Consider the following 115,343-nt stretch of genomic DNA (forward strand, 5'->3'; position numbering starts at 1 on the left):
TCAGGTGGGCGCCCGCCGTCTCGGCGATGCCGAGCATCCGGCCGTCGACGTGCGCCGGGACGCCGGAGAGCATGTGCGCGGGCGGCTCGCCGAGACGTTCCGGCCACATGGCCCGCACGAGGTCGTGGTTGCCCCCGATGCCGCCGGAGGCGACGATGACGACCGGCGCGCGCAGCTCGAAGTCGCCGGTCACATCCCGATTGCTCGGCGCGCCGCGCTCGGCGGTGTCCGGCGCGAGGACCGCCCCGCGCACGCCGACCACGCGGCCGTCCTCCACGATCAGCTCGTCGACGCGGTGCCGGTTCCGGATGGCCGCGCGGCCCTGCGCGGCGGCCGCCTGGACGCGCCGCGCGAACGGCTCCACGACGCCCGGGCCGGTGCCCCAGGTGATGTGGAAGCGCGGCACCGAGTTGCCGTGGCCGCCCGCGCGACCGTCGCCGCGCTCCGCCCATCCGACGACGGGGAAGAACGACACGCCCTTCTCGCGCAGCCAGGCGCGTTTCTCACCCGCGGCGAACTGGAGGTACGCCTCGGCCCAGCGCTTCGGCCAGTGGTCCTCGACGCGGTCGAACCCGGCCGTTCCGAACCAGTCGTCGCGGGCGAGTGCGAGGGAGTCGTGCACCCCCATCCGGCGCTGCTCCGGCGAGTCGATGAGGAAGATGCCGCCGAACGACCACCACGCCTGGCCGCCGAAGGAGGCGGACGGCTCCTGCTCGACGATCGTGACGTGCCGTCCCGCATCCAGCAGCTCGGAGGCGGCGACGAGGCCCGAGAGCCCGGCGCCGACGACGATCGCGTCGGGTTCGTGTGTCATCCGTGTCTCCTTCGGCACCGGGATGGCGGGGAGTGCTACTCCTCGAATGTGTTGACCATAGCGAACGCGGCCCGCTCCAGGTAGCTCCACAGGGTCTCCTCGTGGAGCGGCGAGAGCCCGAGCTCGTCGACCGCGACCCGCATGTGCGCGAGCCAGCGGTCGCGGGCGTCCGGGTTGACCTTGAACGGGTTGTGCCGCATCCGGAGCCGGGGGTGACCGCGCTGCTGGCTGTAGGTGGTGGGTCCGCCCCAGTACTGCTCCAGGAACATCACGAGACGCTCCTTGGCCGGGCCCAGGTCCTGCTCCGGGTACATGGGACGCAGCACCGGGTCGTCGGCGACTCCGCGGTAGAAGGCGTCGACCAGCTTCACGAAGGTCTCGTGGCCGCCGACCTCGTCGAAGAACGCGGGCTGCGGGCCGGTGGGGATGATCGGGATGCTCACGGCTTGTCTCCCTCGGGCTTGGGGGTGCGCGGCTTCGGCGTCTCCGCCTTGGGGTTGGCCGCCTTGGGGCTGGCCGCCTTCGGCGCCGGCGGGTCGACCGGCACGATCTGCACGGCGCCCGGATCGGGCGCCTGCCGCTTCGCGGCCGCGCGGGCCTTCCGTCCCTTCAGCGGCGGCTCGGGAGTCACCACCGTGCTCGGCCGCGTCTTCGGCGGCTTCGCGCCCGAGACGCTCGCGGCGCTGTCGAAGCCGCTGAGCACGACCGCGGACAGCGACGGCAGCTTCACCTGCATCTCGTCGAGCGCCTGCTTGAGGCGTGCGCGCAGCTCGCGCGACACGTCGTCCTTCGCCGTCGTGCGCGTCTTCAGCACGATCCGGATGATGACCGCATCGGCGGAGATCGACTCGATGCCCCACAGCTCGGGCTTCTCGAGGATGCGCGAGCGCCATTTGGTGCTCGTGGCGAGCGCCGTGGCCGTCTCCATCATCTTGGCCTCGACCGCCTCGACATCCGTGTCGTACGGGACGGCCAGGTCGATGATGACCCGCGCCCAGCCCATCGACATGTTGCCGACGCGGAGGATCTCGCCGTTGCGGACGAACCACAGCGTGCCGTTCACATCGCGCACCAAAGTCACGCGGATGCCGACCGCCTCGACGACGCCGGTCGCCGGTCCGAGGTCGACGATGTCGCCGACGCCCAGCTGGTCCTCCATGACCATGAACAGCCCGTTGAGCACGTCCTTGACGATGTTCTGCGCACCGAAACCAAGACCGGCGCCGAGCGCGGCGGTGAGCAGGGCGAACGATCCGAGCACGTCGGGCACGAACACGTTCAGGATGAGGATGATCGCGATGATCCCGATGGTGACGTGCACGATATTGGTCAGGACCGAGCCGAGCGTCCGCGTGCGCTGCACGAGACGGACGGCGGCGAGAGGCGAGTTCACCAGTGCCTGCGTGTCGCTGACGTTCTGGCCCTTCTTCACGCCCGAGACGATCCGCCCGACGACCTTGCGGATGACGACCCGCAGGATCCAGGCGAGCAGGAACGCCCCGGCGATGATGCAGGCGGCGGTGACGATCTTCCATCCGGCGGCGACGGCCCACGAGCCGATCTCTTCCCAGAAGGTTGCTTTGAGGATTCCCATACCCGTTCGAGCCTACCGAGCGCGGCCTTGGTGCTCGCTGGACCGCGCCGTCGCGCCCACGCTCACCGCTCGACGAGCCCGTGCTCGTAGGCGAAGATCACGGCGTGGACGCGGTCGCGCAGCTGCAGCTTCGCCAATACACGGCCGACATGGGTCTTCACCGTCGACTCGGTCAGGTAGAACTTGGCGCCGATCTCGCCGTTGCTCAGGCCCTCGCCGATGGCGACCAGGATCTCGCGCTCGCGCGGGGTGAGGGCGGCGGCGGGATCGGTCCCGGCGGGGTGGCGCCGGCTCCCGTCGGCAGGCGGTCGGCGAACAGCTCCAGCATCGCTCGTGTCACCCGGCCGGACACGGCCGCGTCTCCGGCGGCGACCGCGCGCACGGCGGCGGTGAGCTCCTCGGGCCGCGCATCCTTGAGCAGGAACCCGCTCGCGCCGGCGCGTAGGCCGCCGAACGCGTACTCGTCGAGGTCGAACGTGGTCAGCACGATCACGCGGGCCTGCGGGTCCGCCTCGACGATCCGCCGGGTGGCCTCGATGCCGTCGAGGATGGGCATCCGCACGTCCATCAGCACCACATCCGGTCGCAGCGCGGCGGCCAGCCGCACGCCCTCGGCGCCGTCGGCCGCCTCACCCACCACGGTGAGATCGGACTCGGCCTCGAGCACCATGCGGAAACCGAGTCGGACCAGCTGCTGGTCGTCGACGAGCAGGATGCGGAGGGGGGAGTCGGTCACGGGACTTCTTTCTGCGCGGGGACGGTGGAGTGGTGTGAGCCTGCACGGCGGGGGAGCGCACCGCGTCGAACACCGCGCGCACGCGCCAGCCGCCGCCGGACCGCGGGCCGGCCTCCAGGGTGCCGCCGTACAGCGACACCCGCTCCCGCAGTCCGATCAGCCCGCGGCCGGAGCCCTGGTCGGGAGCGCCGTGCACGGTCGCGTCGTCGTCCACCGTGATGATCACGCGGTCCGCACCGAAGACGAGGACCAGGCGGACGGCCGTGGAGCTGGACGCGTAGCGCAGCACGTTCGTCAGGCCCTCCTGCACGACCCGGAAGATCGTCAGCTGCTGCCCGGCGTCGTCCGGCGCGTCGCCCGACACGGTGATCCGGACGGGCAAGCCGGCCGCGCGGAAGGTCTCGACGAGCGCGCCCAGGTCGGCCACGCCGGGCTGCGGCTCGCGCGCAGCCTCCCCGTCGCCCTCGCTCAGCACGCCGAGCAGCCGGCGCATGTCCGCCAGCGCCCCGCGTCCGGTCTCGGCGACGAGCCGCATGGTCTCTGCAGAGCGCTCCGCATCGGTCGGCGCCTGCCGGGCGGAGCCGTCGGCGAGCGTGATCATCACCGTCAGGCTGTGCGAGACGATGTCGTGCAGCTCGCCCGCGATCCGGCTCCGCTCGGCCGCGGCCGCGATCACGGCCTGCTGGTCGCGCTCGCGGGCGAGCTGGCGCGCCCGGTCGATGAGCGCATCCAGATACCGGCGCCGGTTGCCCGCGTTGCTGCCGACCAGCACCGCGACCGCCGAGAACGACAGCACCAGGATGCCGGACGGCAGCGCGGCGGTCTCGAGCGGGGTGAAGACGGCGGCCTGGGCCAGCAGCACCTGTGCCGTCAAGGCGGCGACGGTGACGAACGCGGTGACGCCGAACGCGATCCACGCCGAGCGGATGGAGCGGTACACCGCCAGCGCGTAGAGCGCGAAGAGGGTGGGCAGCACATCCACGTCCCGACCGAGGAACACGCTCGCGCCGAGCACCACCGTGGCGGTGGCGAAGACCAGGCCTGGCCGGTAGCGTCGCGCTAACAGCGCGAGCCCGGCCACCACCGAGAGCGCCAGGTGGGCGATCTCCCGCGGGCTGGGCTCGGTCGCCGACACGATGATCGCGCCGATGACCGACGGCAGCAGGTAGATCACCGCGAGGGCGACATCCACTGCGAACGGATGCGCCAGCATGAAACGCCGGAGCACCCCGGGCGGTCTCGGCAGTCCGAGTCCGCCCGGGGCGTCCGGCGGTGTCGCTTCGGTGGTCACGTGACGGGTCAGGCGTCCCTGCGCTGCAGGAGCAGGGCTCCGATGACGAAGGAGACGGCGGCCCAGACGAGCACCGTGACCACGTTCGCCCACGGCTCCAGGCTGTGGTTCGCGAGGCCGGCCATGCCGGAGCCCGCCGCGCTGAGCAGGTATGCGGACGCGTCGGCGATCCAGGTCTGCTTCGGCAGCAGGCTGGTCAGCAGCGCCGCGACGATCGGCAGCACGAAGAGGACGCCGAGGGCGGTGGAGATGCCGCCCGCCGTGGACTTCACGATCGCCCCGATGCCGAGGGCGAAGATCGACACGAGCCCGAGGTAGGCCGCCGCGCCGACGATGTTCCACAGGGTGTTCGACGAGAACAGGTCTCCCGCGTAGCCCTTGGCGGTCAGCAGCGGCACGGCGATCGACCAGGAGGCCGCGAAGCTGACGAGGCCGATGACGAACGACGTCAGGAACAGCACGATCGCCTTCGCCGCGAACACCGGGAAGCGCCGCGGGACGGCCGCGAACGACGAGCGGATCATCCCGGTCGAGAACTCCCCGCTGATCACGAGGACGCCGAGCACCGCGACGACGAGCTGCGCGAAGGTCAGACCGGCGGTCGCCGTGTTGGTGGTGAACGCCGTGAGCTGGCTGGCGGGCGCCCGTGACTCGATCACCGACAGGCTGGGGACCACGGCCGAGATCAGCGCCGGCAGCCCGATGATCAGCACCACGACCCCGACGAGCGTCCAGAAGGTCGAGCGCAGGGTGCGGAGCTTGATCCACTCCGAGCGGACGACCCGGTCGAAGCGCAGGCGGCCGAGGGGCGTGTGCGGGTGCGCGGCGCCCGGCTGGATGGATGCGGTGGCGGTGCTCATCGGCTGACCTCCGTGCGGTATTCGACGTCGTCCTGGGTGAGTTCGAGGTAGGCCTCCTCGAGGGAAGCGCTGATCGGCGTCAGCTCGTGCAGCACGATGCCGTCTCGCGCGGCCGCCTCGCCGATCTGCGCGGTGCTGAGGCCGGTGACCTCCAGCAGCTGCGCCTCCACGCCGGTGACCGCCACGTCGGCGCCGGCGACGGCCCGCGCGAGCTGCTCTGGCTGCGGGGTGCGCACGCGGACGGCGTGGCGGGTGGCGCCGGCGAGGATGCGGTCGACCGGTGCGTCGGCGAGCACGCGGCCGCGGCCCAGCACGACGATGTGGTCCGCGGTGACGGCCATCTCGCTCATCAGGTGCGACGAGAGGAACACCGTGCGGCCCTGGCTCGCCAGGTGCTTCGCGAACTGCCGCACCCAGAGCACGCCCTCGGGGTCGAGACCGTTGACCGGCTCGTCGAGGATGAGCGTCGCCGGGTCGCCGAGCATGGCGGCGGCGATACCGAGGCGCTGCCCCATCCCGAGAGAGAACCCGCCGACGCGCTTGCTCGCGACCGACTCGAGGCCGGTCATGCCGATGACCTCGTGCACGCGGGCCTTCGGGATGCCGTGCGTCGCAGCGAGGGCGAGCAGGTGGTTGTACGCGCTACGGCCGGTGTGGATGGCCTTCGCGTCGAGCAGCGCTCCCACCTCGGTGAGCGGGGAGCGGAACTGGGCGTAGCGCTTGCCGTTGATGAGCGCGGTGCCCGAGGTCGGCCGGTCGAGGCCCATGATCATCCGCATGGTCGTGGACTTCCCCGCGCCGTTCGGGCCGAGGAAGCCGGTGACCTTGCCCGGCTGGATGGTCACGGAGATGTCGTCGACGGCGGTCTTCGCGCCGAAGCGTTTGGTGAGGTGATCGAGCTGGATCATGCCTTCGAGACTAGGGGCGCGCCGCGCCCGGCGGCATCCTCCCGCGGTACCACGAAGGGGCCCCGCCGCAGCGGAGCCCCTTCGCGGATGGATCGGCCGGCTGATCAGCCCTGGGCGTCGCGCTTCTGCGCTGCGAGGGCGCGCTCGACGCCCGCCAGGTTCTCGACCACCATGCGGCGCAGCGCCGCGGGCTCGGCGTTCGCGTCGAGCCACGCGCGGGTCGCGTCCCGCAGCTCCTCGTTCGCGAGCGGGGCCGGGTACATGCCCTCGACCAGGTACTCGGCGATCTTGTAGGTGCGGGAGGTCCAGACGCCCTGCAGCGCCGCGAAGTACGGCTCGACGAAGTTCGCCAGCACGGACTTGTCCTTTGCGCGCTGGAACCCGATGCCGGTGTAGCGGACGATCGTGTTCGGCAGGCTGTCCGAGCCGAACACCGAGTCCCACGCCGCCTGCTTGCCCTCGAGCGTCGGGATGCTCGCGCGGGCCTGCGCGGCGAACTGGCCGCCGTTCGCCGTGTTGTCGGCGGCGAGCGCCGCGTCGATCTCGTCGTTGCCGGCCGCGCCGCCCGCGACGAGCGCGATGAGCAGCTCCCACGAGAGGTCGGTGTCGACCGTCAGGCCGTCGAGCGTGATCGAGCCGTCGCGGAGGCCCGCGATAGTGCTGAGCTGCTCGTCGGTGGAGGCGAGGGCCGCGAAGAACTTGACGAACTGGAACTGCGCGTCGCTGCCCGCCTCGGCGCCCTTCGCCAGCTCCCAGAGCGCGTCGGCCGCACCCTGCGCGGTCTCCTTCTGGCGCTCGGGGACGACGTACGCGTTCGCCGCAAGCACCAGCTGGTTGAGCGTGGTGCGGAGGGTGGTCGACTCGGTCTCGGAGGCGATGTTGCCGAGCACCAGGCGCACGTAGTCGCTCGCGCTGGACTCGGCGTCGCGCGTCGCATCCCACACAGCGCCCCACACCAGGGAGCGGGCGAGCGGGCTCTCGATGTCGGAGAGGTGCTCGATCGCGACCTTCAGCGACGCGTCGTCGAGGCGGATCTTCGCGTAGGCGAGGTCGTCGTCGTTGATCAGGATGAGGTCGGGGCGCGTGCCGCCGACGAGCTCGGCGACCTCGGTGCGCTCGCCGTCCACATCCAGTTCGAGGCGCTCCTCGCGCACGAGCTTGCCGTCGCGGAGGTTGTAGAGGCCGATCGCGAGGCGGTGCGGGCGGATGGTGGGGTAGTCGGCGGCGGCGGTCTGCAGCACGGCGAACGAGGTGATGACGCCGTCCGCATCCACTTCGAGCTCGGGACGCAGGGTGTTGACTCCGGCGGTCTCCAGCCACTTCTTCGACCAGTCGGTCAGGTCGCGGCCGCTGGTGGCCTCGAGCTCGACCAGGAGGTCCTTCAGCTCGGTGTTGCCGTGCGCGTGCTTCTTGAAGTACTGCGCGACGCCGGCGAGGAAGTCGTCCTGGCCGACCCAGGCCACGAGCTGCTTGAGCACAGAGGCGCCCTTGGCGTAGGTGATGCCGTCGAAGTTGACCTGCACGTCCTCCAGGTCGTTGATCGTGGCGACGATCGGGTGCGTCGACGGCAGCTGGTCCTGGCGGTACGCCCAGCTCTTCTCCATCGCGGCGAAGGTCGTCCACGCCTCGGTCCACTCGGTGGCCTCGGCGGTGGCGAGGGTGGAGGCGTACTCGGCGAACGACTCGTTCAGCCAGAGGTCGTTCCACCACTTCATCGTCACCAGGTCGCCGAACCACATGTGGGCGAGCTCGTGCAGGATCGTGACGACGCGACGCTCCTTGATCGCGTCGGTCACCTTGGAGCGGAACACGTAGGTCTCGGTGAAGGTCACCGCGCCCGCGTTCTCCATCGCGCCGGCGTTGAACTCGGGCACGAACAGCTGGTCGTACTTCTCGAACGGGTACGCGTAGTCGAACCGCTCCTCGTAGAAGGCGAAGCCCTCGCGCGTCTTGTCGAAGATGTAGTCGGCGTCGAGGAATTCGGCGAGGCTCTTGCGGGCGTAGACGCCGAGCGGGATGGTGCGGCCGTCGCGGCTGGTCAGCTCGCTGTGCACCGACTCATACGGGCCGGCGATGAGGGCCGTGATGTAGGAGGAGATGACCGGGGTCGGCGCGAACGACCAGGTCTTCTTTCCCTCGCCCGCGTCCGTCGGCTCGGGGTGGGGGAGTTGCTGACGACCGCCCAGTGCTCCGGAGCGGTGATCGTGAAGGTGAACTGCGCCTTGAGGTCGGGCTGCTCGAACACCGCGAACATGCGCCGTGAGTCCGGCACCTCGAACTGGCTGTAGAGGTACACCTCGCCGTCGACCGGGTCGACGAAGCGGTGGAGGCCCTCACCGGTGTTGGTGTAGATCGCGTCGGCGTCGACGGTCAGCTCGTTCTCGTCCTTCAGCCCGTCGAGCTGGATGCGGACGCCGTCGCTCACCTGTGCCGGGTCGAGCTCGACGCCGTTGAGCACGACGGAGTGCACCGTGCGCGTGATCGCGTCGATGAACGTCGAGGCGCCCTCCTTCGCCGAGAACCGCACGGTCGTGGTGCTCCGGAAGGTCTGCGGTCCGGTCGTGAGGTCGAGCGTGACGTCGTACGAGTGGGTGCGGACGAGGGACGCGCGCTCCTGCGCTTCGATGCGGGTGAGGTTCTCTCCGGGCAACGCTTGCTCCTTCAGCGGTGAGGGCTTCTGTGACGGCGTGGATCGTGTCCACCCGCTCCACCTTAGCCACCGGGACCGGCGGCGTCGGCGGTCGTCTCTAAACTGTGGATATGCGCATCCACATCGCCACCGACCACGCCGGGCTCGAGTTCAGTGAAGACCTGCAGGAGCACCTGCGCGCGGCCGGCCACGAGGTGATCGACCACGGGCCGAAGGACTACGACCCGATCGACGACTACCCGGCGTTCTGCATCAACGCGGCGGCCGCGGTCGTGCGCGACCAGCAGGCCGGCGTCGAGGCGCTCGGGATCGTCTTCGGCGGCTCCGGCAACGGCGAGCAGATCGCGGCCAACAAGGTGAAGGGCGTGCGCGCGGCGCTCGTCTGGAACGAGTCCACCGCGCAGCTCGCCCGGCAGCACAACGACGCCAACGTCATCGCCATCGGCGCGCGCCAGCACACCGTCGACGAGGCCAAGAGCTTCATCGACACCTTCATCGCCGAGCCGTTCTCGTTCGAGGAGCGCCATGTGCGGCGCATCGTCCAGCTCGCGGAGTACGAGGCCACCGGCGACATCGCGGGCAAGAACGTGGACCACTGATGCCAGAGGGTCACTCCGTCCACCGCATCGCCCGCCAGTTCGCCGTCAACTTCGTCGGCCACCGCGTCGCCGTGTCGTCGCCGCAGGGCCGTTTCGCCGCGGATGCGACCCGCATCGACGGGCACGTGATGACCGACGCCAAGGCGGTCGGCAAGCAGATGTTCCTGGAGTTCGACAACGAGCTGTGGCTGCGCGTCCACCTCGGCCTCTACGGCGCCTGGGACTTCGCGGGCGACATCAGCATCGACCCGACCATCGCCAGCGCGAACGGCCGCATGGGGCAGACCAACCAGCGCGGCACCGACCTCGACCCGATCCTCGACTCTGCCGGCGAGAACTCCCTCCACTCGATCGGTGCGCCGCGGCGGACCCGGCTGCGCATGGCCGAGTCCGAGAAGGTCGAGGCCGAGATCACGTCGTTCCCGCCCGAGCCGATCGGGCAGGTGCGTGTGCGGCTGCTGACGGACACCGCGGTCGCCGACCTGCGCGGGCCCACGGCGTGCGAGGTGCTCGACCCGGCGCAGGTGGATGCGGTGATCGCGAAGCTGGGTCCCGATCCCCAGGTCGACGACGGGCCGGAGGCCGAGGAGCGCTTCGTCTCGATCGTGAAGCGCAAGCCGACCTCGATCGCCCTGCTGCTCATGGACCAGAGCGTCGTCAGCGGCGTCGGCAACGTGTATCGCGCCGAGCTGTTGTTCCGCGCCCGGCAGAATCCGCACACCCCCGGCAAGAAGGTGCCGGAGGACACGGTTCGCGCGCTCTGGCGCGACTGGGTGCACCTGCTCCGCATCGGCGTCGAGACCGGCCAGATGATGACGATGGACGACCTCGACGGAGACTCGTACCGCAAGGCGATGGCGAACCGCGACGACCGCCACTGGGTCTACAAGCGCGAGGGGCTGCCGTGCCGGGTCTGCGGCACCAACATCGTGATGGAGGAACTGGGCGGCCGCAAGCTGTACTGGTGCCCGGTGGACCAGGCCTAGGAGGCATCGTGCGGCAGAATCCGAGCTTCACGCTCACCGACCCGGCCGAGCTCAAGCGGCTCGTACGCGAGAACCCGTGGGCGACGTTCGTGAGCGCCACCTCGAACGGGCTGGTCGCCTCCCACTATCCGGTGATCCTCGACGAGACCCGCGACGAGCTGACGCTGCTGAGCCACGTCGGCCGCCCGGACGAGCAGTTGCACGAGCTCGGGCAGCACGAGCTCCTCGTCATCGTGCAAGGTCCGCACGGCTACATCTCGTCCGGCTGGTACGACGAGAAGCCCGCCGTGCCGACCTGGAACTTCATCGCTGCCCACTTCTCCGGGGTACCCGAGCTGCTGAGCGACGAGGAGAACCTCGACGTGCTCGCCCGACTGGTCGACCACTTCGAGGACGAGCTGCCGTCGCCCCGTCGGATGCGCGGGACGCTCGACGACGCCGCGTACGCCGAGCGGATCGTGTCCGGCACGGTCGGACTGCGCCTGACGCCGACGCGCGTCGTCGCCAAGCAGAAGATGAGCCAGAACCGGCCCGACCACATCGTCGACGCGATCATGACCGAGCTCGACGGCGACGGCCCCTACGCCAGCGCCGGTCTGCTGCGCGAGATGCGGCTCGTGCACGACCGCCGCCGCGCCGCGCGATGACGCTGGTCCTGGCCGGCGCGCGGCTGCCGGGGCGCGACGGGCTGGTGGATGTGGTGCTCGACGGGACGCGGATCGCTGCCCTCGAGCCTGCCGGAACCGCGCAGGGCGACCGCATCCCGCTCGACGGCCGGTGGGTCGTACCCGGATTGTGGGATCAGCACGTGCATTTCACGCAGTGGGCGCAGACCGCCCGTCGCCTCGACGTGTCCCAGGCCGCGTCGGCAGCCGAAGCCGCCGCGCTCGTGCGCGAGCGGGCGTCCGCCGACCCGGGCGACGACGTCCTCGTCGGCTTCGGCTTCCACGACGCGCTGTGGTCGGACCTCCCGACCCGCGAACTGCTGGATGCGGCCGCGGGCGACCGCCCGGTCGTCCTCATCGCGGGCGACCTCCACTGCTCCTGGCTGAACGCGGCCGCCGCTCGCCGTTTCGCGCCGGAGTCGACGGATGCGGTGCTGCGGGAGGACGCCAGCTTCGCGGTCACCAGCTTGCTCACCACGGCCGACGATGCGACGCTCGACCGCTGGGCCGCGGATGCCGCGCGGGCCGCCGCGACGCGCGGCGTGGTCGGCATCGTCGACCTCGAGTACGGCTGGAATCTCGACGTGTGGTCGCGCCGCATGTCCGCAGGCGCGCGAGACCTGAGGGTCGACTTCGGCATCTACCGTGATGACCTCGAGCGCGCTATCGGGCTCGGGCTCACCTCCGGCGCGGTGGTCGAGGGCACCTCCGAGCTGCTCCGGGTGGGCCCGTTGAAGGTGATCTCCGACGGGTCGCTCAACACGCGCACCGCTCTGTGCTCGCACGCGTACCCGGGCGGCGGTCACGGCGTCGCCAATCTGACCGAGCGGGAGCTGCTGGATACGCTGCACCTCGCCCACGCCAACGGCCTGACCGCCGCGGTGCACGCCATCGGCGACGAGGCGAACCGCCGGGCGCTCGACGCCTTCGAGGCCGTCGGCGCGGTTGGGCGCATCGAGCACGCCCAGCTGATCGACGCGTCCGACATCCCGCGCTTCGCCCGTCTCGGCGTGACCGCGAGCGTGCAGCCGGAGCACGCGATGGACGACCGGGATGTGGCCGAGAGCCTGTGGTCGGGGCGTACCGACCGCGCGTTCCCGCTCGCCGAGCTGCACGCCGCGGGCGCGCGGCTCGCCTTCGGCTCGGACGCTCCCGTCGCCCCGCTCGACCCGTGGGCGGCGATCGCGTCGGCCGTCGGCCGCACCCGCGACGGGCGCGAGCCGTGGCATCCAGAGCAGGCGGTGTCCGCGGAGATCGCGCTGGGCGCATCCACCCGCTCCACCGTCGCGCCCGGGCAGCCGGCCGACCTCGCCGTGCTCGACCGCGACCCCCTCGCCGCGTCGCCCGACGACCTCCGCACCATGCCCGTCGCCGCGACCCTGCTCGCGGGCCGCTTCACGTACGACACCCTGCGCTGACCCTCGGCGACCCGCCCGGCGCCGCCGCCTCCTCCTCGGGCGATTCGTGCCGAATCGTCGCCATTCGTCACGAATAGCGCTCATTCGTGATGAATCACGGCCAGCTGCACCGCGCGCGATACGCCGCGACGATCACCGCCCGCGCTGCAGCATCCGGTCGACGCCGGGGGTGGTCGCGATCGCGGTGTTCCGCAGCGACTCGGTGTACGCGTCTAGGTAGCCGTAGCGTGTCAGGTGCTCCGCGTACTTCTCCTCGAACACCGCCGCGCTGGTGATGTGCGACCAGGCGCTGGAGTACGGGTCGTCGTTCCACGGCGAGTGCAGCACCGGCGCGTGGCCGGTCACCGGCAGCAGGTCGGCCGTGGTGTCCCCGTCCACGCTGATCACCGTCGCCCCGAAACCCGGTGACCGCGGGTCACGCCGCGTGATGCGCCCGAACCGCGCCTCCCCGTCCGCCTCCGCCTCGCCCGCGTACGTGTGCTGCACGCCGAGCGCCCCGGCGTTCGGGATGCGGTCCTCGATCCCCGCCGACCCCAGCATCACGAACGCGTAGACGCCGAGGTCGCGCGCGTCGGCGAGGGCGTCGGCGCTGGTGGTCGTCCCGTACGAGTGGGCCACCACGTTGAGCGCGCGCGGCGGGTCCTCGTGCCGCACCGCGTTGACGCCCCGGAGGTCGGCCGTCAGCAGTGGCGCGCCGCGCGACGCGTAGTCGCCGAGTGCCGCATCCACTCCGGGCGGGGGAGTGACGTACCCGATCCACGACACCACCGCCCGCCGGGTCGGCGCGCCGACCGTGCCCTGTTCGTCGTAGAGGTTCTGCGCGGACTGCGTCCACAGCTGCATGTCGTCCGTGTACGTCCCCATGCCCGGCACGGCGAACGTGATGTCGGACGCCGTGTCCAGGTCCCCGAGCGCGACCGCGGCGAGCGGCGGCCGGTCGAGGCTCAGCGCGATGAGGTGCCGCGCCGGCGTGCGCTTGCCGCCGACGGTCTTCTGGATGGCCGTGAGCGACCCGAGCACCCTCGTCGCCGTGGCGTCGTCCGGGTGCCGTTCGAGGTCCCGCTTCTCGGACGCGATCGCCTGCTTCAGCGCGCGCCGGTTCGCCTTCTCCCGGTCCCTGTAGTCGACGCCGTCGAGGTTGCCGACCACCTCGGGCAGCGTCTCGATCGCGTCGGCGCGGGTGTCCGCATCCAGGTCGTCCCACTCGGCGTGCACGGCGTCGGGGTCGGTGTTGGCCAGCTGGACGACCAGCTCGGGATGGTCGGCGAGGTACGCCTCCTGCTGCTCGTCGTTCATCGCCTTGAGCACGTCGAAGGTCGTGATCGGCGCAGCCCCGGCGGCGGGCGCGACCAGCAGCCCGACCACCGCGACGGCGCCGAGCGCGACCGCGACGATCACCCGGCGGCGCATGGCCGGAGCCTAACGCCGCGGCCGAGACGCTGTCCACGGGACACCGCCCGCCCGGGTGCGTCGGCTGCGGATGACACACGACGAAGGGCCGCCCGCACTGCGGACGGCCCTCCCGACGAACGGCGTTACTCGCTGATGTGCGCGAACAGGAACCAGCGGTCCTTGTCGAGCCCGCGGGCGATCTCGATCGCGACGTCCTGGCTGGTCGCGTCGAGCTCGGCGAGCTCGCGCACGGCGGTGTTCACAGCGGCGAGCGCGGCGTCGAGCTGGGCGATGACCTCGGCGATCGTCTCGTTCGAGGGGCGGAAGCCGGCGGTCAGCTCGCCCGTAGTGGTCTTCGCGGCGACCGTGCCGAGCCGCGCATCCACCGGGAGGCCGAGGGCGACGATGCGCTCGGCGGCCAGGTCGGCCCACTCCTGCGCGTGGTCGACGATGGTGTCGAGGAGCTCGTGCACGCCGATGAAGTTGGCGCCCCGCACGTGCCAGTGCGCTTGCTTGCCGTTCACGACGATGGCCGTGAGGTCGACCACGACCGGGCTGAGGAACTGCGCGACCCCGGCCGCGACGTCCGGGTTGGAGACACTGGGGATTGCGGCGATGTCGGTCATGAGTGCGTCCTTTCTTCCACCTGCCCCAACGCTAGCGACGGCCCCGCATTCCGACAACGAAGCGAAGGCTCCGCTAAGTAGGGTCGGGTTAACCCCCGGACCGATCGGGAGGGTCCCGGGATGGGGTGAGCAGCACCCATCCGGCCAGGCTGAGGTCATGTCCACCGAACCCGTCGCCACTTCTGCCACGCTGGATGCCGTGACCGCATCCGGCCCCGCTCCCGCCCCCGCGTCGGCGCGCCCATCGGCGCCCGCCCGCTACGGCTCGCTCTGGCGGGGCGTGCCGCGTGAGCTCGGCTTCCTGCTGCTCACCATGCCGATCGCCGTCATCGGGCTGACCGTGCTGCTCACCCTGTTCTGGACGGGCGTCGGCACCATCGTCATCTACGTCGGCTTCTTCATCGTGGTCGCCGCGTTCTACACTGCCCGCGGCTTCGGCGTCGTGGAGCTGACGCGCCTGGACTGGGCGGGCCGGCCCTCCATCCCGCGGCCGGTGTGGGAGAAGCCCGGGACGCCGCGGACCTTCTGGCGCGCCATCTTCGGCCCCTTCGCCAACGGCCACTATTGGCTCTACCTGCTGCACGGAGTGATCATCAACCCGGTGGTCAGCATCGTGTCGTGGTCGCTCACGATCACGTGGGCGTCGATCGCTCTGGGCGGTCTGACGGGGTGGATCTGGCTGCCGTTCATCCCGCAGGGGAATCGCGACTTCTACCTGTCGCGGACCATCGTGGATGCGGTCTTCGGCACGCATTCGACCTTCGACCCGAACACGGGCGACCGGATCCTGTATGTGATCGCGGGCGTGCTCTTCGCCGTGACGCTCCCGTTCGTCACGCGGGGGCTGACCCTGGCGCACCACGGGATCGCGCGCGGCCTGCTCGGGCGGTGGCCGTCGGAGGCGCTGCAGGCCGAGGTCGCCGACCTCTCCGCCTCGCGCGGCGCGGCCGTCGCCGCCGAGGACCAGGCGCTGCGCCGCCTGGAGCGCGACCTGCACGACGGTCCGCAGCAGCGGCTGATCCGCCTGCAGATGGACATCGCCGCCGCCGAGCGCAAGCTCGCGGACGACCCGGACGCCGCCGCAACACTGCTCGCCGAGGCCCGGCAGCAGGCCGGCGACACTTTGGAGGAGCTGCGGGCCCTGTCGCGCGGCTTCGCCCCGCCCATCCTCCAGGACCGCGGGTTGGTCGCCGCCGCCGAGTCGCTCGCCGCGCGCAGCCCCATCCCGATCACCGTGGAGTCGACGCTGGAGCCCGGCGAGCGGTTCAGCCCGGAGCTGGAGCGCAACGCCTACTACGTGCTAGCCGAGTTGGCGGCCAACCTCGCGAAGCACTCGGAGGCGTCGGCCGCGCGGATGTTCATCGACAAGACGACGGACACATCGGGCGCGGCCTGGCTGAACGTCTGGCTGACCGACAACGGCCGCGGGGGAGCGTCGCTCGTGACCAGCCACGGCCTGAGCGGTCTGCAGGAGCGCGTGCGCGGCCTCCGCGGCGAGCTCATCCTCGAGAGCCCCGCCGGTGGCCCCACCCGCATCGGCGCGCGCATCCCGCTGGCCTGAGCCGCCTCTGGTTGACGCAACACGCCGTCCGGCCGCCCGCCGCGACGGCGTGTTGCGTCACCTCCATGCCCTCTAGGCTGGGAGCGTGCCGAGTGAAGACCGACCGCTGCGCGTCGTCGTGGCGGATGACTCCGTCCTGTTGCGCGAGGGGCTCATCCGGCTGTTCGACGAGGCCGGGTTCGACACGGTAGGCGCGTTCGGGGATGCGGACACGCTGCTCGAGGCGCTGCCCGACCTGATGCCCGACGTCGTCGTGCTCGACGTGCGGATGCCGCCCACCTTCCGCGACGAGGGCGTGCGGGCCGCGCTGCGCATCCGGCGCGAGCATCCCGACATCGCCGTGCTGCTGCTCTCGCAGTACGTCGAGGGCACCTACGCCCAGGAGCTGCTGGCCGGCGGCGACGGCGGCACCGGATACCTGCTGAAGGACCGCATCGCCTCCCTCGACGAGCTTCAGGATGCGGTCACCCGCGTCGCCGCCGGCGGGACCGTGCTCGACCCGCAGGTCGTCCGCGAGCTGCTGACCCGCCGCACCGACCCGCTCGCCACGCTGACGCCGCGCGAGCGGGAGGTGCTGGAGCTGATGGCCGAGGGCCGCACCAACGCCGCCATCGCCGCCCGCATGGTCGTCGGCGTCGGCGCGGTCGAGAAGAACGTCACCTCCATCTTCCAGAAGCTCGGCCTGGAGGACTCCGGCGACGACCACCGCCGAGTGCTTGCCGTGCTCGCCTTCCTGCAGCGCTGAGTGTTGGATGGCTGCATGGCTGGTTTCGACGACATCACCAAGAAGGCGCAGGAATTCCTGAATGATCCGAAGGTCAAGGACGCCCTGAGCTCCGAGCAGGCCGAGGACATCAGCGACAAGCTGCTGGACGGCGTGGCGGGGGCTGCGAAGAAGGTCACCGGCGGCAAGTACGACGACAAGATCGAGGGCGCCCGCGACCAGGCCGACAAGCACGTCGGCAACGAGTAGCGACTATCGGCTGGGGTTGACGGGCCGAAGCGACGCGATGGCCCGCCGGTAGATCGAGTACCCCCACAGCATCGCCAGCACCACCGCGACGACGGCGATGACGACGCCGACGATGATGGCGATGGCGGGCGCAGCGCCGAGCGCCGCCGTCGCGCTGCCCACCAGCAGCCCGATCACGATCGACTCCACGACCGCGATCAGCATCATCGAACTCCCGAGAACCGGTGTCGCGCCCCGCGCGCCGAAGAAGTGGTACGTCATCCGAATGCCCTCTTCGTCGTCGTTCGCCGACGCGTACAGGTAACGGCCGAGCCCCGGATCCAGGTCCAGATACGCCGCCCGCAGCCGGTTCATCGCGACGACGTACATCATGTCCTCGTCGGACGTGTTGAACACCCGCACCATCGTGATCAGCCCCAGCAGCGCGAGCACCAGCAGCACTCCGAGCGCCGCCAGCCCGAACCACCCCCGGAACCCGCTCGCCTGCCCGATGAACCCGAGGGTCACGAGGCCGGCCGAGACGAGGGTGAGGAAGATCGCGATCCGGGTCAGCACCTCGCTCTGCGTGGTGCTGCGGGACGCGAGCAGGCTCCAGTGCTCGGTCGCCAGCAGCTGGGCGCGGAGGCTGCGCTGCGCCGGTGTGAGGCCGTCGTCCGACGGTGGAGTGGCCGTCATGCGGCCATTGTGCTCGCCCACCGCTCGCTCGCACCAGCGAGCGCCGCCGTTTGTAACGAGTGCGCCTGCGCGAACAGCGGCGAATGTTACAAACCGCGGCGCTCACGATCGCAAGACCGCCAGAAGGACCGAATCGGAGGGGATGACGGGAATCGAACCCGCGTAATCAGTTTGGAAGACTGAGGCTCTACCATTGAGCTACATCCCCGGGGCCGCACCGGCGGCGCCATGGCCACCTTCTGCGCGGTGGCCGGAGACCATCGTAGTACACGCGCCGCGGCCGAGCGTGCAGTAGACTCGGGGACGGTCTTTCGCACCGCTTCAAGCCGGGGCGTAGCTCAGCTTGGCTAGAGCGCCCGCTTTGGGAGCGGGAGGTCGCAGGTTCGAATCCTGTCGCCCCGACGAGGACCTCGTTCCTTGCGAGAAGACCATCGTTCGAACATTCAGGAGAACCCAGACATCGTGAAGACCACGGTCGAGAAGCTCAGCCCCACGCGCACCAAGCTCGTCATCTCGGTGACGCCGGAGGAGCTGCAGCCGTCCATCAAGCACGCCTACGAGCACATCGCGGAGCAGGTGAGCATCCCCGGTTTCCGCAAGGGCAAGGTGCCGCCGCCCATCATCGACCAGCGGGTCGGCAAGGCCGCCGTCCTGGAGCACGCGGTCAACGAGGGTCTGGACGGGTTCTACCGCCAGGCCATCGAGGAGAACGACGTGCGCCCGCTCGGCCGTCCGGAGGCGGACATCACCGAGTGGCCGAACGAGAAGGACTTCTCGGGCGACCTGCTCCTCACCATCGAGGTCGACACACGCCCCGAGGTGACCATCCCGTCCTTCGACGACATTACGATCACGGTCGACGCGGCCGAGGTCGGCGTCGACGACGTCGAGGAGGAGCTGGACCGCCTCCGCAGCCGCTTCGGCACCCTCGTGACCGTGGACCGCCCGGCCAAGACCGGCGACTTCGCGCAGATCGACCTGACCGCCGAGATCGGCGGCGAGGAGGTCGACACCGCCGCCAACATCTCGTACGAGATCGGTTCCGGCGAGCTGATCGACGGCATCGACGAGGCGCTCGACACCCTCACCGCCGGCGAGACCACCACCTTCGAGGCACCGCTCATGGGCGGCGACCACGAGGGCGAGAACGCTCAGATCACCGTCACGCTGAACGCCGTCAAGGAGCGCGAGCTCCCGGAGGCCGACGACGACTTCGCGCAGATCGCCAGCGAGTTCGACACCATTGGCGAGCTGCGCCAGAGCCTGCGCGCCCAGGTCGAGCGCGCCAAGGTCTTCGGCCAGGGCACCGCCGCGCGCGACCAGCTGGTCGACACGCTGCTCGAGCTGGTCGAGATCCCGGTTCCGGAGCAGCTGGTCGAGGACGAGGTCCACCGCCACCTGGAGCAGGAGAACCGCCTCGAGGACGACGTGCACCGCGCCGAGGTCAAGGAGTCCAGCGAGAAGACGTTCAAGACGCAGATCCTCCTCGACGAGGTCGCGCAGAACGAGGACATCAAGGTCAGCCAGGACGAGCTCACCCAGTACCTCGTGCAGGGCGCCGCCCAGTACGGCATGGACCCGAACGAGTTCGTGAAGATCCTCAGCGAGAACGGCCAGATCCCGTCGATGGTCGGCGAGGTCGCCCGCAACAAGGCGCTCGCGATCATCCTCGGCAAGGTGAAGGTCGTCGACTCGAACGGCAAGCCCGTCGACCTGGCCGAGTTCACGGCGATCGCCGACGCGGACGCGGACGCGGACGACACCGCCGACGAGGCCGCCGACAGCAGCGAAGCTGCTGAGGCCCCCGCCGAGCCCGCCGCCGACGAGGCCCCCGCCGCCGAGGAGAAGCCCAAGAAGCGCTCCACCAAGAAGAAGGCCGACGACAAGTAAGCCGTCCCCCTCTGGTTGACACGACACGCCGTCTCGTACTGTTACGAGGCGGCGTGTCGCGTCAGGTAGAGGTGCCGCCCCGGACGAAGGAGCACGGATGAGCGACGACTGGCGGCAGCGGGTGGATGCGGTGTGGGCGTCCGCCGACGACACGAACGAGGACGCGACCCTCGCATCCATCGACGCCCTCGTCGCGGAGCGCGAGCCCAACGATCCTGAGGCGCTGTTCGAGGCCGCGAGCGCCCGCGACTTCGCCGGCCGCGAGACCGACGCCGAGCCGTTCTACCGCGCCGCCCTCGCGCACGGACTGGCGGAGCCCTACCGCGGCCAGGCGATCGTCCAGCTCGCCAGCACCCTCCGCAACCTCGACCGGCCGGCCGAGGCGCTGAGCCTGCTGCGGGACTTCCTCGCCGCCGAGCCCGAGCATCCCCTCGCGGACGCCGCCCGCGCGTTCGCCGCCCTGGCCCTCTTCGACGACGGGATGCGCGCCGACGCGCTCCGCGAAGCACTGGGCGCCCTCGCCCCGCACCTGCCGCAGTACGCCCGTGCCGTCACCGCCTACGCGGCCGCCCTCGACGACGACTGACCCGCCCTTCTCTGCCCACGGCGAACAGCGCCGAAATGCGCCCGGCGCTCCGATAGATTCGATGCCAAGCGACAAAGGAAATGGAGCGAACATGGCCGACATGGGTATCCAGCCCAGTGTTTTCGACAGACTGCTGAAGGACCGCATCATCTGGCTCGGCTCCGAGGTCCGGGACGAGAACGCGAACGAGATCGCCGCGAAGCTGCTGCTCCTGGCCGCGGAGGACCCGAAGCGGGACATCTACCTCTACATCAACTCTCCCGGCGGCTCGATCACCGCCGGTATGGCCATCTACGACACGATGCAGTTCGTCCCGAACGACATCGTCACCGTCGGCATCGGCATGGCCGCCTCGATGGGGCAGCTGCTGCTCACCGCGGGCACCAAGGGCAAGCGCTACATCACCCCGAACGCCCGCGTGCTGCTCCACCAGCCGCACGGCGGCTTCGGCGGTACCGCGAGCGACATCCAGACGCAGGCGCAGCTCATCATCGACATGAAGAACCGCCTGGCCCAGATCACCGCGGACGCGACCGGCAAGTCGGTCGAGCAGGTGAACGCCGACGGCGACCGCGACCGCTGGTTCTCCGCGCAGGAGGCCCTCGAGTACGGCTTCGTCGACCACATCCGCGAGTCGGCTCTCGACGTCGCCGGCGGCGGCGGCACCGAGCCGGACAAGAACTGACGACGCCTGAAGGATAAGGAAAACAGTATGAACACCCCATGCTCGGCGGATCCGCCGGAGTCGGCGGTCAGGCGTTCGGCGGCATCCAGGCCCCGGGCTCCCGGTACATCCTCCCCAGCTTCGAGGAGCGCACCGCCTACGGCTACAAGCGCCAGGACCCGTACGCGAAGCTGTTCGAGGACCGCATCATCTTCCTCGGCGTGCAGGTCGACGACGCGTCGGCCGACGACATCATGGCCCAGCTCCTCGTGCTCGAGAGCCAGGACCCGGACCGCGACATCGTCATGTATATCAACTCGCCCGGTGGCTCGTTCACCGCGATGACGGCGATCTACGACACGATGCAGTACATCCGCCCGCAGATCCAGACGGTCGTGCTCGGCCAGGCCGCCTCGGCCGCCGCCGTGCTCACCGCCGCCGGCACCCCGGGCAAGCGCCTCGCGCTGCCGAACGCCCGCATCCTCATCCACCAGCCCGCCGTCGGCGAGGCCGGTCAGGGGCAGGCGTCCGACATCGAGATCCAGGCGAATGAGATCATGCGCATGCGCACCTGGCTGGAGGAGACGCTGTCGAAGCACTCCAACCGCTCGGTGGAGCAGGTCAACAAGGACATCGACCGCGACAAGATCCTCGGCGCCCAGGAGGCCCTCGAGTACGGTCTCATCGACCAGGTGCTCACCAGCCGCAAGACGCTGCCGGCGCTGGTCAAGTAGTAACCTTCGCTGCATGGCGGAACGGGGCGGTCAGTTCGATGACCGCCCCGTTCGTCGTGTCCGGGTGTACAACGACGCGCCGTGGGACCCGGAGAGCTGGCCCGCGACGATCCCGGCCGTGCGCCAGCTGCTCCGCGAGGGTCTGGACCTGCCATCCGGCGTGACGATGCTCGTCGGCGAGAACGGGGCAGGCAAGTCGACCATCGTCGAGGCGGTCGCCTCGGCGTACGGTCTGCCGCCGGAGGGCGGGAGCAACCAGGGCAGGCACGTCACCCGGCCCAGCGAGTCCCCGCTCGGCGAGTGGCTCTATGTCGAGCGCGCGCCGTGGGCGGCGAAGTGGGGCTTCTTCCTGCGCGCCGAGACCATGCACGGCTACTACAGCTACGCCGAGACGGTCGCCGCGCCCTCCGACCCCCGGCTCCACGAGATGAGCCACGGCGAGTCGTTCAACACCCTGCTGGCGAACAAGCTCAACCATCCTCAGTTCGTCGCGGGTCTCGTCTGCCTCGACGAGCCGGAGGCGGCGCTGTCGTTCCAGTCCACGCTCACCTGGCTGGCGAACCTGAACGTCATGGCCGAGCGCGGCACGCAGGTGCTCTGCGCGACCCACTCGCCGATCCTCGCGGCTCTGCCCGGCGCACACATCCTCGAGCTCGGCGAGTGGGGCATCCGCGAGTCGTCGTGGGAGGACCTCGAGATCGTCGCCCAGTGGCGGTCCTTCCTGGATGCTCCGGAGCGCTACTTCCGCCATCTGCTGTGAGCAGAACCGCCGCGTGAAGCAAAACGGCCGACATGCGCGCCAATGTCGGTATCACGGGTTAGGCTCGACGGAAGAACGACCCGAAGAAGGAGGGGAGAGGGATGGCACGCATCGGGGAAAGCGCCGATCTGCTCAAGTGTTCCTTCTGTGGCAAGAGCCAGAAGCAGGTTCAGCAGCTCATCGCCGGTCCTGGCGTGTACATCTGCGACGAGTGCGTCGAGCTCTGCAACGAGATCATCGAAGAGCGTCTCGCCGAAGCGGGTGAGGAGACGTCGAGCGAGTTCGACCTCCCCAAGCCCAAGGAGATCTTCGGGTTCCTGGAGGAGTACGTCATCGGGCAGGAGCAGGCCAAGCGCTCGCTCGCCGTCGCGGTGTACAACCACTACAAGCGCGTCCGCGCCAAGCAGACCATCACGTCGGCCGACTCGATCGACGACGTCGAGATCGCGAAGTCGAACATCCTGCTGATCGGCCCGACCGGCTGCGGCAAGACCTACCTCGCCCAGACGCTGGCCCGGCGCCTCAACGTGCCGTTCGCCGTCGCCGACGCCACCGCGCTGACCGAGGCCGGCTACGTCGGCGAAGACGTCGAGAACATCCTCCTGAAGCTCATCCAGGCCGCCGACTACGACGTCAAGCGGGCCGAGACGGGCATCATCTACATCGACGAGGTCGACAAGATCGCCCGTAAGGCCGAGAACCCGTCGATCACCCGCGATGTCTCGGGTGAGGGCGTGCAGCAGGCGCTGCTCAAGATCCTCGAGGGCACGGTCGCCTCGGTCCCGCCGCAGGGCGGCCGGAAGCACCCGCACCAGGAGTTCATCCAGATCGACACGACGAACGTGCTGTTCATCGTGGCCGGCGCCTTCGCCGGGCTGGAGGAGATCATCTCGTCCCGCGCGGGCAAGAAGGGCATCGGCTTCGGCGCCCCTCTGCACTCGAAGGGCGACGACATCAACCTCTTCAGCGAGGTGCTGCCGGAAGACCTCCACAAGTTCGGTCTCATCCCCGAGTTCATCGGCCGTCTCCCGGTCGTCACCACGGTCACGCCGCTCGATCAGGACGCGCTCATGCAGATCCTGACGGAGCCGAAGAACGCCCTGGTACGGCAGTACCAGCGCATGTTCGAGCTCGACGGCGTGCAGCTGGAGTTCGACCACGCGGCTCTGGAGGCGATCGCCGACCTGGCGGTACTGCGCAAGACCGGTGCCCGCGGCCTCCGCGCGATCATGGAGGAGGTGCTCGGCCCGATCATGTTCGAGGTGCCGTCCAGCTCCGAAGTGGCGCGCGTGGTCGTGACGAAGGAGGCGGTGCTCGAGAACGCGGCGCCGACTATCGTCCCGCACCGTCCGCGGCGCGAGGAGAAGTCGGCGTAATCGCCGGCCGGGGCGTGATCAGCAGCTCCGGCGCCCGCGTCACCATCAGCCAGGCCGGCAGGATGGCGAGGCACAGGATCGGCAGGATGATCAGGTTCTGCGTCACCGCGACGCCCACGAAGATCGCAACCCAGCCGTCCCGTGCGGCGGCGACGGTCATACCGAGCACTCCGGCTGCCACGGCGACCTGAAGCGGTACCGCGGGGACGAGCGCGTTCGCGAGCACACCCACTGCCGCCCCGATAAAGACCGACGGGAAGATGCGGCCGCCGCGGAAGAGCGCGCTGGCCGAGACGAGCAGCGCGGCGAGCTTGATCAGCACGATCGCCGCCACCTGCCATGTGCTGTAATCGGCGCGGTTCGTCACCAGTTCGTTCATCTGGCTGAGCCCCTTGAACATGGTGACAGGGCCACCCAGCGCCCCGAGGACCCCGAGAACGACACCGCCGGCGATCGTGATGAGCAGCGGATGCCGCAGGCTGTGAAAGAGCCGGTGCAGCAGCGGGAACAGGACGACCGCGACCAGTCCGACGGCCGTTGCGACCGCCGCGATGATCAGGGCGGAGAGCACATCCCACCCGGTGATGGCCGTGTACGCGGGCATCGGGATCGCGAACGAGGGATGCGCCAGCAGCGTCATCGTGATCGAGCCGGCGGCTGCAGCCACCAGTGGCAGGAAGAGCTTGTCCCACAGCGAGCCGCCGCCCTTCACCGCGGCGAGGATCCCGGTGAAGATGAGTGCTGCCGCCACCGGCGTCCCGAAGAGGGCTCCGATCGTGCCCGAGATGGACATCATCATCACCATGCGGGCGGGCACTGCCTTGAAGGCCCGCGAGCACAGAGTGACGAGCAGGGTGGCGTTGATGAGGATGATGGGGTTCTCGGGCCCCAGGCTCACACCGCCCGCCAGGCCGAGGATCGCCGCTAGTGCCAGCGACGGCACGACGAGCACGGGCATGGGCGGCGCAATCAGTTCCGTGGTCGCCGAATCCGGGCCGGCATGGCCCGGGATGAGCCAGATGGTCAGCCCGACTGCGACACCGGTCAGGGTGAGGATCAGGAAGATCCACCACCCCGAGTTCGGGTCGACGCCGAGCGCATGAGGGAGCGCGGACCAGAGCCCGTCGTGCAGGAGGTCCGCCGCCTCATCGACCAGCCATAGCGTCAGCGCCGTGAAGACGCCGATGGCGACGGACGGGATGCAGAGCAGCAGCAGCTGCCGGACGGTCGGAGTGGGAAGCTCCGCCTGCGTCGCATCGCTCGTCGTCATCCGCTGCGCTCCCTCCTGGCCGGCTGGCCACAGAGTAGAGCGCTTCTCCGAGGACCGGCTAGCCCGCGTCAGCCGTTGAGACCGCGCCGCTTCAGCAGCGGCTCGATCTCGGCGTCCCGTCCGCGGAAGTCGCGGTACGCCTCCAGCGGGTCCTTCGACCCGCCCACGCCGAGCAGCCGCTGCCGGAAGCGGTCGCCGTTCTTGCGCAGCAGCCCGCCGTTCTCGCGGAACCACTCCACGGTGTCGGCGTCGAGCACTTCGCTCCAGATGTAGGAGTAGTAGCCGGCGTCGTACCCGCCCGAGAAGGTGTGCGCGAAGTAGGTGCTCGCGTAGCGCGGCGGCACGGCGGGGTTGTCCAGACCGACGGCGGCCAGCGCCTCGGCCTCGAACGCGGCCACGTCGGTCACGGTGTCGTCGGGGGTGATCCGGTGCCACGCCTGGTCGAGCAGAGCGGCGGCGAGGTACTCGCTGGTGGCGAATCCCTCGTTGAAGCCCTCGGCGGCGTGCAGCCGGTCGACGAGCTCCTGCGGCATACGCTCACCGGTGAGGTGGTGCACGGCGTAGTTCTCGAGCACTTCCGGCCACAGCATCCACATCTCGTTGACCTGGCTGGGGAACTCGACGAAGTCCCGGAACACGTTGGTGCCGGCGAACTTGGGATAGGTCACCCGCGCGAACAGGCCGTGCAGCGCGTGCCCGAACTCGTGGAAGAGCGTGTTGGTCTCGTCGTACGTCAGCAGCGTCGGCTCGCCCGCGGCGGGCTTCGGGACGTTGAGGTTGTTGACGACGACCGTGGGGGTGTCGAGCAGCTCCGACTGGGAGATGAGGGGATTCATCCACGCGCCGCCGCGCTTGGAGTCGCGGGTGTAGAGGTCGAGGATGTAGAGCCCCAGACCCGAGCCGTCCTCGTTCCGCACCTCGAAGACGCGCGCTTCGGGGTGGTAGGCGACGAGGTCGGGACGCTCCTCGAACGTGATGCCGTAGAGCCGGTTGGCCGCGTAGAAGACGCCGTCGTGCAGCACCCGCTCCGCCTCGAAGTACGGGCGCATCGCGGCGAAGTCCACGTCGAACTTCTCGGCGCGGACCTTCCCCGTCAGGTGAGCCCAGTCCCACGCCTCGACAGTCTGACCGTCGGGAAGCTGCCGCTGCAGGTCGGCCTGCTCGGCACGGGCGTTTTGGGCCGCCGGGGGAGCGAGGCGCCCGAGCATGTCGGCGACGGCCTCCGGTGTGCGGGCGGTCTCGTCGGCGGTGACGTACGCGGCGTGCGTGTCGAAGCCGAGCAGGCGGGCGCGTTCGGCGCGCAGTCGCGTGATCTCGAGCACGAGGTCGCGTGTGTCGTGGTCGCCGCCGCGGGTGCCGCGCGAGCGGGAGGCCGTCATGATCCGCTCGCGGGACTCGCGCCGGGTGAGGTCGGCGAGCCACGGGTGGCCGGTCGGCAGCACGAGGGTGACGACGAACTTGCCGTCGAGGCCGCGCTCGGCGGCGGCCTGCGCGGCGGCGGACAGCTCGCCCTCGCCGAGGCCGTCCAGCTCCTCGGCGGTGTCGAACACCACGGCGAGCTCGTTGGTGTCGGCGAGCAGGTTCTTCTCGAACCGCGTCGTCAGAGTGGAGAGCCGCTGGTTGTACTCGCGCAGCGCATCTTTGCCCGTGTCGTCGAGGCCGGCGCCGGCCAGGGTGAACTCGGTGTAGTACCGCTCGACCAGGTACCGCGACTCGGCGTCGAGGCCGAGTTCGTCGAGGCGGCCGTGCAGGTCGGCGAGGCGCGCGTACAGCGCGGGGTTCAGCCGGATGGCGTCGCTGTGCGCGGCCAGCCGCGGCGCGATCTCCTCTTCCAGCTCGTTGGTGAAGTCGGTGCTGTCGGACGAGCTCTTGTTGAAGAAGACCTCCGCGACGCGCTGCAGCGTCTGTCCGCTGCGCTCCAGCGGCAGCAGGGTGTTCTCGAACGTCGGCGCCTCGCCGTCGTCCACGATGGCCGCGACCTCGGACAGCTGCTCCTCCATCCCCAGCTCGAACGCAGGCCGGTAATGCTCGTCGCGGATCTCGGCGAAGGGCGGGAGGCCGTAGGGGAGCGTGCTGGGAGAGAGGAAGGGATTCGCGGCGTCGGTCATGGGTCCAGCCTAGACACCCTGAGCGAGGGGTCGCAAAGGATTCATTGCAAACGAATCAATGCAAAGAAGCAGTTGCAAAGAAGTCTTTGCATCGCTACTCTGTGGGTATGACAGACGAGCAGAAGCCGGCACCGATCGGCGCCGCGGGCGGCAAGTTCCCCCACGAGGACGCCCTGGGCATGGCCGCGCTGCGGGCCCTTGCGCATCCGCTGCGCGTCGAGATCATGAACGAGCTCTCCGACTTCGGTCCGGCCACCGCCTCCATGCTCGCCGAGCGACTGGGGGAGTCCAGCGGGGCGACCAGCTACCACCTGCGCCAACTGGCCAAGCACGACATCATCGTCGAAGACACCGAGCGCGGCTCCGGTCGCGAACGGTGGTGGCGGATGGCGCCCGGCGGTGTGACCATCGGATCGCCCGAGACCCTCGACACCCCGGCCGGCCGCGAGGCCAACGAGCTCATCTCCCTCGGCTGGCAGCAGAACAACGAGCGCCGGCTCTCCACCTTCCTCCGCCGCGGGCTCGACACCTTCGGCTTCGAGTGGATGGAGTCGAGCACCCTGTCCACGTCGCACCTCGAGGTGACGCGCGAGCAGCTGGCCGAGCTCGGCCGCGAGTACTACGAGCTGCAGACGCGGCTGAAGGCGAAGTGGAAGGCCGAGGCGGCGGACGCCGAGGCCGCGGGCGTGGAGCTGGGGGAGCGCAAGCGCGCGCAGGTCCAGTTCAACGCGTTCCCGCTGGTGGAGCAGGAGGACCGCTGATGTCCGCCGCCGCTCCGGTCGTCGTGAACGCCCCGCTGGGCCGCGGGTTCGCGCGTCTGTGGACGTCTGCGATCGCGAGCAACCTCGCCGACGGCATCGGCCGCACCGCCGTCCGCTGATCGCGACGACACTCACGCGCGACCCCGCCCTGATCGCGGGAGTCAGCGCCGTGACGTTCCTGCCCTGGCTGTTCTTCGGTATCCCCGCAGGAATGCTGCTCGACCGGGTCGACCGCCGCATCGCGATGGCCGTCGCCAACTCACTGCGCTTCGCGGTCGCGGCCGCGATGGCCGTGCTGATCACGACGGACACGCTGAATATCTGGCTCCTGTACGTGTGCGTCCTGGCCTTCGGGCTGGGGGAGACGGTCTTCGACAACGCGACCACGACCGTCGTGCCGGCACTCGTCACCCGCGACCAGCTGGACCGCGCGAACGGGCGGATGCAGTCGGCCGAGATCACCATCCAGAACTTCATCGCCACGCCGATAGCCGGGTTCCTCTTCGCGGCCGCCATCGTCCTGCCGATCTGGCTGACGGGTGCCGGTTTCCTGGTCGCCGGGATGCTCGCACTGAGCATCCCCGCCGCGGCGGCCCACGCGCATCGAGCGGGCGAGAGCGGCGTGGATGCCCCGGCCCGGCCTGCGCTCGAGGCCGTCGTCCGCTACCTCTGGGACCACCGCTTCCTCCGCCGGATGATCCTGCTCACCTCAGTCACGGCCTCGGCGCTGGCGTTCGCGCAGGGCAGCGTGGTGCTGCTCCTGCTCCAGACGTTCGACGTGCCGGCCGCGCTCATCGGCGTGGTGACGGCGGCGATCGGCGTCGGCGCGCTGGTGGGCGCGCTGCTCTCGCCGCGGTTCGTCGCCCGCTTCGGCCGCGGCCGCGTGATGTTCTGGGCGATCCTGGTCAGCGGCGTCGGCATCCTCGGCGTCGGCGTCACGTCGAACGTGGTCCTCGCGATCGCGGCCTACGCGATCGGCGCCTTCGGCGTGGCGGTGTGGAACGTCCCCTGGGGCGCCATCCGCCAGGCCATCATCCCGGGCGACATGCTGGGCCGCGCGCTCGGCATCGTCCGCACCATCGGGTGGGGGCTGACCCCCATCGCGACCGTCCTGGGCGGCTTCGTCGCCCGCATCGACCTCCGGCTGCCGTTCGTCATCGGCGGCGGGCTGGTGGTCGTCCTGACGCTCATCGCGTCCCGCCTCATCCTGTCGGCATCCGTTCAGGAGCCGGCTGCCGAACCCCTCCCGGAAGGACAACCGTCATGACCGCCGTCCTCGTCTCCACGTACCGTCCGTTCACGCACCGCCTGGCCGCTCGCGCAGGCAAAGCGCTCACCGCGTGGGCCGACCGCCCGCTCGCCCGCGCCCCGCGTGACGCGGAACGCGTCGCCCTCATCGAGCGCACGCGCGAGCACGCCGCCCGCACCCTCCCGCAGCTCCCGCGCTGACCCGTCGATGGGACGCGACACGCCGTTTCACCTGTGTGAACGCGGCGTGTTGCGTCCCATCGATGCTATTCGGTAGGCGAACAGGCGACACGCCGAAGGGGACGGGCTAGGCCTCGTCCACGTCGTAGTCGGAGGTGTCCGTCTCGACCGGCTGCGTGATCGTCGCGGAGTCCTCGGAGGGGTTGTAGCGGATCTCGGTGCCGTCGTCGAGCGAGACGACGGGCTTGCCCTCGAGCCAGGTCAGCGTCCACTTCCAGCCGGTCGTCTCGACGTCGGTCGCGACCAGCTCCTCCTCGACCGTCTGCACGGCGTAGGCGACGACCTCGGGGAGGTTCGCGGGAGGCTGCTCGCCGACGCTCCACCGCGTCCCGAGCTGCATCAGGCGCGTCCCGCCGTCGTCGGGGCGGTCGCCAGGTCGATCTCGTAGGTGACCCACTGGGTGCGGTTCGCCACCTGGTCGTAGAGCTTCTGGGCGGTGTCGTTGTCGTGGGCGGTGATCCACTGCACGACGCCGAGGCCGCGCTCCTCCGCGAGCGACCGGGCCTGCGCCAGCAGTGCGCCGCCGACGCCCTTGCCGCGCGCCTCCTCGATGACGAACAGATCGTCCACGAACAGACCGCGGTCGCCCTCCAGCGGGCGGGCGAATTCCCGCACGTGGGAGAGCCCGACGATCCGGTCGCCGTCGACGGCGACGTAGCCGCTCTCCTCGTGCTCGGGAGCGGTCAGCCACGACCAGAGGACGAGCGCCTTCTGGTCGGTCAGCTCCGTCTCGTAGAACTCGGCGTACTGGGCGTACACGTCGAGCCAGGCGAAGAAATCGCCGTCCCTGACCGGGCGAACCTCGATCGTCATGGATTCCTCCGTTCCCATTGCGCGCCCGAATGCATGCACGGCGCTCGTTCCGACAATATCGCGGTCGGGTTCAGGGGACGAGGTCGTAGGTGACCCACTTGGTCTTCTCGGCGACCTTGTCGTACAGGCGTCGCGCGGTCTCGTTGTCCTTCGCGGTGATCCACCGGACGACCGAGAGGCCCCGCTCCTTGGCGGACTCGCGCACAGCCTGCAACAGGGCCGAACCCGCCCCCGCGCCGCGCGCGTCCGGCGAGACGAAGAGGTCGTCGAGGTACAGGCCCTTGGTGCCGTCGAGGGGACGCACGAACTCGCGCACGTGCGCCAGCCCGATCGGGGCGCCCTTCTCGTCGACGGCGAAGTACGCTTCGAGCTCGTTCTCCGGGTCGGAGATCCAGCTCCAGACCAGGAGCGCCTTCTCGTCGGTGACGGGAGTCTCATAGAACTCGCCGTAGCCGACGTAGAGGTCGAGCCAGGTGAAGAACTCGTTGTCCTCGACCTTGCGAACGCTCGCTGTCATCGTTCCTCCTCGCTCGGGGCTGCGGCGAGCAGGATATCGGTCACCGTCAGCTCTTCGGCGGAGGCGAAGCGGAGGTCCGCGATCCTGCCCACCGAGCGGAGGTCGCCCGCGGCCGACTCGACGGCCGCGATCTCGGCGTCCGGGCCGGCGATGACGGCCGAGTCGACGGGGGTGCGCTGCGACGCCTTGGCGGCGGTCTTGGCGCCCCGGATGGCGGTCAGCGCACGGCCGACGATGGCGAGGACCTCGCGGTCGGCGTTCCAGTCCTGCGCGACCTCGGACGGCTCCGGCCACGCGGCGACGTGGACCGAGCCCTCCTCGGACCAGCTCCACGCCTCCTCGGCCGCGAACGGCAGCACGGGCGCGAACAGGCGGAGGAACGTCGACAGGGCGATGCGCAGGGCGACCACGGCCGAGGTCTTCTCGGCGGAGTCGTCGCCGTAGGCGCGCTCCTTCACGAGCTCGAGGTAGTCGTCGCAGAACGTCCAGAAGAACGTCTCGGCGATCTCGAGCGCCCGGGCGTGGTCGTAGCTGTCGAGCGCGGCGGTCGCGTCCGCGACCACGCCGGCCAGGTTCTGCAGCATGCTGCGGTCGAGCGGGCTGGTCACCTGGGCGAGGTCGAGCGACGCCGGGGCGTCGAAGCCGAGGATGAACTTGGCCGCGTTGAGCAGCTTGATCGCCAGGCGGCGGCCGATCTTGATCTGGGTCGGGTTCTGCGGGTCGAACGCCGCGTCCGTCCCGAGCCGGCTGGATGCCGCCCAATAGCGCACGGCATCGGAGCCGTGCTTCTCGAGGATGTCGGCGGGCGTGACGACGTTGCCCTTCGACTTCGACATCTTCTTGCGGTCGGGGTCGACGATGAAGCCGGAGAGGGCCGCGTTCGTCCAGGGCGCCACATCCGCTTCGAGCTTCGCGCGCAGGAGCGTCGAGAACAGCCAGGTGCGGATGATGTCCTGCCCCTGCGGACGGAGGTCGTAGGGGAAGACGGCGTCGAAGAGCTCCGGGTCTCGCATCCACCCGCCCGCGAGCTGCGGGGTGAGGGAGGACGTCATCCACGTGTCCATGACGTCGTGCTCGCCGACGAAGCCGCCGGCCTGGCCGCGCTGCGACTCCTCGAAGCCGGGCGCGGTGTCGGACGACGGGTCGACCGGCAGGAGGTCTTCGGTCGGCAGGATCGGCTGGTCGAACAACGGGTTGCCGACACCGTCCAGCGGGTACCAGACCGGGATGGGCACACCGAAGAAGCGCTGGCGCGAGATCAGCCAGTCGCCGGTGAGCCCGTTCACCCAGTTCTCGTAGCGCACGCGCATGAAGTCGGGGTGCCAGTCGATCTCGCGGCCCAGCTCGATGAGCCGCGCGCGCAGCTCCTCGTCGCGGGCGCCGTTCTTCACGTACCACTGGCGGGTGGACACGATCTCGAGCGGTCGGTCGCCCTTCTCGAAGAACTTCACCGGGTGCTGGATGGGCTTGGGCTCGCCGTCGAGGTCGCCCGCCTCCTTCAGCAGCTCGACGACGGTCTGCTTGGCCGAGAACACGGTCTTGCCCGCGAGCTGCGCGTAGGCCTCGCCCCCGGCCTCCGAGGTGATCGCCGCGGGCGGCTCGGGGAGGATGCGGCCGTCGAAGCCGATGATCGCGCGGTTCGGGAGGTCGAGCTCCCGCCACCAGGTCACGTCGGTGATGTCGCCGAACGTGCAGATCATGGCGATGCCCGATCCCTTGTCCGGCTGCGCGAGGTGGTGGGCCACCACGGGCACCTCGACGTCGAACAGCGGGGTGCGCACGGTGGTGCCGAACAGCGGCTGGTAACGCTCGTCGTCGGGATGCGCGACCAGCGCGACGCAGGCGGGTAGCAGCTCCGGGCGGGTCGTCTCGATGTACACCGGCCCGTTGTCGCTGTGGAAGGCGACGCGGTGGTACGCGCTCGGCTGCTCGCGATCCTCCAGCTCGGCCTGGGCGACCGCGGTACGGAACGTGATGTCCCACAGCGTCGGGGCCTGCGCCTGGTACGCCTCGCCGCGCTCGATGTTGCGCAGGAACGCCAGTTGGGAGGTGTGGATGGAGTCGCGGCCGATGGTCCGATAGGTCTGCGACCAGTCCACCGAGAGGCCGAGCGTGCGCCACAGCGCCTCGAACTGCTTCTCGTCCTCCTCGGTCAGCCGCTCGCACAGCTCGATGAAGTTGCGGCGCGAGATCGGCTTCTGGTCGGCCGCCTTCGTGCTCTTGTTGTCCCCGCCCTCGAAGGGAGGAGTGAAGTCCGGGTCGTACGGCAGCGACGGGTCGCAGCGCACGCCGTAGTAGTTCTGGACGCGGCGCTCGGTCGGCAGGCCGTTGTCGTCCCAGCCCATCGGGTAGAACACCTTCTGACCGCGCATGCGGTGGAAGCGGGCCACCACATCCGTGTGCGTGTAGCTGAAGACGTGGCCGATGTGCAGGGAACCGGAGGCCGTCGGCGGAGGCGTGTCGATGGAGTAGACCCCGTCGCGGCCGGCCGCGAGCGCGCCCTCCCGATCGAATCGGAAGGTGCCGTCGCTCTGCCAGCGGTCACCCCACTTGGCCTCGAGCCCCTCAAGGGCGGGCTTCTCGGGCACGTTCGGCGTGCTCATAGGGGTCCTCCGATTCGATATATGCGGCACCGAGTCCTCGAGGTGCCTGAGTGTGGGATCCCTACCAGCGTACCGAACGCGCCCGAACCTCGCTCAGACCTCGTCGACGTACGGCGTGCGGCGGGCGGCGAACAGGGCCGCCACCAGCGTGATGATCGACATCACGGCGAGGACGATGCCCGGGTGCCACCACGCGTTGCCGGTCGCGTGTCCGAAGATCAGCGTGAGCGCCGGGACGAACGAGGTCAGCAGCGCCGCGATGCTGTAGGCGACCGAGAGGCCGCTGTAGCGCACGTCGCTCGGGAACAGGTCCGACATCAGGCCGCCGAGCGCCGCCCACGAGAGCGTGGGCAGGATGCCGCCGATGATCATGCTCGCGACGAGGATGCCGAAGTTCGCGTACTGCAGCAGGAAGTACATCGGAAACGCCACGATCAGCGTGCCGATCGCGCCGTAGGCGACCACCTTCGCCGACCCGATCCGCGCCGCCCAGGCGCCGAACAGCGGGATGGTGACGAGCTGCAGCAGACCGCCGATCGTCGTCGCGACCAGCAGGTCCTGGTACTTGAAGCCCAGCACGGCGGTGCCGTAGTCGACCATGTAGGTGTTCATCAGCGAGTACGAGCCGATGCCGAGGATGGCCGCGCCGATGCCGATGATGAAGCCCGTCGGCGCCTTGCGGAAGACATCCACGACCGGGAACTTGTCGCGCTTGCCGCTCTCGAGCAGCTTGCGGAACACCGGGGTCTCGTCGATCGACCAGCGCAGGTAGAGCGAGACGAGCAGGAGCGGGAACGCCGTCAGGAACGGGATGCGCCATCCCCACGCCGCGATGTCGGCGGTGGAGAGCGTGAGCGTCAGCACGATGAAGACGACGGCGCTCAGGATGGAGCCGACCGGCGAGCCGAGCTGGGGGAGCGCCGCGTAGAAGCCGCGCTTCTTCGGATTCGCGTACTCAGTAGCGAGCAGGATCGAGCCGCCCCACTCGCCGCCGACCGAGAAGCCCTGGAGCAGGCGCAGCAGCACGATCGCGATCGCGCCGAACCATCCGGCCGCGGCGTAGGTCGGGAGCACGCCGACGAGGCCCGTGCTGAGGCCCATGATCAGGATGGTGATCAGCAGGGTCGGACGGCGCCCGATCCGGTCGCCGAGGTGGCCGAACACGATCGCGCCGACCGGACGGATGACGAAGCCGGCCGCGATGGCGAGGAAGCCGGCGAGCGCGCCGCCGAACGCGCCCAGCGGCGCGAAGAAGAGCGGGCCCACGAAGAACGCGGCGAAGTACGCGTACAGGTAGAAGTCGTAAGACTCGAGCGCGGTGCCGACGAACGACGCGATGGTGACGCGGCGGGCGGTGCCGGGGGTGATTCCGGGGCGATCGGTCTCGCTGCGGACGGGGGTTGCGGTGGTAGTCACGGCTGTCCTTTGAAAACGGAATAGTATTTGGACCGGGTCCAATAATGGCACGGAAGGAGAACAGCGGATGTCCGTCGCCCATTCCCCGCGTCCGTCCGGCGGCGGTCGGCCCCGCTCTTCCTCCCGCGCGATGATCGCCGAGGCGGCCGCCGAGCTGTTCCTCGAGCAGACGTACGCGGGCACTACGGTCGACGACATCGCGCGCCGCGCCGGGGTCAGCCGGGCGACCTTCTTCAACTACGTCGGCTCGAAGAGCGACCTGCTGTGGCTGGAGGTGGATGAGGCGCTCGCGGCGTTCGACGGCACCCTCGGCTCCGTCTCCACCGACCTGGCGCCCATGGATGCCGTGCTCGAGGCGATCACGCGCCTCGCCGACGCCTTCGGGCCCGGGCGCCTCCCTCTCGCCGTGACGCAGGTGGACCTGATGGGGACGGACGCCGAGCTGCAGGCGTCGGCGCTGCCGCGGTTCCTGGCGCTGGTGCGCCGGCTGCAGGCGTTCATCGCGGCGCGTGCGGGCGCGTCGGCCGACGCGCTGCTGCCGCGCGCCGCCGCGACCGCGGTCGTCGGCGCCGCGGTCTCCGCCGCGACCGCCTGGGCCCGCGCTGGCGTGCGCCGCGGCCCGCTCACCCCGCTCGTCCGCTCCGCCGTCACCCCCGTCTGCACCGGCTACGCCGCCGTCCTCTGACCGCGCGCGTCCCCCTCCCTTTCCCTCCCTCCCTCCCTCCCTCCCGAAGTGCAGGTCGTTGCGCACTTGCGCGGCGTGTCGACCGCAACAAGCTGCACTTCGCGACGGGCCCGACGCGGAGGGGCGCGGAGCGGATAAGATAGAGGGCACAGGCTGTGATCCGGGTATCGCCGGGGAGCCTTCGGAAGAACGGCGGCGCGTGAGCGGCGCCCAGTAGAACCGAACGGGACCGGCCCGTCACAGCCGAACGATGAGAGGCCCTCCCCGGCGACGGAGGCGGAGCGGGCAAGCGGGGTGGTACCGCGACGGGCGTGCGAGCGTCCGGCGTCCTCGTGCAGCACGTGAAACCTGCCAGGAGAGAGATGCCGTACCCCAAGTCCGCGCCGGACTCGAACGAGGGCGCCGAGCGCGACCAGAACACCGACGCCACGCGCGCCGATGTGACGCCCAGCCCCGTCTTCCCCGAGATCGAGACCGACATCCTGAAGTTCTGGGATGAGGACGGCACGTTCCGCGCGTCCATCGCCAACCGCGACGGCGCCGAGGAGTGGGTGTTCTACGACGGGCCGCCGTTCGCCAACGGCCTCCCGCACTACGGCCACCTGCTGACCGGCTACGCCAAGGACGTCTTCCCGCGCTTCCAGACCATGCGCGGCAAGAAGGTCGAGCGCCGCTTCGGCTGGGACACGCACGGCCTTCCCGCCGAGCTCGAGGCGGAGCGGCAGCTCGGCATCACCGACAAGAGCCAGATCGAGGAGATGGGGCTCGCCGCCTTCAACCAGGCCGCCAAGGACTCCGTCCTCCGTTACACCCGCGAGTGGCGGGAGTACGTCACCCGTCAGGCGCGCTGGGTCGACTTCGACAACGACTACAAGACGCTCGACACCGGCTACATGGAGTCGGTGATCTGGGCCTTCAAGCAGCTGCACGAGAAGGGCCTCGCCTACGAGGGCTACCGCGTGCTGCCGTACTGCTGGCGCGACCAGACGCCGCTGTCCAACCACGAGCTGCGGATGGACGACGACGTCTACAAGATGCGTCAGGACCAGACGGTCACCGTCACCTTCCCGCTGGTCGGCGAGAAGGCGGAGGTGCTCGGGCTGACCGGTGTGCGCGCCCTCGCCTGGACGACGACCCCGTGGACTCTCCCGACCAACCTCGCGCTCGCGGTCGGCCCCGAGATCGAGTACGCCGTGGTGCCCTCCGGCCCGCATGGCGCCGCGGACTCGTACGGCGACCCTGACCAGGAGGTCCTGAGCGGCCGCTACCTGATCGCGAAGAGCCTCCTCGGCAACTACGCCAAGGACCTCGGCTACGACTCCCCGGCAGACGCCCTCGCCGCGGTGACCGGCACCGTCCGCGGTTCCGAGCTCGACGGCGTCGAGTACGACCGCCTCTGGGACTTCTACGCCGACACCGAGAAGTGGGGCACGCAGAACGCGTGGCGCATCCTCGTGGACGACTACGTCACCGTCGAGGACGGCACCGGCATCGTGCACCAGGCCCCGGCCTACGGTGAGGACGACCAGCGCGTCACCGAGAAGGCCGGCATCCCGGTCATCATCTCGGTGGACGACGGCGGCCGCTTCCTGCCCGACGTTCCGGAGGTCGCGGGACTGCAGGTCTTCGACGCCAACAAGCCGCTGACCCGGATGCTGAAGGAGCAGGGCCGGCTGCTGCGCCAGGCGAGCTACGAGCACTCGTACCCGCACTGCTGGCGCTGCCGCAACCCGCTCATCTACAAGGCCGTCTCGAGCTGGTTCGTTCGCGTCACCGACTTCCGCGACCGGATGGGCGAGCTCAACCAGGAGATCACCTGGGTGCCCGAGAACGTCAAGGACGGCCAGTTCGGCAAGTGGCTGGCCGGCGCCCGCGACTGGTCGGTCTCGCGCAACCGGTACTTCGGCTCGCCGATCCCGGTGTGGAAGAGCGACGACCCGGCGTACCCGCGCGTCGACGTGTACGGCTCGTTGGAGGAGCTGGAGCGCGACTTCGGCCGCCTGCCGCTCAACGCGGCGGGGGAGCCGGACCTGCACCGTCCCTTCATCGACGAGCTGACCCGCCCGAACCCGGACGACCCGACCGGCCGCTCCACGATGCGCCGCATCCCGGACGTGCTCGACGTGTGGTTCGACTCCGGCTCGATGCCGTTCGCGCAGGTGCACTATCCGTTCGAGAACCACGACTGGTTCGACACCCACAACCCGGCCGACTTCATCGTCGAGTACATCGGGCAGACGCGCGGCTGGTTCTACCTGCTGCACACGCTCGCGACGGCGCTGTTCGACCGGCCCGCGTTCAAGAACGTGATCAGCCACGGCATCGTGCTCGGCAGCGACGGGCAGAAGATGTCGAAGTCGTTGCGCAACTACCCCGACGTCAACGAGGTCTTCGACCGCGACGGCTCCGATGCGATGCGCTGGTTCCTGATGTCGAGCCCCGTGCTGCGGGGCGGCAACCTCGTCGTCACCGAGGAGGGCATCCGCGAGGGCGTCCGCCAGGTGCTGCTGCCGCTGTGGAACACCTGGTACTTCTTCTCGCTCTACGCCAACGCGACCGGCTATGAGGCGAAGCGCTCCACCGCGTCCACCGACGTGCTCGACCGCTACCTGCTCGCCAAGACGCGCGATCTGGTGGAGGAGGTCACGGCCGACCTGGAGGGTCTGGACTCGACGCTCGCCGCCGCCAAGCTGCGCGACTTCGCCGACGTGCTCACCAACTGGTACGTGCGCCGTTCGCGCGACCGGTTCTGGGAGGGCGTGGATGAGGACGGCAACGGCACCGAGGCGTTCGACACGCTCTACACCGTGCTGGAGACGCTGACCCGCGTCGCCGCCCCGCTGCTGCCGCTCGTCACGGAGCGCATCTGGAAGGACCTCACCGGCGGCCGCTCCGTGCACCTCACGGACTGGCCGGAGGCGGGCGAGTTCCCGGCCGACGACGCCCTGGTGGATGCGATGGACCGGATCCGCGCGATCAGCTCGACAGCGCTGTCGCTGCGCAAGCAGGCGGGCCGCCGCGTGCGCCTGCCGCTCGCGTCGCTGACGGTCGTGGCGGAGAACGCGGAGGCGCTGCGTCCCTTCGAGGGCATCCTGCGCGACGAGCTCAACGTCAAGGCGGTCGAGCTGGTCGAGCTGCAGGACGATAGCGCGGCGCGCTACGGCATCACGAGCAAGCTGACCGTCAACGCCCGTGCGGCGGGTCCGCGCCTCGGCAAGCAGGTGCAGCAGGTCATCCAGGCTGCGCGCGCCGGCGACTGGTCCGAGGCGGACGGCGTCGTGACCGTGGGCGGCATCCAGCTGGCCGAGGGCGAGTACGACCTCGTGCTCGAGACCGCGGGCAGTGGCGACGACAGCTCGGCGCTCGCGCTGCTCGCGGGCGGCGGCTTCGTGCTGCTCGACACCGCGACCACGCCGGAGCTGGAGGCCGAGGGCCTGGCCCGTGACGTCATCCGCGCCGTGCAGGACACTCGCAAGGCGGCCGGGCTCGACGTGAGCGACCGCATCCGGCTGAGCTTGACGTTCGAGCACGAGGACGACGCGCGTGCGCTCGGTCTCGCCGGCGACGTCGACATCGCGGCCGAGACGCTGGCCCTGGCGGTGCAGGTGTCGGCTGCGGGAGCATCGGACGCGGACGCGGCCTTCGCGCAGGGCTTCGGCGCCGGGCAGTTCGCCAACGCCGGTGCGTTCACCGTCGGCGTGACCAAGGTGGAGGAGGCGGCGCTGTGACCGACGACGAGGACTTCCGCGACCGCGCGGATGAGGTCTACCAGGCGCTGCTCGCCCGCATCGGCGAGGGTGCGCCCGAACGGCGCCTCGACGCCACGCGCCGGGCCGTGGAACTGCTGGGCGATCCGCAGCGGGCGTACCCGATCATCCACATCACCGGCACCAACGGCAAGACGTCGACGAGCCGCATCGCGGAGAGCCTGCTGCGCGCCTACGGACTGCGCACGGGCCTGCTCACCAGCCCGCACCTCGTGCGCTTCAACGAGCGGATCGTCATCGACGGCGAGCCGATCGAGGACGAGGCGCTGGTGCGCAACTGGGACGACATCAGCCCGTATCTCGACATCGTCGACGCGGAGCTGGAGGAGCAGGGAAAGGCGCCGCTGACGTTCTTCGAAGCGCTGACCGCGCTCGCCTTCGCCGCGTTCGCGGACGCCCCGGTCGACGTCGCCGTGATCGAGGTCGGCATGGGCGGCGAGTGGGACTCGACCAACGTGGGCGACGGCCAGGTCGCGGTCTTCACGCCGATCGCGCTCGACCACACCAAGGCGCTCGGCGACACGGTCGAGGAGATCGCGCGCACCAAGTCCGGCATCATCAAGCCGTCGGCCGACGTCGTGTCGTCGTCGCAGACGCCGGAGGCGGACCGCGTGCTGCGGGAGGCTTCGGAGCTCACCGAGTCGACCTTCGCCGAGCAGCCGCGCGACTTCGACGTCGCGGCGACCCGCGTCGCCGTGGGCGGCCAGCTCGTCACTATCCGGGGCCGCGCCGCCACGTACGAGGACGTCTTCCTTCCGCTCTACGGGGACCACCAGGCACAGAACGCCGCGGTCGCTGTCGCGGCGGTCGAGACCTTCCTCGGTCGCGGCACGCAGCCGCTCAAGGCCGACCTGGTCGAGGAGGGGTTTGCAACGGCGACCTCGCCCGGACGCCTGCAGCTCATCGGGATCGAGCCGAGCATCCTCGTCGACGCCGCACACAATCCGGCAGGCGCCGAGACGCTCGCGAACGCCCTGCGCAGCTACTTCGACTTCGACGAGATCACGTTCGTCGTCGGCATCCTCGAGGACAAGGACGCACGCGGCGTCATCCGCGCACTCGCCCCGGTGGCCACCCAGTTCTTCGTGACGCAGCCCGGCTCCGACCGTGCGCGGGATGCGGAGGACTTCGGCGATCTCGTGCGCGAGGAGGTCGGCGACGAGGCGGTCATCGTCTACTCGGACGCGATCGACGCGCTCGAAGGCGCCCGCGAGTGGGCCCAGGACGGCCCGAAGCGCGCGGTCGTCGTCGCCGGCAGCATCGTGCTGGTCGGCCAGGCGATGGCGTACGCCGAGGAGCAGGAGTGGAAGCAGGCGGCGTCGTGACCGACGCGCCGGACTCGACGCCCGAGCCCGCCGCTCCGGCCGGGCGCCCCCGCCGTCAGCGCTCCCTGCGCGAGATGCTCGGCTCCATCGTGCTCGGCTTCGAGCTCCTCGTCGTCTTCCTGGGCGCCCTGGTGCTGTTCGGCCTGCAGGCGCTCCCGGCGTGGGTCGCGCTCGGCGGGGGAGCGGCGCTGATCGTCTTGATGATCATCGCGATCGGGCTCCTGCGGAACACCGTGGGCGTGGTCCTCGGATGGATCGTGCAGGTGGTCCTCGTCGCCGCCGGCCTCCTCGTCCCCGCCTTCTTCATCGTCGGCGCGATCTTCACCGCCATGTGGGCGTACTGCATGATCGCCGCCGCGCGCATCGACCGAAACAATCAGGCAGCCGCACGGGCTGCCGGAAACGGAACGGAGAACCCATGACCAGTGCCGTCGAAGAGACCCTCGTCCTCATCAAGCCGGACGGCGTCGCTCGCAGCCTGACCGGCGAGATCCTGCGCCGCATCGAGGCGAAGGGCTACTCGCTCGTCGACCTCCGGATGCTGCAGGCCGACCGCGACCTGCTCGCGCAGCACTACGCCGAGCACGAGGGCAAGCCGTTCTACGAGCCGCTGGTCGAGTTCATGGAGTCGGGCCCGATCGTGGCCATCCGCCTCGCGGGCAACCGCGTCATCGAGGGCTTCCGCTCGCTCGCGGGCGCGACCGACCCGACCACCGCCGCCCCCGGCACCATCCGCGGCGACCTGGCCCGCGACTGGGGCCTGAAGGTGCAGCAGAACCTCGTGCACGGCTCCGACTCGCCCGAGTCCGCCCAGCGCGAGCTCACCCTCTGGTTCGGCTGACCCGCAGCACGTCTCTGCGCAACCTCTGCAGGACCTCGAAAGGGAGGAGTTCCCGGCCGTCACGGCCTGGAACTCCTCCCTTTCGCCACACTCGCCGGCGTTTCGCGCCGATTGTCCTCCCTTTCCCACGCCGCGGCCCCGCGTCCGGAAGGGAGGACATTCCCTCTGACACGCCGGGTCGAGTAGTGAAACGGAGGGCATCCGGCATCAGGGAGAGGTCGAACTCCTCCGTTTTGCGCGGGGTGCGAGTGCGGATGGAGGTGGAGGGCTCGCGTGCCGGGACGCGGATCAGATGAAGGCGCGGTGGATCCAGTCGAGCTGGATCTGCGCGAGCACGGCGACGATCGCGTAGCAGACGATCGTGATGAGCGGCACCCAGCTGTACAGGGTCGCGGACACGCGGCGCGCGCGCTCCGGCAGCGGGATGTTGCCCTCCTTGAGGTTGTAGAGCGTCACCGCCCAGAACGTCGGGATGGTGACTACCCAGGTGACCATGCACCAGGGGCACAGCACGTTGAGCACCGTCAGCGACTGCGTGATCAGGAAGATGACGAGCACCAGCGCCAGCAGCACGCCGACGTTGAACGCGATCCAGTACCAGCGGGCGAACCGCGCCCGGGTCGCGAGCAGGCCTACACCTACCGCGATCGCGGCCGTCCAGCCGCCGATCCCGAGCAGCGGGTTCGGGAAGCCGAGCAGTGAGCCCTGCCACGAGTTCAGGTTCTTGGAGCAGCCGACCAGCACCGAGAAGTTGCAGGACAGCTGCGCGTTCGGGTCCTCGAGCAGGTGGAACTTGTCCACCGTGAGCATGAACGCCGCCCAGAGGCCGATGGCCCCGGCGACGATGAGGAACACGGCGAGAGCGGTCGGGCGGCGGTAGGCGGCCTCGGTGGGAAGGTCGGACACCCTCGGATTATGGCATGCCGCCTGCGTGTCGCCCTGGGAGGAGACCGCCGCGAGCGCGGCCCGTGCGATAATCGATGCAGCAGTCGTCCCGGCCCCGGCCGGGAGGAACGACAAAAGGCTTGCGGGCGCCCTGGAGCGCCCAGTGAAAGGCCGGCCGTAGAGGCCGGCGGAGAACAGTGAGAAGGAGGCCCGCCGCGCCACGAGCCCGGCGGCATCCGAACAGGATTGAGGGAGGCGCCGCACGCGCCGCCTCCCTACGGAGAGTACCCGGCGAGCGGGGAACCGCCGCCGGTCGAGGAGTGCACCAGCGATGGTGGATAACGAGAATATCGACAACACGAACGACAACGAGACGGAGACGGGAGGACGGAAGCGCAAGGGCCTCTTCGGCACGCGCCGCGTGGTGAAGAAGACCGCCCCGAGCATTTCCGAGACCGTCTCGCCGCCCGCCGCCGCGCCCGCAGTGGATGCGGTGGCCGAGCCTGCCCCCGAGCAGGCGGCTCCCGCCGCGCAGGTCGACCCGACCGCGCCCGTGACGCCCGAGCCCCCGGCGCTGCCGGAGAAGCTCGGCGACGCCGAGGTCCCGGCCGCGGCCGCCGCGCCCGGCCTCCCGCCGACCACGCTGCTCTTCCAGGCGCCGGACATCCTGCCGCTCCCGCCGCTGCCCGAGGGCGAGGAGGAGCCGGCCACCGGCGTCCGCCGCCGCTCGCGCCGCCGCGCCGGCGAATCCGGCCGCGAAGGGGCCAACGATCCGGCCAACACCGTGGTCAAGGTGCGCACCCCGCGCGAGCCGGAGCTCATCACCGAGCCCCAGAAGGTCAAGGGCTCCACGCGTCTCGAGGCGAAGAAGCAGCGCCGCCGCGACGGCCGTGACGCCGGTCGCCGCCGTCCGGTCATCACCGAGGCCGAGTTCCTCGCCCGCCGCGAGTCCGTCGACCGGCAGATGGTGGTCCGGTCGAAGGGCGGCCGCATCCAGATCGGCGTGCTGGAGGACAAGGTCCTCGTCGAGCACTACGTCGCCCGTTCTCAGGAGGCGTCGCTCATCGGCAACGTCTACCTCGGTCGCGTCCAGAACGTCCTCCCGAGCATGGAGGCCGCGTTCGTCGACATCGGCCGCGGACGCAACGCCGTGCTGTACTCGGGCGAGGTCGACTGGGATGCGGTAGAGACCGGCAACCAGCCGCGCCGCATCGAGCTGGCGCTGAAGGCCGGGGACCGCGTCCTCGTCCAGGTCACCAAGGACCCGGTCGGGCACAAGGGCGCCCGCCTCACCAGCCAGATCTCGCTGCCCGGCCGCTACCTCGTGTACGTGCCCAACGGCTCCATGAACGGCATCAGCCGCAAGCTCCCGGACACCGAGCGCGCGCGCCTCAAGAAGATCCTCAAGGAGGTGCTGCCGGAGAGCGCCGGTGTGATCGTCCGCACCGCCGCCGAGGGCGCCACCGAGGAGCAGCTCACGCTCGACGTCAACCGTCTCACCGCGCAGTGGGCCGACATCAGCCAGCGCGTCGAGACCCAGCAGGCGCCCGCGCTGCTCCACAGCGAGCCCGACCTCCTGATCAAGATCATCCGCGACGTCTTCAACGAGGACTTCCAGAAGCTGATCATCGCCGGCGACGACGCGCGCCAGACCATCGAGAACTACCTGCGTCAGGTCGCCCCCGACCTCCTCGACCGCGTGGAGGCGTACGAGGGCGAGCGCGATGCGTTCGACGAGTACCGCATCACGGAGCAGATCGAGAAGGCGCTGGAGCGCAAGGTGTGGCTGCCCTCCGGCGGTTCGCTGGTCATCGACCGCACCGAGGCGATGACGGTCGTGGACGTCAACACCGGCAAGTTCGTCGGCTCCGGCGGCAACCTCGAAGAGACCGTCACCAAGAACAACCTCGAGGCCGCGGAGGAGATCGTCCGCCAGCTGCGCCTGCGCGACATCGGCGGCATCATCGTCGTCGACTTCATCGACATGGTGCTCGAGTCGAACCGCGACCTCGTCCTCCGCCGCCTGGTGGAGTGCCTGAGCCGCGACCGGACAAAGCACCAGGTCGCCGAGGTCACCTCGCTCGGCCTCGTGCAGATGACCCGTAAGAAGCTCGGCCTCGGGCTGCTCGAGACCTTCAGCGAGGCCTGCGAGGTCTGCGCCGGCCGCGGCGTGATCGTCCACCACGACCCGGTGGTCAAGCACCGCCAGCCGCAGCAGCAGCCGTCGAACGAGCGTCGCCGCGGTCGCGGCGGCAACGGTGGCTCGGGCAACGGGAACGGCAATGGCGGAGCCGGCGCCGGTTCGAACGGCAACGGGAACGGCCACGCGGGCACGCACGAGATCACCGACGACGCGAAGAACGCGCTCGCCAAGATCGCGGCGTCGACCATCCACCACCACGAGGACGAGGCCAAGGCCGCCGAGGGCGAGCAGGTGGACGTCTCCGAGATCACGGTGGCGGAGGTGACGGTGACCGAGGTCACGGCCACCAAGAAGCGTCGCCGCAAGGGCAAGGGCGGCGCCGACCGCCAGCAGGCTCCGGAGCAGCAGGCCGCCGTGCAGGAGTCCGGCGAGGCTCCCGAGCCCCGGCAGGACGGCGCCGACGCGAACGTCCCGCTGATCGAGCTTCCCGAGCCCGCGCCCGTGCACGCCCCGCAGCGCCCGTCTCAGCACGAGACCGAGCTGCTGCTCGACTCCGTGCTCGACGCGTTGCCCGCTCCGAAGGAGCCGGGTCAGGGCCGCAGCCGCAGCCGCCGCGCCAGCACCGCGGTCATCGCCGGCGGCGAGCTCGCACCGAAGGGCGAGTAGCGCCTCAGTGGCGCCGCATGCGGTCGCGGGCCTTCACCCGCAGGCCGCTGGCGATCAGTCGCGACACGAGCTCGTGGCCGGAGACGGGATGCGCTCCCGCGGCCACGAGCTCGTCGTAGCGACGGTCGGGGACGTCGTAGTGGTCGAGGTCGAACGCCCGGGACTGGATGCCATTGGCCGCGGCGAAGGCGTGGAGCTCGTCGAGCGATGCGTCGCTGACCAGGTGCGACCACAACATGCCGTGGGCCGGCCATGCCGGGGGATCGATCAGGACCGTCATAGAATGATTGTAGGAACGGGCTCCGACGCCGGCCGGAAGGCTTCCCATCGAATTGACGATGGTCTGGGCGTCGGGTAAAGTTGACCGTTGGTGTGTGCCGGGTGCTACCCGGCCGCCAGCATGGTTTTCTGAGAGTCGTCGGTCGCAGCACGCGAACAGGCGGACTCGCCAGTGATATCCAACAAAGTAGAAGAGCAGGACCAGGTCCGCGGCTGCGCCGGGAGCTGTTCCCCGACGAAAAGGTACTGACAAGTGGTTTACGCAGTTGTGCGCGCCGGTGGCCGGCAGGAGAAGGTCGAGGTCGGCACCATCGTGACGATGGACCGCATCAAGGCCGACGAGAACGGCACGGTCCAGCTCGCGCCCGTGCTGCTGGTCGACGGTGACACGATCACCTCCGACGCCAAGTCGCTCGCGAAGGTCGTCGTGACCGCCGAGGTCCTGGGCGACCTCCGCGGCCCGAAGATCGTCATCCAGAAGTTCAAGAACAAGACCGGCTACAAGAAGCGCCAGGGCCACCGTCAGGAGCTCACGCGCGTCAAGATCACCGGCATCAAGTAGCCGACAGACCGTTCTCGAGGAGAAGAAACCATGGCACACAAAAAGGGAGCGAGCTCCACTCGCAACGGCCGCGACTCCAACGCGCAGCGCCTCGGCGTCAAGCGCTTCGGCGGCCAGACCGTCAACGCGGGTGAGATCCTCGTCCGCCAGCGCGGCACGCACTTCCACCCCGGCGTGAACGTCGGCCGTGGCGGCGACGACACGTTGTTCGCCCTCGCCGCCGGTGCGGTCGAGTTCGGCACCAAGGGCGGCCGCAAGGTCGTCAACATCGTGGAGGCCTCGGCCTGAGCCGTCGCCACCAGCACACTTCCGGATGGGCGGGCTTCGGCCCGCCCATCCGCCGTTTCACCACACATAGGAGAGCACCATGGCGACGTTCGTCGACCGCGTGACATTGCACTTGCGCGCGGGCAACGGCGGAAACGGGTGCGTCTCGGTCCGCCGCGAGAAGTTCAAGCCCCTGGCCGGCCCTGACGGCGGCAACGGCGGCAACGGCGGCGACATCGTCCTCGTGGCCGACCCCCAGGTCACCACCCTGCTCGGCTACCACCGCCACCCGCATCGCGCGAGCGAGAACGGCGGGTTCGGGATGGGCGACCACCGCAGCGGCCACACCGGCGAAGACCTCGAGCTGCCCGTCCCTGTCGGCACCGTCGTCAAGGACGAGGACGGCGTGGAGCTCGCCGACCTCACCGAGCCCGGCATGCGCTTCGTCGCAGCAGCGGGCGGCGTGGGCGGCCTCGGCAACGCCGCCCTCGCGAACCCGAAGCGCAAGGCGCCCGGCTTCGCCCTGCTCGGCACGCCCGGGTGGGAGGGCGACATCCGCCTCGAGCTCAAGACCGTCGCCGACATCGCGCTCGTCGGCTATCCGTCGGCCGGCAAGTCCAGCCTGATCGCCGCGCTCTCCGCCGCGAAGCCCAAGATCGCCGACTACCCGTTCACGACCCTCCACCCGAACCTCGGCGTGGTGCAGGCGGGCGACGTGCGCTACACCGTCGCCGACGTGCCCGGCCTCATCGAGGGTGCGAGCGAGGGTCGCGGCCTCGGCCTCGAGTTCCTGCGTCACGTCGAGCGCTGCTCGGCGCTGCTCCACGTGCTCGACTGCGCGACTCTGGAGCCCGGACGCGACCCGTTGAGCGACCTCGACGTCATCCTCGCCGAGCTCGCCGCCTATCCCGTGCCGGAGGGCCAGACGCCGCTGCTGGAGCGTCCCCAGATGATCGCCCTCAACAAGATCGACGTCCCTGACGCTCGCGAGCTCGCCGAGTTCGTGCGGCCTGAGCTGGAGCAGCGCGGCTACCGCGTGTTCGAGATCTCCACCGTCAGCCACGAGGGCCTTCGCCCGCTGTCGTTCGCGCTGGCCGAGATCGTCGAGACGGCGCGTCGGGAGCAGCTGGCCCTGGAGGAGGCGCGTCCCCGCATCGTCATGCGGCCGAAGGCGGTCGACGACTCCGGGTTCGTGGTCAAGGTCGAGGGCGGCACCGACGGCCCGGTCTACCGCATCCTGGGCGCGAAGCCCGAGCGCTGGGTCGCCCAGACCGACTTCGCGAACGACGAGGCCGTCGGCTACCTGGCCGACCGGCTCGCGAAGCTCGGGGTGGAGGACCAGCTCGTCCGCGCGGGCGCCGTCGCCGGATCGACCGTGGTCATCGGCCGGAACAACGGCGTCGTCTTCGACTGGGAGCCCACGCTCACCTCGACGGCCGAGCTCATCACCGCCCCGCGCGGCACCGACGCGCGGCTCGACACCAATGCCCGCCCAACGCGCGCACAGCGCCGCGAGGACTACTTCGACCGGATGGACGCCAAGGCCGAGGCCCGCGAAGAGCTGCTGCGCGAACGCGAGGCCGGCCTCTGGCAGGACGACAGCTACGACGAGAACGCCGTGCGCACGGCGGAGGAGGAGAGCAGCGAGGGATGACGATCGACGACCGCAGCCAGATCCCGACCGCCCGGCGCATCGTCGTCAAGGTGGGCTCGTCGTCCATCAGCGGCGAGAACGCGGGACAGATCGCGCCGCTGGTCGACGCCCTCGCGGAGGCCCACGGCCGCGGGTCCCAGGTCATCCTCGTCTCCTCCGGCGCCATCGCGACCGGCATCCCGTACCTTTCGCTGTCCGAGCGCCCCACCGACCTCGCCACGCAGCAGGCGGCGGCCGCGGTCGGCCAGAACGTCCTGATCTACCGGTACCAGGACAGCCTCGACCGCTACGACATCGTCGCCGGTCAGGTGCTCCTGACGGCCGGTGACATGGAGAACCCGACCCACCGCAGCAACGCGAAGCGTGCGATGGAACGGCTGCTCTCGCTGCGCATCCTGCCGATCGTCAACGAGAACGACACCGTTGCGACGCACGAGATCCGATTCGGCGACAACGACCGGCTGGCGGCGCTGGTCGCGCTGCTCGTCGAGGCGGACCTGCTGGTGCTGCTGTCGGATGTGGATGCGCTCTATACGAAGCCGCCGCATGAGACCGGTGCCGAGCGGATCGAGCACGTCGGGTGGGACGACGAGCTCGCCGGCGTGGAGATCGGCTCCACCGGGCTGTCCGGCGTCGGCAGCGGGGGAGCGGTGACCAAGGTGTCCGCGGCGCGGCAGGCCGCGGAGCGCGGGACGGCGGTCGTCCTGACCGCGACCTCGCTGGTCTCGCAGGCGTTGCGCGGTGAGCAGGTCGGGACCTGGTTCGCGCCCGCGCCGACCGATGGCGCGTTGTCCACAGGTTCGTCTGCGGCCGCCACCTCGGACGCCGCCGCGTCCTAGAATCGACGCATGTCCTCGATCACCAAGGCACCCGCCGCCACGCTGTCGCTGCACGAGCGGCTCGCCGCCGCCAAGACCGCGTCGCGCGCGCTGGCGGTGGCCAACACCGAGCAGAAGAACCGCGCGCTGCGGGCGATCGCCGACGGCGTGCTCGCCGCGTCCGACGAGGTGCTCGCCGCCAACGACCTCGACCTGGCGAACGGCCGCGAGAACGGCCTGTCGACCGGGCTCCTCGATCGGCTGACGCTGAGCCCGGCGCGCCTGCAGGGCCTCGCCGACGCCGTGCTCGAGGTCGTCGGCCTGACCGACCCGGTCGGGCAGGCGGTGCGCGGGAGCGCGCTGCCGAACGGCGTCAAGATCACGCAGGTCCGCGTGCCCTTCGGCGTCGTCGGCGCGATCTACGAGGCCCGGCCCAACGTGACCATCGACATCGCGGCGCTCGCGATCAAGAGCGGCAACGCGGCGGTGCTCCGCGGCGGCAGCGCCGCCATCGAGACCAACCGCGTGCTGGTGCGGGTGATCCAGGAGGCGCTGGCGTCGGCCGGCCTTCCCGCCGACGCGGTGCAGACCGTCGACGACTTCGGACGAGAGGGCGCCGCCGAGCTGATGACGGCGCGCGGATTCGTCGACGTGCTCATCCCGCGGGGGAGCGCCGATCTCATCCAGACAGTCGTCACCCAGTCCACCGTCCCGGTCATCGAGACCGGCGCCGGGGTCGTGCACGTGGTGCTCGACGAGTCGGCCCGCGAAGACTGGGCGGTCGACATCGTGCGCAACGCCAAGGTGCAGCGGCCGAGCGTGTGCAACGCGGTCGAGACGCTGCTCGTGCACCGCGCCGCCGCCGACCGGCTGCTGCCGCCGGTGCTCGGCGCGCTGCGCGAGGCCGGGGTCACCATCCACGCCGACGAGCGGGCGCTCCCGTTCGCCCCCGGCGGCGTCCCCGTCACCGACGAGGACTACGCCACCGAGCACATGAGCCTCGACATCTCGGTCAAGGTCGTCGACGACCTCGACGAGGCGATCGACCACATCCGCCGCTACTCGACGCAGCACACCGAGTCGATCGTCACGAGCGACCTCGAGAACGCAGAGCGCTTTCTCGCCGAGGTCGACTCGGCCGTGGTCATGGTCAACGCGTCGACCCGTTTCACCGACGGCGGCGAGTTCGGGTTCGGCGCCGAGGTCGGCATCTCGACCCAGAAGCTGCATGCGCGGGGGCCCATGGGGCTGCCCGAGCTCACCAGCACCAAGTGGATCGTCCGCGGGTCCGGCCAGGTCCGGGCGTAGGCGACCGCTAGACTCGTAACCGGGCCGTGAGGCCCGCAGAAAGGATCACGAACGATGTCATTCCTGACGACCGTCCTCGCCGAGGCCGAGACCCATGTCGAGCTCCCGATGCCGGCCTGGGCGTTCGGAGCCATCGCGATCGTCATCTTCATCGCCCTCGCATTCGTGATCTGGAGCTTCAAGGACGTCGCCAACCGGCACAGCCACCGGTCCGCCCCCGACGCGGCCGCGCACGCCGGCGCCCCGGGAGCCACGCACCACGGCACCGGCCACCCGACCCAGGGCCACTGAGCCGGCCCGGGCGCGGCTGACCGCGGCATGGAACTGACGCAGACGGGCCGGCCGCGGATCGGCGTGATGGGCGGCACCTTCGACCCCATCCACCACGGCCACCTCGTCGCCGCCAGCGAGGTCGCCCAGTCGTTCGACCTCGACGAGGTCATCTTCGTCCCGACCGGACAGCCCTGGCAGAAAGGTCCCGTCACCCCGGCGGAGCACCGCTACCTGATGACGGTCATCGCCACCGCGTCCAACCCCCGCTTCACCGTCAGCCGCGTCGACATCGACCGCGACGGCCCCACCTACACGATCGACACCCTGCGCGACCTCCACGAGGAGCGCCCGGACGCCGAACTGTTCTTCATCACCGGAGCCGACGCAATCGCTCAGATCCTCAGCTGGCGCGACGTGGAGGAGCTCTGGGAGCTGGCCCACTTCGTTGCTGTGAGTCGCCCGGGACACGACTTGAGTATTTCTGGATTGCCGGAGCAGGACGTAAGCTTGTTGGAAGTTCCGGCCCTGGCGATCTCCTCGACCGATTGCAGGAGCCGGGTCAGCAGGGGATTCCCGGTCTGGTACCTGGTGCCGGACGGGGTCGTTCAGTACATCTCCAAGCACCATCTGTATCGGAGCGTGGCATGACATCGTGGCCTGAACAGCCGCCGACGGGCCAGCCGCAGGCGCAGACGCGGCGACAGGCACGGGAGTTCGAGCGCTCGCGTCGCGCGGGCACGGCCGAGCCGACCCCGGCGGGCCAGATCCCCGAGATGACCACGTCCGGGCAGCGGGAGGACGAGCCGGCCGCCGAGGCGGCCGCGCCCGAGACCGCTGCGCCCGTGACGGCTGCGCCCGAGAGCGCTGATCCGGCGGCCGCGCCGGCGCAGGAGCGTCCCGCGATCCCCGCGAGCGCCTTCGCCGAGCCCGGTGTCTCGTCGCCCTCCGGCGACTCCTTCGGGCTGTTCCGCCAGGCCCCCGATCCCTCGCAGCCCGAGCCCGTGACCCAGCCGATGGCGATCCTGCAGCCCGCGAACTCCGCACCGGCGGCGCCGGCCTCCGGCGTGACGGCCCCGACGACGGCCGCGCCGTCGAACGGCGACGCGACGACTGAGCGCACCCTCACGCGGCGCGAGCTGCGCGCCATGCTGCAGGCGCAGGAGGCCAACGCGCAGGCCAACCACCCGGCGACCGTCGGCGAGCCCGTGTTCCCGGTGACCTTCACCTCCGGCCCGGAGGCCGAGGCGGCCCAGAACGCCGGGACCCCGGCACCTGCTCCTGCAGCGTCGGCGGCCCCGGCCCCGGCCGACTCCGACGCTCACTCGACCAGCGAGAAGTCCGCCTGGCCGTTCGCCCCGCTCACCCCGTCCTCGGCTCCGGGCGCCTCGCGCACCGCCGAGCCCGAGACCACGGTGACGCAGAGCACGGCGTCGCCCTTCGCCGCGTTCGGCGCGCCCGCCGCGCCCAAGGCCGAGACGCCCGCGCCCGCTCCGGCAGCATCCACCGCTCCCGCCGCGGCCGAGGCCGAGGAGGACACCGCCGCCCAAGAGCGCCGGCCGTTCACCCCGCCGACCGGTCACTGGTCGACGGCGGCCGAGCTGGATGACCAGAACCAGCCGATCACGACCCGTAACGTCACCCAGTCCACGGCGGCGACGACGACGAACGCGCTGATCCTCCCGGTCATCCCGCAGCCGGATGTCAGCTCGCCGCTCACGCAGACGGGCGAGATTCTGGTCACCGGGTCGATCGACCTTCCCCGCGGCATGGGCGCGACCGGCGCCCACCCCGACCGCATCGACTCCTCCGACATCGACCGCCTGCTCGACGGCGAGGAGAACGAGTTCAACACGTCCGAGGTGCAGCCGGTGCGCGCGTCGCGCGCCATCAGCACGCACACCTCGACCCGCGGCGTCATCGCGCCGCCCAAGAAGCGCGGCAACGCCCTGCCGGTCATCCTCATGACCGTCGCGGGCGTCCTCGCCGTCGGCGTCATCGGGCTGCTCGTCGCAGCCTACGTCCTGAAGGTGTTCTGATCATCCGCGCGTCCGCATCCATCTCCGCATCACCCACGCACCGAACGCGACCGGAGGACTCTCTGTGACCGCATCCCAGCACGCCCGGGACATCCTGCAGGTGGCAGCAGCCGCCGCCGACTCGAAGGGCGCGCAGGATCTCGTCGCCCTCGACGTGTCCGGCCCGCTGCCGCTGACCGACGCCTTCCTGCTGGCGAGCGGCCGCGTCGAGCGGAACGTGCTCGCGATCGCCTCGGAGGTCGAGGACAAGCTCAATGAGGCCGGCGTCAAGACGCTCCGCCGCGAGGGCAAGGCGGAAGGCCGCTGGGTGCTGCTCGACTTCGGCGACCTGGTCGTGCACGTCTTCCACGAGGAGGACCGCATGTACTACGCGCTCGAGCGTCTGTGGAAGGACTGCCCGGTCCTGCCGATCGAGCTGCCGGTCCACGAGACGGCCGAGTAGGCTCCCAGCCTCCTCGCGGTTTCGCCTGAGAACCCTCTCATGATCGCCCGCTTGGATGGGCGCATGAAGTGTCCCACCGACAACGCGACCCTCGTCATGAGCGAGCGCCACGGCATCGAGATCGACTACTGTCCGGAGTGCCGCGGCGTCTGGCTCGACCGCGGCGAGCTCGACAAGATCATCGACCGTGCGGGCACGCAGCCGAGCGCTCACGCCCCGCAGCCCTACGCCGAGCCGCGCTACGCCGAACCGCAGTACCGCGAACCGCAGTACCGCGATCAGTCGTACGGTCAGCGCCCCTACAAGAAGAAGCGCGAGAACTGGCTCAGCGAGCTTTTCGACTGACGCGAGCCGCTCTCAGTTTTTTCTGCCGCGTGCGATGTAGTAGGGTTGAGGAGTTGTCCCGGGAGGTCCGAAAGGCCCGAACGGAACACACTCTGGGTCTGTGGCGCAGCTGGTAGCGCACCTGCATGGCATGCAGGGGGTCAGGGGTTCGAGTCCCCTCAGATCCACCGAAACCCCCGGTCGTGAGCGGAAACGCTCCGCCGGGGGTCTTTTCGTTCCGGCTAGAGTCTCGGTATGCAGAGCCGCACCGCCACTCCCGCCGATGCCGCCGCGATCACCACGACGATCGCGCTCGCGTTCCGCGACGACCCGGTCTGGGGTCCGGCGCTCGAGGCGGCCGACGGAGGCACCGGCCACCTGGAGCCGTTCTGGCGGTTCTTCGTGGAGGGCGCCATCCCGCACGGCGCCGTCCGCCTCGCCGACGGTCCGAACGGCGAGGCGGCGACCGTCGCGATCTGGCTCCCGCCGGACGTGCCAGAGCTGACAGAGAAGCAGGAGGCCGAGGCCGACGACCTCATGCGGAGGACGCTGACGCCGGACCGCTTCGAGGCCTACCGGCGACTGTGGGAGCGCTTCGAGGAGTCGCACCCCCACAATCGGCCGCACATGTACCTGAGCCTGCTGGCGACGCATCCGGATCACCGCGGCCGGGGGATCGGCCAGGAGCTGCTGGCCGAGAGCCTGCGCGCTTTCGACGAGCACGACATCCCGGCCTACCTGGAGTCCACGAACCCCGCGAACGACCACCGCTACGAGCGAGCGGGGTTCCGCCCGCTCGGCGGGTTCCGGTCGGTGATCGACGGGGCGGCCGTCACGACCATGTGGCGTGACGTGCCGCCCGCGCCGGTCAGTCGCCCTTGACGTTGACGAGCTGGCGCAGGGTGTGCCGCACCTCGACGAGGTCCGCGGCGTCCGCCATGACCTGGTCGATCGGCTTGTAGGCCTGCGGGATCTCATCCAGGAAGGCGTCGGTGTCGCGGAACTCGATCCCGGTCATCGCCTCGCGCAGCTGCTCCACGGTGAAGCGCTTGCGCGCAGCCGACCGCGAGAACTGCCGTCCGGCGCCGTGCGGCGACGAGTGCAGCGACAACGGGTTGCCCTTCCCGGCCACGACGTAGGACGCGGTGCCCATCGACCCCGGGATGAGGCCCGGCTGTCCCGGCTGAGCCGAGATGGCCCCCTTCCGCGACACCCACACCTCCTTGCCGAAGTGGGTCTCCCGCTCGGTGAAGTTGTGGTGGCAGTTGATGCGCTCCTGCTCGACCACGGGCGTCCCGAACCACTCGGACGCCTGCCGCACCACGCGGTCCATCATCTCCTCGCGGTTGAGCAGCGCGAAGTGCTGGGCCCACCGCAACTGCGCGATGTACGCGTCGAACTCGGCGGTGCCCTCCACCAGGTAGGCGAGGTCCTTGTCCGGAAGCTCGATCCACCACCTGCGCATCAGCTCCTGCGCGACGGCGATGTGGTGGCCGGCGATCCGGTTGCCGACGCCGCGCGAGCCGGAGTGCAGGAACAACCACACCGCGTCGTCCTCGTCCAGGCTCACCTCGATGAAGTGATTGCCCGAGCCGAGCGTTCCCAGCTGGTACTCCCAGTCGCGCCGGTGCTCGGCCGGGTCGAACCCGGCCTCCTCGGCCAGACGCGCGAGCTCGGCGACGCGCGGCTCGGCGGTCGCGACGATCTTCCGGTTGCGTGCACCGGCGGACAGCGGGATGGCGCGCTCGATGTCCGTCCGCAGCACCGACAGCGGCGTGGCAGTGGCCGCCACGTAGTCGCGCGTGAACTGGGTGCGGACCGCGATCATCCCGCAGCCGATGTCGACCCCGACGGCGGCCGGCATGATGGCGCCGAGCGTCGGGATGACCGACCCGACCGTCGCACCCAGGCCCAGGTGCGCGTCCGGCATCAGGGCGAGGTGCGGGTGGATGAACGGCATCCGCGAGGTGGTGACCGCCTGAGCGCGCGTGGAGTCCTCCAGGAGGGAGGCCCAGCTCAGCAGGCGGTTCGAGATTCTTTCCATGATCCTTTCGTCTCTTCATCGGTGTGCGGCCGGGACGGCCGGACCGACGCGAGACGCGAAGGAAGGACAGCCCCGGTCCTCGAACGGCAGGGCTGCGGCAGTGGTGCTACAGACCCCGGGTGCGCTCGAGCGCGCGGAAGGCGCGCTTGGCGTGCTGCAGATAACGCAGGGGGCTCATCGCGTGTCCTTCCGTTCGGCGTTCGTCAGCGTGGGCTGCCTGCGCCCGGTGGCGCAGGATTCCCGACTGTACAGGGTCTCGGTCGCGAGGGGCAAGAAGCGGTCAGCGGAGCCGGCGCTCCTCCTCCTGCTCCAGGCGCTCCTTCTCGGCGTCCTTCGCCTCCTGCTCCTTCTGGATCTCTTCTTCGCGCGGGGTCTTGTTCGTCATGGTGCGAGCGTAGCCGCGAGGCCTCGGCGGCGGAACGGTCGGTCGGCGTTGTGTGCGCCTGGCGCCCTGCACTACCCTCCCGAAGCGGGGCGGATGACGGACATGGCGGAGAGTGGACGCGTGGCGGACCCCGTGACCTTCGCGGGCGGGGTGCTCGATGAGTACCGGCACGTCTGCGCCTTCGTGCAGGACCGTGCTGAGGCCGACGCGGCACTGGACCCGTTCGTCCGGGATGGCGTCGATCGCGGCGACCGGCTCGTGTACCTGGTCGACAGTGCCACGCCCGCCGCCCCTCTGACGCGCCTGCGACGGCTCGGCTACGACGCGCCCGCGCTCCTCGCCGACGGCCGGGCGGAGGTGCGAACGTGGGCCGAGACGTACCTGCGCACCGGGGGCTTCGACCCCGACGACATGCTCGGCCAGCTCGACGAGCTGCTGGGGTCGGCGCCCGAACCGCGCATCCGGCTGGTCGCCGACATGGGCTGGGCGGCCGGGGACCGGGACACCGGCGATGAGTTGATCGAGTTCGAGGCGCGGGCGAACTTCCTGCACGCCCGCCATCGTCATGTCGTCATCTGCGCGTACGACACCTCGCGTTTCGACGGCGCGTTCATCATCGACATCCTCCGCACGCATCCGATGGTGCTGATCGGCGGCATCCTGCAGGAGAACCCGTTCTTCGTGCCGCCGGAGGAGTTCCTGGGGGAGCGGGGCCGGCATGGACGCTGACGACCGCACCTGGATGCGGGACCTCGGCGCGCTGCTGGCCCTGCCGTCCCTCTGGGTGGATCACACTCCCGCCGAGATCGCCGACGGGCTGCTCAGCGTGCTCGTCGGGATGCTGCGGCTGGATGCGGCGTTCGCCCGCTTCGTCGGCCCGGACGCGGGGGAGACGCTGGAGGCGTGGCGTCCGTCCGGGCCCGGCGCGCGGCTGCGGCTGCTGGCGGCGATCGACGGCGATGGCGACGGCGCGGACGGGCGCGCACGCCGCCAGGGCGTGACCACGGGAGCGCTGCGCTCGCACGACGACGGCTCGGACGGCATCGCGAAGGTCGCGACGCTCGACCTGACGCTGCCGTGGGGGACGGGAGTCGTCGCGGTCTCCGCACCCCGGTCGGACTTCCCGACCGAACGCGAGACGCACCTGCTGCGGGTCGCCGTCAGTCAGGCCGCGATCGCGCTGCACACCGCACGCCGGCTGGCCCGGGAGCAGTCCGCGCGGCGGATCGCGGAGCAGGAGCTCGAACGACGCGACCGGATGCTGCGGTCGCTCATCGACGACGTGTCGCCCGTGCTGGCGGGGGTGTCGCGGCGGGTGCAGCAGGCGTCGCGCGACGCCGACCGGCCCGCGCCCGACGACGCGCTCACCCCGAGGCCGACGGCGGCCTCGCCGACCGTACCGCTCACCGCCTCCCTCACCCGGCGGGAGCTGGAGGTGCTCGGTCTGCTCGCGCAGGGCCTGTCCAACAAGGAGATGGCGGCGCTGCTCTGGCTGAGCGATCGGACCATCGAACGGCACATCACGAGCTTGTACCGCAAGATCGGCGTGGCGCGGCGGAGCGAGGCGACCGCCTACGCCCTCCGGCACGGGATCGCGTGAGCGGGGGGTCCGCCGTCACCCGAACGTGAAGCAGTAGGCCTCCGCACCGGGCGCGTCGAACCGCAGCTCCACGACGCGCTGCCGGATCGGCCCGGTCTGCCGGATCAGCTGGAACGTGTCCTGCCGGTCGAGCACACCGCGGCCGTCGGGATCCACGTCGGTCCCGTGGGCGTCGCCCGGCGGCTCGCCGTCGAGCAGCACCCGGAACGGGATGCTCGCGCCGGCCGGCGTCGGGCCCATGACGAGGTTCGCGTCCCGGGCCTGGAACGCGAATGCGACGCCGCCGCCCGCCTCGCCGAGCACGGCGGCGTGCCGCGCCTGCGTCCACAGGCCGTCGAGCGTCCAGGCGTTGAGCGGCAGCCTGCGGTCTCCGCGGTACCGCTCGGGCCGGTCGTAGCCGTCGGCCGACTCGTCCACGAAGCCGCTGCTCTGCGCATAGCCGAGGTACGTCTCCGGTGAGCGGAGGTCGCGCCAGTCCGCGGCGACCTCGAGGCCCACCGTGTCGACCATGACGAGGTCGGTGTCGAGGTCGTGCGCTCCCGCATCCATCAGCAGCCGCTGGATCATCATCTCGGTGCGGGCGTACTCGCCCTCGCCGAAGTGGTGGTACCGGAGGCGTCCGTCCGCGTCGGCGAGGTAGACGGCCGGCCAGTAGTGGTTCGCGAAGTCGCCCCACACGCCGTAGTCGTCGTCCACGGCGACCGGATACCGGACTCCGAGCGCCGCCGTCCGGTCGACCACGTTGCGACGGTCGTGCTCGAAGCCGAACTCGGGGGTGTGCACGCCGACGATCGTGAGTCCGGCGGCAGCGTACTTCTCGTGCCAGGCGCGGAGGTACGGGAGGGTGCGCAGCCAGTTGACGCAGGTGTACGTCCAGAAGTCCACGAGCACCACGCGGCCGCGCAGTCCCTCCGGGCTCAGCGGCTCGCTGTTGAGCCACCCGGTCGCCCGGGCGAACAAGGGGAGCCGGCCCTCGTCGGGCAGCACCTCCTCGTCGCCGGCGAGCCGGTGGGCGATCGACCGGAACAGCCCGCGCGAGCGGTCATCGGACACCGGACGCCTCCTCCGATCGGCGGGCGGGGATCCCGGCCATGCGGGCGGTGTCGATCACAGCGTTGGCGAACGCCTGCGGAGCCTCCTGCGCCAGGTTGTGGCCCACTCCGCCGCCGACGGTCCGGTGCTCGTACGGGCCGGTGAACCGGTCGCGGTAGGCGCCCGGATCGAGGTGGAAGGCGCCGTTCGCGTCCCCCTCCAGGGTGATGGCGGGGACGCCGACCGCGGGCCGGGCGGCGAGACGCTCCTCCACGTCGTCGAACCGCGGGTCCCCGGGCGCGAGGCCGAGCCGCCAGCGGTAGTTGTGGATGACGATGTCGACGTGGTCCGGATTGGCGAACGCCGGGCGGGTGCGCTCGAAGTCGGCCTCGGTGAACGCCCACTGCGGCGACGCGGTGCGCCAGATCAGGCGCGCGAAGTCGTCGCGGTACCGGTCGTAGCCCTCGCGTCCCCTCTCCGTGGCGAAGTAGTACTGGTACCACCACGCCAGCTCGCTCTCCGGCGGCAGGGGGTGCGCGTTCGCGGCCTGCCCGGCGACGAGGTAGCCGCTGGCGGTGACCTGCCCGAGGACGCGTTCCGGCCACAGCGCGGCGAGCACGTTGGTCGTCCGTGCGCCCCAGTCGCAGCCGCCGACGATTGCCGCGTCGATGCCGAGGGCGTCGAGCAGCGCGAGGGCGTCGGACGCGAGCGCCGCAGGCTGTCCGTTCCGCAGAGCGTCCGGGTCGCGGAAGGTCGTCGTCCCGTACCCGCGGAGGAACGGCACGACCACGCGGAACCCCGCGTCCACGAGCAGCCGCACGACGTCGTCGTAGCAGTGGATGTCGTAGGGCCAGCCGTGCAGGAGCAGCACCGGCGGCGCGTCCGCCGCTCCCGCATCCACGTAGCCGACGTCGAGCTCGCCGGCCTCGAGCTGCCGCACGGCCACCGGATCCGCGCCGGTCACCGCAGCGACCGGAACGTCGCGCGGACCTCCCGCGAGAACAGCTCCGGCTGCTCCCATGCGGCGAAGTGCCCGCCGCGGTCCAGACGGTTGAAGTGGATGAGATGCGGGTACGCCGCCGTCGCCCACGTCCGCGGGGCCGCATAGATCTCATCCGGGAAGACGCTCACGCCGGTGGGCAGCGGGACGCCCTTGGGGGCGAAGAAGGCGAGCTTGCTCTCCCAATACAGGCGCGCGGAGGAGACGGCGGTGTTCGTCAGCCAGTACAGGGTGACGTTGTCGAGCACGTCGTCGCGGCTCAGCCCCTCGGAGCCGCCCTGGAACACGCGCGCGATCAGGTCGTAGCTGCGGGCGTCGTGGTCGAGCATCCATGCGGCAAGGCCCACGGGGGAGTCGGCGAGCGCGTACAGCGTCTGCGGCTTGTTGCCCATCTCCTGCGCGTAGGCGAGACCGTGGGCGTAGAAGAACGCGAGCTGGTCCCACGCGCCCCGCTCCTCGTCGTCCAGGTCGGCGGGCGGGTCCTGGTGGGCGTCGAGGGCCGACTGGATCGCGTCGGGCACGGTCGCGGGCATGTTGGTGTGGATGCCGATGAGCCCGGGAGGTTGCAGCAGCGCCAGCTGCTCGGTGACGGCGTTGCCCCAGTCCCCGCCCTGGGCGACGTAGCGGTCGTAGCCGAGCCGCTCCATGAGCTGCGCCCAGGCCTTCGCGATCCGGATGGGGTCCCATCCGGTCGCTTCCGGTTTGCCGGAGAACCCGTGGCCGGGAAGCGACGGGATGACCAGGTGGAACGCGTCGGACGCGTCGGCGCCGTGCGCGGTCGGGTCGGTCAGCGGCCCGACGATCTTCAGCTGCTCGATGATGGATCCCGGCCAGCCGTGGGTGACGATCATCGGCAGCGCGTCCGCGTGCGGCGATCGGACGTGGATGAAGTGGATGTCGAGTCCGTCGATCTCGGTGACGAACTGGTCCAGTCCGGCGAGCCGTGCCTCCATCGCCCGCCAGTCGTAGTCGTTCGCCCAGTAGTCGGCCAGGGCGCGCATGACGTCGAGCCGGACGCCCTGCGAGGTGTCGTCCACGGTCTCGCGCTCGGGCCAGCGGGTGGCGAGGATGCGGCGCTTCAGGTCTGCGAGCTCCTCATCCGACGCGGTGTAGCGGAAGGGGCGGATGTCGGGGGCGGTGCTCCCGGCGTCCTGGCGTGGTTCGGTGACGGTCACGATGTCCTCCTCGGGTGTCGCGGCGGCCGGCGGGCCCCGCACGACGAGGGTGCCGGTCGCGGGTGCGCGGTGGCATCCGGAGGACCCCTCAACGACGTACGGATCGGTCCGGGGAATTGGGGGAAATCCCGCACGCGGGTGAGAACGGTCACATCCACGCCGCGCCCTTCGCAGCGGAGGGAAAGGCTTCGCGGCTAGGATCGCGTCAACGACCGACGACCGAGGGATGCCGATGACCGATCTGCCGCGACGCCACCAGCGCGCCCGCGGACCGGAGGCCGTGCGGCACGGCCGCCTGCCCCGGCGCCGTGGTGCGGTGGCCGCCGTCAAGCTGCTCGCCGCCGTCGTGGTCGTCGTCTTCGTGAGCGCCGGGTCGGTCGCCGCCTACGCCGTGTGGGATGTGGCGCGCTCGATCAAGACCGGCGTGCACTTACAGGCGGCGCCCGGGCAGTCCGCGATCCCGCAGGACATCCCGAACGTCTCGGCCATGGCGGGTGGCATCAACCTGCTGCTCGCCGGGACGGACAGCCGCAGCGACCTCGGCGGGATCTACAACAGCCCGGACGAGCAGGATGCGAGCAGCGGCGCCGGCAACAACGACGTCACGATGCTGCTTCACATCGCCCAGGACCACAAGAGCATGGTGGTGGTCAGCTTCCCGCGCGATCTCATGGTCGCCATCCCGGACTGCCCGGACCCGAACGGCAGCGGAACCATCGACGGCACCTCGTACGCGCAGTTCAACACGGCGCTCTCCCGCGGCGGCCTGAACTGCGTGGTGGCGACCGTGTCCAAGATGACCGGCCTCACCATCCCGTTCGCGGCGACGATCAACTTCAACGGCGTGAGCGCGATGTCGAACGCCGTCGGGGGCGTGACGGTCTGCCTGGCGAGCCCGGTGACGGACGACTACACCAACCCGCCGCTCGACCTCCCCGCGGGCGAGAACACGATCGTCGGGGATGTGGCGCTCTCGTTCCTGCGCAGCCGCCACGGCGTCGGCGACGGCAGCGACCTCGGCCGCATCTCCAACCAGCAGGTGTTCCTGTCGGCGCTCGCGCGCAAGATCGTCAGCGGCGGCGTGCTGTCGAACCCCGTGCAGCTCTACTCCCTCGCGAAGGCGGCGGTGGACAACATCACGCCGTCGGAGAGCTTGACCAATCCGACGACTCTGGTGCAGATCGCTCTCGCGCTGAAGGATACCGGGCTCGACAACATGGTGTTCGTGCAGTACCCGGCGGTCACCGATCCGGACAATCCGAACCGGGTCGTCCCCGCCGACGAGGCCGCCAGCGCGCTCGACGAGGCGCTCGTGAACGATCAGCCGGTGAAGCTCACCGGCTCGACCGGTCGCGCGGCCGAGGATCCGACCGCGACCGCGTCGCCGGCGCCGGACGCGGGCGCCGGCGGTGAGCCGTCGCCGGTGACGCCGACGACCCCTGCCGCGCCCGCCGCACCGGATACCGGGGCGACGCCGTCGCCGACCGGCACGGGCACGGTCGACCTGCCGTCGACGATCACCGGCCAGACCGCCGCGCAGCAGACCTGCACCAAAGGCAACAACTAGGGCTGAGGCGGCACGACGAGGAAGTGCCACCCGATCCACCACCAGAACAGCACGATGGTGAATCGCGCCGCACGGTCGGTCATGACGAGGTCGAGGACGGTGCTGAGCCGCGCCACCGTGCGGGGCGCGATCCGCGCCTGGACCACGAGCGCCGCCAGCAGGAGGCCGCAGACCACGAAGCCGGCGGTCGTGACATCCCTCATCGTGTCCGCCCTCTCCGAACGAGCGCGTAGCCGCCCAGCAACCAGAGCGCGACGAGGACGCCGCGCGCCGGCTGCCAGGCCAGCACCGGGTCGAGCAGGTCCGAGAGGGCGGGGAAGTCCTGCTCGCGTCCCGGGAGGTCGCGGCCCAGGAAGAAGGCGGCGATCTCCCAGAGGCATCCGGCCGCGATCACGGCCGACCACAGGATCGCGGCCCGGCGGAGCGCGTGCGTCGTGGACAGCGGCGGGGCACCCGTCGCGGCGGCACGGTCCGCCCACACCACCGGAAGAACCAGGACGCCCAACCCCACGACGATCGCCGTGTCGGTGGGCCCGTAGAGCGGTGTGACCGCGACCGTCAGCGCCGCCACCGCGATGAGCACCCCTGCCAGGATCCGCCGTGACAGGGTCTCGCGGTCCGTCCGGAGACGCAGCGGGATGCGCAGCCAGCCGACCTGGTCGAGTACCAGCACCGCGGCGCCGAGGCCGTAGATCCAGGCGTCGACCGGCGCTCCGCGCACCACGTGGAAGACGGCGGTCACGACGAGCACGGCGACCCACGCCAGGCGCGTCAGCGCGAGGACCCGGGCCGAGGGGGCCGACCTCCCGGCCGGGAGGGCGCGTTCCCGCTCAGCCATGCGCGAACTCTACGCCGCACCGGCCCGATCCGCTTGCCGCGCAGCCGTCCGGACGCGTTGAATGAGCCCATGGCCACAACGCGGATCGAACCGATGACGTCGCTCCAGTTCAGAGTGCTGATCATCGCGATCCTGTCGAGCTTCGTCGCCTTCCTCGACGGCGCCGTCATCAACGTGGCGCTCCCTGCGATCTCGAAAGAGCTGGGCGGCGGCCTCCAACTGCAGCAGTGGGTGGTGGACGCGTACCTCGTCACGCTCGGGTCGCTCATCCTGATCGCGGGGTCGCTGTCGGACGTCTTCGGGCGCAAGCGGGTGCTCTACGCCGGTCTGATCGGCTTCGGCGTCACCTCGCTGCTGTGCGCGTTCGCGCCGAGCGGCGTCTTCCTGGTTCTCGCGCGGGCGCTCCAGGGCGTGGCGGGCGCGCTCCTCGTGCCGAGCTCGCTGGCGATCATCATCTCCCGCTTCGAGGGGCCGGCGCAGGCGAAGGCCATCGGGCGGTGGACGGCGTGGACGGGCATTGCGATGATCGCCGGTCCCGTGGTCGGCGGCCTGTTCGTCGACACGCTCGGCTGGCGGTGGGTGTTCGTCATCAACGTGATCCCGATCGCCATCACCCTGCTGCTCCTGCGGACGGTGCACGTGCAGGATCACGGGATGGGCGGCCGCGTCGACGTCGCGGGCGCGATCCTCGGCTCGCTGGGTCTCGCGGGCACGGTGTTCGCCCTGATCGAGCAGGGGACGTTCGGCTGGGCGAGTCCGCGGGTCTGGATCCCGCTCGTCGTCGGCCTGCTCAGCCTGGCGGCCTTCTTCGTCGTGGAGACGCGGGTGAAGCAGCCGATGCTGCCGCTCGGGCTGTTCCGCGTCCACAACTTCTGGGTGGGCAACATCGCGACGTTCTTCGTCTACGGGGCGCTCTCGTTCGGCCCTCTGGTCGTCACGCTGTTCCTGCAGCAGGTCGCCGGCTTCTCCGCGATCGCGGCGGGCTTCGTGTTCATCCCGTCGACGCTGTGCATGCTGCTGCTCTCCGGCTTCTTCGGTGGCCTCGCCGGCCGGTACGGTCCGCGCCTCTTCATGGCGGTCGGGCCGGTCATCGCCGCCGGCGGGTTCCTGTGGCTGATGACGATGGGGACGGATGTGAACTACTGGACGACCCTGCTTCCGGCGGTGCTGCTCTTCGGCGTCGGGCTCGCCATCACCGTCGCCCCGCTCACGAGCGCGATCCTCGGGGCGATCCATCCCGAGCAGGCGGGCATCGCGTCCGCGGTGAACAACGCCGTCTCGCGCATCGCGGGCCTGCTGGCGATCGCGGCGATCGGCATGATCGTCGGCGGCACGCTCGACGAGGCGGGCCTCCACCGCGCGATGCTGGCGGGCGCCCTGCTGCTGCTCGTCGGCGGGGTGGTGTCGGCGATCGGCATCCGCAACGGCGTGCCGGCGGCCGAGAAGGTTCAGACCGTCACGGACTGACCGGCGAGCGCCAGCATCACCACGTCGACGATGGCGCAGGTCATGATGAGCTGCATCAGCAGGCGGGTGGGGCTCCGGCGCAGCAGGAGGACGACGCCGGTGATCGCCGCCGCGAGTCCGATCACGAGCCCGACGATGAGGACCGGACGCACCGGAAGGCCCGGCCCGAACGTGATCAGCAGGGTGGCGAGGGCGAGCGCCGAGAACGCCAGCAGTCCGCTCGGCCGCGCGCCGAGGCGATGGGGGAGTCCGCGGATGCCGGTGCGCGCGTCGTCCTCGAGGTCGGGCAGCACGTTGGTGACGTGCGCGGCGACGCCGAGGAGCGCGCCGGCGGCGTAGACCCACCACTGCGGCCAGGCCGGCTGTTCCTGCCCGAGCGTCGTGATGGCCGGGAGGAGGCCGAACGCGACGGCGAACGGCACCCACGAGTACGCGGTCGACTTCAGTCCGAGGTTGTACGCCCACCCGCTCGCGATGGCGACCGCGTGGACGATCAGCGTGCCGATCCCGAGGGGAGAGTGAGGAGCAGCGCGACCACCAGGGCGACGAAGGCGGCGGTGCGGACGGTCGACACGGAGACGTCTCCGCGGGCGGCGGGCTTGTCGGCGCGCTCCACGGCGCGGTCGCGGGCCGCATCCAGCCAGTCGTTGCTCCACCCGATCGACAACTGGCCGAAAAGGATGGCGAGCGCGAGCAGCACGAGCCGACCCGGCGGATAGCCGAGACCGATCCCGAGCCCGACGGCGATCACCGTCACGACGACGGTCGGCCCGGGGTGGCTGGCGAGGAGGAGGGAGAGCACCTTCTTCGCCATGATGGTCATCGTATCCCTCGACGTGTAGGGGCTGTTCCTGCGGCGCGCGGGACTCGGAGGCGCCGTCAAGGGCTGACGTCTACGATCGTGGGATGCCCTCGAACCGGTCCCGCTGGACGCTCGCCGCCGCCATCGCGGCGACGGCGATCCTCGGGCTCGCCGGGTGTTCTGGCGCCGCGTCGCCGGCGGAGGCCGGGCGCACGTCGGCCCGGCCCACGCCGTCCGCGACGCCGACGCCGACCCGCGACCCGGCCGAGGTCTGGGTGGATGTGCGCCTCGCGAACATGACGCTGCGCCAGAAGGTCGCGAGCCTGTTCATGCTCCACGCGCCGGGCACCGACCCCGCTGCGCTGCAGGCGTTCGTGGGCACGTACGGCCTCGGCGGTCTCATCTTCATGGGCGACAACATCCCGCCGACGCCCGAGGCGCTCGCGGCGCAGACCGCGGCGACGCGGGCGCCCGACCCGAGCCTGCCTCCGCTGATCGGCATCGACGAGGAGGGCGGCGACGTCATCCGGCTGCCGTGGGACGGCCAGCCGGGCGGCGAGGCTCTGCAGTCGCAGCCGCCCACCGCGACGCAGGCCGCGTTCGCCGGGCGTGCGCAGCTGTTGAAGCAGGCGGGCGTCACGGTGAACTTCGGCACGGTCGCCGACGTCACCGCGGATCCGTCGTCGTTCATCGCCGACCGCGTGCTCGGCACCGACCCGGCCTCGTCGGCCGCGCGGGTCGCCGCATCGGTGACGGGGGAGCGCGGAGCGGTGTTCAGCACGCTCAAGCACTTCCCGGGGCACGGCGAGACGGAGGCGGACTCGCACCACACCGTCCCGACCGCCCCGATCGACCTCGCCCGGTACGCCGCGCAGGACGAGCCGTCGTTCCGCGCGGGCGTCGACGCGGGGGCGGAGTTCGTCATGTTCGGGCACCTCGTCTACAGCGGGGTGGATGCGCAGCCCGCGTCGCTCTCGGCGACCTGGCACCGCCTCCTCGCCGACCGGCTCGGCTTCCACGGCGTCTCCATCACCGACGACCTCCGGATGCTGCAGGACACCGGACTGCCGCAGTATCAGGATGCGGGCGAGAACGCCGTGCAGGCGGTCGCCGCCGGCAACACGATGGTGCTGATCGTGCAGAGCCCGCAGACCGACCCGAATGCGCTGATCGACGCGGTGACGGCGGCGGTGCAGCAAGGACGCATACCGGCCGCGCAGATCGACGCGGATGCGAGGAAACTGCTCGCGCTGCGACATTCGCTCGCGCTGAAAGAGTGACGCGTCAACTTTTTTTGACTTTTTCGGAATATCCCCGGATTCGATGCGCTTGCATGTACCTGACGCGGATGGATGGGCCATTCCGCGAGCGACTTCCCTGAAGGAGACACCCGTGACCATCGAGATCCCCGGTTACAAGGCAGGCACCTGGACCATCGACCCCACCCACAGCGAGGTCGGGTTCAGCATCCGCCACCTGATGATCAGCAAGGTGAAGGGCGTGTTCGAGAACTTCGACGCCACCTTCGTCACCGCCGAGAACCCGCTCGACTCCACGGTCTCCGCCAAGGCCGACGTCGCGTCCATCAACACCAAGGACAAGAACCGCGACGCGCACCTGCGCACCGGCGACTTCTTCCTCGCCGAGGAGCACCCGACCATCGACTTCGTCTCCACCGGTGTGCGTCACGAGGGCGGCGAGTTCCTCGTCGACGGCGACCTGACCATCAAGGGCGTCACCAAGCCGGTCACCTTCGAGTTCGACTTCGGCGGCTTCGGCCAGGACCCGTACGGCAACTACAAGGCCGGCGCAACCGCGAAGACGAAGATCAACCGCGAGGACTTCGGCCTCACCTACAACGCGGCCCTCGAGACCGGCGGCATGCTGCTCGGCGACGAGGTCACGATCACCCTCGAGCTGCAGGCGGTCCTGAACCAGGCCTGACCCGCTCGGATCTTGCCCAAAAGGGAGGAGCTCCCGGCCGTCACGGCCCGGGACTCCTCCTTTTTGCGCATCCTGCTGCGTGTCACCCCGAATCTCCTCCCTTTCGCGCGTCTGGGCATGCCGGTGGGGTGAAGCGGCAGAGCCTTCTCACCCCGGATGTGGGATGTTCAGAACGGAGGATGTTCGGCTGCGAACACGGCGAGTCGCGTCGAAACGGAGGAGATTCCGGGCGCAGCGTCGCAGATGTCCTCCGTTTTGCGCATCGACGGAATGGCAACAGTAGAACGCGGTCAGTGGCCGATGAGGGGGCCGAGGACGCGGGACACGACCGACGGGCGTCGGGTGACCGACTCCTCGAGGTCGGCGGACTCCATCGCGACCAGGCCCGCGTTCGCGCCGGCGAAGCGCAGCGGCTCCGGCTCCCAGCGCGGCGAACGGTGGCCGACCCAGGGGAGTTCCGTCAGCGAGGTGCGCGCGCCGGTCAGCAGGTCGGCGAGCGTGCGCCCGGCGAGGTTCGTCGTGCTCAGGCCGTCGCCGACGTACCCGCCCGCCCACGCCTCGCGCGCGTCCGCGTCGTAGCCGACGCTCGCGTGCCAGTCGCGCGGCACGCCCAGCGGGCCGCCCCAGTGGTGCGTGATGCGCGCGCCCGCCGCATCCGGGAACAGGTCGAACAACGTGCGCACCAGGTGCTCGCGCACCCGCGGCGACCGGTCGTACGCGGGGTGGATGGCGCTCCCGAGGTGGTAGCGTGCGCCGCGGCCGCCGAACGCGAACCGGTTGTCGGCGGTCCTCTGCCCGTAGACGATGAGGTTGCGGAAGTCGGTGAACGTCTGGCCGTGCTCGATCCCGATCCGCTCCCAGGTGGCGTCGGGCAGCGGCTCGGTCGCGATCATCAGGGAGTAGAGGGGCAGGATGCGGCGCCCCACCTGAGGCAGCTGCGAGCCGTAGCCCTCGGTCGCGTTCACCACGGTGCCGGCGCGCACGAGGCGGTCGGCGCCGCCGGAGCGCGCCCGGACCGTGCCGTCGTCCCACGACAGCACCTCGGTGCCCTCGGCGATCGTCGCGTCGCGGCGCTCCACGACCCGGGCGAGGCCGCGTACGAGCTTGGCGGGATGGATGCGCGCGCAGGCGGGCGTGAACGTCGCGGCCACCGCATCCGGCGCGTTGAAGCGGCTGCGGACGGTCTCGGTGCCCCAGAGTGCGACCTCGTCGACGCCGAAGTGCTCCGACTCCTCGAACTCGCCGCGCGCGGCCTCGACCTGAGGGCGGCTGCGGGCGAAGGTCACCGTGCCCCCGCGGGCGTAGTCGATGTCGATGCCTTCCGCCTCGGCGACGCGGCCGACCTCGTCCACCGTGTCGACCATGGCGCGGCGGGTGGCGACGGCCGCGTCGAAGCCGTACCGCTTCTCCAGCTTCGACGCCGACCAGGGGAAGAGCGCCGAGCACCAGCCCCCGTTGCGGCCGGAGGCGCCGAACCCGGCGACCTCCTTCTCCAGCAGCAGGATGCGCAGGGCGGGGTCGCGCTCCTGCAGGTAGTACGCCGTCCACAGCCCGGTGAGCCCCGCGCCGACGATCGCCACATCCGCGTCCGTATCGGAGGCGAGTCCCGGCCGCGGCCGGAACCCGTCCTCCTGCTCGGCGATCGAATCGAACCAGAACCCGACCTCTCGGTAGTCCATGCGTCTCCCTCGGTAAACGAATGGTCCCAACACGCCGTGACGTTCGGGTGCGTAACGGCGTGTTGGGACCAGTGGATGCAGATCAGAGGTGGTTGGACGCCTCGGTCAGCACCGACTCCAGGATCTGGCGGATCTCGACGAACTCGTTCGGGCCGATCGTGAGCGGCGGCGCGAGCTGCACCACGGGGTCGCCGCGGTCGTCGGCGCGGCAGTACAGGCCGGCGTCGTACAGGGCCTTCGAGAGGAAGCCGCGGAGCAGGCGCTCCGACTCGTCGTCGTTGAAGGTCTCCTTGGTGTTCTTGTCCTTGACCAGCTCGATGCCGAAGAAGTAACCGGCGCCGCGCACGTCGCCGACGATCGGCAGCGCGAGCAGCTTCTCGAGCTCGGCACGGAACAGCGGGGAGTTCTCGCGGACGCGCTCGTTCAGCCCCTCCTCCTCGAAGATGTCGAGATTCTCCATTGCGACCGCGGCCGAGACCGGGTGACCGCCGAACGTGTACCCGTGGTAGAACGACGTGTTGCCGTGCTTGAAGGGCTCGTAGATGCGGTCGCTGATGATGGTCGCGCCGATGGGGGAGTAGCCGCTGGTCATCGCCTTCGCGCAGGTGATCATGTCGGGCACGTAACCGTACTCGTCGCAGGCGAACATGTGGCCGATGCGGCCGAACGCGCAGATGACCTCGTCGCTGACCATGAGCACGTCGTACTTGTCGCAGATCTCGCGGACGCGCTGGAAGTAGCCGGGAGGCGGAGGGAAGCAGCCGCCGGAGTTCTGCACCGGCTCGAGGAAGATCGCGGCGACGGTGTCCGGACCCTCGAACTGGATCATCTCCTCGATGCGGTTCGCCGCCCAGACGCCGAACGCTTCGATGTCGTCGCTCGGGGCGCCCATCTCGTCGGCGCGGTAGAAGTTCGTGTTCGGGACGCGGAACCCGCCAGGGGTCAGCGGCTCGAACATCTCCTTCATCGCCGGGATGCCGGTGATCGCGAGCGCGCCCTGCGGGGTGCCGTGATAGGCCACCGAGCGCGACAGCACCTTGTGCTTGGTCGGCTTGCCCTGCAGCTTCCAGTAGTACTTCGCCAGCTTGAACGCGGTCTCGACGGCCTCGCCGCCGCCGGTGGAGAAGAAGACGCGGTTGAGGTCGCCCGGCGCGTACGACGCGAGCCGGTCGGCCAGCCGGATGGCGTTGGGGTGGGCGTACGACCAGATCGGGAAGAACGCGAGCTCCTCCGCCTGCTTCGCAGCGGCCTCGGCGAGGCGCTTCCGGCCGTGGCCCGCATTCACCACGAACAGCCCGGAGAGGCCGTCGATGTAGCGCTTGCCGTGGTCGTCCCAGATGTGGTGGCCTTCGCCCTTGGTGATGATCGGGACGCCGTGGCCGTCCTCCATCACCGACTGGCGGGCGAAGTGCATCCACAGGTGGTCCCGGGCCTTCGCCTGCAGGTCCGCCTCATCGGGTGTGATGGGCTCGCCGAAGGTTTCTACGGTTGTCGTCATGGTTATCGCGTTCCCCAGTTGTAGAACTGTTTGTGGAGTTTGAGATAGACGAACGTCTCGGTGGAGAGGACTCCCGGAAGCGTCCGGATCTCGGAGTTGAGCATCGTGATGAGGTCGAGGTCGTTCTCGCACACCACCTCGGCGAGGATGTCGAAGGTGCCGGCGGTCAGCACCACGTAGTCCACGTCCGGCATGGCCGCGAGCTTGTCGGCGACGGCACGCGTGTCGCCCGTGCAGCGCACGCCGATCATGGCCTGCCGGTAGAAGCCGAGCTGCATCGGGTCGGTCACGGCCACGATCTGCATCACACCCGACTCGGTCAGCTTCTGCACGCGCTGACGCACCGCCGCCTCGCTGAGACCGACGGCTTTGCCGATCTCGGCGTACGACTTGCGGCCGTCGACCTGCAACTGCTCGATGATCGCCTTGGAGACGTCGTCGATGGTCGCAGCCTTCTGGCCGTTCGTTGCCCGAGGGGTACTCATGGACCGATTCTGTCAGCGGATGGGGGACCTGGCAAGCGATTCCGCACCGATCTACCGCTTTCGCTGACGAAATCAGTAGGCTGCGGGCATGAACACACCCGAACTCCGGAACTTCGTCGGCGGCCGGCACGTGGATGCGCGCGGCTCCGACGGCATCCAGCTCGTCGATCCCGCGACCGAGGAGGTCTATGGCGCGACGCCGATCTCGACGGCCGAGGACGTCGCCGAGGCCTACCGCGCGGCCGAAGCGGCCTTCGCCGTGTGGGGGGAGACGACCCCGGCCGAGCGGCAGCTCGCGCTGTTCCGCATCGCGGACGCGATGGAGGAGCGCGCGGACGAGTTCGCCGACCTGGAGTCGCAGGACACGGGCAAGCCGCGCGCCACCCTGGTGGAGGACGAGATCCTGCTGTCCGTGGACCAGATCCGCTTCTTCGCCGGCGCCGCCCGCAACCTCGAGGGCCGGTCGGCCGGCGAGTACATGAAGGACCACACGTCGTTCATCCGGCGCGAGCCGATCGGCGTGGTCGGCCAGGTCACGCCGTGGAACTACCCGCTCAACATGGCGGTGTGGAAGTTCGCCCCGGCCCTCGCCGCGGGCAACACGACGGTGCTGAAGCCGTCGGACACCACGCCGCTGTCGACGCTGCTGCTGGCGGAGGTCGCGGCCGAGTTCCTGCCGGCCGGCGTGCTGAACGTCGTGCTGGGCGACCGGACCACCGGCGCCGCCATGACCGCCGACCCGATCCCGCAGCTCATCTCGATCACGGGCTCCGTGCGGGCCGGGATGGAGGTGGCGCGCGCCGCCTCCTTCGACCTCAAGCGGGTGCACCTCGAGCTCGGCGGCAAGGCGCCGGTGATCGTGTTCGACGACGCCGACATCCAGAAGGCGGTCGAGGGGATCGTCGCGGCCGGTTACTTCAACGCCGGCCAGGACTGCACGGCGGCGACCCGCCTGCTGGTGCAGGACGGTATCCATGACGAGTTCGTCGCTGCGCTGGCCGAGTACGCGCGCGGCAACGCCCGCACCGGCGCGCCGCGCGAGGACGGCATCCTGTACGGCGCGCTCAACAACGCGAACCAGTTGGCGCAGGTGTCCGGGTTCGTCGACCGGCTGCCGGATCACGCGACCGTCGAGACCGGCGGACGCCGGCAGGGGGAGCGCGGCTACTTCTGGGAGGCGACCATCGTGTCCGGGCTGCGGCAGGACGACGAGGCGGTGCAGAACGAGATCTTCGGGCCGGTCCAGACCGTGCAGCGGTTCTCGACCGAGGCGGAGGCGCTGGCGAACGCCAACGGCGTGAAGTACGGCCTGGCGTCGAGCGTCTGGACGAAGGATCACGGCCGCGCGATGCGCTTCGCGAAGGGCCTCGACTTCGGCTGCGTGTGGATCAACACGCACATCCCGATCGTGGCCGAGATGCCGCACGGCGGGTTCAAGCACTCCGGCTACGGCAAGGATCTGTCGCAGTACGGATTCGACGACTACACCCGCATCAAGCACGTCATGTCGTACATCGGCGAATGAATCATCCTGTCCTATAGGTATTCGGTCGCCGTCTCCGCTACGCTGCCTCCACACACATCGTCGTGTGGCACAGAAGTGGAAGGCATCCGATGTCTCAAGAACCCGCGTCCGCGCACCTCGAGGACGGCGAACACCTCGCCGTCCTCGGGTACGAGGACTCCTTCAACCGGTCGATGACCCTGTGGGCGAACTTCGCCCTCGGGTTCACCTACCTGTCGCCCCTGGTGGGCGTCTACTCGCTGTTCGCGGTGGCGATGGCGACCGGCGGCCCGCCCTCGATCTGGTGGATCGTCATCGTCGGCGCCGGCCAGCTGCTGGTCTCGCTGGTGTTCGGCGAGGTCGTCTCGCAGTACCCCATCCACGGCGGCATCTACCCGTGGGCCCGGAGGCTCTGGGGCCGGCGGTACGCCTGGATGGCTGCGTGGGTCTACGTCTGGGCGATGATCGTCACGATCACGGCCGTCGCCTCCTACGGCAGCGGGTTCCTGGCGAGCCTGTTCGGGCTGGAGGCGACCAAGGAGGTCACGCTCGGGCTCACCGTGCTGCTGCTCGTGGTCGCGCTCGCGCTCAACTTCACCGGCACGAAGACCCTCGCGACCGTCGCCCGGATCGGTCTGGGCGCGGAGCTCATCGGCGTCATCGCCGTCGGCCTGTACCTGTTGATCTTCCAGCGCAAGCACCCCTTCTCGGTGTTCTTCGACTCGATGGGCGTGCAGGGCGACGGGTCGTACGTCGCCGCGTTCCTCGGCGCCGCACTCGCGGGCCTGTTCCTCTTCTACGGGTTCGAGGCGTGCGGAGATGTGGCCGAGGAGGTCGCGAATCCGGCTCGGCGCATCCCGAAGGCGATGATCATGACGATCCTCGTCGGCGGCGTCTCGGCCCTGTTCGCGTTCGGCGGCTACGTGCTCGCAGCCCCCGACCTCGAGAAGATCGTCTCGGGCAAGGATGTGGACCCGATCCCGGAGATCCTGCAGTCGGCGCTCGGCACGGTCGGGGCGAAGATCTTCCTGGTCGTCGCGGTGACCGCGTTCCTGTCGTGCGTGCTCAGCCTGCAGGCGGCGGCGAGCCGGCTGCTGTTCTCGTTCGCGCGCGACGGGATGGTGCCCGCGCACCGCTGGCTCGCGAAGGTGTCGCCGCGGACGAAGGTGCCGGTCAACGCGCTCATCGTTGCGTGCAGCATCCCCGTGATCATCAGCCTGATCGTCTACGTCGGGCCGGACGGCCTCATCACCCAGGTGACCGCGTTCGCGGTGTTGGGGATCTACGTGGCGTTCCAGTCGGTGGTGCTCGCGTCGCTGCGGCAGCGGCTCAAGGGCTGGCGTCCGGCCGGACCGTTCAGCCTGGGCGGCGCGGGGCTCGTGGTGAACATCCTGGCGCTGGCCTACGGGGTGTTCGCGATGATCCTGCTGGCGTGGCCGACGAACACGGGCAACGTGTTCAACGACTGGATCGTGCTGATCGGGCTCGGGATCGTCGCGGGTGCGGGACTCCTGTACCTCTTCATCGCGCGCCCCGACCGCAACTCGAACGCGCCCGAGGGCGACGCGATCCGCGTGGCCGAACTGCTGCGCGCCCGTCGCGCGACGCCGGCTGCGCCCGCCGCGCCTGCTCCCGACTCCACCCGGTGTGAGCCGCTGATTCGTGCCGAATGTGCGCAATGGCCGGCCCAAAACGCACATTCGGCACGAATCTTCGCGTGTCAGGAGTCGCGGCGGGGGATGCCGAGGGGGTTGCCGTCGCGGAGCTCGAGGGGGAGGACCGCTTCGGGGGCGTCCTGGTAGGCGATCGGGGTGAGCCAGCGGCGGGTCGCCGTGGCGCCGACCGACGTGTGAACGCTCGCGGTGGTCGACGGCCACGCGCCGCCGTGGTGCTGCGCCCAGCCGATCGCGACGCCGGTCGGCCAGCCGTCGAAGAGGAGGCGGCCGGCGACAGCGGTCAGTCGCTCGGCGAGCGCGGAGACGTCCTCGTCGGCTCCGCGGTGGATCGTCGCCGTGAGGGACGGCTCGAGGGTGTCGAGCATCCCGTCGAGCTCGCCGTCGTCGTAGCGGACCAGCACCGTGACCGGTCCGAAGCACTCCGCGAGGAAGACGTCCGCGTCCGCCTGGAACGCGGCGCTATCGACCACGAGCACCGTCGGGGTGGATTCGCCGTCTCCGGCCGGGCCGGTCACGACATCCGCGGCGAGCGCCGCACGGTCCGCAACGCCGCTCGCGAAGCCGTCCGCCATGGCGGGGGTGAGCTGTCTGCTCGCCGGAGCATCGGCGAGGGCGTCGCGCACGGCGTCCTCGATCCCGAGGTCGCGCGGCGCGAAGACCAGGCCCGGCTTGGTGCAGTACTGTCCGGCGTCCCGGGTGAAGGACGCGACCAGGCCGGCGCCGATCGCCCCCGCACGCTCGGCCGCGGCCGCGCGGGTGATCACGACGGGGTTGATGCTGCCGAGCTCGCCGTAGAACGGGACGGGGTCGGGACGCGAGACCGCGAGGTCGAACAGCGCCCGGCCGCCGCGGACCGACCCCGTGAAGCCGGCGGCGCGGATTCCAGGATGCTGCACCAGCTCGACGCCCGCCTCCATCCCCTCGACCAACCCGAACCACCCGTCGGGCAGTACCGCCTGCGCGAGTGCAGCGGTGCGCCGGGAGAGCTCGGGATGCCCGGGATGCGCCTTCACGACCACCGGGCATCCGGCGGCGAGCGCCGATGCCGTGTCGTTGCCGAGCACCGAGAACGCGAACGGGAAATTGGAGGCCGTGTACACGGCGACCGGCCCCAGCGGTCGGAGCATCCGGCGCAGATCCGGGCGCGGCGGCACGAGGGTCGCGTCGGGCGCCTCGACCACCGCCTCCAGGTACCCGCCTTCGCGGACGACGCCCGCGAAGAAGCGGAGCTGCGAGGCCGTCCGGGTGACCTCGCCGTCGAGCCGCGTGGTCGAGAGGTGCGTCTCCGCGTGCGCGAGGGCGACCAGCGCGTCCCGGTCGGCATTCAGCGCGTCGGCCAGCGCCTCCAGCCAGCCGGCCCGCTCCTCGCGGGTCGTCGGAGTCCGCGCCGCACGCGCCGCGGCGGCGACGGCGGCCTCCACCTCCGGCGCGCTCACGCGAACGCCGCCAGGCCGGTCAGCGCGCGGCCGAGGACGAGCGTGTGGATCTCGTCGGTGCCCTCGTAGGTGCGGACCGATTCCAGGTTGGCCATGTGCCGCATCACCGGGAAGGCGCTGGTGATGCCGTCGCCGCCGAGGATGGTGCGCGCCTCGCGGGCGATGGCCAGCGCCTCGCGCACGCTGTTCAGCTTGCCCACGCTGATCTGCGTCGGCGTGAGACGGCCGGCCTCCTTGAGGCGGCCGAGGTGCAGCCCGAGCAGCATCCCCTTCTCGTACTCGACCAGCATGTTCGCGAGCTTCTCCTGGATGAGCTGGGTCGCGCCGATCGGGCGGCCGAAGACCTCGCGGGTGGTGGCGCGCTCGATCGAGACCTCGAGGCAGTCCCGCGCGGCGCCCATGGCGCCCCAGACGATCCCGAACCGCGCCTCGTTCAGGCAGGAGAAGGGACCGGACAGCCCGCGGGCTCCCGGCAGCTGCGCATCGGCAGGGACGCGGACCTCGTCGAGGACGATGTCGCACTGGATGGACGCGCGCATGGAGAGCTTGCCGTCGATGGCCGTCGCCGTGAAGCCGCGGGTGGTCGTCGGGACGAGGAAACCGCGCACGCCATCGTCGGTGGCTGCCCAGACGACGGCGACGTCGGCTATGGCGGCCAGCCCGATCCAGCGCTTGGTCCCGCTGATCACCCAGTCGTCGCCGTCGCGCCGCGCTCGGGTGCGCATCGCGGCGGGGTCGCTGCCGCCGTCCGGCTCGGTGAGGGCGAAGCAGCCGATCCGCTCGCCGCGCGCCATCGGCGGCAGCCACTCGGACTTCTGCTCGTCGGAGCCGAACTTCGAGATCGCGCTCATCGCCAGCGACCCCTGCACCGAGACGAAGGTGCGCCATCCGCTGTCCGCCGCCTCCAGCTCGTGGCAGACCAGGCCGTAGGCGACCGCACCGGCGCCCGCGCATCCCTCGTCCTTCAGGTGCATGCCGAGCACGCCGAGCGCGCCGAGCTCCGGCACCAGCTCGCGGCGGAAGTGCTTGTCCTCGAAGTCCTGCTCGATCACCGGACGGATGCGCTCGGTCGCGAACGCGCGCGCCTTGTCGCGCCAGCCGCGCTCCTCGTCGGTGAGCAGGTGGTCGATGCTGAACGCCTCGTCGAGCGTCGTCGTCACGGTCGGGTCCTCTCGGTCAGTCCTCGTCGGCCCAGCGGGCGTCGTGCGCGCCGAGCAGCGGGGGCGGGGTGCGGTGCACGGCGGGAGCCGTGTCCAGGTGGATGGGCGTGGCCGGCTGCCGGGAGCGGCGGCCGGTGGCGGGGTCGGTCGTCTCGACCACTGCGGGGAGGCCCAACGACTCGGCGAAGGCGAACGCCTCCGCGACGCCGTTGACGAGACCGGCGGGCACACGCGCGGTGGTGAAGGCGGCGACCCAGTCGGCGGCCGCGCGGGCGGCGAGAAGCGGCGCGAGCGCGTCACGGAGGGCGTCGCGGTGCGCGACCCGGCTCTCATTGGTCGCGAAGCGCGCATCCTGTGCCAACTCGGGCCGGCCGAGCACGGAGGCGAACGCGGCGAACTGCCGGTCGTTGCCGACCGCGACGACCAGCTCGCGGTCGGCGGCGGCGAACAGCTCGTAAGGGGCGATCGAGGGATGCGCGTTGCCGAGCCGCGCGGGGAGCGGCCGGTCGCGAGGGTCCCGGAGGCCTGGTTGGTCAGGGCGGCGAGCAGCGAGCCGAGGAGGTCGACATCCACACGGGAGCCGCGGCCGGTCGCCTCCCGCTGCCGCAGGGCGAGCAGGATGCCGGAGAACGCGTTGAGGCCGGTGAGCACGTCGACCAGGGCGACGCCGACCTTGCTCGGCTCGCCGTCGGGGGCGCCGGTGATGCTCATCAGGCCGCCGACCGCCTGCACGAGGAGGTCGTAGCCGGGGAGCGCCGCGCCGGCGTCGCGTCCGAAGCCGGTGATCGAGCAGTACACCAGGCGCGGGTTCGCGGCTCGAAGGCTCTGCTCGTCGAGGCCGAAGCGCTCCATCACGCCGGGGCGGAAGTTCTCGACAACGACGTCCGCCGTCTCGGCCAGGCGCTTCGCGGCGGCCAGCCCCTCGGCGGACCCGAGATCGCAGACGACCGATCGCTTGTTGCGGTTGACGGCGCCGAAGTAGGTCGACTCGCCCGCCTCATCCACGGGCGGCCGCCAGGTGCGTGTGTCGTCGCCATGGGGCGGCTCGATCTTGACCACGTCGGCGCCGAAGTCGGCGAGCATCATCGTGGCGTACGGACCGGCCAGCACGCGCGAGAAGTCGGCGACGCGGATGCCGCTCAGCACGCCCGGGGTGCCCGCCGGGGGGAAGTCCGCCATGGTCGCTCCTTCGCTCACGCGAATTCATCCTATAGCGAATGATTCGATCGGGATATCGTGGAGGCGTGACCGCGTCCCCAGCCTCCGTCCCGCGCACGACCCGGGCCGCGCCCGGCGCGCGCGACGCGGTGTTCGCCCAGCTCGCCGACGCGGGCCGCGCCGAGCAGGTGGCCCGGCGGCTCGCCGACGCCATCGTGCTCGGGGTGTTGGCGCCGGGGGAGCGGCTGCCGAGCGAGGCCGAGCTCGCCCGCCGCTTCGGCGTCGCGCTCGTGACCACGCGCGAGGGGCTCGGGATGCTGCGACAGGCGGGCCTCGTCGAGACGCGCCGCGGCCGAGACGGCGGAAGCTTCGTCGTACATCCGGGAGATCCGGACGACGCGCTGCTCACCACCCGGCTGCGCGGCCTCTCGCAGGTCGAGCTGAGCGACCTCGCCGTGTACGTGACCACCATCGCCGCCGGCTGCGCCGACCGGGCCGCCGAGCGCTCCACCCCCGAGGACGACGACCGCTTGCGCCGCTGGCTCGACGCGGCCGACTTCTCGGCGGCCGCGGAGGCGCGACGCAACGCCGGCGGCTTCCTGCTGGAGCTGGCCGTGCTCAGCCAGTCCACCCGACTGGTGCGGGAGCAGCTCCGGCTGCAGGCCGAATTCGGGCCGCTGCTGTGGCTCGGGATGCGCGACGAGGCGCTGCGGGCGGGAGCGGCGGCGAGCGCCTCCCGGATCGCCGACGCGGTGGCCGCCCGGGACGGCGCGACGGCCCGCGCCGAGGTGAGCCGGCTGATCGACGCGGTCTCCCGCTGGCTGCTCCAGGCCAAGGCCCGGGTCGAGGTGGGCGGGTCGATCGATGGCTGAGCAGGCGACCCTAAATTCATCGGCCGATGCCGAGGCGCTGGCCGACCGGGTGTCGGAGCTCTTCCGAGGCATCCAGGACCTCATCGCCGCGTGGCGGACGTCCATCCTCGAGGTCGTCGCCGAGGACGGTGCGACCGATCCCGGCGCACTCGACGAGCGCGTCGCCGGGCTGGTGCTCCCGGAGCTGGAGGCGGACGACCCGCTCCTGATCGGCGCCGGCTTCATCGCCGCGCCGGAGACCACCCGCACCGGCGACCTCCATTTCGCCTGGTGGCTGGGGGCGCTGGACGACAACCCGGTGTTCGGCGCCACCGCCGGACCCTCGCGACTGGACCTTGCCTCTCGGGCCTACGCCGAGTATCTCCGCGACTTCCCGTCGCTGGAGTGGTACCGCGTCCCCTCGTCGACGCACCGGACCCACATCACCGGCCCCTACGTCGACCACCTGTGCGCGTGCGACTACATCGTGACGGTGACGTCGCCCGTCGAGCGGAGCGGCGCCGTGCTCGGCGTGGTCGGCGTGGACGTCTACGTGAAGCGCCTGGAGCGGGAGCTGCTGCCGGTGCTGCTGGCGACGGGCGAACCGCTCGCCCTCGTGAACGCCTCCGGTCGGGTGCTCCTCTCGGGCGATCCGGCCATCGTGGCGGGCTCGGTGGACGATGTGCCCGACGACGCGGTCCGGTGCGCCGGGACGCCGTTCGCCGTGGTGCGGCCGACGCGCTCGCGCGGCTGACGCGGCCGGGTACACTCGCATCGACCCCCTGCCCCGGCGCGATCAGAAGGAGCCGACGATGACGAGCGGCTTCATCCGGTACGCGCCGAACGCCGGTCCGTCGCGCTGGCTCCTCGTGGCCGGCCGGCGCTTCGTCGCCGCGGTCGAGAGCACGGTCTCGGACGCGATCGTCGACCAGGTGTTCTGGCTCGCCGACTCGGAGCTCGCGACGATCGAGTCCGTGGTCGGCGCTTTTCCTCTCGCCGGTGCGGACAGCGTCCGGTCGTTCGCGGTCGCCGAACTCGCGGAGCCGAACGCGGCGGGCGAAGTGACCGTGACCGCGGTGGTCCGCGGCTCCGCGGCGATCGACGTGTTCTCGGTCGGGGGATCGCGCCGGTTCTCCGCGGGAGGCGTCCAGCCCTGGGTGCTCGCCGAGTTCCGGACGGTCACGGGCCTCGTGCTGCAGGGCGACGACGCGCAGACCGGCCCGGTCGCCCGGCTCTCGATCGGGTCGCTGCCGCTCGGGATCGGCGTCGTCGACGGGGAGCTGCTGACCTGGTCGCTGCAGCCCATCGAGCGCGCCGAGCGGAGCGCCCCCGTGGCTCCCGAGCCGGCCGCCGCATCGAGCGAGGCGCCGGCGGGTCCGGCTGCCGAGGAGACGATCATCCGCGATCGCGGACGCAGCTCCAGCCTGTTCGATCACGGCGCGGAGCCCGTCGCCGACCCGGAGGAGATGCCGCCCGCGGCGCACCCGGCAGCGAACGAACTGCCCGGCGCCGTCGACATCGACGAGCCGGTCCCGTCGCGCGACACGCCGGTCCTGGCCGCCGGTCCGCTGACCCAGCCCGCCGCCGACGCGTTCCCGGCGACCGAACCGGTCGTCCTCCCGCCGCCTCCCGCCGCCTTCGCCGCACGCCTGCCGTCGGGGGACACGCTCGCCCTGGACGCGCCCCTCCTCGTCGGTCGCCGTCCGACCTCGCAACGGGTCGAGTCGGGCCTCGCGCCGCGGCTCGTGACCGTCGCATCGCCCACGCAGGAGGTCTCGTCGACCCACGCGCGGATCGAGCAGGCGGGGGACGCCGTGGTCGTCACCGACCTGCGCTCGACGAACGGCACGGTGGTCACGGGCCCGGCCGGCAGCCGGCGCCTGCGGCCGGGGGAGTCCGTCGTGGTGCTCGCGGGCGCGATGGTCGAGATCGGCGACGGTAATATCATCGAGATCACCGCCCGCCGAGCAGAAGGACGCGAGTGACCCAGATCGGTCGCAGCAGCAGACGCCACACCGTGGCCGTGCCCGGCGATCCCGACGCGCGCATCAGCCTCTCCTGGGCGGCGCTCAGCGACACGGGCTACCGGCGGAGCGTGAACGAGGACAGCCTCCTCGCTCGCGCGCCGATCTTCGCCGTCGCGGACGGGATGGGCGGCCACACCGCCGGCGACTTCGCCAGCACCGCGGTGGTCACGCGACTCGCCGAGAAGGTGAAAGCGGACTTCGTGGGCGAGGTCGCGCTGACCGAGGCCCTGCGCTCCGCGGTCGACGACATGAGCCGCGGCGTCGGTCAGACCGATCTCGGCACGGGCACGACGGTGACCGGTATCGCACTGACGCTGGTCGACGGCTCGCCGTACTGGCTGGTGTTCAACATCGGCGACTCCCGCGTCTACAGCTACCGCGACGGCACGCTCGAGCAGTTGACGGTCGACCACTCGATCGTCCAGGAGCTGCTGGACGCGGGCGCGATCACCCCGGCGGAGGCCGAAGTGCATCCGCACAGCAACGTCATCACCCGCGCGGTCGGGTTCAACGAGGACCCGGTCCCGGACTACTTCCTGCTCCCGATCGTCGCCGGCTCCCGTCTGCTGGTGTGCTCGGACGGGCTCACCAAGGAGCTCACCGAGCACGGCATCCGCTACTTCCTGGGCGAGGGGTCGTCGCCGCTCGACGCCGCCCAGCAGCTGATGGACGCGGCCCTCGGCAACGGGGGACGCGACAACGTCACGGTCGTGGTGGTCGACGTGCTGGCGACGCCCGAGTCCGGCTCCCACCGCGACGGCGAGTCCCGTCGGGCAGCCCGCCGGCACTGAGTTGTCCCCCGAGTTGGGGGTCATCGAGTTATCCCCAGTACGGGTCCCGGCCAGGCCAGGCTCAGGGGCCGCTGCCTACAATTGTCAGACGCTTTTCGCACTCTGCGCGCTGCGTTTTCGCCGACGAACGGGAGGGATCCGATGGCCCGGCGTTTGCCGTCCCAGCCGCCCAACCTCCCCGGCTTCTCGTACGTCCGGGTGCTCGGTTCGGGCGGCTTTGCCGACGTGTTCCTGTACGAGCAGAACATGCCGCGGCGCCAGGTCGCGGTCAAGGTGATGCTCGCCGAGGTGGTCACCAGCCAGGTCAAGCAGATGTTCCAGGCCGAGGCCAACCTCATGGCGCAGCTGAGCACGCATCCCTCGATCCTCACGGTGTACCAGGCCAGCGTCTCCTCCGACGGGCGGCCCTACCTGGTGATGGAGCTGTGCTCGGCGGCGATCGGTCAGCGCTACCGTGCAGAGCCGCTCCCGGTCCCCGGGGTGCTGAGCATCGGCGTGCGCATCGCGAGCGCGGTCGAGACGGCGCACCGCGCGGGCGTGCTGCACCGCGACATCAAGCCGTCCAACATCCTGAGCACCGCGTACGGCCACCCCGTGCTGAGCGACTTCGGTATCGCCGCCACGCTGAGCGAAGCGGATGTGACCGAGGCGATCGGCCTGTCCATCCCCTGGTCGGCGCCCGAGGTGCTGCTGGATGAGACCAGCGGCACGATCGCCAGCGAGGTCTGGTCGCTCGGCGCGACCATGTACTCGCTTCTCGCCGGCCGCTCGCCCTTCGAGGTGCCGGGCAAGGAGAACACCGCCGCCGAGCTCATCCAGCGCATCACCAAGAGCCGGCCGCTGCCGATCGGCCGTGCCGACGTGCCGCCGCGGCTCGAGCAGGTATTGATGAAGGCCATGTCGCGCAAGCCGTCGCAGCGGCAGCGCAGCGCCCTCGAGTTCATCCGCGAGCTGCAGGCGGTCGAGGCCGAGCTCGGTCTCCCGCAGACGCCGATCGAGGTGGCGATGGACGACTGGGCGCTCGCCACCGCGGGTGACCCGGAGGACCGCACGCGCGTGAAGGGCGTCATGGCCGTCGACCCCGGCGCCCGTCGCCGGCGCCGCCGCGCGGCTCCCGCCTCCGCGACGGTCACCCGCGCTCCCACCCGCACGGTCGTGCGCGAGAGCGCGGGCAGCGCGCAGACGCCTCAGCAGGCGCCGCCGTCGAAGACCCCGCGCGCTCTCGTGATCGCCCTGATCGCATGCGCCACGCTCGTGGTCGTGCTCGGCATCACGGCCTCGCTCGTGCTGGTGCGGGCGGGGGCGAGCAGCGACATCCCGACGGTCCGCGACCTCAGCGGCCGCGTCACGGGCAGCACGATCGTGTTCAGCTGGAGCGACCCCGGCCTGCAGGACGGCGACACCTACCAGGTGACCGTCCAGGACCAGCCGCCGAGCAGCCAGCACGCGACCGAGTTCCGGGTGGACGCCAAGCCCGGTCAGACCGTCTGCGTCACCGTCACGGTCAACCGCGACGGCCGCACCGGCACGCCGAGCGGCCAGAAGTGCGTCGAGAGGACGGCCGGGACGTGAGCCGGCTCGCCGCGTTCTGGTCCTGGCTGACCGCCCACAAGTCGGTCGCCGCGACGGCTGTCAGCGGGACGGCCGTGGCGGCCCTCGTGACCACGCTCGCGGTCGTCTCGGGCGGCTACAGCGCCCAGCACCTCCAGCTGAACGATGCGGCGGTCTGGGTCGCCAGCGACGCCAAGAAGTCGCTCGGGCGAGCGAACACCGAGATCGACAAGCTCAACTCGGTCGTGGCCGGCACCGGCGAATCGCTCGACGTGGTGCAGGACGGCACCGACGTTCTCCTGATCGACCGGGAGGCCAACACCGTCGCGGTCGTCGACCCGGCCACCGCCCAGGCGGGCAAGTCGGTCGCACTGCCGCCGCGGTCGCCGCAGGTCTCGCTGGCGGGCGGCCACGTGGCGCTCCTGTCGCAGACCACGGGACAGCTGTGGCTGACCACCGTGAAGCAGCTGGACACCTTCAACTCGGGTTCGGCCGCCACCGTCGACCTGGGCGGTCGCGCGGTCTCCGCCATGGACCCGTCCGGCGTGCTCTTCGCCTACCAGCCGTCGACCCGGACGCTGGTGCGCGCCGACCTCAACGCGGCCGAGCCGTCCACGACGACCGTCGACGTCGCCACCAAGGGCGACGGTGCGAACGTCTCGCTGACCTCGGTCGGCGGCCACTGGGCACTCCTCGACCCCGACGAGCGCACCCTATGGGTGGACGGACGCGCTGTCGACCTCCGCGCAGTCCTGCCCGAGGGCTCCGAGCCGGTGCTGCAGCAGCCGTCGTCCGGCGGAGGGGCCGTGTGGATCGGGTCCGGCTCCGGACTTGTGCGCGTGCCGCTCGACGGCGGTCGGCCCACGCGTCCGGTCACCCAGCGCGGCGCGTCGGCGGCTGCGCCCGTCACCGTGGCCGGCTGCACGTACGGGGCCTGGAGCGACGGGAGCACGTGGCGCTCCTGTGGCGCCGCCGGTGCGGGGGAACGCTCGACGCTGAAGGACGTCCCGTCCGGCGCGACCCTCGGCTTCCGGATCAACGGCACCCGGGTCGTCCTCAACGACTCCCGGTCGGGCGTCGCCTGGGCGGTGCAGAGCGGCAACACGCGCATCGACAACTGGGACGAGCTGGTCTCCAAGAAGACGACCCAGGAGCTCGTCAACCAGACCAAGCAGGACACCGCGCCGCAGTACGAGAAGCAGGAGCAGCCTCCCGTCGCCGTCGACGACTCCTTCGGCGCCCGGCCCGGGCGCGTGACACCCCTGCCGGTGCTCCTCAACGACTACGACCCCAACGGCGACGTGCTGACGATCGACTCGTTCACCGGCGTTCCGGCGTCGCAGGGCACGCTCGAGCTGACCAACGCCGACCAGCAGCTGCAGATCTCGCTGCCGGACACGGCGACGGGCTCGATCTCGTTCGACTACACCATCTCCGACGGCCGGGGCGGGACCGCGACCGCGCACGTCACCGTCGCCGTGCGATCGGCGGGGGAGAATACGCCGCCGGTCTGCGTGCGGAACGCCAAGGCCGTCGTGCAGGCGGGAGGCCGTGTCTCGGCGCCGGTGCTCGGCGACTGCTACGACCCGGACGGCGACTCCTTCTATCTCTCCGCCGCCTCCATCGCCGCCCCCGACGCAGTGACCTTCACCCCGCAGGGCCAGGTCGCCTACTCCGACCACGGCGACGGCGCCGGTGTCAAAGACGTCGCGCTGACGCTCTCCGACGGGCGGGCCGAGTCCGCCGGGCTGCTGGCGGTCACCGTGCGCCCGCCCGGGCAGGTGCCGATCATCGCCGACCCCTTCGCCGTGCTGGCGTACCAGGGCCAGGAGGTGACGGTCTCTCCGCTCGACCATGTGCGCGGAGGCAACGGCACCGTGCGCCTCAGCACCGTGCCGACGAAAGCGGACGCTACCATCACGCCGGACTACCAGGGCGGCACGTTCCGTTTCGAGTCGGACCAGGCGGGCACGCACAACATCGAGTACTCGGTGACCGACGGGGTGATCACGGCCACCGGCGTCGTCCGGGTCGAGGTCAAGGCGCCGCCCGGGGCGAAGACCGCGCCGATCGCCGTCCCGCACACCGCGTTCATCCGCGAGCAGTCGACGCAGGACGTCGACGTCCTCTCGACCGACATCGACCCGTCCGGCGGCGTGCTCCTGGTCACCGGGGTCGCCGACCCGGAGGCCTCCACCGGGGTGCGGGTGCAGGTGCTGCAGCAGCGCACGCTGCGGGTCACGCTCAGCCGTCCGCTCGCCGGCCCGGTCGACTTCCACTACCGGCTGAGCAACGGCCTGGCCGACACCGTCGGCACGGTCACGGTGGTGCAGCTGCCGCCGCTCACGGTCCACCAGCCGCCGATCGCCGCGCCGGACTCGGTGTCGGTGCGCGTGCGCGACGTGGTCGACATCCCGGTGCTGGCCAACGACATCCAGCCCGACGGCGACAAGCTCACGCTCGACCCGACGCTGGCGACGCCGCTGCCGAGCGGCGCCGGCCTGCTGTTCGTCAGCGGCGACCACCTGCGCTACCTCGCGCCCTCCAAGCCCGGCAATTACACGGCCGCCTACCGCGTCTCGGGCGAGGACGGACAGTGGGCGACCGCGGAGGTCACCATCGCGGTCCGCGAGCGCGACGCGGCGACCAACAACCCGCCGGTGCCCAAGACCGTCACCGCACGCGTGCTCGCCGGCGACACGGTCCGCATCACCGTGCCGCTCTCGGGCATCGACCCGGACGGCGACTCGGTGCAGTTCATCGGACAGGAGACCAACCCGCAGAAGGGCGCCGTGATCGCCTCCGGCCCCGACTGGATGGACTTCCAGGCCGGCGACTACTCCGCGGGCACCGACACCTTCACCTACGCGGTGGTGGATGCGCTCGGCGCGCGGGCGACCGGAACCGTGCGGGTGGGCATCGCGGCCCGGGTCGAAGGCGCCCGCAACCCGATCGCGGTCGAGGACGACGTGACGGCGAAGCCGGGGCGCACGCTCAGCGTCCAGGTGCTGGCCAACGACAGCGACCCCGACGGCAGCCCGCTGACCGTCACCGCGGTCACGTCGCTCGATGGCAAGGCCAAGGCGAAGATCAGCGGCGACGTCGTCACCGTGACCGCGCCGAAGACCCAGGGCGCCTACGGCTTCCTGTACACGATCCAGAACGAGCGCGGGGGGACGAGCCAGGCTTTCCTGCGGCTGACCGTCGACGAGAAGGCGCCGCCCGCACGACCCGTGGTCTCCGATACCACCCTCGGTCTCTCCGACATCCTCGGCAAGGACCGGGTCGACGTGAACGTGCTGGCCAACGTGTTCTTCGCCGACGGCCCGGTGTCCAGCCTCAAGCTCTCGCTCGTGTCCGGGTACGGCGCCGACGCGCAGGTGACGGCGTCCAAGCGGCTGCGGATCGCGATCGGCGCCAAGAGCCAGATCGTGCCGTTCAAGGTCGCCAACCCCGAGGACGAGTCGGTGGTCGCCTACGGCTTCGTGCACGTCCCCGGCTACGACGACGCGCTGCCCCAGGTGAAGCGCGGAGCGCCGAAGCTGACGGTGGTGAGCGAGAAGACGCTGACAATCCACCTCAACGACTACATCGTCGCGGTCGGCAACCGGAAGGTGCGGCTCACCGATGCCGCTACCGTGCGGGCGACCCACGCCAACGGCGACGACCTGGTGGTCGGCAACGACACCCTCCAGTTCACGTCGTCGCCGCGCTACTTCGGTCCGGCCTCCATCTCGTTCCAGGTCACGGACGGGTCGAGCGCTACGGATCCCGGCGGCAACGTCGCCACGATCGTCCTTCCGATCGAGGTCACGCCGCGCGAGAACCAGCCACCGGTGTTCACCGGCGCCCTCATCGACTTCGAGCCGGGGCAGACGAAGACCATCGACCTGACCAAGGTGACGAGCTACCCGTACGCCAAGGACCAGGGCGAGCTGGTGTACTCCATCCAGAACCCGCGGCCGAACAGCGTCAGCGCCTCCATCGACGGTCAGAAGCTGACGGTGACCGTCGCCACCGGCACGCCGAAGGGCTCCACGCCCTCCCTGTCCATCGGGGTGAAAGATGCGGTGAACGCCGGCCAGGCGGGGCGGATCGACATCCAGGTTGTGCCGTCGACCCGTCCGCTGGCGAGCCCGCAACCGGACCGCGTGATCGCGCCGCGCGGTCAGACGACGACGGTCGACGTGCTCGCGAACGACGGGGCGACCAATCCCTTCCCGGGGAAGCCGCTGCAGGTGATCGCGGTGCGCGGCCTGGGCAGCGGGCTGCCCGACGGGCTCAGCATCACGCCGAGCGCCGACAACTCCCGGCTGCAGATCTCCGTCTCCGCAACGGCGGCGCCGGCCGACACCACGCTGCAGTACGAGGTCGCGGATGCCACCGGCGACGCGGACCGCTACACGTGGGGGACGGTGACCGTCTCGGTGCAGGACCGGCCGGCTCCCGTCTCCAACGTGCAGATCGGCACGATCGCCGACCGCAGTCTGACCCTCAGCTGGATCCCCGGCGCCTTCAACAACTCGCCGATCACCGGCTTCCAGGTGACCATGGCGAGCGCCGCCAGCGGGCAGGTGCTCTCCACCACCGCTTGTGCGACCACCACCTGCGCGATCACAACGCCCGGCAACGGCCCGGCGAACGCCGTGACGCTGACGGTGCGCGCGCAGAACGCCCTCGGCCTCTCCGACCCGACCTCGTACGCCGAGCCGGTGTGGTCGGACGTGATCCCGAATGCGCCGTCCGCCGTGTCGTCGACGCCGCTCGATCACGGCCTCCGCATCTCCTGGAGCAAGCCGGCCGATGCACCGGGCGCGAGCCCGATCACGTCGTACGTGGTGTCGATCGGCGGCGTGACGAACGCCCTCCAGGTCTCGGGCTCCGACCCGGTCGGCACCGGGTACGCGCTTAACCTGACCGACCCGGGCATCGCCAACGGGGCCGCGATCGCCTTCTCGGTGTCGTCGCGCAACGAGTTCTACCAGGGCCGGACGACGTGGAACCAGACGCAGGGGAGCGGCGTGCCCGCCGGTGCGCCCACCACCACCGGCGTCGCCCCGGTCGCCACGCCGGACACGCAGGACGGAACGAGCGCGACGCTCAGCTGGTCCGGAGTCTTCGGCGACAACGGCAAGGCGATCAGCTCCTACTACGCGGCGGCCTTCCAGGGCGGCAACCCGACCTCCTGCCAGGTCAGCGGTGTCGAGTCGGGGCAGTCGTCCCTGTCGACGAGCGGCCTGCGGCCGGTGCAGGGCGGAAGCACGGTCTTCACCGGCTTGAGCCCCAACCAGACCTACAACTTCATCGTCTACGCCTACAACGGCCAGGGCTGCACGCCCGCCGCGATCGTGAGCGCCACGCCTCGCCAGTCGCCGGGAGACGTCACCGCCATCACGGTGGGACAGCGCCAGCAGAACGCCAAGACCGCGGACTTCACCGTGAGCGTCTCCTACCGCGCGGGCGGCGGCTCCAACCCCCGCTTCGATTACCAGCTGCTCAGCGGCGGCGCGGTGGTCGACACGGGCACGCTCGCGGGCACGACCGGAGTGCTGACCGGTTCCGGCGCCGACCACTACGGCGTGCCGCTGACCGTGCGGATCACCCAGGTCTGCGAGGGCTATCCGGACGGCTCCTCCCTCTGCACCCCGCAGGACGCGCGGCAGGACCTCGGGGTCGCCGTGAGCCTGGCCATCGGCGGAGACCGTTACGACCCCGCGAGCCACGTCTTCACCTGGACCAGCTGGCCAACGGGCGCGTACGACGCCGTCACCTACAGCTGCGACGGGACCACGCAGCTGCCGATGCCCGCGGCCGGCCAGACCGCGTCGTGCACCGCGCCCGCGAACGACCCGTCCCCGACGTTGACCGTGCGGGTCGTGGTCGGCGGCGACACGTACTCGTACAACTATCCCGGATCGGAGCTGCAATGATCCGCGGACGGCATACTGTCTTGAGCCGCACCGCGCGGCGCACACCCCCTTCTCCGCGGCCCCTCGCGCCGCGCCCCGAACCGAAAGAGGCCGGAGCATGACGATGACCCCCGAGCAGGCCGGCTGGTTCTCCGGAGTGTTCGAGCGCCTCGTCGGGAACATCGACAAGGTCCTGCTCGGCAAGTCCCACGTGATCCGGCTCGCCCTGACCGCGCTGTTCAGCGAGGGGCACCTGCTGCTCGAGGACTACCCGGGCACCGGCAAGACGTCCCTGGCGCGGGCGATCGCCGAGAGCGTCCGCGGCACGACCAACCGCGTCCAGTTCACCCCCGACCTGCTGCCCGGCGACATCACCGGCGTCAACATCTACGACCAGCGGTCGGGCGCCTTCGAGTTCCACCGCGGCCCGGTCTTCGCGAACATCGTGCTGGCTGACGAGATCAACCGCGCGAGCCCGAAGACGCAGTCCGCCCTCCTGGAGGTGATGGAGGAGCAGCAGGTCACGGTCGACGGCGTGCGGCACTCGGTCGGCGCGCCGTTCATGGTCATCGCCACCCAGAACCCCATCGAGCAGGCGGGCACCTACCGGCTCCCGGAGGCCCAGCTCGACCGGTTCCTGATGAAGGCGTCGATCGGCTACCCGGATCACGAGGCGACGCTCCGCATCCTCGAGGGGAGCGAGCGCAAGGCGCACGAGGTCGTCGTGCCGGAGATCATCTCCGCATCGACCGTCGTCGAGATGGCCACGATCGCGCGAGGCGTCCACGTCGACCCCACCATCAACGACTACGTGTCACGGCTGGTCGAGGCCAGCCGCACCGCCGACGAGATCCGCCTGGGCGTGAGCGTGCGCGGCGCGCTGGCGCTGCTGCGCGCGTCCAAGACGCTCGCTGCCGCCTCCGGCCGCTACTACGTGACGCCGGACGACGTGAAGGCCCTCGCCGAGCCGGTGCTCGCTCACCGCCTCGTGCTCGACCCCGAGGCGGAGTTCGAAGGCGTCAGCGCGTCGAGCATTGTCGGCCAGCTCCTCATCGAGACGCCGCCCCCGAGCGATCGGGCCGCCGTGTGACCACCGTCACCCGTTCGCAGACCGAGCTGACCAACGCGCGCGCCCGGATCGTCGGCGAGCGCGAGGGCTTCCTCGCGGACGCGATCGTGTGGGTCGTGCGCAGCTCCGCCACCGCCGGCCGCGCGGTCGCGACGCTGGCGCGCCGCGTCGGCTCCGTGGTGACGGCGCTCGGCTGGTCGATGCTCGTGCTCGCCGTGCTCGCCCTCACCGCGGGCTACGTCTGGGGCTGGGTGGAGGCCGTCGTCGCCGGGTGGACCGCCGTGGTGCTGCTCGTCGTCGCCTCCGGCTACCTGATCGGGCGCACGGCGTACGAGGTCGGGCTCTCCTTGCCGGCGAATCGCGTGGTGGTCGGCGACCGCGCACCCGGCGAGGTGTCGGTCCGCAACCCGCTGCGGCGGAGGCTCCCCGGCGTGCGCGTCGAGGTGCCGGTCGGCCACGGTCTCGCCGAGTTCGCGGCGCCGTCGCTCGCACCGGCGGAGGAGCACTCGGACGTCTTCGTGGTGCCGACCAGTCGGCGCGGGATCGTGCCGATCGGGCCTGTGCGCACGGTCCGCGCCGACCCGATCGGGCTGCTGCGGCGCGAAGTGGTCTGGGCCGACTCCCTCGACCTGTTCGTGCATCCCCGGACCATCGCCATCCCGAGCATGAGCACCGGCTTCGTCCGCGACCTCGAGGGGTCGCCGACCCGCGACCTCACCGCGAGCGACATCGCGTTCCACGCGCTGCGCGAGTACGTTCCCGGGGACGAGCGGCGCTACATCCACTGGAAGTCCACGGCCAAGACGGGCAGCTACATGGTCCGCCAGTTCGAGGAGACCCGGCGCAGCCACCTCCTGGTGGCGCTGAGCCTCTCGGCGGCGGACTACGCGACCGACGAGGAGTTCGAGCTCGCCGTCAGCGCGACCGGATCGCTCGGGGTGCGGGCGATGCTCGACTCGCGCACGGTGTCGGTGGTCGCCTCCGCCGCGACACCCGACTTCGCCAAGCGGATGCTGTTCACCGTCCGCCGGCTGAGCACGGTCAACCGAGGCCGGCTGCTCGACGATCTCGCTGGCGTCGAGACGTCGGACTCGGCGTTGCGGCTGCCCGAGCTCGCGCAGGTCGCGTCGGACGACGCGGCCGGGATCTCGATCGCGTTCCTCATCTGCGGGTCGACGCCCAGCGCCGCGCAGCTGCGGGCGGCCGCCGCCCACTTCCCGCTGGGAGTGGATGTGGTCGCGATCGTCTGCAACGAGGGCGCGGTGCCATCGCTCCGGCGCGTAGCCGACCTCAGCGTCCTCACCATCGGCTACCTGGAGGACCTTCAGCGCAGCCTCGCGAAACGGCTGGCCACCTGATGCCCGCGCGTCGTTCCCCCGGGCGCTCGTGGACGTGCTCTTCGCCGTGGCCACGGTCGCGCTGGGCGCCTGGTCCTTCTGGCCGGTGTACCAGTCGACCGCGTTCGTCGTGATGCTCGTGGCGACCCTCCTGCTCGGCACCGCGATCGCGGTCGCGGGATGGGCGTGGCGCCTGCCCAGCATCGCCGTCGTCGGCCTCGTCGGGGTCGTGTACCTCGGCGCGGGCGTGCAGCTCGCCGTGCCGTCCGAGGCGACCGCCGGGGGACTGCTGCCGAGCCCGGAGGGTTTCGTCGACCTGGTGCAGGGCACCTGGCTGAGCTGGAAGCAGCTGGTGACCATCAGCGTGCCGGTCGGCTCCTATCAGGCGCTGCTCGTCCCCGCGTTCCTGCTGACGCTGCTGGCGACGGTCCTCACGGTGACCATCGCGCTGCGGTCGTCCCGGCCCGAGCTCGCCGCCATCCCGCCGGTGCTGCTGGTCGTGGCGGGCATCCTGCTGGGATCGTCGGTCGCGTCCGTCCCGGTGCTGCTGCTGCTCGCGATGTTCGTCGTGATCCTGGCCTGGCTGATCCGGTTCCGCCTGGTGCGCCGCTCGGCCGCGGTGCGCACGCTGCGCGAGCAGAGCGGTCAGCTCGTCGAGAGCCGGAGCGAGAGGGTCTCGACCGCCGTGCTCACCACGGCGGGGGCGACGGTCATGGTCGTCGCCGCGGCCGCGGGAGGCATCGCGGCCGCCGCGCTGCTTCCGCCGCCGGGCGACCGGCAGGTCGTGCGCACGGCTGTCGAGCAGCCGTTCGACCCGCGCCAGTATCCGAGCCCGCTGAGCGGGTTCCGCTCCTACCTGGAGCCGGCCAAGGCGGACGAGCGGATGCTCACGGTCGACGGCCTGCCGTCCGACGGGCGGCTGCGGATCGCCACGCTCGACACCTACGACGGGGTGACCTACTCGGTCGGCAGCGCGGAGACGTCCAGCGCGTCCGGATCCTTCACCCGCGTCCCGTATCGCCTCGACCAGGGTGCGACCCTGGGCAAGCGAACCACCACCACAGTCGTGGTGGGGGACTACCGCGGTCCGTGGCTGCCCGGCAGCGGCCAGCTCGAACAGGTGCAGTTCGCCGGGCCCCGGGCTTCGAACCTCGCCGGCGCGTTCTTCTACAACGACGTGACCGGGACGGGCGCGGTCACCACCGCGCTGCGCAACGGCGACACCTACACCGAGCAGTCGGTGGTCAAGCCGATGCTGACCGCGACGCAGCTGAAGAAGGTGCAGCCCGGCACGGACTCGGTCCCGCGCCCGACCGTCATCCCGACGAGCTGCAGTCCGCGCTCCAGAAGTACACCGCCGGCGTCAGCGGCGCCGGTGCGAAGCTCGCGGCGGCGCTGCAGGGCCTCGCGCAGGACGGCTACATCAGCCACGGTGTGGGCGCGGACGAGCCGGCGAGCCGGTCCGGTCACGGCGCTGACCGCATCACCGAGCTGCTCACCGACGTGCCGATGCTCGGCGACCAGGAGCAGTACGCGGTCACCGCGGCGCTCATGGCCCGGCAGCTGGGATTCCCGGCCCGCGTCGTCGTCGGGTTCGTCGCGCCTAAGGACACGACGGGCGACGCGGTCACGTTCACCGGCTCCGACATCTCGGCGTGGATCGAGGTGCAGACGACGACCGGCTGGGTGACCGTCGACCCGACCCCGCCGCTCCGTCCGGTCCCGCCGAAGCAGCCCGACCAGCCGACGCAGATCTCGCGTCCGCAGACCAACGTCCAGCCCCCGGTCGACGACAACCCGCAGCAGAACGACGAGCCGCCGCAGGCGCAGGTCGACCCGTCGAACCAGCCGAAGCCCAACCCGGTGCTCGAGACCCTCCTCGCGGTCCTGGTGGTCGTCGGCTGGACGCTGCTGGTCCTGGCGCTGATCGCCTCCCCGTTCCTCGCCGTGCTCGCGGCGAAGTGGCGACGGCGCGCGCTCCGGCGCCGCGCCCCGACCGCGCGCGAGCGGATCGTCGGCGGCTGGCGCGAGTTCGCCGACGCCGCCGTCGATCACGGCTACGACCCGCCGCCCTCCGCCACCCGCGTGGAGTTCGCCGGCACCATCGGCGGCTCCCGCGCCAACGCGCTGGCGATGGTCGCCGACCGGGCCACCTACAGCGGTGTCGCACCCACTCCGGCCGAGGCGGAGTCGGTGTGGAAGGCCGTCGACGACCTCCGCGGTCAGCTCGCCAAGCGCGACACGCGCTGGAAGCGGCTGCTCGCGGCGGTCTCGCTGCGCTCGCTCGGCTACCGTGGGAGGGGAAGCGGAAAGGGACAGAGCCGATGAAGTGTCGAGTGTGCGGGACCGAACTGGCCGAGGGGACGCTGTTCTGCCCCATGTGCGGCAGCTCGGTGACCTCGTCGCGGCTGCGGGCGCCGGAGGTGGCCGACTCGCGACCCTCCGACACGTCGATCATCTCCGACCGCGTCGCCGAGCGTCCGCCCGCACCGGCTGTCGCCGGCCGTTTCCCCGGCGAGGTCGACCTCGATGAGGACGGCCTCCCTCCGACGCAGGCGATGACCATCGTCTCGGTCGAGGAGGCGCCCCCCGCGCGCCCGGCCGTGCACCGCAGCTACACGCTCAGCTTCTCCACCGGGGACGTGGTCGAGGTCTCCGGTTCCGGGCTCGTCGGCCGCCGGCCGATCACGCAGCCGGGGGAGCACGTCGACCAGCTGATCGTACTCTCCGATCCGACGCGCAGCGTCTCGAAGACGCACCTCGAGTTCGGACTGGAGGGCGACGAGCTCTGGATCTGCGATCGCTACTCCGGCAACGGCACGGTCGCGCATCCTCTCGGCGGTGTCGCCCGCCAGTGCGAGGCCGGCCGCCGCTACCGCGTCACGCGCGGCACCCGCGTCGAGATCGGCGACCAGTGGTTCGACGTCTCCTGACCCGCTGACCGCACCTCAGGCTAGGGCGGACTCGACCGTGGTCGGCTCGATGCCGTGGGCGGAGGCGACGCCCTCGTTGGTGACGCGGCCCGCGTGCACGTTGAGGCCGAGGGCCAGGGACGCGTCGGCGCGCAGCGCCTCCTGCCAGCCGCGGTTCGCGATGGCGCGCGCGTACGGCAGCGTCGCGTTCGTCAGCGCGTAGGTGGAGGTGTGGGGGACCGCGCCGGGCATGTTCGCGACGCAGTAGAACACGGAGTGGTGCACCGTGAAGGTGGGGTCCGCGTGGGTGGTGGGGTGCGAGTCCTCGAAGCAGCCGCCCTGGTCTACCGCGATGTCGACGAGCACGCTGCCTGCCTTCATCCGGGACACCATCTCGTTGGTCACCAGCTTCGGAGCCTTCGCGCCGGGCACGAGCACAGAGCCGATGACGAGGTCGGAGGCCACGACCGCCTTGTCGATCTCGAAGCTGTTCGACGCGATCGTCTTGATGCGGCCGGCGTAAAGGGCGTCGAGCTCGCGGAGGCGCTGGATGTTCGTGTCGAGCACCGTGACTTCAGCGCCGAGACCGACGGCCACCGAGATCGCGTTCGTGCCCGCGACGCCGCCGCCGAGCACCGTGACGACGGCCGGATGCGTGCCCGGAACGCCGGGGACGAGCAGGCCGGGGCCGCCGTTCGGCTTCAGCATGGTGTTCGCGCCCACGATCGGCGCGAGACGACCCGCGACTTCGCTCATCGGGGCGAGCAGAGGGAGCGCGCGCGTCGGCAACTGCACCGTCTCGTACGCGATGGCCGTGACCTCGCTGGCGATCAGCGCGCGCGTGAGCGCCTCGTCCGCCGCCAGGTGCAGGTAGGTGAACAGAACGAGGCCCGGACGGAAGTAGCCGTACTCGCTCTCGATCGGCTCCTTCACCTTGAGGATGAGGTCGCCGGCCGCCCAGGTCGCCGCGGCGTCGGGCAGGATGGTCGCTCCGGCGCCCTCGTAGAGGTCGTCGGGGATGGAGGAGCCGACGCCCGCGCCGGTCTCGACGAACACCTCGTGTCCCGCACCGACCAGGTCGTGCACGCCGGCCGGCGTGATCGCCACCCGGAACTCGTTGTTCTTGATCTCGCGGGGGATCGCGACCTTCATGGGGCTCCTTCGACACTCGACATGGGGTTCGCAATCACCATAGCGAGGTTCACGGAGGATTTCGACGTATTTTTCGTGCGCTGCGTGCTGATTTCGCGCCAAGTCACGGCACACGCAGACGTTTTCCGCAGCGCTGGGCCCTCCGCGAGCGGATCGTCCAGAGTCTAGAGGGTCGGCGCCCGATCCGGGTGGACCGCCCCGTCTGCGGTTTCCCGGGCGTTTCGACCGATCCAGCACGGATTTCGTAAAGATTGTGTTTCCAAATGGATGATCAGAGCACTTTCTGATGCGGATCGCGACGGTTCTGTGTCAGGATCGGTCCACCGCGACGGCACGAGGTAGTGCCGCCGAAGCGCCGTCGCCCGTGGTCCGTGTTCGATCCCCCAAGGAGCACCACAGTGAAACCGAGCAACCTCCCGCAAGACCCGATGATCCGCCAGCTCGTCCAGTCGGCGCGCGCCTCCCAGCTCACCCGCCGCGGTCTCCTCGCCGGTGCGGGAGCCGGCGCCGCAGCCCTCGCACTGGCCGCGTGCTCCACCGGGGGAGCCACCTCCAAGCCCACCGCCGCGAAGGATCAGTCGGCGACCGACAAGACGCTCACCTGGGCGAACTGGCAGGCCTACCTCGACCAGGACGACGCGGGCAAGTACCCGACGCTCGAGGCGTTCGAGAAGCAGAGCGGCATCCAGGTCAAGTACGACGTCGCGGTCGACGACAACAACACCTACTACGCCAAGGTGAAGGACCAGCTCAAGCTCGGCAAGGACATCGGCGCCGACACCGTCTGCCTCACCGACTGGATGATCGCCCGCTGGATCCGCCTCGGCTACGTGCAGACGTTCGACGACTCCGCCATCCCGAACAAGAAGAACCTCGTCTCGAACCTGAAGGACGTGGACTTCGACCCGGGCCGACAGAAGTCGCTCCCGTGGCAGAGCGGTTTCGCCGGCATCTGCTGGAACAAGGAGAAGCTGCCCAACGGCCTCAAGTCGATCGACGACCTCTGGAAGTCGGACCTCAAGGGCAAGGTCGGTGTGCTCAGCGAGATGCGCGACACCATGGGCCTCCTGCTCCTGCAGCAGGGCGTCGACATCTCGAAGGACTTCAGCGACGACGACTTCAACAAGGCGATCGACAAGCTCACGAAGGAGGTGAACGACGGTCAGATCCGCAACATCAAGGGCAACTCGTACCTCAACGACCTCAAGTCCGGCGACACCCTCGCCGCGATCTGCTGGTCGGGTGACATCACCCAGCTCAACGCCGAGGCCGGCGACAACTGGCAGTTCGCCATCCCGGAGGCCGGCGGCACCCTGTGGAGCGACAACTTCGTCATCCCGATCGGCTCGACCCGCAAGGCGAACGCCGAGAAGCTGATCGACTACTACTACCAGCCCGAGGTCGCCGCCGAGGTGGCCGCGTGGGTGAACTACATCACGCCGGTGCAGGGGGCGAAGGAGGCGGCGACCAAGATCGACCCGTCGCTCGCCGACAACCAGCTCATCTTCCCCGACGAGGAAACGCTGTCCAAGGTCAAGGTCTTCCGCACGCTGAGCCCCGCGGAGGAGCAGAAGTACCAGGCGGCGTTCCAGAAGGTGATCCTGGGGGCCTGATGGCGAAGGGAGTATTCGCCGAGTCCGGCGCAGACCTGCGCCTCGACGGCATCAAGAAGCGTTTCCCCGGGTTCACGGCCATCGAGCACCTGGACCTCACCATCCCGGCCGGGTCGTTCTTCGCCCTGCTCGGCCCGAGCGGCTGCGGCAAGACGACGACACTGCGCCTCGTCGCCGGTCTCGAGGAGCCGACCGAGGGCCGCATCCTCATCGGCGGCCAGGATGTGACGCGCACCAAGCCGTTCCAGCGCCCGGTCAACACCGTGTTCCAGAGCTACGCGCTGTTCCCGCACATGACGATCCTCGAGAACGTCGCGTTCGGGCTGCGGCGGCGGAGGATCGGCGACCCGATCGCCAAGGCGCATGAGGCGCTGCGGCTCGTGGAGCTCGACCATCTGGCCGCGCGCCGGCCCGCGCAGCTGTCCGGCGGACAGCAGCAGCGCGTCGCGCTCGCCCGCGCCGTGGTCAACCGTCCGGCGCTCCTGCTCCTCGACGAGCCGCTCGGCGCGCTCGACCTCAAGCTGCGCCGGCAGATGCAGCTGGAGCTGAAGAGCATCCAGACCGAGGTCGGCCTGACCTTCGTGCACGTCACGCACGACCAGGAGGAGGCCATGACCATGGCCGACACTGTCGCTGTGATGAACAAGGGGCGGATCGAGCAGATGGGCTCGCCGGAGATCCTGTACGAGCTGCCGTCGACGGTGTTCGTCGCCAACTTCCTCGGCCAGTCGAACCTGTTCGCCGGTCCGGTCAAGGACTCGGGCGCGGAGACCCTCGGCGTCGACGTCGGGGGAGAGCGCATCCAGGTGCCCCGCTCGCGGGCGCAGCGGACGAGCGGCTACGTGACCGTCGGCGTCCGTCCGGAGAAGCTGACCCTGCACGCCGACCCCGCCGGCATCGCGTCGGGCGCGAACCGGCTCGGGCCGGGCCGCGTGACCGACGTGTCGTTCAGCGGCGTGAGCACGCAGTACCTCGTCGACGTGCCGGGACTCGGCACCGTGGTCGTGTTCGCGCAGAACACGACCAGCGGACCGGTCGCCGGCCTCGGCGCTGAGGTCTGGGTGGCGTGGGACCCCGCGCACACGTTCGTCCTCGCCGACGAGCCGCCCGCGGACGGCCGCTTCGTCGACGACGCGGACACGCAGGCGCTGGCCGCGCAGGCCCGGGAGCGGATGCTGACGGAGCTGGAGGAGGCCTGATGGCCCTCGCCGCGTTCACCGGCGCGCCGCCGACGCAGGATCAGGAGCCCGCGGTCCGCCGCAAGAGCGGCATCGCGCTCGTCCTCCTCCTGCCGGGCGTGCTGTACCTCGTCCTGTTCTTCCTCACGCCGCTCATCTCGCTGATCATTACGTCGTTCCAGGCGCCGGTGGTCGACGGCGACATCGGGCAGTACCAGACCGCCTTCCAGTGGCAGAACTACGTCGACTCGTTCTCGGAGTACTGGCCGCAGATCCTGCGGTCGTTCGTCTACGCGCTCATCGCGACGGCGGCGGCGCTCGTGATCAGCTACCCGCTGGCGTACTTCATCGGCGTGAAGATGCGCGGGCGGCCCGTCGCGCAGAACCTGCTGATGACGCTGGTGATCGCGCCGTTCTTCATCAGCTTCCTGCTTCGGACGCTGGCGTGGAAGGCGATCCTCAGCGACGACGGCTGGGTCGCCAGCTCGCTGAAGGCGATCTCCGTGCTGCCGCCCGACGCGCACATCACAGGCACGCCGTTCTCCGTGATCTTCGGTCTCACGTACAACTTCATCCCGTTCATGTGCCTTCCGCTGTACTCCACACTGGAGCGACTGGACACGCGCCTCCTGGAGGCGGGACAGGATCTGTACGCGAGCCCGTGGACCACGTTCCGCAAGGTGACCATCCCGTTGTCGATGCCCGGCATCGTCTCCGGGACGCTGCTCACGTTCATCCCGGCGGCCGGCGACTACATCAACGCCTCGCAGGACTTCCTGGGGGCGGCGGACACCTCGATGATGGGCAATGTCATCGAGAGCAACTTCCTGGTGCTGCAGAACTATCCGACCGCCGCGTCGATGTCCGTCATCCTGATGGCAGTCATCCTCGTCATCGTCGGGTTCTACGTGCGGCGGAGCGGGACGGAGGAGCTGCTGTGACGGAGATGACCACGATCACCGACACGACCACGCCGCCGAGCGCGGCGCGCGGGCGGCGGCGCTTCAAGGGGTTCGGCCTCGGCGTGTACGCGTTCCTCGCGCTCGCCTTCCTGCTCATCCCGATCGTCTACACGTTCGTGTTCTCGTTCAACGACGCGATCAAGAACAACATCGCCTGGCGCGGCTTCACGCTGCACAACTGGACGAACGTCTGCGACGCCGCCGGGATCTGCGACGCCTTCATGGCCAGCATCATCATCGGCGTGATCTCGACGATCATCGCGACGGCGCTCGGCACGATGATCGCGATCGCGCTCATGCGGTACCGCTTCCGATTCCGGTCGCAGACCAGCCTGCTGCTGTTCCTGCCGATGGCGAGCCCGGAGGTCGTGCTCGGCGCGGGCCTGGCCGCCCAGTTCCTCAGCCTCGGTGTGAACAAGGGCTTCCTGACGATCATCATCGCCCACGTCATGTTCTGCATCAGCTTCGTGGTGGTGACGGTGAAGGCGCGCGTCGCGTCGCTCGACCCGGCGCTGGAGGAGGCGGGACGCGACCTCTACGGCTCGCCGAACGCGGTCTTCTGGCGCATCACGTTCCCGCTGCTGCTTCCGGGCATCCTGTCGGCGGCGCTGCTGTCGTTCTCGCTCAGCTTCGACGACTTCATCATCACGAACTTCAACGCCGGCGCCGTGACCACGTTCCCGATGTACATCTACATCGCGGCGTCCCGCGGCATCCCGGCTCAGGCGAACGTGATCGCGAGCGCGGTCTTCATCCTGACCCTGCTCGTGGTGCTCATCTCGCAGCTGACCGCCGCGGCCCGCGCCAAGCGTCTCGCCCGCCAGTAAGCCGCCGAGCACAGGAAAAACGCTCCGATCCACGTGGGTCCGGAGCGTTTTTCCTGTGCTCGACGGCTGGAGCGGCTAGTAGGAGGCGCGGATGGAGCCTACGGGCTCGCCGCGGCCGAGGACGGCGAGGTCGAGGCGGGGGGCGACGCGGTCGACGTCGTCGTGGGTGAGGGCGCCGGCGTCGGCCAGCAGGCGGAGGGCGACGATGGACGCGGCGCGGAGGCTGCCGTCGAGGATCTTCAGCGTGACGGTGGTGCCGTCGGGTGCGGCCATGACCATGACGCCCTCGGCGCCGCCCTTGGCGAAGACGCCGAGCTCGTCGATGACGACGGTGTTGGCGCGGCCGGGACCGTCGATCGCCCAGCCGTCCGCGAGCACCGCGTTCTTGAGCAGCGCCGCGTTGCGGAACAGCGCGAACGGCGAGCCCTCGGACGCCGTCGCGATGCGCTGGATGCCGCGGGCGAGCGCGACGAGCGACATCGCGTGGACCGGGGCGCCGCAGCCGTCGACGCCGGTCGCGACGACCTTCTCGCCGGTCAGCCGCTCGATCGTGTCACGGATGTGCTGCTGCACCGGATGCGTCGGGTCGAGGTAGCTCTCGGTCGGCCAGCCGTTGACGCGGCAGGCGAGCAGCATCGCGGCGTGCTTGCCCGAGCAGTTCATGTAGACCGGGTGCTTGTGCTCGCCGGCGCGCACCAGCTCGTCGCGGGATGCGCCGTCGAGCGGCCAGTCGGCCGGGCAGCGGAGCGCATCCTCCGCCAGCTGGCCCTGCGCGAGCAGCTTGCGCACGACGGACAGGTGAGCGGGTGTGCCCGCGTGGCTGGCGGTTGCCAGCACGGCGCTCGCACCCTCCAGCGGGACGCCCGCACCCATGACCGCCACGGCCTGGAACGGTTTCATGCTCGACCGCGGGAACACCGGGCGCTCGGGAGCGCCGAGCGAGCGGACGATCGCGCCGTCCGGGCCCAGCACGACCGCGGAGCCCGCGTGCCGCGACTCCACGAAGCCGCTGCGCTCGACGACCGCCAGCTCGACGGCCTCGTCGACGGAGAAGACCTCTGCCGCCACCGCGCTCACAGCCCGGCGATGGCGTCGTCGATGACCGACACCGCGTCGGCGATCAGCTCGTCGGTCACAGCGAGGCTCGGCAGGAAGCGCAGGACGTTGCCCCACGTGCCCGCGTTGAGGAACAGGATGCCCTGCTGGGCCGCCGCGGCGACGATCGCGTTGACCGCCTCCGGGTTCGGCTCCTTCGTGGTCTGCCCGGTGCCGGGCTTGACGAGCTCCACGGCGATCATCGCGCCGACGCCGCGGACGTCGCCGATGATGTCGTACTTATGCTGCAGCTTCTCGAGCGCCGGCTTGAGGGCGTTCTCGATGCGCCGTCCCTCCGCGAGGAGGTCGTTGCGCTCGATGGTCTCGAACACCGCGATCGCGGCGGCGGCGGCGACCGGGTTGCCGCCGAAGGTGCCGCCGAGGCCGCCGGGCTGGGCCGCGTCCATGATCTCGGCGCGGCCGGTGACGGCGGCGAGCGGCAGGCCGCCCGCGATGCCCTTGGCGCTCAGCACGAGGTCGGGCACCACGCCGAAGTGCTCGCTGGCGTAGAACGCGCCGGTGCGCGCCATCCCGGACTGGATCTCGTCGGCGATGAAGACGACGCCGTTGGCGGTGCACCACTCCTGGAGCGCCGCGAGGTAGCCGTCGGCCGGGACGATGAAGCCGCCCTCTCCCTGGATCGGCTCGGCGACGAGGCAGGCGAGGTCGGACGCGCCGACGACCTTCTCGAGGTACGCGATGGTGCGGGCGGCCGCCTCGGGGCCGGTGAGGCCGTCGCGGTACGGGTAGGAGTTGGGCGCGTGGTAGACGTCGCCGGCGAACGGGCCGAAGCCGGTCGCGTACGGCATGGCCTTGTAGTTCATGGCCATCGTGAGGTTGGTGCGGCCGTGGTAGGCGTGGTCCAGCACGGCGACGGCGCGGCGGCCGGTGAACTTGCGGGCGATCTTCACGCCGTTCTCGACGGCCTCGGCGCCGGAGTTGACCAGCACGGTCTTCTTGGCGTGGTCGCCGGGGGTGTGCTCGGCGAGCAGCTCGGCGACGCGCACGTACTCCTCGTACGGCGTGATGGTGAAGAGGGTGTGGATGACATCCTGCAGCTGCCCGGCCGCGGCCTCCACGACCGCGGTCTCGGTGTGGCCCACCGTGGTCACGCCGATGCCGGCGCCGAAGTCGACGAACTGGTTGCCGTCCACATCCACGAGGATCGCGCCGTTCGCCTTGGCGATGTACACCGGCAGGGCGGACGACACGCCGGTCGGCACGACTGCGAGGCGGCGCTGGTGCAGCTCCTGCGACTTCGGGCCGGGGATGGCGGTTACGATGCGGCGTTCTTGTGGAACGGAGAAGACGGGCGCGGGGTGCTCACGGTGTCAGTCATGGTGAATCGAGTCTACCGGCGGTGCGAGAATCGGACCATGAAGCTGGAGCACGCGTATGCGATCGACCTGCAGTGGACGGGGAACCGGGGGACCGGCACCAGCGGCTACAAGGACTACGGGCGCGACCACGTGGTCTCCGCCGCGGGCAAGCACTCCATCGAGGGATCGGCCGACCGTGTGTTCTTCGGCGACCGCGACCGCTGGAACCCCGAGGAGCTGCTGCTGGCGGCCCTCTCGCAGTGCCACATGCTCAGCTACCTCGCCGAGGCGGCGCGGGCGGGCGTCGTCGTCGTCGGCTACACGGATGCGGCGACCGGCACCATGGAGCAGACCGGCAACGGCGGCGGCCACTTCACCGAGGCGACGCTGCGCCCCCGCGTGACGATCGCCGACCCCGCCCAGTCCGAGCTGGCCGCCTCGCTGCACGCCCCCGCCTCCGAGAAGTGCTTCATCGCCGCGAGCGTGAACTTCCCGGTCCGCCACGCCCCCGAGTTGCTCACGCTCGCGTAGCCGCGCGGTTCAGGCGCAGCCGAGGCGCGGGGCGCTGGATGCGGTGGGCGCGACAGTCGGCGCGGGCGCGGCGGTCTGCGGGGGCTCGGCGGCGGCCCAGCGCTGGATGGCGGCGCGCCAGCGGTCGTCGCGCGTGAGCGGCGCAGGCTGCTCGGTGCCGGAGTCGCGCTGTGCCCGCAGCACCGCCTCCTCGCGCTGGCGCTCGGTGAGGTCGTTCACGGAGATGGACCAGAAGAACAGCGGATGCATGATAACCACCTATCAGCTTTGAGTAGTTACAGCGTACCGTAACCCGCTATTGGGTTACAATGGTTACATGCGTACGAATGCGACTCCCGAGCTGGGCGCCGACCTGCTCGTGTCGTTTCTCAACACCCTCGACGTCGAGGACGACGTCGACCAGCTCGCCGACGACGCCGGCGCCGCACGGTGGGCCGCCGAGAACGGCCTCGAGCCGGGCGACCGGGCGGAGGCCCAGCGGGTCCGCGATGCGCTCCGCGCGATCGTCGACGGCGAGGACGCGCCTCTCCCGTCCCTCGCGCTGCCAGTCGCCCCGCAGCCCGGCTCCGTCGCGCTGACCGCCCGCACCGCCGCCGAGGCCGCCGTGGCCAGCGCCGTGGTCCTCGGCATCCAGGGCAAGCTCGGCCGGGTGAAGCTGTGCGGGGAGAGGACTGCCGCTGGGCGTTCTACGACGCGTCCCGCAACGGCTCCCGGCAGTGGTGCAGCATGGAGGTCTGCGGCAACCGGCAGAAGGCGCGCACGTACCGCGCCAAGGAGAAGGATGCCTAGAAGCGCTCGGGTCGCAGCGCCCGCTTCACGCGCTCCACGGTGCTCGCGGGCGGCGCCTCGTTGTAGACCCCGGCCAGCTCCTGCCCGGTGAGGGAGTGGATGGCCGCCATGATCGCGTCCGTCGCCTGACGGCGTGCACGCCCGGATTCGGCCGGCCCGAAGTGCGACAGATCCAGCGGCTCGCCGAACCGCACGGTGATCCGGTGCGGCTTCGGGAACTTCGCGCCGACCGGCTGCATCTCGTCGGTGCCGATGAGTCCGACCGGCACGACCACCGCGCCGGTGGTCAGGGCGAGCCAGCCGATCCCGGTGCGGCCCTTGTAGAGGCGGCCGTCGAGCGAGCGGGTGCCCTCCGGGTACAGCGCGAACGCGGCTCCCGTGTCGATGATCCGGCGGGACTGGTCCAGCGCCTCCTGGGCCGCCGCACCCGCCCCGCGTTTGACCCCGACGGCGCCGATCGCCGTGAAAAAGGTGCGCGAGATGCGTCCCTTCGCACCCGTGCCCTCGAAGTAGCTCGACTTCGCCAGGAACTGCACACGGCGGGGCGCCGTCATCGGGATGACGACCGAGTCGATGAACGACAGGTGGTTGCTCGCGAGGATGACCTTGCCGTGCTTCGGGACGTTGCGCTTGCCGATCACGTGCGGCCGGTAGACGAGCTTGAGCAGCGGGGCCATCAGGATGCGACCGGCGTAGTAGAGCGCGCCGGGCTTCTGCACCTCGGCGACTCCCTCGTCGGTCTGGTCGATGCTCATCCTTACGAGGTTAAGCGCGAGCGTATGCCGGAAGCGGTATGCGAACCGGTCACGGCTTCAACGGGGTCCCCAGCCGACAGCCGAAGCCGTCGGTGTAGGTCAGGCAGCCGTCGACGAACCCGGTGTAGCGCACCGCCAGCGGCGAGCCGAACCACGACGCGTAGAGGCGCGAGAAGTTGAGGTTGCCGTACGCCGCGCAGGCTCCGCCCTGGCCCTTCGGCGCCTTCAGCGTCTCGTCGTTCGGCTGGTACGGCGTGTAGTTGTAGAGGTTCGCGGTCGCCTGGTTGAGGATCGTCACCTCGCCGGCCCCGCATGCCGGATCCGGGTGGTACTGGATGCGGTTCGGGCCCACCTTGTAGCGCCAGTCCCCGGGGTGCACCGTGTACTCCCGGAACTGCCACGCCGCCCGGTAGACCTGGTTGAAGAACCCGAAGTAGCGGGTGTCGCACGCGGCGGTGTCCGGGCAGGCGTAGCCGGTCGCCTTCTGGTAGCCGGACGCGCTCGGCGCGGTCAGGAGCGACTGCTCCTTCTGCAGCAGGACGAGCAGCACGCGCGGGCTCACGGTGCAGGCTTTGGCGACGCGCGCGATGATGCTGCTCGCCGCCTCCTTCTTGCGCGCCGGCAGGGCTGTGCAGCGCTCGGCCGACGCCGGCTGGGCGGGGGAGTTCATCCGGAAGTCGGCGAGGCACGGCACGCCGTCCTTCGGATGGCACGACCGGTGCTCCAGGAAGTCCTGGATCTGCGCTGCGGTCATCGCGTCCGGGTTGTAGAAGCTGTCGTCGCTGATGATGTAGCCCGGGTAGAACGGCGCGGGCGACTCGGCCAGCGCGGGCGCGGGCACCAGCGCGAGGCCCGCCGCGACGGCGGACGCCGCGGCGATCAGGCGCAGGCGGGGGAGCCGCACGGGCTGCCTAGCGGGACGTCTTCAGGATGTCGATCACGAACACCATGGTGTCCGTGGCCTTGATCTCGCCAGAGCCGGCCGAACCGTAGCCGTCGGCGGGCGGCACGATCGCAATGACCTGCGAGCCGACCTTCTGGCCCTCGAGCGCCTTCTTGAACCCGGCGACGACGCCGGTGGTCTGGAAGGACACGGGCGCGCCGCGGCTCCACGACGAGTCGAACATCTTGCCGTTGCGCCACAGGACGCCCTTGTACTGGACGGTCACGGTGTCGCCCGGCTGGACGGTCTCGCCGTCGCCCTGCTTGAGCAGCGCGATCTTCGTCTCGGTCGGCGGGTCGGCCTTGGGGATGGTGATGCTCGGCTCGCCGGTCTTGGCGTTCAGCGTGACGGTCGGGAAGCCGGCGGTCGGGGCGACGTCCTTGCCGTCCGCGCGTGTCGGCGGGATGTCGACCACGTCGGCGACGAACACCACGCTGTCCTTGGCGGTGAGGCTCAGCTTGCTGAGGTCCTGGTTGCCGAAAGCGTCCTTGGCCGGTGCGGTCAGCACGACGCGCGAGCCGACCGTGAGGCACTCCACCGCGCGGACCAGGCCCGGAACGAACGCCTTGTCGTCCAGCTGGACGGTCGCGGCGGCCTGGCCGTCGAAGCCCTGGGCGGCGGTCAGCTCCTTGCCCGTGGTGCCGTTGTAAGCGGCGAGCGCGATGTCGACCGTCGAGCCCTCCTTGGCCTCGTCGCCGTCGCCCTTGGTGATGACGGTGCGCTGCACGTCCGTCGCCTTGAGCGGGGTGTCGAACGTGACCTTGGGGTCTTCTGGAAGTCACCGGTCACCTTCACCGACGTCGACGTCGACCCGGACTTGACGTTCTGGCAGGCGGCGGCGCCCGGCGTCGCGCTGGAGGACGGCTCGGAGGAGCTGCTGCTGCACGCCGCGAGACCGGCGACGAGGAGGGCCGCCGTCGCGGACGCGGTCAGGGCCTTGAGAGAGGTACGCACGGTCGTCCATCCTGCCCTATCCGCCTCCGCCGAAGCTGACAGCCGGACAAGGATGCGCTGGAAGCGCCGCCTACGATGGATCCATGACCCGCGAATTCTCCGTGCCCCAGTCCCGCCATCTCCTGACCGAGCTGCCCGGCCCGCGTTCCGTCGAACTGCAGCAGCGGCGGGTGGCGTCGGTGAGCCGCGGCGCGGGGACGCTCGCGAACATCTACATGGAGTCCGGGTCCGGCGCGATCCTCGTGGACGTCGACGGCAACCGCCTGATCGACCTCGGCTGCGGCATCGGCGTGACGACCATCGGCCACGCGCATCCCGCCGTCGTCGCCGCCGCCGCGGAGCAGGCGTCCAAGCTTACGCACACGCTGTTCACGGTGACCCCGTACGAGAATTACGTCGCCGTCGCCGAGAAGCTGCAGCAGATCACCCCCGGCGACTTCGAGAAGCACAGCATCCTGGTCAACTCAGGCGCCGAGGCGGTCGAGAACGCCGTCAAGATCGCCCGCAAGTACACGGGCCGCCGCGCCATCGCGACGCTCGATCACGCCTTCCACGGCCGCACCAACCTCACCATGGCGATGACGTATCGCCCCTGGCCGGAGCGCGCGGGCATGGGCCCGTTCCCCGGCGAGATCTACAGCCTTCCGATCAGCTACCCGTTCCGCGATCCGGAGGGGATGACCGGCGCGGAGGCGGCGGAGCGCACCATCGACTACATCCGCACCCACATCGGCGCGACCGAGCTCGCCGCCCTGTTCGTGGAGCCGATCCAGGGCGACGGCGGCATCATCATCCCGGCGCCGGGCTACTTCGCGCGCCTGGCGGAGTTCTGCGCCGAGAACGGCATCGTGTTCGTCGCCGACGAGATCCAGGCCGGCATCGGCCGCACCGGCACGTGGTACTCGATCGAGCACCACGGCGTCGTGCCCGACCTCATCACCAGCGCGAAGGGCATCGCCGGCGGCTTCCCGCTCGCGGCGGTGACCGGCCGCGCCGAGATCATGGACGCGGTCCAGCCCGGCGGCATCGGCGGCACCTTCGGCGGCAACCCGGTCTCGACGGCCGCCGCCCTGGCGACCCTGCAGGCGATCGAGGACGAGGACCTCCTCGGCGAGGCGCGCCGCGTCGAGCAGGCGCTCCTGGCGCGCATCGGCGACTGGGCCGAGCGGTTCCCGGTCGTCGGCGAGGTGCGCGGCAAGGGCGCGATGTTCGGCGTCGAGCTGGTGAAGCCGGGCACGAAGACCCCGAACCCGGAGGCGCTGCAGGCCGTGCTCGCGCACGCCACGCGCAACGGCGTCATCCCGCTGGATGCGGGCAGCTGGGACAGCGTCCTGCGCCTGCTCCCGTCGGTCGTCATCAGCGAGGAGCTCATCGACGACGCGGCCACCGTGCTCGAGGAGGCCCTCGGCCGCCTCGGCTGATCCGCTCTTCGCCCGTCACGTCCGAAACGGAGGAGTCCGGAACCGCCAACGGTCCCGGACTCCTCCGTTTCGCGCCGCGTCACGGCGTGTCGACGGGATTCTCCTCCATTTCGCGCACCGCCCATCCGTGGCACTCGCCCGTTCCGGAACGGAGGACTCCCAGCGAGACATGCCGCCGAATGTGGCGACAGGGAGGAGGCGCGCGCCCCGGCCGGCTGCCGCGTCCTCCGTTCCGAACGCACTGCGTACGATGGCAGCGTGCGCAGAGTCATCATCCTCGGGTCCACCGGTTCGATCGGCACGCAGGCGCTCGACGTCGTCGCGGCGAACCCGGACCGGTTCCGCGTCGTCGGCCTGAGCGCCGGACGCAACGCCGCCGACCTCGCCGCGCAGGCGGAGCGGTTCGGCGTGGTCGACACCGCGCTGGGCGCCGACGACTCCGAGCTGCTGGTGCGCTCGGTGGAGGCGGATGTGGTGCTCAACGGCATCACCGGCTCGGTCGGGCTCGGGCCGACGCTCGCGGCGTTGGAGGTCGGCGCGATGCTGGCGCTCGCCAACAAGGAGTCGCTGATCGTCGGCGGCGGGCTGGTGAAGCGCGCCGCCGCGCCCGGGCAGATCGTCCCGGTCGACTCCGAGCACTCCGCCATCGCGCAGGCGCTGCGGTCCGGCTACCGCGACGAGGTGCGGCGGCTGGTGCTGACGGCCTCGGGTGGCCCGTTCCGCGGCCGGTCGCGCGAGTCGCTGCGCGACGTGACGCCGCAGGAGGCGCTCGCGCATCCCACCTGGGACATGGGCCTCGTCGTCACCACCAACTCCTCGACCCTGGTCAACAAGGGCCTCGAGGTCATCGAGGCGCACCTGCTGTTCGACGTGCCCTACGACCGGATCGACGTCACCGTGCATCCGCAGTCCGTCATCCACTCGATGGTGGAGTTCGTGGACGGCTCGACGATCGCGCAGGCGTCGCCGCCGGACATGCGCCTGCCGATCTCGCTCGGCCTCGGCTGGCCGGACCGCGTCCCGGACGTCGGCGTGCCGCTCGACTGGACGACCGCGCACACATGGACCTTCGAGCCGCTCGACGACGAGGCCTTCCCGGCCGTGTCGCTGGCGAAGCGGGTCGGGATGGCCGCGGGGACCTATCCCGCCGTCTTCAACGCCGCGAACGAGCAGGCCGTGGCCGCGTTCCACGCCGGCGCGATCGGGTACCTCGACATCCTGGGCACGGTCGAGCGGGTCGTGGATGCGCACGTCCCGGCGGGCGAACTCACCCGGGAGTCGTTGGCCGAGTCCGAGCGCTGGGCGCGCGCGAAGGCCGACGCCCTGATGGCCGGGCGCTGACAGCTCCCGCATAGTCCGCGCCGAGCCGGTTCGCGGCCTTCTCCAAGGCGCCCGCCGCTACCCTGAAGCCGTGGAATCCGTGCTCCTGTTCGTGCTGGGCGTCGTCATCATCCTGATCGGCGTCGCCCTGTCGATCGCGCTGCACGAGATCGGGCACCTCGTGCCCGCCAAGCTGTTCGGCGTCAAGGTCACGCAGTACATGATCGGGTTCGGCAAGACGCTGTTCTCGTTCACGAGGGGCGAGACCGAGTACGGCGTGAAGGCCATCCCGCTCGGCGGCTACATCTCGATGATCGGGATGTTCCCGCCCGGCAAAGACGGTGGCCGCGGCCGCAACGCCACTACCGGGTTCATGCAGCAGATGGTGCAGGATGCGCGCACGGCGAGCTCGGAGACCGTCGCCGTCGGCGACGAGGAGCGCACCTTCTACCGGCTGCCGGTCTGGAAGCGCATCGTCGTCATGTTCGGCGGCCCGTTCATGAACCTGGTGATCGGCGTCGTGCTGTTCGGGGTGTTGCTGATGGGCTTCGGCGCGCCGCAGAGCTCGACGACCGTCGCGACAGTGAGCCAGTGCGTGCTCCCCGCGGGCAGCACCTCGCAGACCTGCCCGTCGGACGCGACCCAGGGGCCGGCGGCCGCCGCCGGCCTCAAGCCGGGGGACACGATCGTCAGCATCGACGGACAGAAGATCAGCAGCTGGGACCAGTCGACGGCGATCATCCGGAAGTCGGCCGGGCAGTCCCTCACGGTCGTGCTCAGCCGAGACGGCGAGCAGCGCACGGTCCAGCTGACGCCGGTCGTCAACAAGGTGGCCAAGACCGACGCGAACGGCGCCGTGGTCAAGAACGCCGCGGGCGGCATCGAGACATTGACCGTCGGATTCGTCGGCATCGGTCCGGTGACCAAGCTCGTTCCCCAGCCACCGACGGCGGTGCTCCCGGCGGTCGGGGCGCAGACCGCGGCGGTGGCCAACGTCTTCGTGCACCTGCCCCAGCGGATGGTCGACGTGTGGAACGCGGCCTTCGGCTCCGCCGAGCGCGACCCGAACGGCCCGATCAGCGTCGTCGGCATCGGCCGCGCGGCCGGCGAGCTCACGGCGCTCGACGGCGTCCCGGTGGTGGACAAGGTCTACACGATGATCGGGATGCTCGCCTCGCTGAACATCGCGCTGTTCGTCTTCAACCTCGTGCCGCTGCTCCCGCTCGACGGCGGCCACATCGCGGGTGCGCTGTGGGAGGGCTTCCGGCGCACGATCGCCAAGATCTTCCGCCGGCGTGACCCGGGTCCCGTGGACATGGCCAAGCTCATGCCGCTCACCTTCGCGGTCGTCATCGTGCTCGGCGGGATGAGCGTCCTCCTGATGTACGCGGATATCGTCAAGCCGGTCAACCTGTTCGGCTGACCGCGTTCCGTCCGCTTTCGGCCGGCGTCCAGCCCGCTCCCACTCCGCTGCGTAGGATGGAGACGTGGCAGCAATCAATCTGGGGATGCCCAAGGTCCCCGAAACCCTCGCCCCTCGTCGCAAGTCCCGCCAGATCCGGGTGGGCAAAGTCCTGGTCGGCGGCGACGCCCCGATCAGCGTCCAGTCGATGACCACCACCCCGACGACGAACATCAACGCCACGCTCCAGCAGATCGCCGAGCTGACGGCCTCCGGCTGCGACATCGTCCGCGTCGCCGTGCCGAGCCGCGACGACGCCGAGGCGCTGCCGATCATCGCCAAGAAGAGCCAGATCCCGGTGATCGCCGACATCCACTTCCAGCCGAACTACGTCTACGCGGCGATCGACGCGGGCTGTGCGGCGGTGCGCGTGAACCCGGGCAACATCCGCAAGTTCGACGACCAGGTCGGCGAGATCGCCCGGCGCGCGAAAGCGGCCGGCGTCTCGCTCCGCATCGGCGTGAACGCCGGGTCGCTCGACCGCCGCCTGCTCGAGAAGTACGGCAAGGCGACCCCGGAGGCCCTCGTCGAGTCGGCCGTCTGGGAGGCGAGCCTGTTCGAGGAGCACGACTTCCACGACTTCAAGATCTCGGTCAAGCACAACGACCCGATCGTCATGGTGAAGGCGTACCGGATGCTCGCCGAGCGCGGCGACTGGCCGCTCCACCTCGGCGTCACCGAGGCCGGCCCCGCATTCCAGGGCACCATCAAGTCGGCGACCGCGTTCGGCATCCTGCTCGGCGAAGGCATCGGCGACACCATCCGCGTCTCGCTCTCGGCCCCGCCGGCCGAGGAGGTCAAGGTCGGCCTGCAGATCCTGCAGTCGCTCAACCTCCGCGAGCGCAAGCTCGAGATCGTCTCCTGCCCGAGCTGCGGCCGTGCGCAGGTCGACGTCTACTCGCTGGCCGACAGCGTCACCGAGGGTCTGCAGGGCATGAGCGTGCCGCTGCGCGTCGCGGTCATGGGCTGCGTCGTCAACGGCCCGGGCGAGGCCCGCGAGGCCGACCTCGGCGTCGCGAGCGGCAACGGCAAGGGTCAGATCTTCGTCAAGGGCGAGGTCATCAAGACCGTGCCGGAGTCCGAGATCGTCCAGACCCTGATCGCCGAGGCCAACCGCCTGGCCGAGGAGATGGGCGACCGCCCCTCCGGCGAGCCGAGCGTCACCGTCGGCGCGCACTGACCTTCAACCCGGTCAGCCGGCCGGCTCGAACCCGACCTTCCCGGTCGCGATGTCGGCGGCGGTGACGCGCAGCCGCAGGCGGTCGCCGGGGGCGACACCGTCGGCACGTGGTGCGGAGGCGCTCACAGGCGGGTCGTCGAGCTGCACGAGGACGGTGCCGTTGCGCACCGCCAGCACCGTCGCATCCAGGACCTCGCCGATCCGCGAGCTGAGCAGCGCCGCCTCCACCCGATCCACCGCACCCGCTTCGACCTGTGCGGCGAGGCGGGAGGACACGCCCATGATGGAGGGGAGCTCGCCCAGCGAGTCGCGCGCCCACGCGGGCACCGGCCGCCCGGCGCAGAGCGCCTCGCAGATGACGAGAGCCCAGCGGTCCGCGAGGCGGCGGAGCGGGGCGGTGACGTGCGCGTAGGGCGCGGCGACCGCGGCCTGCTGCGGGTCGGCCGGCGCTGTTCCGTCCATGACGACGTAGCCCGCGCCGCGGAACAGCGCCGTCGCCGCCTGCAGCACGGCCGCGGCGCGCGGATGGGCGGGGTCGAGTGTGCGCAGGTACTCGCCGTACGGCATCCCCTCAGGCCACGCCAGCCCGAGCGCGACGGTCTGCGCCCGGAAGCCGCGGAACGCCTCCTCATCGGGAGCGGGCATCGTGCGCAGGATGCCGATGCGCGCGTCGAGCATCAGCTGCGCCGCCGCCATGCCGGTGAGCAGCGAGAGCTGCGCGTTCCAGTCCTCGACCGGCAGGGTGGCCCGCCGCTGCAGCGTGTACGCGCCGTCGCGGACGACGATCTCCTCGTCCGGCGTGTTCAGGCTCGCGCCGCCGCGCTCGCGCTCGCACGCGATCCGCGCCTCGCCGACCTCGCGGAGGAGCGCCAGCTCGGGCGGGGCGGTGCCGTCTTCGAGCGCCCGCTGGGCCTCCTCGTAGCTCCACTGCCGGCGTGACTGGATGCGTGCCCGCGTCACGTGTACCCGGGTCTCGTGACCGGTCGCGTCGAGTGCGATGTCCCAGACGAACGCACCGCGCACCACATCGGGAAGCAGGGAACCGGCGTCCTCGCCGATGGCGTCGGGATGCAGCGGGACACGGCCGTCGGGGGCGTAGATGGTCTGACCGCGCCGCCGGGCCTCCGAATCCACCGCTCCGTCCGGCGCCACCAGCGCGGGGACGTCGGCGATCGCGTAGCGGACCCGGAAGCCGTCGACGGTGCGCTCCAGGTGCAGCGCCTGGTCGAGGTCGGTGGATCCCGCCGGGTCGATGGTGAGGAACGGCACGTCGGTGAGGTCGGCCTCCGGGAGGGGATGCCGTGCGGCGACCGCCCGCGCCTCTGCGTCCGCCTCGGCCGGGAACGCGTCCGGCAGCTTCAACTCGCGGCGCAGGGCCTGGAGCGACGCGGCCAGGGGAGCGGCGGCGGGGGTCGGGGCGACGCGGGTCCGGCGGTCGGGCATGCCGCCACCCTAGCCCCGGGCGTTCCGGCCGCGGCGGCCCGGCCCGTCCTCCCCATAAACTGGGTGGGTGCCTACACGCCTCAGCAATTACTTCCTCCGCACCCTCCGTGAAGACCCCTCCGACGCCGAGGTGACCAGCCACCGGCTGCTCGTCCGCGCCGGCTACATCCGGCGCCAGGCGCCGGGGATCTTCGCGTGGCTGCCGCTGGGGCTGCGCGTGAAGGAGAAGATCGAGCGCATCATCCGCGAGGAGATGGCGGCCGCGGGCGCGCACGAGGTCCACTTTCCGGCGCTGCTGCCGCGCGAGCCCTACGAGGCGACCGGCCGCTGGGAGGAGTACGGCGACGGCCTCTTCCGTCTCCAGGACCGCAAGGGCGCCGACTACCTGCTCGCGCCGACGCACGAGGAGGTCTTCACCCTGCTGGTGAAGGATCTCTACTCGTCCTACAAGGACCTGCCGCTGACGATCTTCCAGATCCAGGACAAGTACCGCGACGAGGCGCGTCCGCGCGCGGGCCTCCTGCGCGGCCGCGAGTTCACGATGAAGGACGCGTACTCGTTCGACGCGACCGACGAGGGCCTCGACGCGAGCTACATGGCGCAGCGCGACGCGTACGAGCGCATCTTCACCCGGCTCGGGCTGTCGTACGTGATCGTGCAGGCCGACGCGGGCGCCATGGGCGGGTCGCGGTCGGAGGAGTTCCTCCACCCGACCCCGGTCGGCGAGGACACCTTCGTCCGCTCGCCCGGCGGGTATGCGGCGAACGTCGAGGCGTTCACGACGGTCGCGCCCCCGGCCCGCTCGTACGAGAAGCTGACCCCGCAGGAGGTGCTGGACACGCCCGGCACCCCGACCATCCAGACGCTCGTCGACCTGGCGAACGAGAAGCACCCGCGCCCGGACGGCCGGGCGTGGACGGCCGCGGACACGCTGAAGAACGTCGTGCTCGCGCTCACGCAGCTCGACGGCACGCGCGAGCTGGTGGTCGTCGGTCTCCCGGGCGACCGCGAGGTCGATGTGAAGCGTGCCGAGGTCGCGTTCGCGCCCGCCGAGGTGGAGGCGGCGACGGACGAGGACTTCCGCGCCCACCGCGGGCTCGTCAAGGGCTACATCGGCCCCTGGTCGGTCGAGGGCCCCGTCCTCGGCGAGGAGTCGGCCACCGGCATCCGCTACGTCGTCGACCCGCGCGTGGTCGACGGCTCGGGCTGGATCACCGGCGCCAACATCGAGGGCAAGCACGTCTTCGGCCTCGTCGCCGGCCGCGACTTCTCGTGGGACGGCGTGGTCGAGACCGCCGAGGTCAAGCCCGGCGACCCGGCGCCCGACGGCTCCGGCCCGGTGGAGCTGGCGCGCGGCATGGAGATCGGACACGTCTTCCAGCTGGGCCGCAAGTACGCCGAGGCGCTCGGGCTCAAGGTCCTCGACGAGAACGGAAAGCTCGTCACGGTCACCATGGGGTCGTACGGCATCGGCGTCACCCGCATCCTCGCGATCATCGCCGAGGAGAACAACGACGACCGCGGCCTGGTATGGCCCGAGTCGGTCGCGCCGTTCGACGTGCACGTGGTCGCGACGGGCAGGGACGCGGCGGCGTACGAGCTGGCCGAGGAGGTCATCGCCCAGCTCGAGGACGCCCGCCTCGACGTGCTCTACGACGACCGCCCGAAGGTCTCGCCCGGTGTGAAGTTCGGGGACGCCGAGCTGATCGGTGTCCCGCGGGTGCTCGTCGTGGGCCGGGGCGCGGCGCAGGGCGAGGTCGAGCTGTGGAACCGCCGGACCGGCGACCGCCGCACTCTGCCCGTCGCCGAGGCGGTCGCGGAGCTCACGGCGTAGCCGGGGGCTTCGCTTAGGGTCGCCGAACCTTGCTGGCGGCGCGTGCGGCCGCTTCCTAGGCTGGGCGACATGAGCGAGATGGCAGAGGGCGCCGGCAACGGCGCGCACGCGGACGAGCCGCACCGCGCCGGGCTGGCGCAACGGCTCAACTGGTTGCGCGCCGGGGTGCTCGGCGCGAACGACGGCATCGTGTCGGTGGCGGCGGTCGTCGTCGGTGTGGCGGGGGCGACCACGTCGGTTCCGGCGATCGTGACGGCCGGTCTCGCCGCCCTCGTCGGCGGCGCGATCTCGATGGCGCTCGGCGAGTACGTGTCGGTGAGCAGCCAGCGCGACAGCGAGCGGTCGCTGATCGCGAAGGAGAGGCGCGAACTGGCCGAGATGCCGGAGGAGGAGCTGGAGGAGCTCACCGGCCTGTACGAGGCGAAAGGCCTGTCGCCGGTGACCGCGCGGCAGGTGGCGCTCGAGCTCACCGAGCACGACGCGCTCGCGGCGCACCTGTCGGCCGAGCTCGGCATCGACCAGGACGACGTGGTCAGCCCGTGGCACGCGGCGATCGCGTCGGCGGTCGCCTTCACGTGCGGCGCCATCCTCCCGATGCTCACGATCCTGCTGCCGGATGCGGTGCGCATCCCCGTCACCTTCGTGGCGGTGCTCGTCGC

Annotated in this window: 94 protein-coding genes, 3 tRNA genes and 9 pseudogenes (2 of these 106 cut by a window edge); 65 read left to right on the plus strand and 41 right to left on the minus strand. The window is 70.7% G+C overall.

Annotated elements, in window-relative coordinates; genetic code table 11:
* The 8 genes and pseudogenes from A0130_01465 to A0130_01500 all read right to left on the minus strand — a co-directional run.
* On the minus strand, positions 1 to 814 hold the 5' end (the start) of the coding sequence (locus A0130_01465) for an FAD-binding dehydrogenase (protein ID ANF30519.1). It extends 833 nt beyond the left edge of the window; 814 of the gene's 1,647 nt are visible here — the first part of the coding sequence; it begins with the start codon at positions 812 to 814; its stop codon lies beyond the left edge, outside the window.
* A 35-nt stretch (positions 815 to 849) separates the two neighbouring features.
* A complete protein-coding gene (locus A0130_01470; protein ANF33251.1) occupies positions 850 to 1,242 on the minus strand; it encodes a globin in 393 nt (130 codons plus the stop codon).
* Positions 1,243 to 1,253: 11 nt separating this feature from the next.
* Complete coding sequence (locus tag A0130_01475) at positions 1,254 to 2,408, minus strand: mechanosensitive ion channel protein MscS (protein ID ANF30520.1); 1,155 nt, start codon at positions 2,406 to 2,408, stop codon at positions 1,254 to 1,256.
* Positions 2,409 to 2,470: 62 nt separating this feature from the next.
* Positions 2,471 to 3,144: pseudogene (locus tag A0130_01480) on the minus strand (DNA-binding response regulator).
* 16 nt (positions 3,145 to 3,160) lie between these two features.
* A pseudogene (locus A0130_01485) lies at positions 3,161 to 4,435 on the minus strand (two-component sensor histidine kinase).
* Positions 4,436 to 4,443: 8 nt separating this feature from the next.
* Positions 4,444 to 5,295, minus strand: coding sequence for an ABC transporter permease (locus tag A0130_01490; GenBank protein ID ANF30521.1), 852 nt, complete (start codon positions 5,293 to 5,295; stop codon positions 4,444 to 4,446).
* Positions 5,292 to 6,203, minus strand: coding sequence for a multidrug ABC transporter ATP-binding protein (locus A0130_01495; protein ID ANF30522.1), 912 nt, complete (start codon positions 6,201 to 6,203; stop codon positions 5,292 to 5,294). Before A0130_01495 ends, A0130_01490 begins: the two co-directional genes overlap by 4 nt.
* A gap of 104 nt (positions 6,204 to 6,307) precedes the next feature.
* Positions 6,308 to 8,853 (minus strand): annotated as a pseudogene (locus A0130_01500) (aminopeptidase N).
* Between the two features lie 110 nt (positions 8,854 to 8,963).
* Between A0130_01500 and A0130_01505 the strand changes: the two are divergent.
* From A0130_01505 to A0130_01520, 4 genes are read left to right on the plus strand one after another with little or no spacing between them, the layout of a single operon-like run.
* Positions 8,964 to 9,452, plus strand: a complete 489-nt coding sequence (locus A0130_01505) for a ribose-5-phosphate isomerase (protein ANF30523.1) — start codon at positions 8,964 to 8,966, stop codon at positions 9,450 to 9,452.
* Positions 9,452 to 10,438, plus strand: coding sequence for a DNA glycosylase (locus A0130_01510; GenBank protein ANF30524.1), 987 nt, complete (start codon positions 9,452 to 9,454; stop codon positions 10,436 to 10,438). Before A0130_01505 ends, A0130_01510 begins: the two co-directional genes overlap by 1 nt.
* Before the next feature lie 8 nt (positions 10,439 to 10,446).
* Positions 10,447 to 11,085: a transcriptional regulator gene (locus tag A0130_01515; protein ID ANF30525.1), complete on the plus strand. Its 639-nt coding sequence runs from the start codon at positions 10,447 to 10,449 to the stop codon at positions 11,083 to 11,085.
* The gene (locus A0130_01520) at positions 11,082 to 12,521 is read left to right on the plus strand and encodes an amidohydrolase (protein ANF30526.1); all 1,440 of its coding nucleotides are present in this window, start codon (positions 11,082 to 11,084) and stop codon (positions 12,519 to 12,521) included. The genes A0130_01515 and A0130_01520 overlap by 4 nt, the downstream gene beginning before the upstream one ends.
* 132 nt (positions 12,522 to 12,653) lie before the next feature.
* Here A0130_01520 and A0130_01525 read toward each other — a convergent pair whose 3' ends face one another.
* Both A0130_01525 and A0130_01530 read right to left on the minus strand, forming a co-directional pair.
* Positions 12,654 to 13,931 (minus strand): hypothetical protein, encoded by a 1,278-nt coding sequence (locus A0130_01525; protein ID ANF30527.1) that lies wholly within the window; start codon positions 13,929 to 13,931, stop codon positions 12,654 to 12,656.
* A 125-nt stretch (positions 13,932 to 14,056) separates the two neighbouring features.
* Positions 14,057 to 14,539 (minus strand): DNA starvation/stationary phase protection protein, encoded by a 483-nt coding sequence (locus tag A0130_01530; protein ANF30528.1) that lies wholly within the window; start codon positions 14,537 to 14,539, stop codon positions 14,057 to 14,059.
* 199 nt (positions 14,540 to 14,738) lie between these two features.
* On the opposite strand from A0130_01530, the gene A0130_01535 reads away from it, so the two are divergent.
* The 3 genes from A0130_01535 (at position 14,739) to A0130_01545 (ending at position 17,073) form a co-directional block, all read left to right on the plus strand.
* A complete protein-coding gene (locus A0130_01535; GenBank protein ID ANF33252.1) occupies positions 14,739 to 16,100 on the plus strand; it encodes a hypothetical protein in 1,362 nt (453 codons plus the stop codon).
* Between the two features lie 85 nt (positions 16,101 to 16,185).
* The gene (locus A0130_01540) at positions 16,186 to 16,845 is read left to right on the plus strand and encodes a DNA-binding response regulator (GenBank protein ID ANF30529.1); all 660 of its coding nucleotides are present in this window, start codon (positions 16,186 to 16,188) and stop codon (positions 16,843 to 16,845) included.
* Between the two features lie 15 nt (positions 16,846 to 16,860).
* The gene (locus A0130_01545) at positions 16,861 to 17,073 is read left to right on the plus strand and encodes an antitoxin protein (protein ANF30530.1); all 213 of its coding nucleotides are present in this window, start codon (positions 16,861 to 16,863) and stop codon (positions 17,071 to 17,073) included.
* Between the two features lie 3 nt (positions 17,074 to 17,076).
* Here A0130_01545 and A0130_01550 read toward each other — a convergent pair whose 3' ends face one another.
* Together A0130_01550 and A0130_01555 are read right to left on the minus strand one after the other, a co-directional pair.
* Entirely contained in the window at positions 17,077 to 17,748 is a 672-nt protein-coding gene (locus A0130_01550; GenBank protein ANF30531.1) for a hypothetical protein, read from the minus strand.
* 134 nt (positions 17,749 to 17,882) lie between these two features.
* Positions 17,883 to 17,956 (minus strand) — tRNA-Gly (locus A0130_01555).
* A gap of 119 nt (positions 17,957 to 18,075) precedes the next feature.
* On the opposite strand from A0130_01555, the gene A0130_01560 reads away from it, so the two are divergent.
* From A0130_01560 to A0130_01590, 7 genes are all read left to right on the plus strand, one after another.
* Positions 18,076 to 18,153 (plus strand) — tRNA-Pro (locus A0130_01560).
* A 57-nt stretch (positions 18,154 to 18,210) separates the two neighbouring features.
* Positions 18,211 to 19,638, plus strand: coding sequence for a trigger factor (locus A0130_01565; GenBank protein ID ANF30532.1), 1,428 nt, complete (start codon positions 18,211 to 18,213; stop codon positions 19,636 to 19,638).
* 97 nt (positions 19,639 to 19,735) lie between these two features.
* Entirely contained in the window at positions 19,736 to 20,224 is a 489-nt protein-coding gene (locus A0130_01570; GenBank protein ID ANF30533.1) for a hypothetical protein, read from the plus strand.
* Between the two features lie 91 nt (positions 20,225 to 20,315).
* Entirely contained in the window at positions 20,316 to 20,909 is a 594-nt protein-coding gene (locus A0130_01575) for an ATP-dependent Clp protease proteolytic subunit (protein ID ANF30534.1), read from the plus strand.
* A 38-nt stretch (positions 20,910 to 20,947) separates the two neighbouring features.
* A complete protein-coding gene (gene clpP / locus A0130_01580; protein ID ANF30535.1) occupies positions 20,948 to 21,622 on the plus strand; it encodes an ATP-dependent Clp protease proteolytic subunit in 675 nt (224 codons plus the stop codon).
* A gap of 13 nt (positions 21,623 to 21,635) precedes the next feature.
* Positions 21,636 to 22,382 carry an AAA family ATPase gene (locus A0130_01585; GenBank protein ANF30536.1) on the plus strand — a complete coding sequence of 249 codons (747 nt, stop codon included), beginning with the start codon at positions 21,636 to 21,638 and terminating at the stop codon, positions 22,380 to 22,382.
* Between the two features lie 101 nt (positions 22,383 to 22,483).
* The gene (locus A0130_01590) at positions 22,484 to 23,758 is read left to right on the plus strand and encodes an ATP-dependent Clp protease ATP-binding subunit ClpX (protein ANF30537.1); all 1,275 of its coding nucleotides are present in this window, start codon (positions 22,484 to 22,486) and stop codon (positions 23,756 to 23,758) included.
* Here A0130_01590 and A0130_01595 read toward each other — a convergent pair.
* Together A0130_01595 and A0130_01600 are read right to left on the minus strand one after the other, a co-directional pair.
* The gene (locus A0130_01595; GenBank protein ANF30538.1) at positions 23,715 to 25,028 is read right to left on the minus strand and encodes an ion channel protein; all 1,314 of its coding nucleotides are present in this window, start codon (positions 25,026 to 25,028) and stop codon (positions 23,715 to 23,717) included. The two genes, A0130_01590 and A0130_01595, sit on opposite strands and share 44 nt — an antisense overlap.
* 68 nt (positions 25,029 to 25,096) lie before the next feature.
* Positions 25,097 to 27,136 (minus strand): hypothetical protein, encoded by a 2,040-nt coding sequence (locus tag A0130_01600; GenBank protein ID ANF30539.1) that lies wholly within the window; start codon positions 27,134 to 27,136, stop codon positions 25,097 to 25,099.
* A gap of 107 nt (positions 27,137 to 27,243) precedes the next feature.
* Between A0130_01600 and A0130_01605 the strand changes: the two genes are divergently transcribed.
* The 3 genes and pseudogenes from A0130_01605 (at position 27,244) to A0130_01615 (ending at position 29,346) form a co-directional block, all read left to right on the plus strand.
* Complete coding sequence (locus A0130_01605) at positions 27,244 to 27,897, plus strand: transcriptional regulator (protein ANF30540.1); 654 nt, start codon at positions 27,244 to 27,246, stop codon at positions 27,895 to 27,897.
* Positions 27,897 to 29,164 (plus strand): annotated as a pseudogene (locus tag A0130_01610) (MFS transporter). Before A0130_01605 ends, A0130_01610 begins: the two are co-directional and overlap by 1 nt.
* Complete coding sequence (locus A0130_01615; protein ID ANF30541.1) at positions 29,161 to 29,346, plus strand: hypothetical protein; 186 nt, start codon at positions 29,161 to 29,163, stop codon at positions 29,344 to 29,346. Before A0130_01610 ends, A0130_01615 begins: the two are co-directional and overlap by 4 nt.
* Positions 29,347 to 29,452: 106 nt before the next feature.
* Here A0130_01615 and A0130_01620 read toward each other — a convergent pair whose 3' ends face one another.
* The 5 genes from A0130_01620 to A0130_01640 form a co-directional block, all read right to left on the minus strand.
* Positions 29,453 to 29,725 carry a hypothetical protein gene (locus A0130_01620; GenBank protein ID ANF30542.1) on the minus strand — a complete coding sequence of 91 codons (273 nt, stop codon included), beginning with the start codon at positions 29,723 to 29,725 and terminating at the stop codon, positions 29,453 to 29,455.
* Complete coding sequence (locus A0130_01625) at positions 29,725 to 30,198, minus strand: acetyltransferase (GenBank protein ID ANF30543.1); 474 nt, start codon at positions 30,196 to 30,198, stop codon at positions 29,725 to 29,727. Before A0130_01625 ends, A0130_01620 begins: the two co-directional genes overlap by 1 nt.
* A 70-nt stretch (positions 30,199 to 30,268) precedes the next feature.
* Positions 30,269 to 30,715, minus strand: coding sequence for an acetyltransferase (locus A0130_01630; GenBank protein ANF30544.1), 447 nt, complete (start codon positions 30,713 to 30,715; stop codon positions 30,269 to 30,271).
* Positions 30,712 to 33,318 carry a valine--tRNA ligase gene (gene valS / locus A0130_01635; protein ID ANF30545.1) on the minus strand — a complete coding sequence of 869 codons (2,607 nt, stop codon included), beginning with the start codon at positions 33,316 to 33,318 and terminating at the stop codon, positions 30,712 to 30,714. The genes A0130_01630 and valS overlap by 4 nt, the downstream gene beginning before the upstream one ends.
* A gap of 93 nt (positions 33,319 to 33,411) precedes the next feature.
* Positions 33,412 to 34,734, minus strand: coding sequence for an MFS transporter (locus A0130_01640; GenBank protein ANF30546.1), 1,323 nt, complete (start codon positions 34,732 to 34,734; stop codon positions 33,412 to 33,414).
* A 67-nt stretch (positions 34,735 to 34,801) separates the two neighbouring features.
* Between A0130_01640 and A0130_01645 the strand changes: the two genes are divergently transcribed.
* The 5 genes from A0130_01645 (at position 34,802) to A0130_01665 (ending at position 41,352) form a co-directional block, all read left to right on the plus strand.
* Positions 34,802 to 35,419: a TetR family transcriptional regulator gene (locus A0130_01645; protein ANF30547.1), complete on the plus strand. Its 618-nt coding sequence runs from the start codon at positions 34,802 to 34,804 to the stop codon at positions 35,417 to 35,419.
* A gap of 362 nt (positions 35,420 to 35,781) precedes the next feature.
* Positions 35,782 to 39,147 (plus strand): isoleucine--tRNA ligase, encoded by a 3,366-nt coding sequence (ileS, locus tag A0130_01650; protein ID ANF30548.1) that lies wholly within the window; start codon positions 35,782 to 35,784, stop codon positions 39,145 to 39,147.
* On the plus strand, positions 39,144 to 40,511 hold the full coding sequence (locus A0130_01655) for a dihydrofolate synthase (GenBank protein ID ANF30549.1): 1,368 nt from the start codon (positions 39,144 to 39,146) through the stop codon (positions 40,509 to 40,511). The genes ileS and A0130_01655 overlap by 4 nt, the downstream gene beginning before the upstream one ends.
* Entirely contained in the window at positions 40,490 to 40,933 is a 444-nt protein-coding gene (locus A0130_01660) for a hypothetical protein (GenBank protein ANF30550.1), read from the plus strand. The genes A0130_01655 and A0130_01660 overlap by 22 nt, the downstream gene beginning before the upstream one ends.
* A complete protein-coding gene (locus A0130_01665; GenBank protein ID ANF30551.1) occupies positions 40,930 to 41,352 on the plus strand; it encodes a nucleoside-diphosphate kinase in 423 nt (140 codons plus the stop codon). The genes A0130_01660 and A0130_01665 overlap by 4 nt, the downstream gene beginning before the upstream one ends.
* 288 nt (positions 41,353 to 41,640) lie before the next feature.
* Here A0130_01665 and A0130_01670 read toward each other — a convergent pair whose 3' ends face one another.
* Positions 41,641 to 42,258 carry a hypothetical protein gene (locus tag A0130_01670; protein ID ANF30552.1) on the minus strand — a complete coding sequence of 206 codons (618 nt, stop codon included), beginning with the start codon at positions 42,256 to 42,258 and terminating at the stop codon, positions 41,641 to 41,643.
* 310 nt (positions 42,259 to 42,568) lie between these two features.
* Between A0130_01670 and A0130_01675 the strand changes: the two genes are divergently transcribed.
* Positions 42,569 to 45,046: a ribonuclease G gene (locus A0130_01675; GenBank protein ID ANF30553.1), complete on the plus strand. Its 2,478-nt coding sequence runs from the start codon at positions 42,569 to 42,571 to the stop codon at positions 45,044 to 45,046.
* 4 nt (positions 45,047 to 45,050) lie between these two features.
* Here A0130_01675 and A0130_01680 read toward each other — a convergent pair whose 3' ends face one another.
* Positions 45,051 to 45,326 carry a hypothetical protein gene (locus A0130_01680; GenBank protein ID ANF30554.1) on the minus strand — a complete coding sequence of 92 codons (276 nt, stop codon included), beginning with the start codon at positions 45,324 to 45,326 and terminating at the stop codon, positions 45,051 to 45,053.
* Between the two features lie 267 nt (positions 45,327 to 45,593).
* On the opposite strand from A0130_01680, the gene A0130_01685 reads away from it, so the two are divergent.
* The 12 genes from A0130_01685 to A0130_01740 all read left to right on the plus strand — a co-directional run bounded on the left by A0130_01685 (position 45,594) and on the right by A0130_01740 (position 53,891).
* Complete coding sequence (locus tag A0130_01685; GenBank protein ANF30555.1) at positions 45,594 to 45,887, plus strand: 50S ribosomal protein L21; 294 nt, start codon at positions 45,594 to 45,596, stop codon at positions 45,885 to 45,887.
* Between the two features lie 30 nt (positions 45,888 to 45,917).
* Entirely contained in the window at positions 45,918 to 46,175 is a 258-nt protein-coding gene (locus A0130_01690; GenBank protein ANF30556.1) for a 50S ribosomal protein L27, read from the plus strand.
* A 79-nt stretch (positions 46,176 to 46,254) separates the two neighbouring features.
* Entirely contained in the window at positions 46,255 to 47,808 is a 1,554-nt protein-coding gene (gene obgE, locus A0130_01695) for a GTPase ObgE (GenBank protein ID ANF30557.1), read from the plus strand.
* Entirely contained in the window at positions 47,805 to 48,647 is an 843-nt protein-coding gene (locus tag A0130_01700; protein ANF30558.1) for a gamma-glutamyl kinase, read from the plus strand. Before obgE ends, A0130_01700 begins: the two co-directional genes overlap by 4 nt.
* 9 nt (positions 48,648 to 48,656) lie before the next feature.
* Positions 48,657 to 49,934, plus strand: a complete 1,278-nt coding sequence (locus A0130_01705) for a gamma-glutamyl-phosphate reductase (GenBank protein ANF30559.1) — start codon at positions 48,657 to 48,659, stop codon at positions 49,932 to 49,934.
* Positions 49,935 to 49,988: 54 nt separating this feature from the next.
* Positions 49,989 to 50,225, plus strand: a complete 237-nt coding sequence (locus tag A0130_01710; protein ID ANF30560.1) for a hypothetical protein — start codon at positions 49,989 to 49,991, stop codon at positions 50,223 to 50,225.
* Between the two features lie 27 nt (positions 50,226 to 50,252).
* On the plus strand, positions 50,253 to 50,855 hold the full coding sequence (locus tag A0130_01715; protein ID ANF30561.1) for a nicotinate-nicotinamide nucleotide adenylyltransferase: 603 nt from the start codon (positions 50,253 to 50,255) through the stop codon (positions 50,853 to 50,855).
* Between the two features lie 125 nt (positions 50,856 to 50,980).
* Positions 50,981 to 52,243 carry a hypothetical protein gene (locus A0130_01720; protein ID ANF33253.1) on the plus strand — a complete coding sequence of 421 codons (1,263 nt, stop codon included), beginning with the start codon at positions 50,981 to 50,983 and terminating at the stop codon, positions 52,241 to 52,243.
* Positions 52,244 to 52,307: 64 nt separating this feature from the next.
* The gene (locus tag A0130_01725) at positions 52,308 to 52,685 is read left to right on the plus strand and encodes a ribosome silencing factor RsfS (GenBank protein ID ANF30562.1); all 378 of its coding nucleotides are present in this window, start codon (positions 52,308 to 52,310) and stop codon (positions 52,683 to 52,685) included.
* A gap of 63 nt (positions 52,686 to 52,748) precedes the next feature.
* Positions 52,749 to 53,030, plus strand: a complete 282-nt coding sequence (locus A0130_01730; protein ID ANF30563.1) for a hypothetical protein — start codon at positions 52,749 to 52,751, stop codon at positions 53,028 to 53,030.
* Between the two features lie 94 nt (positions 53,031 to 53,124).
* Positions 53,125 to 53,200, plus strand: a tRNA-Ala gene (locus tag A0130_01735).
* Between the two features lie 64 nt (positions 53,201 to 53,264).
* Positions 53,265 to 53,891, plus strand: coding sequence for a GNAT family N-acetyltransferase (locus A0130_01740; GenBank protein ANF30564.1), 627 nt, complete (start codon positions 53,265 to 53,267; stop codon positions 53,889 to 53,891).
* Here the strand turns inward: A0130_01740 and A0130_01745 are convergent.
* Positions 53,878 to 55,053, minus strand: a complete 1,176-nt coding sequence (locus A0130_01745) for an RNA-splicing ligase RtcB (protein ANF30565.1) — start codon at positions 55,051 to 55,053, stop codon at positions 53,878 to 53,880. The genes A0130_01740 and A0130_01745 overlap by 14 nt on opposite strands.
* A 487-nt stretch (positions 55,054 to 55,540) precedes the next feature.
* On the opposite strand from A0130_01745, the gene A0130_01750 reads away from it, so the two are divergent.
* The gene (locus A0130_01750) at positions 55,541 to 56,167 is read left to right on the plus strand and encodes a hypothetical protein (protein ID ANF30566.1); all 627 of its coding nucleotides are present in this window, start codon (positions 55,541 to 55,543) and stop codon (positions 56,165 to 56,167) included.
* Entirely contained in the window at positions 56,157 to 57,038 is an 882-nt protein-coding gene (locus A0130_01755; GenBank protein ID ANF30567.1) for a hypothetical protein, read from the plus strand. The genes A0130_01750 and A0130_01755 overlap by 11 nt, the downstream gene beginning before the upstream one ends.
* 15 nt (positions 57,039 to 57,053) lie before the next feature.
* Here A0130_01755 and A0130_01760 read toward each other — a convergent pair whose 3' ends face one another.
* From A0130_01760 to A0130_01770, 3 genes are read right to left on the minus strand one after another with little or no spacing between them, the layout of a single operon-like run.
* Complete coding sequence (locus A0130_01760) at positions 57,054 to 58,091, minus strand: hypothetical protein (GenBank protein ID ANF30568.1); 1,038 nt, start codon at positions 58,089 to 58,091, stop codon at positions 57,054 to 57,056.
* Positions 58,081 to 59,016, minus strand: a complete 936-nt coding sequence (locus tag A0130_01765; protein ANF33254.1) for an alpha/beta hydrolase — start codon at positions 59,014 to 59,016, stop codon at positions 58,081 to 58,083. Before A0130_01765 ends, A0130_01760 begins: the two co-directional genes overlap by 11 nt.
* A gap of 14 nt (positions 59,017 to 59,030) precedes the next feature.
* Positions 59,031 to 60,287 carry a multidrug MFS transporter gene (locus A0130_01770; GenBank protein ID ANF30569.1) on the minus strand — a complete coding sequence of 419 codons (1,257 nt, stop codon included), beginning with the start codon at positions 60,285 to 60,287 and terminating at the stop codon, positions 59,031 to 59,033.
* A 184-nt stretch (positions 60,288 to 60,471) separates the two neighbouring features.
* On the opposite strand from A0130_01770, the gene A0130_01775 reads away from it, so the two are divergent.
* Positions 60,472 to 61,812 (plus strand): LytR family transcriptional regulator, encoded by a 1,341-nt coding sequence (locus A0130_01775; GenBank protein ANF30570.1) that lies wholly within the window; start codon positions 60,472 to 60,474, stop codon positions 61,810 to 61,812.
* On the opposite strand, the gene A0130_01780 is transcribed toward A0130_01775, so the two are convergent.
* Together A0130_01780 and A0130_01785 are read right to left on the minus strand one after the other, a co-directional pair.
* A complete protein-coding gene (locus A0130_01780) occupies positions 61,809 to 62,015 on the minus strand; it encodes a hypothetical protein (protein ANF30571.1) in 207 nt (68 codons plus the stop codon). The two genes, A0130_01775 and A0130_01780, sit on opposite strands and share 4 nt — an antisense overlap.
* Positions 62,012 to 62,650 (minus strand): hypothetical protein, encoded by a 639-nt coding sequence (locus A0130_01785; protein ANF30572.1) that lies wholly within the window; start codon positions 62,648 to 62,650, stop codon positions 62,012 to 62,014. Before A0130_01785 ends, A0130_01780 begins: the two co-directional genes overlap by 4 nt.
* A 69-nt stretch (positions 62,651 to 62,719) precedes the next feature.
* Between A0130_01785 and A0130_01790 the strand changes: the two genes are divergently transcribed.
* Positions 62,720 to 64,117: an MFS transporter gene (locus A0130_01790; protein ID ANF30573.1), complete on the plus strand. Its 1,398-nt coding sequence runs from the start codon at positions 62,720 to 62,722 to the stop codon at positions 64,115 to 64,117.
* On the opposite strand, the pseudogene A0130_01795 reads toward A0130_01790, so the two are convergent.
* Positions 64,099 to 64,931: pseudogene (locus A0130_01795) on the minus strand (1,4-dihydroxy-2-naphthoate prenyltransferase). The gene A0130_01790 and the pseudogene A0130_01795 sit on opposite strands and share 19 nt — an antisense overlap.
* Positions 64,932 to 65,023: 92 nt before the next feature.
* Between A0130_01795 and A0130_01800 the strand changes: the two are divergent.
* Positions 65,024 to 66,199, plus strand: a complete 1,176-nt coding sequence (locus tag A0130_01800; protein ANF30574.1) for a glycosyl hydrolase family 3 — start codon at positions 65,024 to 65,026, stop codon at positions 66,197 to 66,199.
* 112 nt (positions 66,200 to 66,311) lie between these two features.
* On the plus strand, positions 66,312 to 66,863 hold the full coding sequence (locus tag A0130_01805) for a polyisoprenoid-binding protein (protein ANF30575.1): 552 nt from the start codon (positions 66,312 to 66,314) through the stop codon (positions 66,861 to 66,863).
* A gap of 290 nt (positions 66,864 to 67,153) precedes the next feature.
* On the opposite strand, the gene A0130_01810 is transcribed toward A0130_01805, so the two are convergent.
* The 3 genes from A0130_01810 to A0130_01820 all read right to left on the minus strand — a co-directional run bounded on the left by A0130_01810 (position 67,154) and on the right by A0130_01820 (position 70,525).
* On the minus strand, positions 67,154 to 68,542 hold the full coding sequence (locus A0130_01810) for an FAD-dependent oxidoreductase (GenBank protein ID ANF30576.1): 1,389 nt from the start codon (positions 68,540 to 68,542) through the stop codon (positions 67,154 to 67,156).
* A gap of 82 nt (positions 68,543 to 68,624) precedes the next feature.
* The gene (locus tag A0130_01815; protein ID ANF30577.1) at positions 68,625 to 70,040 is read right to left on the minus strand and encodes a hypothetical protein; all 1,416 of its coding nucleotides are present in this window, start codon (positions 70,038 to 70,040) and stop codon (positions 68,625 to 68,627) included.
* A 2-nt stretch (positions 70,041 to 70,042) separates the two neighbouring features.
* A complete protein-coding gene (locus tag A0130_01820) occupies positions 70,043 to 70,525 on the minus strand; it encodes an AsnC family transcriptional regulator (GenBank protein ID ANF30578.1) in 483 nt (160 codons plus the stop codon).
* 88 nt (positions 70,526 to 70,613) lie between these two features.
* Here A0130_01820 and A0130_01825 point away from each other — a divergent pair, with 88 nt between their 5' ends.
* On the plus strand, positions 70,614 to 72,050 hold the full coding sequence (locus A0130_01825; protein ID ANF30579.1) for a gamma-aminobutyraldehyde dehydrogenase: 1,437 nt from the start codon (positions 70,614 to 70,616) through the stop codon (positions 72,048 to 72,050).
* A gap of 89 nt (positions 72,051 to 72,139) precedes the next feature.
* A pseudogene (locus A0130_01830) lies at positions 72,140 to 73,621 on the plus strand (amino acid permease).
* A 128-nt stretch (positions 73,622 to 73,749) separates the two neighbouring features.
* On the opposite strand, the gene A0130_01835 reads toward A0130_01830, so the two are convergent.
* Together A0130_01835 and A0130_01840 are read right to left on the minus strand one after the other, a co-directional pair.
* On the minus strand, positions 73,750 to 75,141 hold the full coding sequence (locus A0130_01835) for an aldehyde dehydrogenase (protein ID ANF30580.1): 1,392 nt from the start codon (positions 75,139 to 75,141) through the stop codon (positions 73,750 to 73,752).
* Positions 75,138 to 76,301, minus strand: coding sequence for an acyl-CoA dehydrogenase (locus A0130_01840; GenBank protein ID ANF33255.1), 1,164 nt, complete (start codon positions 76,299 to 76,301; stop codon positions 75,138 to 75,140). Before A0130_01840 ends, A0130_01835 begins: the two co-directional genes overlap by 4 nt.
* A gap of 1,217 nt (positions 76,302 to 77,518) precedes the next feature.
* On the opposite strand from A0130_01840, the gene A0130_01845 reads away from it, so the two are divergent.
* From A0130_01845 to A0130_01890, 10 genes and pseudogenes are all read left to right on the plus strand, one after another.
* Positions 77,519 to 78,331 carry a GntR family transcriptional regulator gene (locus A0130_01845; GenBank protein ANF30581.1) on the plus strand — a complete coding sequence of 271 codons (813 nt, stop codon included), beginning with the start codon at positions 77,519 to 77,521 and terminating at the stop codon, positions 78,329 to 78,331.
* Entirely contained in the window at positions 78,324 to 79,064 is a 741-nt protein-coding gene (locus tag A0130_01850; protein ID ANF30582.1) for a hypothetical protein, read from the plus strand. Before A0130_01845 ends, A0130_01850 begins: the two co-directional genes overlap by 8 nt.
* Positions 79,065 to 79,122: 58 nt before the next feature.
* Complete coding sequence (locus tag A0130_01855) at positions 79,123 to 80,295, plus strand: hypothetical protein (protein ANF30583.1); 1,173 nt, start codon at positions 79,123 to 79,125, stop codon at positions 80,293 to 80,295.
* Entirely contained in the window at positions 80,292 to 81,128 is an 837-nt protein-coding gene (locus tag A0130_01860; GenBank protein ANF30584.1) for a protein phosphatase, read from the plus strand. Before A0130_01855 ends, A0130_01860 begins: the two co-directional genes overlap by 4 nt.
* 141 nt (positions 81,129 to 81,269) lie before the next feature.
* Complete coding sequence (locus A0130_01865) at positions 81,270 to 82,700, plus strand: serine/threonine protein kinase (protein ANF30585.1); 1,431 nt, start codon at positions 81,270 to 81,272, stop codon at positions 82,698 to 82,700.
* Complete coding sequence (locus A0130_01870) at positions 82,697 to 88,609, plus strand: fibronectin-like protein (GenBank protein ID ANF30586.1); 5,913 nt, start codon at positions 82,697 to 82,699, stop codon at positions 88,607 to 88,609. Before A0130_01865 ends, A0130_01870 begins: the two co-directional genes overlap by 4 nt.
* A 97-nt stretch (positions 88,610 to 88,706) precedes the next feature.
* Positions 88,707 to 89,678 (plus strand): ATPase, encoded by a 972-nt coding sequence (locus A0130_01875; protein ID ANF30587.1) that lies wholly within the window; start codon positions 88,707 to 88,709, stop codon positions 89,676 to 89,678.
* Positions 89,675 to 91,015 (plus strand): hypothetical protein, encoded by a 1,341-nt coding sequence (locus tag A0130_01880; protein ID ANF30588.1) that lies wholly within the window; start codon positions 89,675 to 89,677, stop codon positions 91,013 to 91,015. Before A0130_01875 ends, A0130_01880 begins: the two co-directional genes overlap by 4 nt.
* Positions 91,015 to 93,322, plus strand: a pseudogene (locus A0130_01885) (hypothetical protein). Before A0130_01880 ends, A0130_01885 begins: the two are co-directional and overlap by 1 nt.
* Positions 93,319 to 93,927 carry a hypothetical protein gene (locus A0130_01890; protein ANF30589.1) on the plus strand — a complete coding sequence of 203 codons (609 nt, stop codon included), beginning with the start codon at positions 93,319 to 93,321 and terminating at the stop codon, positions 93,925 to 93,927. The pseudogene A0130_01885 and the gene A0130_01890 overlap by 4 nt, the downstream one beginning before the upstream one ends.
* Before the next feature lie 15 nt (positions 93,928 to 93,942).
* Here the strand turns inward: A0130_01890 and A0130_01895 are convergent, their stop codons facing one another.
* Complete coding sequence (locus A0130_01895) at positions 93,943 to 95,058, minus strand: alanine dehydrogenase (protein ID ANF30590.1); 1,116 nt, start codon at positions 95,056 to 95,058, stop codon at positions 93,943 to 93,945.
* A 398-nt stretch (positions 95,059 to 95,456) separates the two neighbouring features.
* Between A0130_01895 and A0130_01900 the strand changes: the two genes are divergently transcribed.
* The 4 genes from A0130_01900 to A0130_01915 are packed head-to-tail and all read left to right on the plus strand — an operon-like array spanning position 95,457 to position 99,638.
* Positions 95,457 to 96,671 (plus strand): polyamine ABC transporter substrate-binding protein, encoded by a 1,215-nt coding sequence (locus A0130_01900; GenBank protein ANF30591.1) that lies wholly within the window; start codon positions 95,457 to 95,459, stop codon positions 96,669 to 96,671.
* Complete coding sequence (locus tag A0130_01905) at positions 96,671 to 97,870, plus strand: spermidine/putrescine ABC transporter ATP-binding protein (protein ANF30592.1); 1,200 nt, start codon at positions 96,671 to 96,673, stop codon at positions 97,868 to 97,870. Before A0130_01900 ends, A0130_01905 begins: the two co-directional genes overlap by 1 nt.
* Complete coding sequence (locus A0130_01910) at positions 97,870 to 98,790, plus strand: ABC transporter permease (GenBank protein ID ANF30593.1); 921 nt, start codon at positions 97,870 to 97,872, stop codon at positions 98,788 to 98,790. The genes A0130_01905 and A0130_01910 overlap by 1 nt, the downstream gene beginning before the upstream one ends.
* On the plus strand, positions 98,787 to 99,638 hold the full coding sequence (locus tag A0130_01915) for an ABC transporter permease (GenBank protein ANF30594.1): 852 nt from the start codon (positions 98,787 to 98,789) through the stop codon (positions 99,636 to 99,638). Before A0130_01910 ends, A0130_01915 begins: the two co-directional genes overlap by 4 nt.
* 75 nt (positions 99,639 to 99,713) lie before the next feature.
* Here the strand turns inward: A0130_01915 and A0130_01920 are convergent, their stop codons facing one another.
* Entirely contained in the window at positions 99,714 to 100,715 is a 1,002-nt protein-coding gene (locus A0130_01920; GenBank protein ANF30595.1) for an asparaginase, read from the minus strand.
* Positions 100,712 to 102,016 (minus strand): 4-aminobutyrate--2-oxoglutarate transaminase, encoded by a 1,305-nt coding sequence (locus tag A0130_01925; GenBank protein ID ANF30596.1) that lies wholly within the window; start codon positions 102,014 to 102,016, stop codon positions 100,712 to 100,714. Before A0130_01925 ends, A0130_01920 begins: the two co-directional genes overlap by 4 nt.
* A gap of 93 nt (positions 102,017 to 102,109) precedes the next feature.
* Here A0130_01925 and A0130_01930 point away from each other — a divergent pair, with 93 nt between their 5' ends.
* A complete protein-coding gene (locus A0130_01930) occupies positions 102,110 to 102,583 on the plus strand; it encodes a peroxiredoxin (GenBank protein ID ANF30597.1) in 474 nt (157 codons plus the stop codon).
* Positions 102,584 to 102,592: 9 nt separating this feature from the next.
* Here A0130_01930 and A0130_01935 read toward each other — a convergent pair whose 3' ends face one another.
* Positions 102,593 to 102,832 (minus strand): hypothetical protein, encoded by a 240-nt coding sequence (locus A0130_01935; protein ANF30598.1) that lies wholly within the window; start codon positions 102,830 to 102,832, stop codon positions 102,593 to 102,595.
* A 67-nt stretch (positions 102,833 to 102,899) separates the two neighbouring features.
* On the opposite strand from A0130_01935, the pseudogene A0130_01940 reads away from it, so the two are divergent.
* Positions 102,900 to 103,372: pseudogene (locus A0130_01940) on the plus strand (hypothetical protein).
* On the opposite strand, the gene A0130_01945 reads toward A0130_01940, so the two are convergent.
* The 3 genes and pseudogenes from A0130_01945 to A0130_01955 form a co-directional block, all read right to left on the minus strand.
* Positions 103,369 to 104,127: an acyl-phosphate glycerol 3-phosphate acyltransferase gene (locus A0130_01945; GenBank protein ANF30599.1), complete on the minus strand. Its 759-nt coding sequence runs from the start codon at positions 104,125 to 104,127 to the stop codon at positions 103,369 to 103,371. The pseudogene A0130_01940 and the gene A0130_01945 sit on opposite strands and share 4 nt — an antisense overlap.
* A gap of 49 nt (positions 104,128 to 104,176) precedes the next feature.
* Positions 104,177 to 105,031, minus strand: coding sequence for a hypothetical protein (locus A0130_01950; protein ANF30600.1), 855 nt, complete (start codon positions 105,029 to 105,031; stop codon positions 104,177 to 104,179).
* A 7-nt stretch (positions 105,032 to 105,038) separates the two neighbouring features.
* A pseudogene (locus tag A0130_01955) lies at positions 105,039 to 106,024 on the minus strand (peptidylprolyl isomerase).
* A gap of 83 nt (positions 106,025 to 106,107) precedes the next feature.
* Here A0130_01955 and A0130_01960 point away from each other — a divergent pair.
* The 4 genes from A0130_01960 (at position 106,108) to A0130_01975 (ending at position 111,407) form a co-directional block, all read left to right on the plus strand.
* Entirely contained in the window at positions 106,108 to 107,445 is a 1,338-nt protein-coding gene (locus A0130_01960) for a 4-aminobutyrate--2-oxoglutarate transaminase (protein ID ANF30601.1), read from the plus strand.
* 258 nt (positions 107,446 to 107,703) lie between these two features.
* Positions 107,704 to 108,786, plus strand: a complete 1,083-nt coding sequence (locus A0130_01965; protein ID ANF30602.1) for a 1-deoxy-D-xylulose-5-phosphate reductoisomerase — start codon at positions 107,704 to 107,706, stop codon at positions 108,784 to 108,786.
* 79 nt (positions 108,787 to 108,865) lie between these two features.
* Entirely contained in the window at positions 108,866 to 110,188 is a 1,323-nt protein-coding gene (locus A0130_01970) for a peptidase (protein ID ANF33256.1), read from the plus strand.
* An 85-nt stretch (positions 110,189 to 110,273) separates the two neighbouring features.
* Positions 110,274 to 111,407 (plus strand): 4-hydroxy-3-methylbut-2-en-1-yl diphosphate synthase, encoded by a 1,134-nt coding sequence (locus A0130_01975; GenBank protein ANF30603.1) that lies wholly within the window; start codon positions 110,274 to 110,276, stop codon positions 111,405 to 111,407.
* A 12-nt stretch (positions 111,408 to 111,419) separates the two neighbouring features.
* Here A0130_01975 and A0130_01980 read toward each other — a convergent pair whose 3' ends face one another.
* Positions 111,420 to 112,850: a ribonuclease II gene (locus tag A0130_01980; GenBank protein ID ANF30604.1), complete on the minus strand. Its 1,431-nt coding sequence runs from the start codon at positions 112,848 to 112,850 to the stop codon at positions 111,420 to 111,422.
* Positions 112,851 to 112,917: 67 nt separating this feature from the next.
* Between A0130_01980 and A0130_01985 the strand changes: the two genes are divergently transcribed.
* The gene (locus A0130_01985) at positions 112,918 to 114,684 is read left to right on the plus strand and encodes a proline--tRNA ligase (GenBank protein ID ANF30605.1); all 1,767 of its coding nucleotides are present in this window, start codon (positions 112,918 to 112,920) and stop codon (positions 114,682 to 114,684) included.
* A 78-nt stretch (positions 114,685 to 114,762) separates the two neighbouring features.
* Positions 114,763 to 115,343 carry the 5' portion of a hypothetical protein gene (locus tag A0130_01990; GenBank protein ID ANF33257.1) on the plus strand. 145 nt of this gene lie beyond the right edge of the window, so 581 of the gene's 726 nt are visible here — the first part of the coding sequence; its start codon is at positions 114,763 to 114,765; its stop codon lies beyond the right edge, outside the window.

This window comes from Leifsonia xyli (genome assembly GCA_001647635.1).
Taxonomy (GTDB): domain Bacteria; phylum Actinomycetota; class Actinomycetes; order Actinomycetales; family Microbacteriaceae; genus Leifsonia; species Leifsonia xyli_A.

Bases quoted from the DNA above. Each gene is read 5' to 3' on its own strand.
- A0130_01630 (ANF30544.1), bottom strand. From the start codon at position 30,715: ATGACAGCGAGCGTTCGCAAGGTCGAGGACAACGAGTTCTTCACCTGG.
- A0130_01825 (ANF30579.1), top strand. From the start codon at position 70,614: ATGAACACACCCGAACTCCGGAACTTCGTCGGCGGCCGGCACGTGGAT.
- A0130_01730 (ANF30563.1), top strand. From the start codon at position 52,749: ATGAAGTGTCCCACCGACAACGCGACCCTCGTCATGAGCGAGCGCCAC.
- A0130_01785 (ANF30572.1), bottom strand. From the start codon at position 62,650: ATGGCTGAGCGGGAACGCGCCCTCCCGGCCGGGAGGTCGGCCCCCTCG.
- A0130_01615 (ANF30541.1), top strand. From the start codon at position 29,161: ATGACCGCCGTCCTCGTCTCCACGTACCGTCCGTTCACGCACCGCCTG.
- A0130_01755 (ANF30567.1), top strand. From the start codon at position 56,157: ATGGACGCTGACGACCGCACCTGGATGCGGGACCTCGGCGCGCTGCTG.
- clpP (ANF30535.1), top strand. From the start codon at position 20,948: ATGCTCGGCGGATCCGCCGGAGTCGGCGGTCAGGCGTTCGGCGGCATC.
- A0130_01625 (ANF30543.1), bottom strand. From the start codon at position 30,198: ATGACGATCGAGGTTCGCCCGGTCAGGGACGGCGATTTCTTCGCCTGG.
- A0130_01815 (ANF30577.1), bottom strand. From the start codon at position 70,040: ATGACGACAACCGTAGAAACCTTCGGCGAGCCCATCACACCCGATGAG.
- A0130_01710 (ANF30560.1), top strand. From the start codon at position 49,989: ATGTCATTCCTGACGACCGTCCTCGCCGAGGCCGAGACCCATGTCGAG.
- A0130_01550 (ANF30531.1), bottom strand. From the start codon at position 17,748: ATGACGGCCACTCCACCGTCGGACGACGGCCTCACACCGGCGCAGCGC.
- A0130_01530 (ANF30528.1), bottom strand. From the start codon at position 14,539: ATGACCGACATCGCCGCAATCCCCAGTGTCTCCAACCCGGACGTCGCG.
- A0130_01975 (ANF30603.1), top strand. From the start codon at position 110,274: ATGCCCAAGGTCCCCGAAACCCTCGCCCCTCGTCGCAAGTCCCGCCAG.
- A0130_01585 (ANF30536.1), top strand. From the start codon at position 21,636: ATGGCGGAACGGGGCGGTCAGTTCGATGACCGCCCCGTTCGTCGTGTC.
- A0130_01605 (ANF30540.1), top strand. From the start codon at position 27,244: ATGACAGACGAGCAGAAGCCGGCACCGATCGGCGCCGCGGGCGGCAAG.
- A0130_01820 (ANF30578.1), bottom strand. From the start codon at position 70,525: ATGAGTACCCCTCGGGCAACGAACGGCCAGAAGGCTGCGACCATCGAC.
- A0130_01495 (ANF30522.1), bottom strand. From the start codon at position 6,203: ATGATCCAGCTCGATCACCTCACCAAACGCTTCGGCGCGAAGACCGCC.
- A0130_01855 (ANF30583.1), top strand. From the start codon at position 79,123: ATGACGAGCGGCTTCATCCGGTACGCGCCGAACGCCGGTCCGTCGCGC.
- A0130_01845 (ANF30581.1), top strand. From the start codon at position 77,519: ATGATTCGATCGGGATATCGTGGAGGCGTGACCGCGTCCCCAGCCTCC.
- A0130_01570 (ANF30533.1), top strand. From the start codon at position 19,736: ATGAGCGACGACTGGCGGCAGCGGGTGGATGCGGTGTGGGCGTCCGCC.
- obgE (ANF30557.1), top strand. From the start codon at position 46,255: ATGGCGACGTTCGTCGACCGCGTGACATTGCACTTGCGCGCGGGCAAC.
- A0130_01780 (ANF30571.1), bottom strand. From the start codon at position 62,015: ATGAGGGATGTCACGACCGCCGGCTTCGTGGTCTGCGGCCTCCTGCTG.
- A0130_01600 (ANF30539.1), bottom strand. From the start codon at position 27,136: ATGACCGACGCCGCGAATCCCTTCCTCTCTCCCAGCACGCTCCCCTAC.
- valS (ANF30545.1), bottom strand. From the start codon at position 33,318: ATGAGCACGCCGAACGTGCCCGAGAAGCCCGCCCTTGAGGGGCTCGAG.
- A0130_01715 (ANF30561.1), top strand. From the start codon at position 50,253: ATGGAACTGACGCAGACGGGCCGGCCGCGGATCGGCGTGATGGGCGGC.
- A0130_01935 (ANF30598.1), bottom strand. From the start codon at position 102,832: ATGCATCCGCTGTTCTTCTGGTCCATCTCCGTGAACGACCTCACCGAG.
- A0130_01595 (ANF30538.1), bottom strand. From the start codon at position 25,028: ATGACGACGAGCGATGCGACGCAGGCGGAGCTTCCCACTCCGACCGTC.
- A0130_01700 (ANF30558.1), top strand. From the start codon at position 47,805: ATGACGATCGACGACCGCAGCCAGATCCCGACCGCCCGGCGCATCGTC.
- A0130_01745 (ANF30565.1), bottom strand. From the start codon at position 55,053: ATGGAAAGAATCTCGAACCGCCTGCTGAGCTGGGCCTCCCTCCTGGAG.
- A0130_01645 (ANF30547.1), top strand. From the start codon at position 34,802: ATGTCCGTCGCCCATTCCCCGCGTCCGTCCGGCGGCGGTCGGCCCCGC.
- A0130_01675 (ANF30553.1), top strand. From the start codon at position 42,569: ATGGTGGATAACGAGAATATCGACAACACGAACGACAACGAGACGGAG.
- A0130_01895 (ANF30590.1), bottom strand. From the start codon at position 95,058: ATGAAGGTCGCGATCCCCCGCGAGATCAAGAACAACGAGTTCCGGGTG.
- A0130_01680 (ANF30554.1), bottom strand. From the start codon at position 45,326: ATGACGGTCCTGATCGATCCCCCGGCATGGCCGGCCCACGGCATGTTG.
- ileS (ANF30548.1), top strand. From the start codon at position 35,782: ATGCCGTACCCCAAGTCCGCGCCGGACTCGAACGAGGGCGCCGAGCGC.
- A0130_01980 (ANF30604.1), bottom strand. From the start codon at position 112,850: ATGCCCGACCGCCGGACCCGCGTCGCCCCGACCCCCGCCGCCGCTCCC.
- A0130_01510 (ANF30524.1), top strand. From the start codon at position 9,452: ATGCCAGAGGGTCACTCCGTCCACCGCATCGCCCGCCAGTTCGCCGTC.
- A0130_01865 (ANF30585.1), top strand. From the start codon at position 81,270: ATGGCCCGGCGTTTGCCGTCCCAGCCGCCCAACCTCCCCGGCTTCTCG.
- A0130_01740 (ANF30564.1), top strand. From the start codon at position 53,265: ATGCAGAGCCGCACCGCCACTCCCGCCGATGCCGCCGCGATCACCACG.
- A0130_01775 (ANF30570.1), top strand. From the start codon at position 60,472: ATGCCGATGACCGATCTGCCGCGACGCCACCAGCGCGCCCGCGGACCG.
- A0130_01575 (ANF30534.1), top strand. From the start codon at position 20,316: ATGGCCGACATGGGTATCCAGCCCAGTGTTTTCGACAGACTGCTGAAG.
- A0130_01620 (ANF30542.1), bottom strand. From the start codon at position 29,725: ATGCAGCTCGGGACGCGGTGGAGCGTCGGCGAGCAGCCTCCCGCGAAC.
- A0130_01525 (ANF30527.1), bottom strand. From the start codon at position 13,931: ATGCGCCGCCGGGTGATCGTCGCGGTCGCGCTCGGCGCCGTCGCGGTG.
- A0130_01850 (ANF30582.1), top strand. From the start codon at position 78,324: ATGGCTGAGCAGGCGACCCTAAATTCATCGGCCGATGCCGAGGCGCTG.
- A0130_01720 (ANF33253.1), top strand. From the start codon at position 50,981: ATGACCACGTCCGGGCAGCGGGAGGACGAGCCGGCCGCCGAGGCGGCC.
- A0130_01520 (ANF30526.1), top strand. From the start codon at position 11,082: ATGACGCTGGTCCTGGCCGGCGCGCGGCTGCCGGGGCGCGACGGGCTG.
- A0130_01505 (ANF30523.1), top strand. From the start codon at position 8,964: ATGCGCATCCACATCGCCACCGACCACGCCGGGCTCGAGTTCAGTGAA.
- A0130_01945 (ANF30599.1), bottom strand. From the start codon at position 104,127: ATGAGCATCGACCAGACCGACGAGGGAGTCGCCGAGGTGCAGAAGCCC.
- A0130_01910 (ANF30593.1), top strand. From the start codon at position 97,870: ATGGCCCTCGCCGCGTTCACCGGCGCGCCGCCGACGCAGGATCAGGAG.
- A0130_01690 (ANF30556.1), top strand. From the start codon at position 45,918: ATGGCACACAAAAAGGGAGCGAGCTCCACTCGCAACGGCCGCGACTCC.
- A0130_01905 (ANF30592.1), top strand. From the start codon at position 96,671: ATGGCGAAGGGAGTATTCGCCGAGTCCGGCGCAGACCTGCGCCTCGAC.
- A0130_01890 (ANF30589.1), top strand. From the start codon at position 93,319: ATGAAGTGTCGAGTGTGCGGGACCGAACTGGCCGAGGGGACGCTGTTC.
- A0130_01960 (ANF30601.1), top strand. From the start codon at position 106,108: ATGACCCGCGAATTCTCCGTGCCCCAGTCCCGCCATCTCCTGACCGAG.
- A0130_01790 (ANF30573.1), top strand. From the start codon at position 62,720: ATGGCCACAACGCGGATCGAACCGATGACGTCGCTCCAGTTCAGAGTG.
- A0130_01750 (ANF30566.1), top strand. From the start codon at position 55,541: ATGGCGGAGAGTGGACGCGTGGCGGACCCCGTGACCTTCGCGGGCGGG.
- A0130_01475 (ANF30520.1), bottom strand. From the start codon at position 2,408: ATGGGAATCCTCAAAGCAACCTTCTGGGAAGAGATCGGCTCGTGGGCC.
- A0130_01800 (ANF30574.1), top strand. From the start codon at position 65,024: ATGCCCTCGAACCGGTCCCGCTGGACGCTCGCCGCCGCCATCGCGGCG.
- A0130_01930 (ANF30597.1), top strand. From the start codon at position 102,110: ATGAAGCTGGAGCACGCGTATGCGATCGACCTGCAGTGGACGGGGAAC.
- A0130_01810 (ANF30576.1), bottom strand. From the start codon at position 68,542: ATGGACTACCGAGAGGTCGGGTTCTGGTTCGATTCGATCGCCGAGCAG.
- A0130_01490 (ANF30521.1), bottom strand. From the start codon at position 5,295: ATGAGCACCGCCACCGCATCCATCCAGCCGGGCGCCGCGCACCCGCAC.
- A0130_01590 (ANF30537.1), top strand. From the start codon at position 22,484: ATGGCACGCATCGGGGAAAGCGCCGATCTGCTCAAGTGTTCCTTCTGT.
- A0130_01545 (ANF30530.1), top strand. From the start codon at position 16,861: ATGGCTGGTTTCGACGACATCACCAAGAAGGCGCAGGAATTCCTGAAT.
- A0130_01665 (ANF30551.1), top strand. From the start codon at position 40,930: ATGACCAGTGCCGTCGAAGAGACCCTCGTCCTCATCAAGCCGGACGGC.
- A0130_01875 (ANF30587.1), top strand. From the start codon at position 88,707: ATGACGATGACCCCCGAGCAGGCCGGCTGGTTCTCCGGAGTGTTCGAG.
- A0130_01705 (ANF30559.1), top strand. From the start codon at position 48,657: ATGTCCTCGATCACCAAGGCACCCGCCGCCACGCTGTCGCTGCACGAG.